The sequence below is a fragment of the Pedobacter rhizosphaerae genome (assembly GCF_900111155.1).
GTDB lineage: Bacteria > Bacteroidota > Bacteroidia > Sphingobacteriales > Sphingobacteriaceae > Pedobacter > Pedobacter rhizosphaerae.
Genome location: NZ_FOGG01000003.1, coordinates 133145 through 248487 on the forward strand (window position 1 = coordinate 133145; position 115343 = coordinate 248487).

The 115343-nt window shown below is 40.9% G+C and carries 58 protein-coding genes and 3 tRNA genes (1 of these 61 cut by a window edge); 17 read left to right on the forward strand and 44 right to left on the reverse strand.

Annotation, left to right across the window (positions count from 1 at the left end; genetic code table 11):
* Window positions 1–17030 (reverse strand): Calx-beta domain-containing protein (locus tag BMX11_RS03425; RefSeq protein WP_090881453.1); only part of this gene is annotated, 17030 nt, incomplete at its 3' end.
* A 431-nt stretch (window positions 17031–17461) separates the two neighbouring features.
* On the opposite strand from BMX11_RS03425, the gene BMX11_RS24505 reads away from it, so the two are divergent.
* The gene (locus tag BMX11_RS24505) at window positions 17462–17656 is read left to right on the forward strand and encodes a hypothetical protein (protein ID WP_217643798.1); all 195 of its coding nucleotides are present in this window, start codon (window positions 17462–17464) and stop codon (window positions 17654–17656) included.
* Window positions 17657–18118: 462 nt separating this feature from the next.
* Here the strand turns inward: BMX11_RS24505 and BMX11_RS03435 are convergent, their stop codons facing one another.
* The 6 genes from BMX11_RS03435 to BMX11_RS03460 all read right to left on the reverse strand — a co-directional run bounded on the left by BMX11_RS03435 (window position 18119) and on the right by BMX11_RS03460 (window position 30674).
* Window positions 18119–19294, reverse strand: a complete 1176-nt coding sequence (locus BMX11_RS03435; RefSeq protein WP_090881458.1) for an efflux RND transporter periplasmic adaptor subunit — start codon at window positions 19292–19294, stop codon at window positions 18119–18121.
* A 1-nt stretch (window position 19295) separates the two neighbouring features.
* A complete protein-coding gene (locus BMX11_RS03440) occupies window positions 19296–23672 on the reverse strand; it encodes a CusA/CzcA family heavy metal efflux RND transporter (RefSeq protein ID WP_090881462.1) in 4377 nt (1458 codons plus the stop codon).
* A gap of 189 nt (window positions 23673–23861) precedes the next feature.
* The gene (locus tag BMX11_RS03445) at window positions 23862–24179 is read right to left on the reverse strand and encodes a DUF6660 family protein (RefSeq protein WP_090881464.1); all 318 of its coding nucleotides are present in this window, start codon (window positions 24177–24179) and stop codon (window positions 23862–23864) included.
* Between the two features lie 167 nt (window positions 24180–24346).
* A complete protein-coding gene (locus BMX11_RS03450; RefSeq protein ID WP_090881466.1) occupies window positions 24347–25951 on the reverse strand; it encodes a beta-N-acetylhexosaminidase in 1605 nt (534 codons plus the stop codon).
* On the reverse strand, window positions 25951–27351 hold the full coding sequence (locus tag BMX11_RS03455; protein WP_090881468.1) for an alpha-L-fucosidase: 1401 nt from the start codon (window positions 27349–27351) through the stop codon (window positions 25951–25953). The genes BMX11_RS03450 and BMX11_RS03455 overlap by 1 nt, the downstream gene beginning before the upstream one ends.
* A 1163-nt stretch (window positions 27352–28514) precedes the next feature.
* Entirely contained in the window at window positions 28515–30674 is a 2160-nt protein-coding gene (locus tag BMX11_RS03460) for a GH92 family glycosyl hydrolase (RefSeq protein ID WP_245738567.1), read from the reverse strand.
* 213 nt (window positions 30675–30887) lie between these two features.
* Between BMX11_RS03460 and BMX11_RS03465 the strand changes: the two genes are divergently transcribed.
* Together BMX11_RS03465 and BMX11_RS03470 are read left to right on the forward strand one after the other, a co-directional pair.
* Window positions 30888–31109, forward strand: a complete 222-nt coding sequence (locus BMX11_RS03465) for a CDGSH iron-sulfur domain-containing protein (protein ID WP_090881471.1) — start codon at window positions 30888–30890, stop codon at window positions 31107–31109.
* A gap of 822 nt (window positions 31110–31931) precedes the next feature.
* Complete coding sequence (locus BMX11_RS03470) at window positions 31932–32288, forward strand: nuclear transport factor 2 family protein (RefSeq protein WP_090881473.1); 357 nt, start codon at window positions 31932–31934, stop codon at window positions 32286–32288.
* Here BMX11_RS03470 and BMX11_RS03475 read toward each other — a convergent pair.
* The 3 genes from BMX11_RS03475 to BMX11_RS03485 all read right to left on the reverse strand — a co-directional run bounded on the left by BMX11_RS03475 (window position 32285) and on the right by BMX11_RS03485 (window position 35440).
* Window positions 32285–32476, reverse strand: coding sequence for a hypothetical protein (locus tag BMX11_RS03475; protein WP_090881475.1), 192 nt, complete (start codon window positions 32474–32476; stop codon window positions 32285–32287). The genes BMX11_RS03470 and BMX11_RS03475 overlap by 4 nt on opposite strands.
* A 10-nt stretch (window positions 32477–32486) precedes the next feature.
* Entirely contained in the window at window positions 32487–33671 is a 1185-nt protein-coding gene (locus BMX11_RS03480) for a GAF domain-containing sensor histidine kinase (protein WP_245738568.1), read from the reverse strand.
* 344 nt (window positions 33672–34015) lie between these two features.
* Window positions 34016–35440, reverse strand: coding sequence for a glycoside hydrolase family 125 protein (locus tag BMX11_RS03485; RefSeq protein WP_090881479.1), 1425 nt, complete (start codon window positions 35438–35440; stop codon window positions 34016–34018).
* A gap of 350 nt (window positions 35441–35790) precedes the next feature.
* Between BMX11_RS03485 and BMX11_RS03490 the strand changes: the two genes are divergently transcribed.
* Complete coding sequence (locus BMX11_RS03490) at window positions 35791–36981, forward strand: acetyltransferase domain-containing protein (RefSeq protein ID WP_090881481.1); 1191 nt, start codon at window positions 35791–35793, stop codon at window positions 36979–36981.
* 15 nt (window positions 36982–36996) lie between these two features.
* Here BMX11_RS03490 and BMX11_RS03495 read toward each other — a convergent pair whose 3' ends face one another.
* The 3 genes from BMX11_RS03495 to BMX11_RS03505 all read right to left on the reverse strand — a co-directional run bounded on the left by BMX11_RS03495 (window position 36997) and on the right by BMX11_RS03505 (window position 41868).
* The gene (locus BMX11_RS03495; RefSeq protein WP_090881672.1) at window positions 36997–37392 is read right to left on the reverse strand and encodes a DUF805 domain-containing protein; all 396 of its coding nucleotides are present in this window, start codon (window positions 37390–37392) and stop codon (window positions 36997–36999) included.
* Window positions 37393–37533: 141 nt separating this feature from the next.
* The gene (locus BMX11_RS03500; protein ID WP_090881483.1) at window positions 37534–38406 is read right to left on the reverse strand and encodes an NAD(P)-dependent oxidoreductase; all 873 of its coding nucleotides are present in this window, start codon (window positions 38404–38406) and stop codon (window positions 37534–37536) included.
* Between the two features lie 1170 nt (window positions 38407–39576).
* Complete coding sequence (locus tag BMX11_RS03505) at window positions 39577–41868, reverse strand: GH92 family glycosyl hydrolase (RefSeq protein ID WP_090881484.1); 2292 nt, start codon at window positions 41866–41868, stop codon at window positions 39577–39579.
* Window positions 41869–42979: 1111 nt separating this feature from the next.
* Here BMX11_RS03505 and mnmA point away from each other — a divergent pair.
* On the forward strand, window positions 42980–44071 hold the full coding sequence (mnmA, locus tag BMX11_RS03510; RefSeq protein WP_090881486.1) for a tRNA 2-thiouridine(34) synthase MnmA: 1092 nt from the start codon (window positions 42980–42982) through the stop codon (window positions 44069–44071).
* A gap of 225 nt (window positions 44072–44296) precedes the next feature.
* Here the strand turns inward: mnmA and BMX11_RS03515 are convergent, their stop codons facing one another.
* On the reverse strand, window positions 44297–46864 hold the full coding sequence (locus BMX11_RS03515; RefSeq protein ID WP_090881488.1) for a M1 family metallopeptidase: 2568 nt from the start codon (window positions 46862–46864) through the stop codon (window positions 44297–44299).
* 127 nt (window positions 46865–46991) lie between these two features.
* Between BMX11_RS03515 and BMX11_RS03520 the strand changes: the two genes are divergently transcribed.
* Window positions 46992–47819: an alpha/beta fold hydrolase gene (locus BMX11_RS03520; RefSeq protein ID WP_090881491.1), complete on the forward strand. Its 828-nt coding sequence runs from the start codon at window positions 46992–46994 to the stop codon at window positions 47817–47819.
* Between the two features lie 81 nt (window positions 47820–47900).
* On the opposite strand, the gene BMX11_RS03525 is transcribed toward BMX11_RS03520, so the two are convergent.
* Window positions 47901–51764 carry a TIM-barrel domain-containing protein gene (locus BMX11_RS03525; protein WP_090881493.1) on the reverse strand — a complete coding sequence of 1288 codons (3864 nt, stop codon included), beginning with the start codon at window positions 51762–51764 and terminating at the stop codon, window positions 47901–47903.
* A 311-nt stretch (window positions 51765–52075) separates the two neighbouring features.
* Between BMX11_RS03525 and BMX11_RS03530 the strand changes: the two genes are divergently transcribed.
* Entirely contained in the window at window positions 52076–52534 is a 459-nt protein-coding gene (locus BMX11_RS03530) for an LEA type 2 family protein (RefSeq protein ID WP_090881495.1), read from the forward strand.
* Window positions 52535–52652: 118 nt separating this feature from the next.
* Here BMX11_RS03530 and BMX11_RS03535 read toward each other — a convergent pair whose 3' ends face one another.
* From BMX11_RS03535 to BMX11_RS03600, 14 genes are all read right to left on the reverse strand, one after another.
* On the reverse strand, window positions 52653–53804 hold the full coding sequence (locus BMX11_RS03535; protein WP_139180121.1) for an AhpC/TSA family protein: 1152 nt from the start codon (window positions 53802–53804) through the stop codon (window positions 52653–52655).
* A 119-nt stretch (window positions 53805–53923) separates the two neighbouring features.
* Window positions 53924–55822 carry a TlpA disulfide reductase family protein gene (locus BMX11_RS03540; RefSeq protein ID WP_090881499.1) on the reverse strand — a complete coding sequence of 633 codons (1899 nt, stop codon included), beginning with the start codon at window positions 55820–55822 and terminating at the stop codon, window positions 53924–53926.
* 8 nt (window positions 55823–55830) lie between these two features.
* The gene (locus BMX11_RS03545) at window positions 55831–56664 is read right to left on the reverse strand and encodes a hypothetical protein (RefSeq protein WP_090881501.1); all 834 of its coding nucleotides are present in this window, start codon (window positions 56662–56664) and stop codon (window positions 55831–55833) included.
* A 10-nt stretch (window positions 56665–56674) separates the two neighbouring features.
* Window positions 56675–58105 (reverse strand): RagB/SusD family nutrient uptake outer membrane protein, encoded by a 1431-nt coding sequence (locus BMX11_RS03550; protein WP_090881504.1) that lies wholly within the window; start codon window positions 58103–58105, stop codon window positions 56675–56677.
* Between the two features lie 10 nt (window positions 58106–58115).
* The gene (locus BMX11_RS03555; RefSeq protein WP_090881506.1) at window positions 58116–61667 is read right to left on the reverse strand and encodes a SusC/RagA family TonB-linked outer membrane protein; all 3552 of its coding nucleotides are present in this window, start codon (window positions 61665–61667) and stop codon (window positions 58116–58118) included.
* A gap of 34 nt (window positions 61668–61701) precedes the next feature.
* Entirely contained in the window at window positions 61702–62832 is a 1131-nt protein-coding gene (locus BMX11_RS03560) for a TlpA family protein disulfide reductase (RefSeq protein WP_090881508.1), read from the reverse strand.
* Window positions 62833–62935: 103 nt separating this feature from the next.
* Window positions 62936–64063, reverse strand: coding sequence for a FecR family protein (locus BMX11_RS03565; RefSeq protein ID WP_090881510.1), 1128 nt, complete (start codon window positions 64061–64063; stop codon window positions 62936–62938).
* A gap of 6 nt (window positions 64064–64069) precedes the next feature.
* Entirely contained in the window at window positions 64070–64618 is a 549-nt protein-coding gene (locus tag BMX11_RS03570) for a sigma-70 family RNA polymerase sigma factor (RefSeq protein ID WP_090881512.1), read from the reverse strand.
* 24 nt (window positions 64619–64642) lie between these two features.
* Complete coding sequence (locus BMX11_RS03575; RefSeq protein WP_090881514.1) at window positions 64643–66715, reverse strand: carboxy terminal-processing peptidase; 2073 nt, start codon at window positions 66713–66715, stop codon at window positions 64643–64645.
* Between the two features lie 75 nt (window positions 66716–66790).
* Window positions 66791–68488, reverse strand: a complete 1698-nt coding sequence (locus BMX11_RS03580) for a trypsin-like peptidase domain-containing protein (RefSeq protein WP_090881517.1) — start codon at window positions 68486–68488, stop codon at window positions 66791–66793.
* A 266-nt stretch (window positions 68489–68754) separates the two neighbouring features.
* Complete coding sequence (locus BMX11_RS03585) at window positions 68755–69120, reverse strand: helix-turn-helix domain-containing protein (protein WP_090881519.1); 366 nt, start codon at window positions 69118–69120, stop codon at window positions 68755–68757.
* A gap of 68 nt (window positions 69121–69188) precedes the next feature.
* Window positions 69189–69485, reverse strand: a complete 297-nt coding sequence (locus tag BMX11_RS03590; protein ID WP_090881521.1) for a type II toxin-antitoxin system HigB family toxin — start codon at window positions 69483–69485, stop codon at window positions 69189–69191.
* A gap of 169 nt (window positions 69486–69654) precedes the next feature.
* Window positions 69655–70785 carry a DEAD/DEAH box helicase gene (locus BMX11_RS03595; RefSeq protein WP_090881523.1) on the reverse strand — a complete coding sequence of 377 codons (1131 nt, stop codon included), beginning with the start codon at window positions 70783–70785 and terminating at the stop codon, window positions 69655–69657.
* A gap of 140 nt (window positions 70786–70925) precedes the next feature.
* A tRNA-Pro gene (locus BMX11_RS03600) sits at window positions 70926–70999 on the reverse strand.
* Between the two features lie 847 nt (window positions 71000–71846).
* Here BMX11_RS03600 and BMX11_RS03605 point away from each other — a divergent pair.
* Both BMX11_RS03605 and cysM read left to right on the forward strand, forming a co-directional pair.
* Window positions 71847–72665: a serine O-acetyltransferase gene (locus tag BMX11_RS03605; RefSeq protein WP_090881525.1), complete on the forward strand. Its 819-nt coding sequence runs from the start codon at window positions 71847–71849 to the stop codon at window positions 72663–72665.
* Window positions 72666–72667: 2 nt separating this feature from the next.
* Complete coding sequence (gene cysM, locus BMX11_RS03610; protein ID WP_090881527.1) at window positions 72668–73540, forward strand: cysteine synthase CysM; 873 nt, start codon at window positions 72668–72670, stop codon at window positions 73538–73540.
* A 720-nt stretch (window positions 73541–74260) separates the two neighbouring features.
* On the opposite strand, the gene BMX11_RS03615 is transcribed toward cysM, so the two are convergent.
* The 8 genes from BMX11_RS03615 to BMX11_RS03650 form a co-directional block, all read right to left on the reverse strand.
* Window positions 74261–76624, reverse strand: a complete 2364-nt coding sequence (locus BMX11_RS03615; protein WP_090881529.1) for a glycoside hydrolase family 3 N-terminal domain-containing protein — start codon at window positions 76622–76624, stop codon at window positions 74261–74263.
* A gap of 207 nt (window positions 76625–76831) precedes the next feature.
* Window positions 76832–77908, reverse strand: coding sequence for a dipeptidase (locus tag BMX11_RS03620; protein WP_090881531.1), 1077 nt, complete (start codon window positions 77906–77908; stop codon window positions 76832–76834).
* 4 nt (window positions 77909–77912) lie between these two features.
* Window positions 77913–79025 carry a D-TA family PLP-dependent enzyme gene (locus tag BMX11_RS03625; RefSeq protein WP_090881533.1) on the reverse strand — a complete coding sequence of 371 codons (1113 nt, stop codon included), beginning with the start codon at window positions 79023–79025 and terminating at the stop codon, window positions 77913–77915.
* Between the two features lie 12 nt (window positions 79026–79037).
* On the reverse strand, window positions 79038–79508 hold the full coding sequence (locus BMX11_RS03630) for a RidA family protein (RefSeq protein WP_090881535.1): 471 nt from the start codon (window positions 79506–79508) through the stop codon (window positions 79038–79040).
* 1 nt (window position 79509) lies between these two features.
* On the reverse strand, window positions 79510–80826 hold the full coding sequence (locus tag BMX11_RS03635; protein WP_090881537.1) for a gluconate:H+ symporter: 1317 nt from the start codon (window positions 80824–80826) through the stop codon (window positions 79510–79512).
* Window positions 80827–81017: 191 nt separating this feature from the next.
* Window positions 81018–81091, reverse strand: a tRNA-Pro gene (locus BMX11_RS03640).
* Between the two features lie 60 nt (window positions 81092–81151).
* Window positions 81152–81241: transfer RNA gene (locus BMX11_RS03645), tRNA-Ser, on the reverse strand.
* A gap of 78 nt (window positions 81242–81319) precedes the next feature.
* Window positions 81320–83398, reverse strand: coding sequence for an HD family phosphohydrolase (locus BMX11_RS03650; protein WP_394332668.1), 2079 nt, complete (start codon window positions 83396–83398; stop codon window positions 81320–81322).
* A 118-nt stretch (window positions 83399–83516) separates the two neighbouring features.
* Here BMX11_RS03650 and BMX11_RS03655 point away from each other — a divergent pair, with 118 nt between their 5' ends.
* From BMX11_RS03655 to BMX11_RS03690, 8 genes are all read left to right on the forward strand, one after another.
* Window positions 83517–84374, forward strand: a complete 858-nt coding sequence (locus BMX11_RS03655; protein ID WP_090881539.1) for an SPFH domain-containing protein — start codon at window positions 83517–83519, stop codon at window positions 84372–84374.
* A gap of 4 nt (window positions 84375–84378) precedes the next feature.
* Window positions 84379–84900: a hypothetical protein gene (locus BMX11_RS03660; RefSeq protein WP_090881541.1), complete on the forward strand. Its 522-nt coding sequence runs from the start codon at window positions 84379–84381 to the stop codon at window positions 84898–84900.
* 2 nt (window positions 84901–84902) lie between these two features.
* Entirely contained in the window at window positions 84903–85070 is a 168-nt protein-coding gene (locus tag BMX11_RS03665; protein WP_090881543.1) for a type II toxin-antitoxin system antitoxin, read from the forward strand.
* Between the two features lie 176 nt (window positions 85071–85246).
* Entirely contained in the window at window positions 85247–86422 is a 1176-nt protein-coding gene (locus BMX11_RS03670; RefSeq protein ID WP_090881544.1) for an acetyl-CoA C-acyltransferase, read from the forward strand.
* 38 nt (window positions 86423–86460) lie between these two features.
* Window positions 86461–87357, forward strand: coding sequence for a hypothetical protein (locus BMX11_RS03675; RefSeq protein WP_090881546.1), 897 nt, complete (start codon window positions 86461–86463; stop codon window positions 87355–87357).
* A gap of 146 nt (window positions 87358–87503) precedes the next feature.
* On the forward strand, window positions 87504–89270 hold the full coding sequence (locus BMX11_RS03680; RefSeq protein ID WP_090881548.1) for a peptide MFS transporter: 1767 nt from the start codon (window positions 87504–87506) through the stop codon (window positions 89268–89270).
* Window positions 89271–89283: 13 nt separating this feature from the next.
* The gene (locus tag BMX11_RS03685) at window positions 89284–90765 is read left to right on the forward strand and encodes a peptide MFS transporter (RefSeq protein ID WP_090881550.1); all 1482 of its coding nucleotides are present in this window, start codon (window positions 89284–89286) and stop codon (window positions 90763–90765) included.
* Window positions 90766–90896: 131 nt separating this feature from the next.
* Window positions 90897–91625 carry a polyprenol monophosphomannose synthase gene (locus tag BMX11_RS03690; RefSeq protein WP_090881552.1) on the forward strand — a complete coding sequence of 243 codons (729 nt, stop codon included), beginning with the start codon at window positions 90897–90899 and terminating at the stop codon, window positions 91623–91625.
* 1103 nt (window positions 91626–92728) lie between these two features.
* Here BMX11_RS03690 and BMX11_RS03695 read toward each other — a convergent pair.
* From BMX11_RS03695 to BMX11_RS03725, 7 genes are all read right to left on the reverse strand, one after another.
* On the reverse strand, window positions 92729–93238 hold the full coding sequence (locus BMX11_RS03695; RefSeq protein ID WP_090881554.1) for a YdeI/OmpD-associated family protein: 510 nt from the start codon (window positions 93236–93238) through the stop codon (window positions 92729–92731).
* Window positions 93235–94884 carry a DUF4172 domain-containing protein gene (locus BMX11_RS03700; protein ID WP_090881556.1) on the reverse strand — a complete coding sequence of 550 codons (1650 nt, stop codon included), beginning with the start codon at window positions 94882–94884 and terminating at the stop codon, window positions 93235–93237. The genes BMX11_RS03695 and BMX11_RS03700 overlap by 4 nt, the downstream gene beginning before the upstream one ends.
* 305 nt (window positions 94885–95189) lie before the next feature.
* A complete protein-coding gene (gene dnaE / locus BMX11_RS03705; RefSeq protein ID WP_090881558.1) occupies window positions 95190–98201 on the reverse strand; it encodes a DNA polymerase III subunit alpha in 3012 nt (1003 codons plus the stop codon).
* A gap of 50 nt (window positions 98202–98251) precedes the next feature.
* Window positions 98252–99574, reverse strand: a complete 1323-nt coding sequence (gene dinB / locus BMX11_RS03710) for a DNA polymerase IV (protein WP_090881560.1) — start codon at window positions 99572–99574, stop codon at window positions 98252–98254.
* 426 nt (window positions 99575–100000) lie between these two features.
* Window positions 100001–101956, reverse strand: coding sequence for an OmpA family protein (locus BMX11_RS03715; RefSeq protein ID WP_090881561.1), 1956 nt, complete (start codon window positions 101954–101956; stop codon window positions 100001–100003).
* Window positions 101957–101986: 30 nt separating this feature from the next.
* On the reverse strand, window positions 101987–102958 hold the full coding sequence (locus BMX11_RS03720) for a PorP/SprF family type IX secretion system membrane protein (protein ID WP_090881563.1): 972 nt from the start codon (window positions 102956–102958) through the stop codon (window positions 101987–101989).
* Between the two features lie 56 nt (window positions 102959–103014).
* Window positions 103015–115343, reverse strand: partial view of a DUF7507 domain-containing protein gene (locus tag BMX11_RS03725; RefSeq protein ID WP_139180122.1) — the 3' portion only. Its footprint extends 4918 nt past the window's final position; only the last 12329 of its 17247 coding nucleotides appear in the window; its start codon lies beyond the right edge, outside the window; its stop codon occupies window positions 103015–103017.

Here is a 115343-nt window from a genome sequence, read left to right on the forward strand (position 1 = left end):
CCTGGTGTTGGCGTATAGGTATAGGTTCCATTTGCATTTACTACTACCGTACCGTTAGTTGGCACTGTAGTTACGGTGAAAGTTAACGGATCGCCATCTACATCACTTGCAGTTATGCTTCCATTTGCAGGTGTATCCTGAGCGGTGGTAAGCGCAGCTGCTGTTGCTACAGGCAGATCATTTACCGGCGTAACCGTTACATTGATGGTTACCGTTACTATACCCCCATTTCCATCGCTCACACTCACCGTAAATACATCCGTTCCGTTGTAGTTGGTATCTGGTGTATAGGTGTAGGTTCCATTGGTATTTACCACTACTGAACCATGAGCAGGAGTTGCCGTTACCGTAAAGGTTAGTGGATCACCATCCGCATCTGTTGCAGTGATGGTTCCATTAACAGGGGTATCTTCTGGTGTTGTAATGGCCGGAGCACTCGCTATTGGTGCATCGTTCACATTGGTAATGGTTACCGAAACAGGCACCTGTACTGTTCCTCCTTTGCCATCGCTTACCGTTATGGTAAAGGTGTCGTTACCCACGTAGCCCGCCGCTGGTGTATAAGTATATGTTCCATCTGGATTTACCACTACCGTACCGTTTGCTGGTATCGTAGTTACGGTAAAGGTTAATGGATCACCATCTACATCCGTTGCTGTAATGGCTCCGCTTACTGGCGTATCTTGTGTTGTGGTTATCGGCGCTGCTGAGGCTACTGGCAAGTCGTTAACAGCATTTATGGTTATGTTGATGGTTACTGCAACTGTTCCGCCCTTGCCATCGCTTACTGCTATCGTAAATACATCAGTTCCGTTATAGTTGGCGGCAGGTGTATAAACATAAGTGCCGTCTGGGTTTACCACTACTGTTCCATGTCCCGGCGGAGTAGTTACCGCATAAGTTAATGGATCACCATCCGGATCGCTGGCATTTATAGTTCCGTTACCTGTATTATCCTCATTTATCGTAAGCGGTGCTGCTGTTGCTATAGGAGGACGGTTATCGATAATATCTACTACAGCCGGAATAGTACTCGCTGTAATTAAAGGGTTATCGGTTGCGGCATCCATTGTTAATACAACTGTTTCAGTGCCTTCAGCTAAGTTATCGTCTAACACTGGAACTGTTAAGGTAGCAGTAGTCTGACCTGCCAGAATAGTAATGGTATTTGGCAAAGCGGTATAATCTGCTCCAGCTGTAGCGGTACCCGAAACATTGAACGTTATTTTCGTATCTACATTAGATGCGGTGCTCAAGGTAAAGGTAAACTGACCTGGAGTAGCAGGTTCTGCTCCGTTGGTTGTTGCTGCAACTGTTACAGTAGCTTTGCTGTTATCAATAATATTAATGGTTGCAGGTGTATTGCTTGTGGTAACCAAAGGATTGTTTGAGGTTAGTAAGGTCGCAATCACTGTTTCATTACCCTCAATAAATGCATCGGCTAATACCGGTACACTTATGGTAGCCGTAGTTTGACCTGCCGGGATAACAATGGTTTTAGGTGTTATGGTAGTGTAATCTGTGCCTTCGGTTGCTGTACCGCTTAAACCGAATGTGATTTGGGTATCGGTTGCAGCAGGCTTGCTCAGGTTGATGGTGAATGTACCATTTACAGGGCCATTTTCTTTTCCATCTAATCCTGCCACAATGGTTGCCGTGGCCTGATCATTGTCTACAATGGTAGTGGTTACACTTGATGTGGCTATAGTTACCAAACCGCCAGTTATATTACTAATGGTTGCAGTATAGTCTTCATTTCCTTCTACAATACCATCATCAGTTATATCTATCGTAAAGGTTAAAATTGTACCTGCAGCAGCACCCGCCGGGAACTGTAAAGTTCCTGATTTAGCGGTATAGTCGCTTCCTGCCAATGCCGTACCATTTGCTGTAGCGTAATCTACCGTGAAGGCATTTTGTACGCCCGCACTTAAGGTTACCGAATAAGTTATTGTACCCGCAGCTTCATTTACTGTTGGTGCAGCAGAGATACTCACTGTAGCGGTATTATTATCGGTAATATTGATGGTTGCCGGTACATTACTCACCGCAATCAATGGGTTATTGCCCGAAACTAAAGTAGCTACTACATTTTCAACCCCTTCTACTATTGCATCTGCCAATACCGGAATGTTAAAGGTAATCGAGGTTGATCCTGCAGGAATAGTCACCGTTTTAGTTATAATGGTGCTGTAATCTGCTCCTTCTGTTGCGCTTCCGCTAAGGGCATAGGTAATCTGTGTATCTGTAGCCGAAGGTGCACTTAGGCTTACACGGAATACACCCGCAACCTGCCCAGCTTCTGCTCCATCATTTACTGCTGCAATGGTGGCAATGGAAGAACCATTATCAATAATATTGACTGTTGCAGGTGTTGTGCTTGCCGAAATAGCGGCATTATCAGTTGTTGGGTCTAAGGTGATAATAACTGTTTCGCTTCCCTCCACAATGTTATCATTCAATACCGGAACCGATAAGGTTACCGAAGTTTGTCCGGCAGGGATAACAATGGTTGATGGTAAAACGGTATAATCAATTCCACTTGTTGCAGTACCCGTAACCTTAAAGGTAACGCGTGTATCTGAAGTAGAGGCATTGTTTAAGCTGAAGGTAAACAAGCCTGGCGTAGCAGGTTCTGCCCCATCGTTAGTGGCATTAACTGTTACTAATCCGCTTGTATTATCTAAAATATTAAGGGTTGCAGGCGTGTTATTTACCGTAACCGTGGCATTGTTTGAAGCTGTTAAGCTGGCAATAACGGTTTCGGTTGGTTCAATCGTATTATCTGCAATTACCGGAATGTTAATGGTTGCCGTTGTTTGTCCGGCTGGAACCACAATTGTTTTGGTCGTAATGGTGGTGTAATCACTTCCTTCTGTTGCTGTTCCTGCTAAGGTATAGGTTAACTGGGTATCAGTTGAAGAAGGATTGCTTAAAGTAACGACAAAAGTTCCTGCTACAGGTCCATTTTCATTTCCAGTTGTTCCGGCGGCAATACTGGCCACCGAAGCATCATTATCGGTAATGGTTAAGGTAGCCGTACCGTTTCCAATTTTAACCAGGCCTCCGGTTACGTTGGCAATAATGGCATTGAAGGTTTCTGTTGGCTCTGCCACATTATCATCAATAATTGGAACAGTAAAGGTTAAGCTTGCTCCCGCAGCAGATCCCGCAGGGAAGTTTAAGGTACCACTGGTTTTGGTGTAATCTGATCCGGCTATGGCTGTTAGATCTGCGGTAGTGTAATCTACGCTGAAACCGTTCTGTACTGCGCCGCTTAAAGTCACTTTAAAGGTTGCTGTACCCGCTGCTTCATCTACACTTACGGTAGTTACCGAAATGGTTACGGATACCGAGTTGTCATCTAAAATATTGATGCTTGCAGGTGTGTTGTTAACAGTAACCTTGGCATTGTCTGTACTCACTAAAGTAGCTACAACTGTTTCTGCACCTTCTACTATATCATCGGCTAAAACCGGAATAGTTAAAGTAGCAGATGTTTGTCCGGCTGGTATGGTAATGGTTTTAGAAACCGTGGTGTAGTCATTGCCTTCATTAGCTGTTCCGGCCAGACTAAAGGTTACCTGCGTATCTGTTGCAGATGGATTACTGATTTTAACGGTGAATGTTCCATTTACAGGTCCATCTTCATTTCCATCTGTAGCAGCCAGAATACTTGCCACTGCATTATCGTTATCGGTGATGCTCACCGTTGCCGGTGATGTTCCGATGGTTACGATTCCGCCAGTGATACCACTTAAGGCTGCAGAGAAGTTTTCTGCAGTTTCTACTAAATTATCGTCGTTAATGGCTACGGTAAATGTTAAACTGGTTCCTGCTGCTGAATTAGCCGGGAAAGTTAAGGTGCCATTGGTTGCGGTGTAATCTGTGCCTGCTGTTGCAGTTCCATCTGCGGTAGCATAGTTTACAGTAAATCCATTTTGAACACCCTGGTTAAGCGTAACGGTAAAGGTCGCTGTACCGGCATCTTCATTAATAACCGGATTAGTTGCAATACTTACTGTTGCAACATCTTCATCGATAATGTTAATCGTTGCCGGAGAGGTTGACACCATAATGGCTGGATTGTCTGTTGCCGTTAAGGTTGCAATTACTGTTTCTGTTCCTTCTGCCAATACGTCTTCCAAAACTGGAATGGTAATGCTGGCAGTGGTTTCTCCAGCAGGGATCACAATCGTTTTGTTAACCGCGCTAAAGTCGGTACTTTCTGTAGCCGTACCAGCAAGCGTAAAGGTTAAAGTAGTTGGCGTTGCAGAAGGATTGCTTAAGGTAATGTTGAATTTACCGCTAACCAATCCATTTTCATTGGCATCGCCGCCTGGTGTAATGGTCACCAATGAGTTATCATTATCGGCAATAGTAACTGTTGCCGGACTGGTTCCAATGGCTACATCTGCGCCTTGAACATTACTCAATCCAACAGTAAACGATTCTGATTTCTCTACCAGTTGGTCATCAATAATCGGAATATTTACGGTAAGCGTTGTACCTGCCGGAGAATTTGCCGGGAAGGTTAACGTTCCGCTGGTTGAAGTATAGTCTAATCCGGCAAGTGCTGTTCCATTTGCTGTAGCATAATCGACAGTAAAGCTGTTTTGAACGGCAATATTTAATACTACCGATAAGCTTACTGTACCTACACCCTCGCCCACACTTGGCGCACTGATGGAGATACTAACGTTCGCAGTATTGGCATCAATGATATTGATGCTTGCTGGCGTATTATTAATATTAATTAACGGATTGCTCGAAGTGGTTAAAGTAGCAATAACGTTTTCAGTACTCTCGGCTACCGCATCTACCAATACTGGGATGTTAATGGTGGCTGTGGTTTGGCCGGCAGGAATAGTAACTGTTTTAGTGGTAATGGTGGTGTAATCAGTTCCCTCGGTTGCCGAGCCACCTAAGGTATAGCTAATCTGCGTATCTGTAGCCGATGGTTTGGTTAATTCTACTATGAAAGTACCATCTGCAGGGCCGGTTTCATTTCCGTTTGATCCTGCTTTTATAGCTGCTGTTGACGTATCATTATCGGTAATGGTTACCGTTGCAGTAGCAGTACCAATAGTTACTAAACCGCCCTGAATATTACTTAATGTTGCAGAGAAGGATTCACTTGGTTCTACCAGGTTATCATCAATAATGGGAACACTGAAAGTTAACACTGCTCCCGCCGGAGAATTTGCCGGGAAGGTAAGTGTCCCTGTAGAAGCGGTGAAATCCAATCCTGCCGTTGCGGTTCCATTCGAAGTATTGTAATCTACACTAAATGGTGTTTGCACAGCAGTATTTAAGGTTACGGTAAAGGTTGCAGTACCAGCGCCCTCGTTAATAGTTGGCAGTGTACTGATGCTTACCGAAGCCGTGTTATTGTCTAAAATATTGATGCTTGCTGGTGTATTATCAACGGTAATACCAATGTTGTTTGTACCTGATAAGATAGCCCTAACCGTTTCTACTCCTTCAACTACAGCATCTGCCAGAACCGGTATCACAATAGTTGCACTGGTTTGTCCGGCCGGAATGGTTACCGTTTTCGCGGCTATGGTGCTGTAATCGGCACCTTCCGTTGCGGTTCCATTTAAGGTGTAATTAATCTGGGTATCTGTAGATGACGGATGGCTGATGGTTACCGTGAACGTGCCATTAACCGGACCGCTTTCATTGCCATTTGTACCAGCGGTAATGGTGGCCACTGCGGTGTCGTTATCGGTAATGTTTACTGTTGCAGGAGTGGTTGATGCTGTAATAGCCGTGTTGTTGGTGGCAGCGGTCATGGTTAAAATTACCGTTTCTGTACCTTCAACAGTATCATCGTCTAACACAGGAACATCTAGGGCTACCGAGGTTTGACCAGCAGGAATAGTTACTGATGTACCAATAGTGGTATAATCAGCTCCTGCCACTGCGGTACCTGTAATGCTATAGGTTATTTGGGTATTGGTGGTTGCCGGGTTGCTTAAAGTAAAGATGAAGCGCCCTGGGGTACCTGGCTCTGCACCATCTGTTGCCGCCAATACAGTAACCGTTGCCTTGGTATTATCTGTTATTGCAATTGTGGCAGCAGCATTGTTAAGGGTAACTAATGGATTATTACTAGCAGTTAAGGTAGCAATAACGGTTTCATCACCTTCAATAATATCATCGGTTAATACCGGAATATTTAGGGTAGCTGTTGTTTGTCCTGCCGGGATGGTAACCGTTTTAGTTACTATGCTGGTATAATCTGTTCCTTCTACAGCGGTACCTGCTAAAGTAAAGGTAAGTTGCGTATCGGTTGCCGAAGGATTGCTTAAAGTAACCACAAATGTTCCGTTCGCCGGGCCGTTTTCAGTTCCATTTACCCCCGCAGCGATAGTGGCTACAGCCGTGTCATCATCTGTTAAATTCAACGTTACCGGAGTAGTATTGGCGGTAATGGCTGGGTTATTAGTGGCTGATGCCATAGTCAGAATGATCGTCTCAGTTCCTTCAACCAGGTTATCGTTTACTACAGGAACAGCTACCGTAGCCGAAGTTTGTCCAGCCAGAATAGTAACTGTTGCCGCAAGAGGTGTATAATCGCTTCCACTGGTAGCTGTACCACTAACGGCAAAGGTAATCTGAGTGTCTGTTGTTGATGTGTTGCTCAGTGTAAAGGTAAATTGTCCTGCTGTACCCGGTTCTGCAGCGGCAGTTGTTGCTGCTACATCTACTGTTGCGGTGGTGTTATCAGCAATATTAATCGTTGCCGGAGAGGTATTAACCGTAACCAATGGATTGGCAGAAGTAGTTAATGTGGCAATTACTGTTTCCGTTGGCTCCACTATCGCATCAGCTTTCACCGGAATAATAATGGTGCCTGTGGTTTGTCCGGCCGGAATAATAATGGTTTTGGTTACAATAGCCGTATAATCATTTCCTTCAGATGCGGTTCCGGTTAATGTATAATTAACAGGCGTATCTACAGATGATGCTGCACTTAGCGTTACGGTAAAGCTTCCATTAACCGGTCCATTCTCATCGCCCTGGTTACCCGCAGCAATAGTGGCTGTGGAAACATCATTATCGGTAATTTCTACTGTTGCCGGCGCAGTTGAAGCTGTAATCGCCAGATTATTGGTTGCCGCAGTCATGGTTAAGATCACCGACTCGGTACCTTCTGCAATCGCATCATCAATTACAGGAACAAATACTGTTGCTGTAGTTTGTCCGGCAGGAATAGTTACTGTAGTACCAACGCTGGTATAATCTGATCCACTAGTTGCCGTACCGCTAACACCAAAAGTAATTTGCGTATCTGTTGAAGAAGCATTGCTTAAAGTGAAGGTAAACTGCCCCGGAGTACTTGGTTCGGCACCATTCGTCGTTGCTGATACAGTTACCGTAGCGGTGGTATTGTCTGTAATGTTGAGTGTTGCCGGTGTATTATTTATCGTTACCAGTGGATTGCCCGAAGCCGTAAGTGTTGCCACCACCGTTTCATTGCCTTCCACCAAATTATCTGTTAATACCGGGATAGTAATGGTTGCGGTGGTTGCTCCTGCCGGAATAGTAATCGTTTTGGTTAGAATCGAGGTATAATCCGTTCCCTCAGTTGCAGTACCTGCTAAGCTGAAGGTAACCTGTGTATCTGCTGAGGAAGGCTTACTCAACGTAACGGTAAAGACACCATTTGTTGGCCCATTTTCACTTCCTTGCGTAGTAACGGCTATTGATGCTTCTGAGCTATCGTTATCAATAATAGATGCTGTAGCCGTTGCATTACTAATCACCACCACATTAGAACTGATGTTACTCAATGTTGCGGTAAAGGTTTCTGTAGGCTCGGCGATGTTATCGTCAACAATAACCACATCAAAAGTTCGCGTTGTGCCCGCAGGAGAATTTGCAGGGAAACTTACTGATCCGGGGATTGCCGTAAAATCCTGAGGTGCAACTGCTGTACCATTCGCAAAGGTATAATCTACAGTAAACGCATCCTGAGCGGCATTATTTAAAGTTACCGTAAAAGTTGCTGTTCCATTTTCATTTACCGTTGGGGTAGTAGAAATACTCACACTTGCCGAGTTAGCATCTAAAATGCTGATGGTAGCACCAGTATTATTTACGGTAATTTGAGGGTTATTGGTGGTTGATAGCGATAAGATTACCGTTTCTGTTGGCTCTGCAATGGCATCCTGAATAACAGGAATGGTAATGGTAGCTGTAGTTTGGCCAGCAGGAATGATTACCGTTTTAGGAGATAGTGTTTGAAAATCTACTCCTTCTGTTGCTGTAGAGGCAGAACTTCTGCTATAGATAATCTCTGTATCGGTTGAAGAAGGATTGCTTAACGTTACGATAAAAGTTCCGTTAACCGGACCTGTTTCATTGCCGTTAATTCCAGGTGCAAGTGAGGCAATCGAACTATCATTATCAATGATGGATACAGGAGCTGTTGCCGTACCAATGGTTACCAATCCTCCTGTTGGGTTAGCTATTGATGCGCTAAAAGTTTCTGAAGCTTCCACCAGGTTATCATCATTAACAGGCACTTCAAAAGTTAAGGTAGCGCCTGCAGCAGATCCTGCCGGGAAGGTTAAAGTACCACTTGTAGCGGTATAGTCTGCTCCTGAAAGCGCTGTTCCGTTTGTTGTGGCGTAATTTACACTAAATGCATTTTGAACGGCTGTACTTAAAGTAACCGTAAATACTGCCGTACCTGCGTCTTCATTAATGGTAGCAGCTGCAGAAATACTTACCGTAGCACTGTTATTGTCTAAAATATTTATGCTTGCAGATGTACTGTTAACGGTTACCAATGGATTGTTAGAAGTTCCCAATGTGGCAATAACGGTTTCAGTACCTTCTACAATGGCATCACTACTTACCGGAATGGTGATTGTTCCAGTAGTTTGACCAGCAGGAATGGTAATGGTCTTGGTAATGATGTTACCAAAATCACTTCCTTCGGTCGCCGTACCGGTTAAAGTATAGGTAATGGTGGTTGGATTGGCTGATGGATTGCTTAAGGTAACCACAAAAGTTCCGTTTACCGGTCCATTTTCATTTCCGGTTACTCCGGCGGCAATGCTGGCCACTGAGGTATCATTATCAGCTATATTAATGCTGGCTGGGTTCGTATTGGCCGTTATAGCTGCATTTCCGCTAACGCTTGTAATGGCTAAAATCACTGTTTCTGTTCCTTCGGCAATGTTATCATCTAAAACCGGAACAGCTAACGTTGCTGTAGTCTGGCCTGCCGGAATGGTGATTGAAGTTCCCAGCGCAGAATAGTCAGCGCCACTGGTCGCCGTCCCATTTACCGAGAAGTTAATCACAGTATTGGTAGTAGACACGTGGCTCAAGGTAAAGGTAAATTGTCCTGCTGTTGTAGGTTCCGCACCATCGGTTGTAGCCGCTACACTTACTGTTGCAGTGGTATTATCTAATATGTTTAGGGTTGCAGGTGTGGTATTTAAAGTAATTGCAGGGTTATCTGAAGTGCCCAGTGTGGCAATAACGGTTTCTGTACCTTCTAAAATGGCATCGGCCAGAACCGGAATGGTAATGGTAGCCGAAGTTTGACCTGCAGGTATGGTTACCGTTTTCACCGTAATATTACTGTAATCACTTCCTTCTGAAGCAGTACCTGCCAGGGTATAGGTAATCTTAGTATCTGTAGCTGAAGGATTGCTGATGGTTACAGTGAAAGTTCCATTAACTGGGCCGTTTTCATTGCCGGCAATACCTGGCGTAATGGAAGCTACAGCAGTATCATTATCATTGATGGTGCTTACCGCAGTGGAATTGGCAATCGTTACCAGTGTACCAGAAACGTTGCTGATGGTTCCAGAGAAAGTTTCTGCTGATTCGAGTAAGTTGTCATCTATAATCGGAACATTAAAGGTAAGCGCGGTACCTGAAGTAGATCCTGCCGGGAAGGTAATGGTTCCGGTAGTTGATGTAAAATCTGTACCCGATAAGGCTGTTCCGCTAAAGGTGCTGTAATCTACTGTAAATGCGCTTTGTACCGCACCCGTTAAGGTTACCGTAAAGGTGGCGTTTCCAGCTCCTTCTGTTACAGAGGAAGGTGTTGCCGAGATACTCACTGTGGCCACATCATTATCAGTGATGGTGCCAATGCCTTCAGCTTGTGATATGGTTATCGGACTCACAGCCCCACTTAAGGTCACTTTAAAGTCTTCTGTACTTTCTCTAACGTTATCGTCAAGAATCACCACAGAAATGGTTTGCGTTGCGCCGTTAACAGATCCCGCAGGGAAAGTAATGGTTCCGGTTTTTGCGGTATAGTCGCTTCCTGCTAATGCAGTATTGTCTGAAGTGGTATAGTTTAATACAATTGGTTCCTGGGTATTTCCAGTAAGGGTAACGGTAAATACCATGCTACCTACATTCTCTCCCGCAGTAACACTGTTAATGGCCACGCTCGCGGCATCATTATCGTTAATTGTTCCAGTTCCTGTTGAGCCCACTGCCGGGATAGTAACCGGAGCGCCTGCGCTAACACCAGTTAAACTAACAGTAAAGGTTTCGGTTGGCTCTGCAACATTATCGTTTAAAATTGGAACAGTAAAGGTTTGGGTAGCACCATTTACCGAACCCGCAGGGAAAATTACTGAACCTGTTGTGGCCGTATAGTCTGATCCAGCCAGGGCTGTACCATTGGCTGTTGTATAGTTTACTGAAAACGTATTTTGTACATTGCCTGTCAAGGTAACGGTGAAAGTGGCTGTGCCAGCGCTTTCATTTACAGAAACGCTGTTTACGGCTACTGTTGCTCCATCGTCGTCGGCAATATTAACCGTTGCTGGTGTATTGCTTACCGTAATAGCACTGTTGTTGGTAGATGCCAGCGTTAAAATTACCGTCTCATTACCTTCTGCAACATCGTCGTTAAGTACGGGTACGCTAAGCGTGATGCTCTTCTGCCCTGCCTGAATAACGATAGAAGTTCCAATAGCGGTATAATCCGTTCCGCTGGTTGCCGTTCCGCTTACCGTAAAGTTAACGGTTGTTGGAGTAGCCGCAGCATTGGTTAAGCTAAAGGTGTATAAACCCGAGGTAGCAGGCTCTGCCCCATTTGTGGTTGCCGCAACGCTTACAACGGATGTTGTACCGTCTAAAATATTAATGGTTGCTGGTGTATTGCTAATAGCTACAGTGCCATTGTTTGAGGCTGTTAAAGTAGCAATAACGGTTTCATTTCCTTCAACCAGTACATCGCTTAATACCGGAATGGTAATGGTAGCTGTAGTTTGTCCTGCCGGGATGGTAACCGTTTTAGTGGTTATCGTGCTGTAGTCTGTTCCTTCTGTAGCTGTTCCTGTCAGGGTATAAGTAAGCTGTGTATCGGTAGCCGAAGGATTACTTAAGGTAACGGTAAAGCTACCCGATACAGGACCATTTTCATTGCCTGTAGTGCCTGCAGTGATGCTTGCTGTTGAAGGATCATTGTCGACAATATTAACTGATGCAGTCGCATTTGCAATAATCACTACTCCTCCTGTAATGCCTGTCAGGGTTGCACTAAAATTTTCTGTAGTTTCTGCAATGTTATCATTGATAATTGGAACAGTAAAGGTTTTGGTTGTCCCTGCTGCCGAACCTGCGTCGAAAGCTAAGGTTCCGGTAGTAGTGGTGAAATCTGTTCCGGCAATTGCCGTTCCGTTATTGGTTGTGTAATTTACATTAAAGGCATTTTGAACGGCATTATTTAGGGTTACCGTGAAAGTAACCGTACCATCGCCTTCGTTAACACTCGTCGGGGCAGAGATACTCACACTTGCCGTATTCGCATCTAAAATATTAATGTTGGCCGCTGTGGTGTTAACCGAAACTAATGGGTTATTGGATGTACCCAGGGTGGCAATAACCGTTTCTGTACTTTCAGTAATCGCATCGGTTAATACCGGAATAGTTATGGTAGCCGAGGTTTGTCCGGCTGGTATGGTAATTGTTTTTGGAGTAACCGTAGTATAATCGCTTCCTTCTGTTGCCGATCCGCCTAATGTAAAACTGATTTGTGTGTCTACTGCAGCAGGATTGCTCAAAGTTACTACAAAGGTTCCGTTCACTGGTCCGCTTTCATTTCCGTTTTGTCCGGCGGTAATCGTTGCGGTTGCCGTGTCATTATCTATAATATTGATAGTTGCAGGACTAGTGCTTGCCGTAATGGCGGCATTGCTCGTAGCTGCCGTCATGGTGAGGATAACCGTTTCCACGCCCTCTACCAGATTATCATCTTTTACAGGGACAGATAAGGTTGCGCTAGTTGCGCCTGCCGGAATCACAATGCTGGTGCCAATCGAAGTATAGTCGGTTCCGCTGGTTGCCGATCCTCCTACTGTAAAGTTGATCGTAGTTGGTGTTGTGGCAGCGTTGCTTAACGTAAAAGTATATAAACCGTTGGTTGAAGGTTCGGCCGCATTGGTAGTTGCGGCTACTGTAACCGTTGAAGTGGTATTGTCTGTTATATTTAAGCTTGCCGCTGTATTGTTGATCGAAACCAATGGATTGTTAGAAGTACCTAAAGTAGCAACTACTGTTTCCGTCCCTTCAACCAAATTATCTGCACTTACCGGGATAGTAATGGTAGCAGTAGTTTGTCCGGCCAATATGGTTACCGTTTTTATGGTGATATTAGCATAATCACTGCCTTCTGTTGCCGATCCTGATAAAGTATAAGTAATTTGGGTATCTGTTGCAGCAGGGTTGCTTAGGCTTACAATAAATGTCCCGTTTGCCGGACCACTTTCACTTCCATTTGTCCCAACAGCAATGCTGGCAATGGAAGTATCATTATCATTGATGTTTACAGTGGCAGGTGTTGTACTTGCTGTAATTAATGTGTTGCTGGTTGAAGCAGCCATTGTTAAAATCACCGACTCAACTGGTTCAGCAATATTGTCATCTAATACAGGAACAGTTAAGGTAGCTGTGGTTGCTCCGGCTGGAATGATGATGCTTGAACCCAGGGCAGTAAAATCTGCTCCGCTGGTAGCCGATCCTGATATTGTAAAGTTAACGGTTGTTGGAGTTGCGCTGGCTTTGCTCAGGGTAAATGTAAACTGGCCATTGGTAGAGGGCTCTGCGCCATTGGTAGAGGCCGCTACAGTTACTGTCGATACATCATCATCCGCAATATTTAAGGTAACCCCTGTGGTGCTGGCAGTAATGGCTGCATTGTTAGTGGCCGCCGTCATGGTAAGAATCACCGTTTCGGTTCCTTCCACAATTTGATCATTAATTACGGGCACTGCAAGTGTTGCCGTAGTTGCTCCTGCCGGGATGGTAATAGAAGTACCGATTGCCGAAAAGTCTGTTCCACTGGTTGCACTTCCGGTTACGGTAAAGTTAACTGTAGTGGCTGTAGTGCTCGCCTTGCTCATGGTAAAGGTAAACAAACCATTTGTTCCCGGCTCAGCAGCATTAGTCGTGGCCACCAGGGTAATCGTAGCGCTGTCGTTATCCGTAATATTTACTGTAGCAGTAGCAGGCGTAACTGTAATTCCTGCATTATCTGTTGCAGCACTAAAAGTTAAAATAACATTCTCGGTTCCTTCAATTAACTGGTCATCGGTTATCGTTACCGGAATTGTTGCAGTGGTGCTTCCTGCCGGGATCACTACCGAAGTACCGATGCTTGCATAGTCTGTTCCGTTTGTTGCCGATCCACCCACAGTAAAGGTAACCGTGGTAGGTGTAGAACTAGCTTTACTCATGGTAAAGGTAAATGCACCATTGGTGGATGGTTCTGCACCATTCGTCACCGCCACATCAATGGTTGCCGTATCATCATCGGTAATGTTTAAGGTTACCGGGGTTGTACTTGCCGTAATTGCCGTGTTGCTCGTTGCGGCAGCCATGGTTAAAATAACCGTTTCTGTACCTTCAACAATCTGGTCGTTAATTACCGGAACAGATACCGTTGCGGTAGTTGCGCCAGCTGGGATAATTACAGCGGTTCCGATAGAAGTGTAATCGGTACCACTGATGGCTGAGCCACTAACGCTATAATTTATGGTTGTTGCTGTAGCGCTGGGTTTGCTCAGGGTAAAGGTAAACAAGCCATTTGTACCTGGTTCTGCAGCATTTGTGGTTGCTGCTACAGTTACTGTGGCTACGTCATCATCGGTAATGTTCATGCTTACAGGGGTAGTACTCGCTGTAATGCCTGTATTACTTGTTGCAGCAGTCATGGTTAAGGTCACCGTTTCTGTACCCTCCACCAAATTGTCATCTATTACAGGTAAACTAACTGTAGCCGTAGTAGCACCTGCAGGGATCACCACTGGGTTAGCAATCGCCGTAAAGTCGGTTCCACTGGTTGCCGATCCACCCAACGTATAACTGATGGTAGTAGGTGTTGCACTGGCCTTACTCATGGTAAAAGTAAATACTCCATTGGTAGAAGGCTCGGCAGCATTGGTAGTTACAGCCACACTTACCGTTGCCTGATCGTCGTCGGCAATATTTACCGTAGCTGTTGCATTGGCTGGTGTTGGCGTAACGCTAACACCATTGGTAGCCGAGGTTAAGGTTAAAACTACCGTTTCAGTTCCTTCAACAATCTGATCGTTAATTACGGTGACCGGAACAACTACAGAAGTGCTTCCGGCAGGGATCGTAGCCGTACCTGTTAAAGCGGTAAAGTCTGTACCTGACGTTGCAGAACCTGATACGCTATAACTCACTACCGTGGCATTGGTACTTGCATTCTGAATGCTGATTGTATATGCCCCATTAGTAGCTGGCTCTGATGCGTTTGGAGAACTCGCCACAATACTGGCATAGTTACTTACCGCAACTGCACTGTTATACGCAATGTTATTACAATTTTCGTTTGCTGTTCCGTTTTTACATTCCTGATGTGGATCTGTAGGTGAACTTGCGGTATTTGGATCAGTAGCATCCGGATCGGTTGTATCGGCCGGACGAATCATACTTGCCTCAACGGCGATAGTTTTTCCGCCCAATGCAGTACCCACCGTACCTACAATAGTGTAGGTAGCTGTTGAGCCACTGCTCATATCTAATTTAGAATTGAAAACAGTTCCTGAATTCGTAGCACCACTTTGCTGACTTACGGTTCCGGTTGATGAAGTGATGTTCGCTGAAGTAATGGTGAAGCCGGCTGGTGCAATAAACCTAAAGCCAGCACCTGTAACGGCACTCGTACTCCCTATTGCCGAATTATTAACGTTCTCTACAACTACAGTGTAAGTAACGGTACTGCCAATTGCAGCCGGAGCTGTAAATGATGGCGTAATACTGGTTGTTTTTAAATCGGCTACGGCGATATTTACGCTTACGGGTTGAACCACAGGGGTAGCTGAAATATATGCCCAGGTATCAAGCGTTTTCTCATTACCAAAATCATAAAGCCCGGTTCCGGCATTGGCAGAAGAGGTATTCTCAACGCCGCTTCCAGATGCCAGAGCGCCCCACTTATGTCCATTACTTATTGAAGAAATGCCGGTAGTTTGAGTTGAGGGACTAGAACTTCTGGAAAGTGATCCTGCACCCGAAATAGTCGAGTCATCCCAATAAACAACATTATTGTAAACGGTTGGATCTGTACTTGATGATTGTACATTGTAATTACCACTCGTTCCCTCTGTAAGCTCCACATTGATACCGTTAGGATTAATTTCCATATCAATAAAGGGAAAATGAACCTCAGCAGAGAACATTTTAACACTAATGCTACTGATTACAGTTCCAGCAGGTAGCTTATTTCCATTACCATCTCTTCCATCCCATGCTACACTGTTATTACCTGCATTGGCATCACCTCTGAGCACCCTGGGCGTTGGCGCAGGAATGGTAATTTCATACGTTCCATTTTCAGTAGAACTAAATGAGATAGTCCCACCCTTTTGACCTGCTTTCCCTGATGTCCCCTCTGCACCCGTTAAGGTCACATTAGAAATAACAGGATTAGTAGCGTTGCGTTTTAGCCAGGTAGTAGTAGAAGTTGAACCCAGGGTAACCGGCTGGTCTGTAGTTGGTAAATCGCCTGCTGGTTTCGTATAAAAGATTTTGTGCGTAACCTGAATAGACGGGCTGGTGATATCCTGAGTAGTGGGATCCTTGATCACGCCGGTTACGGAAGCCCGGTCTGATGCATTTAAACTCTTAAATGTTGGTGTCCCTGCTGCATTAACAACCCCTTTGTTGTTCGCAAAAAAAGTAAATCCAGCACCATTTATACCATTGGCCTTTACCTGATAGGCGCGCCCGTTTTTGGTGAGCACATATGTAATTCCGTAAAAACCAGTATTGAAATCAGAATTGTAAATAAAAAGGTTCAAAACATTCGCATATACACGACCCGGAATAAAAGCTGTTGCCCCTGAATTGGTAACCGAAATATCCCAGGCAGCAATAAAACTAACACTATTCCCCGTTGTCGGAGCCGTCCAGTCAGCATTGGCATCACGATCTGTAGTTCCAATTTCAGTGGTATTTACACCTGAGCTAGATTGATTTCCAACTGGTAGAAAATCAACTCTATAGATACCTGTTGATGGTGCAGTAACATATGCTGGCAGGTAACGAGCATTGTTACCATCAGCTGCACTTAATTTTGGCCCAGCTAATTCGAAGGCTCTTGTGCTAATTTTCCCAATAGTTCCAGAAGTAACTACAGGTATGTTCGTTCCCGTGGGAGAAGTTAATCTAATCCCAGCATTACCAACTCCCGCAGAACTAAATGCTAAAGCAATTCTTTCACCTGCCATAGCATAAACATAATGCGTACCCAATGTCTTAAAAGGCCATGAATTCAGTGTCGTACCATCTGTTGTATAGTCATTGCTATACAAATAAGCTCTGTTACCGGCTACTCCAGATGGATAAAGATCTTTACTACCATCAGCATAGCTGAGACTCATGTTTGCCAAAATCAGCAAAACTGCCAGTAAGGTAACTTTGCTATAATATAGCGAAAAATTCTTCGTTATAGTTGTAGGTTTAAAAATACTTTTCAAAGACGGGAATAGAAAGCGTAAACTTTTTTTCATAGACGGGACGATAAGATGCAAGGCTGATCCGGTATTAATTGTGTGTATCTATATTCCTACAAATACCCAAACAAAGTACGTCATTTCGTCTTAATCCTAACAAATACCCTAGCCTAAAAAAAGCATTCCCATAAGCTCTAAATAACTCATTGAAAGGCAAAAACATGCCTGAAAAAGGTTTTAATAAGCTTTTCCGTTCAGGATCAACACCACATTATTTATCAACAATCCATACTATTTCCACATCCTTAACGTTCGCGTAAACATCGAGACTCAAGTAAGTATTACTAAAACTACAAATAAAAACATAAAGATTGTACGCTTTAAAAATGTAAAATAGTATGATGGAAAATGGGTAGGCCACCCCGCTATCCAGTCCGTCTTGCATCAAAAAATGTAAAATGGTATGATGGAAAATGGTATAATGGAAAATGGAAAGGCGACCGCGCTATCCAATCCATCTTGCATCAAAAAATGTAAAATGGTATGATGGAAAATGGTATAATGGAAAATGGAAAGGCGACCGCGCTACCCAATCCCTCTTGCATCCAAAAAATGGAAAATGGTATAATGGGAAATGGAAAGGCGACCGCACTATCCAGTCCGTCTTGCATCAAAAAATGTAAAATGGTATAATGGAAAATGGAAAGGCGACCGCGCTACCCAGTCCATCTTGCATCAAAAAATGTAAAATGGTAAAATGGAAAATGGAAAGACCACCGCGCCATCAAATCCATCTTGCATCAAAAAATGTAAAATGGTATAATGGAAAGGCCACCACGCTATCCAGTCCATCTTACATCAATCCATCTTACATTAAAATCTTAAATTATGAAACACAAAATGGTATAATAGAAAGGCCACCCTGCTATTCAGTCCATCTTACATCAACCCATCTTACATTAAAATCTTAAATTATGAAACACAAAATGGTATAATAGAAAGGCCACCCCGCTATTCAGTCCATCTTACATCAACCCATCTTACATTAAAGTCTTAACTTATGAAACACAAAATGGCATAATGGAAAGGCCACCTCGCTAATCAGTCCATCTTACATCAATCCATCTTACATTAAAAATCTTACATCAATGCCCATGCTCCTCCTCTTCATTCTTCACCTTGCTTAAAAGATCATAAGTACCCTTAATCACCACCTGATGATCCTGTTCTGGCCTCAGAAAAGAGATTTGAGTATAGCCATTCTCTGCTATGCCGGTTTTTACCTCTGTCATTTTATACTGATGTTCAGCCACTTTTCGCTCAGGATTTTTTTCTGCCACAAACACGTATTTCTTGCCCTCAAATTCTACAATCGCCTCATCAGGAAGTGCATCAACCCTATTCATACCGCTCTCTACATAAGCCTTAAGGTACATACCAGGCAGCAGTTGCGTATCCTCCTGATCTAAATGACAGTGAATCTGAACCGTTCTTTCTTTGCTGATTTCCCGCCCAATCAGGTACACGGTAGCCAGGCGTTCTTTTTCTTCATTAGCTAAAGTAAAGCGTACCTTCTGACCAATTTTGAGCTTCGGCACATCTTTTTCAAACACCGTTAACTCTGCATGTAGGTGCTCGGTATCTGCTATCTTAAAAAGTAAATCTGTAGTGCTGGCAAAGGCTCCAATGTTGGTGTTTACCTGCGTAACATATCCGCCAATTGGCGCATAAAGATTAAAGGTTTTCAAAATCTGACCTGCCTCCAAAGCTTTGAAATTAATGTTTAGCAAAGAAAGCTTGGTTCGCTGCCCCAAAAGCCTGGCGCTTACACTCTGGTACTCGCTTCTGGCCTTTTGCAGAGCCTTTTTAGAGTTTACATTTTCTTTTGCCAGTTCTTCCTGCCGGTCTAGTTCCTGTTTTAAATACTGCAGCTGACTTTTATAATCCAGGTAATCCTGTTGCATTTGTATAAACTCCGGATTCTGCATTACAGCAACCAAAGCGCCCTTTTTTACCCGCATTCCCTGAAGCATATCCGTACTTTTCACAATACCTTCCAAAGGGGTAGATACAGATACCAGACTTTGAGGCGGAAGATCAAGCATACCATTTACCTTAGTAGTACCACTAAGTTCCTTTTGTGCTATGTAGCCTAAGGTAATACCGATTACTTGTTGCTGCTCGGGCGTAAGAGTTACGAGATCGCTTTCCGCATGAGCCTCCTCCTGCTCCGGTTCTTTTTCCTTTTTCGGCTCTGTACAGGCTGTTAAACTAACAGTAGAAATCAGGAGAAAATAAATAAGATGATAGATCGATTTCATATTATAATGATGAGATTTTACCGGTTAAAAATTCGATTTGATTGATACTTTGATTCAACTGGAGAAGTGCCAATAAACGCCCCTCAAAAATAGAATTGGCCTGTTTTAAGTTCAGCAGATATTCTGAATAACCGATCTCTCCATTTTGGTAAGCCAAACGGCTGTTTTTTAAAATTAAGGCGGCATTACTCCCGGCAGAATCTTTAAAATAAGCATAGCGCTCCTTATTCTTTAAGTATTCGTTTAGGCTTTGCTGATATTGGCTCTTAAACTGCTGCTGCCTGAGTGTCAACTCATTTCCAGCGATTTCTTTGTTTATATTTGCAGCTTTCGCTTTACTGGCATAAGCTTTATAAAACAATGGGATTGATAAGCCTAATTGAAAGCCCTGAAAACGCTTATCATTACCGAAATAAACTTCCGATCCGTTTACAGTCTGAAAACCGCTTAGGGATTGGTTAAAATAGCCTACAGTAATATCTGGCAATGCCTTAGCCTGTTCTACTTTTCTTTGTTTGGCCGCAACCACAACCTGTTGTTTAAGGTAAGCAAGTTCGGGGTTACCATGAATTAAAGAACTGTCGGCTTCCAGCGGGATTGATTTTTCCTTTAAATATTGATCTTCAAGTATTAATTCTTCCTTGCTGTTAACCAAGTACTGAAGCTGACTTTGATAAATTGCGATATCCAGGTGATTTTGTTCCAACAGGTTTTGCACCTCTTTCAACTGCGTCTCTGCGGTAACTTTTTCTAATAAGGTCCCTTCACCTGTTTTATACTTCATAGAAGCAGATTTAAGAAAGCCTTTATAAATAATATCTTGTTCATTTAGAAGCTTTTCTTTAGTATACAGGTACTGTAAATGCGTATAAACAGATTTCACTTGGTAAACCAGTTCATTTTTGGTAGAAGCCATTTTATACTCGCTTGCTTTCACCCTTTCGTTACCCAAGGCCGAGTTGGCGGAAAATAAGGTTGGAAAAGGAAGGGTCTGGCTAACCGTAAAATTGTTGTCGTTTTTCACCAAACTATTGTACTGGCCATACAGCAATCCAACATCTGTTTTGGGCAGTTCAAAAGAACCTTTACGAAGCTCTTCCTGCAAAGTAATATTTAATTGTGCACCGCTGATTGCCTTATTTTGCTGCAATGCTGAACTTATGGCTTGTTCCAGCGTTATGGATTTCGTTTGACCATATGCCGTAGAGAGCAAGAAGAATGGAATGATTACCAGCGGCCCCATCACAGGTTTAACCCTGATTTTTTTCCAAATCCCCTTCTCTACCCATATATACAATACGGGCAACACCAATAAGGTAAGTAGTGTGGCAGATAATAAGCCTCCAATTACTACTGTAGCCAATGGCCGCTGCACTTCAGCACCACTTCCAGAGGAAATAGCCATGGGTAGAAAGCCCAGTGAAGCCACAAGAGCAGTCATAATTACAGGTCGCAACCTCACCGCAGTGCCTGTTTTAATAATCACCAGAATATCTTTCATTCCTTCTTTTTTTAAGCGGTTAAACTCACTAATCAATACAATACCGTTGAGCACGGCTACGCCGAAAAGGGCTATAAAGCCTATCCCTGCCGAAATACTAAAAGGCATTCCTCTGGCCCAAAGGGCTAAAACTCCTCCAATGGCCGACAAAGGAATGGCCGTAAATATCAATAAGGCATGCTTTATGGATGAGAAAGTAAGGTAAAGCAGGAGCAGAATCAACAACAAAGCCAATGGTACGGCAATTCCAAGTCTTTTATTAGCCGCTTCCAGGTTTTCGAATGTTCCGCCATAGGTATTGTAATAGCCCGGGTCGTAATTGATTTCGGCATTCACCTTTTGCTGAATCTCTTTCACAATACTTTCTACATCTCTCCCCCTAACATTAAAGCCAACAGTAATTCTGCGTTTCGCATCATCTCTTTGAATCTGGTTAGGGCCTTCCTTATAATCAATATCGGCGAGCTGTTCTAAAGGAATCTGGTTTCCATTGGGGGCCGTTACAAAGAGATTTTTAACATCTTCTATCGACTGTCTGTTTTCTTTTTCCAATCGAATAACTAAATCAAAACGTTTTTCACCCTCAAAAACCAATCCCGCAACTTCACCAGCAAAACCAGCGCGGATAGCCGTATTAATATCTTCGATATTTAATCCAAATTGCGCAATCTTATCCCGATGGAACTTAATAATTACCTGTGGAAGCCCCGAAACCTGCTCTACATAAATGTCTTCTGCCCCTTCAGTTTTTCTGGCGATGCTACCGATCTTATTTGCGTAGTTGCTTAACTTGTTAAAATCCTCTCCATAAACCTTAACCACTACATCTTGTCTGGCCCCTGTCATCAGCTCATTAAAACGCATTTGAATGGGTTGTTGAAAGCCAAAAGTTACGCCCGGAATGTATTGTTCCAATTTCTGCTGCATCTTTTCTGCCAGCTCATCCCGATCTGAAGTACTCGTCCATTCAGCTTTATCTTTTAAAATAATCATCAGATCACAGGCTTCCACAGGCATGGGATCAGTGGGAATTTCCGATGAGCCAATCTTGCCAATAACCTCCTTCACTTCAGGAAAATGATCTTTAAGTACCTTTGCTGCACGTGTTGCAGCTTCAATGGTTTGAGATAAACTGCTGCCGGTTAATACTCTTGTTTCCACGGCAAAATCTCCTTCTTCTAAGGTCGGGATAAACTCTGAACCCAAATATTTGAAAATAACCAAACAACAAACGAATAATCCAAGCGCTACGGCTACGACTAAAACCCTCGCCTTCAGTGCAAAACTTAACATCGGCTGGTATAACCGCTGAAAAAAGGCCATAATCTTATCTGAAATATTTTTCCTGCTACTGATGGTTTTATTTAAAAACAAAGCACTCATCATCGGCACGTAGGTTAAAGAGAGAATAAAAGCCCCTAAAATGGCAAAACCTACCGTTTGCGCCATTGGTCTAAACATCTTTCCTTCAATGCCCACCAAGGCTAAAATGGGTAGATAAACAATGAGGATGATAATTTCTCCAAAGGCAGCGCTATTCCGGATTTTAGAAGCAGAAGCTAAAATTTCTGCATCCATTTCTTGCTGAGTCATCCGGATTTTGCTTTTCCGAAGCCCCAGGTGATGAAGCGAGGCCTCTACAATAATGACCGCTCCATCTACTATCAATCCGAAATCTATAGCTCCTAAGCTCATCAGGTTTCCACTCACACCAAATAAATTCATCAGGCAAACGGCAAACAACATGGCCAAAGGAATAACTGATGCCACGATAAGTCCCGCCCTAAAATTGCCCAATAACAGCACCAAAACGAAGATCACAATGAGCGCCCCTTCAGCCAGATTTTTGGTTACCGTACCTATGGCATTATTCACCAGTTTTGTCCGGTCAAGGAAAGGTTCAATCACAATACCCTCAGGCAAACTTTTAGCAATCTGCTCCATCCGCTCCTTTACATTGGCAATTACTTTTGATGAATTAGCCCCCTTCAACATCATCACTACCGCACCCACAACTTCTCCATCATCATTTCGGGTCATAGCTCCATATCTTGTAGCCGCACCAATTCTAACCGTTGCCACATTGCGGATCAAAACCGGAATGCTACTTTCATTTGTCCTCACTACAATGTTCTCTATATCTGGTATTCCCTTTATCAAGCCTTCGGTTCTGATAAAATAAGCATTGGGTTTCTTATCGATATAAGCTCCACCCGTATTTTGATTATTCTTTTCTAAAGCAGTAAAAATATCACGAATGGAAATATTCATGCTTCGCAGTTTATCTGGATTAATCGCGATCTCATATTGCTTCAGATAGCCTCCAAAACTACTTACATCTGCAATGCCCTCTACCCCTAAAAGCTGTCGCCTAACAATCCAATCCTGAATGGAGCGTAGAGCTGTTGCATCGTATTTTTTTTCGTACCCCTTTTTCGGATGGATTACATATTGGTAAATCTCACCCAAACCTGTTGTTAAGGGTGCTATTTCAGGTACGCCAATTCCCTTCGGAATACTCCGTCCCACTTCTGCAAGGCGTTCTGTTACCTGCTGCCGCGCCCAATAAATTTCTACCTCTTCCTTAAAAACAACCGTCACCACCGAGAGCCCAAATCTGCTGAAAGATCGAACTTCTTCAATCCCGGGGATGGTAGCCATGGTTTGTTCAACAGGGAAAGTCACGAAACGCTCAATATCCTCTGCGCCATTACTCGGCGAACTGGTAATAATCTGAACCTGATTATTTGTTATATCCGGAAGGGCATCTATTGGCAACTGATGGAGCGAATAAGCTCCCCAACCAATTAAAGCCAATATCATTATCCCCACAAGCAATTTCTGCTTAATAGAAAATTCAATTATGCTGTTTAACATATTCTAATAAAAATGAATCATTTAAAAAATAACCGCAATACTGCATAAGCTAGCGGCAACACGCTAATCAATGCTATTAAGTTATTAAAGGTCTTCGAAAAGCTCAACCTGAAAATGCTGATTGCTTAACTTAGTAGCATACCTTATGGCATGTACTGAAATACTTGGTGAAACCAAGACCAAAAATGATTAAACTAGTTTTGGCGGTTGCCAAATGTTGGTAGGCTGACGCTTCAAGTCAGATAAACGAAACCCTGGATATGGTTTTTGAACAACTGCCACTATTGATACAGTAGTGTTTTCTACGGGAAAGTACTGTCCCACAGAGCAACAGGCGCAACTACAAAATGGAGGACAAGATTCTTCATGGAAATGATTGGCATCAGCATGCTCAGTCTGGATACTGGCAGTGTATTGCTGAATAGAAACCATATCCTCCTTATCCTGACAAGGCACAATGCCCAGAAGAATCAGGTAAAATGAAAAAAGGAGGATAATGTGCTTCATTGCAAGCAAATATAATCATTATCTCTATACCAGCAAGGAATGAGTATCAAGTATCAATTCCTGCTCTTTTATTGTCCTCATCTTGATACTTGATACTTAAATCTCGATACTATATACTCGATACTAGATACTTGATACTAGATACTCGATACTTGATACTAAAAAAATCAGTCTATAATATTTTGCGATACTTTCCTTCTACTGGCAGGCTCAGGAGTTTTCATCGGTTCATCTGGATTATAAAAATTTAATCCTGCGTCCCTATACCATTTAAGATGTGTTCTCAAACGGCTTAAAAATTCCTGATCATTTCTTTTTACTGGTAGCGACCAGGCAGCTTCTGCAAGGGACGCAATACGCGGAAACACTAAATAGTCTAACCTCTGCTCGTTCTGAGCGGTTTCTGTCCACAGATTAGCCTGAATACCAAGGATATGCTTCTTATCCTCATTATTCTTCAAGGATTTACTAACGTCGAAATGGTAAACGGAAAGTAAATCATTGACTTTCCCTCCCCATTTCCTGCCATATTGGTGATTGGCATCCTGTATAAAGTCGAAATAAAGGGGTAACCTCGGACAAAGAACTGTTTGATAACCTTTGGCTAAGGCCTGATTTAACTGCTCGGGCTTGTCATGCCTCCACCAGAAAATAATGGTTTTATCAACTGGCAAACCTGCATCAACCATTTCATCCCAGGCCAGCACTTTGCTTTTCATCGCAAATACCGAATCTGCCATGCGTTTCATAAAATATTTTTCTACGGCTAAATCCGAAGCTAAACCAACTCTCCGCTTCAAAGCGGTAATTGCAGTATCTGTTTTCCATTTCTCATTGCCAAAACTCACTTCATCTCCACCTAAATGAATCATATTGGAAGGAAACAGCAATTGGGTCTCATTTAATATATCAGTTAAATATTGATAGGTTTTTTCATAACCCGGGTTAAAGGTAAATTCAGGGTGATCTTTGGATCCTCCTCCAGAATAAGCGGGATAAGCCATATTCGCGGCTGTAGCATGCCCCGGCATATCAATTTCGGGAATAACCGTTATGAAACGAGCTGCTGCGTAAGCGATAATTTCTTTTACATCTTCCTGGCTGTAGTATTGTGCGGGCTGGTTTGCGTCCGTGTAATTTCCAATCCCCCCTATTAAGATTAATTTCGGATATTTCCTAACCTCCAACCGCCATGCTGGTTCATCGGTTAAGTGCCAGTGAAACTGATTCAGTTTGTAAAGGGCCATCCAGTTTAAAAGGGATTTTACCTTTTCTTTACCAAAAAAATGTCGCGACTCGTCTAGCATAAAACCTCTCCAGGCATAAAGCGGTTCATCCTTAATTTCCAGCGCTTGCAAGGCCACTTTTGTTTTATTCCCCTTGCTTCCCTTTAGCAATTGAAGTAAGGTTTGAATCCCATTAAAAACCCCGTTAGCAGTAGCTCCTTCAATAACAACCTGTGTTGAACTAATTGTTAAATGATAGCCTTCATCTGATGTCGCCTTTTTGCCCTTTTTTAAGATCAATACTATGGACGCCTTATTGTCAGTTCCCGCCAAATAATTGATGCCGGATAGCTCAAATAACGATTGGCGCAAATAGTTAGCTTCTTGGGTAAGGTGATCATTAGTGTATACTGTAGCGTAACGGTTGAGTTCAAAATGTCCCTCATTAATCTTCAATTCCTGAGGATAAGGAACTATGGCTGGTAGTTCTTGTGCAGTTAAAATTTTACCCCACAGCAATAGGCAAATTAATAAGATGTTTCTCATTACTTCATTTTCACTTTTAAGGTATAAACTGGCACTTTATTTATCAAGGCATAATCATCTGGCAAGGATACGGTAAGTCCGGTTGCTGTTGTTTTCCAACCCACCTTTTTCTTTGTTCCTAATAATTGTACAGATGCAACATCAACCCCTTTTAAACTTTTGATGTCGAAATCCTTTCTGCTCCAGCTCCTTAACAATACGTATACATAATTATCTTTCGTTGTAAAAAAGAGATCTGCTTCGCGAGATTTAGGTGTGCCGTCATAAATTGCATCTTTCATTTTGCTGTTTTCATCTTTCTTACTGATTGAAGCAGACTCTAACTCATTTCCTTCAGAAGCAATCCGGTATGGACGTGTTCCTGTAATTGCCTCGCCGTTTACCTTCATCCAATCACCAATAGAATCCAATCTCGCTATTGCCCAATTCGGAAAGTTACCATTACCCATTGGACCAACATTGAGTAATAAATTTCCGTTATTGGCTACTACATTAATGAGGTTTCGAACCAATAGTTCCGGAGACTTCCAGGTACTGTCATGTCTGTTATATCCCCATTGCCTACCAATAGTAATACAAGCCTCCCAGCTATTTTTCGAGGCTGCACCAAGGCTCTGCTCTGAAATTCCAAAATCACCATAACCATTTCCAATCCTGCTGTTCACTAAACACTTGGGTTGCAGGCTGCTAATCAAACCTCTTAATTCAGCGCTTTCCTTTTTACTAATTAACTCTGGCGTATCAAACCACATCACTGCAATTGGTCCGTAGTTTTTTAGGAGCTCGGTAACTTGTGGCTTTACCTTCCGCTCGAAATACTTGTTAAATACCTTGGCATCCTCATTGGGGAAATCCCAGGTATTGCTCCTCCCCGCCTTTACAGGCCAATTAGTAGGCACATCCGGGTCTTCCCAATCTCTTCCTAAAGAATAATATAAGCAAAGTTTGATGTCATATTTTTTGCAAGCCTTAGCTAACTCTGCCAAAGGATCCCTTTTAAAAGGGGTAAGCTTATAAATATTATAATCACTTACCTTCGAATTGTACATCGCAAAACCATCATGATGCTTAGAGGTGTAAACAATATACTTCATCCCCGCCGTTTTCGCCTGTTTCACCCAGGTATCTGCATTGAATTGAGAAGGATTAAACTGATCGGCTATTTTAGCGTAAGTTTTCACCGGGATACGCTCATAAAGCATAAAACGCTCATTCCCCTTGTAGGGATGGCCGTTCCAGTCGCCTGCCGTTTGCGCATATAGCCCCCAGTGTAAAAACAATCCAAATTTAGCATCCTTGAACCAGGTCATATCCGGACTGGTAGCAATCTGGGCCCGTAGGCTAACCCCCGTAAACAGGGTTAAAATTAATAAAAGTAAAATAGGTCTTTTTAAAAACATGTGTGTTGATTATGTGGTTGGTTGATTGAAGAAAAAATCACTCCTTATCTCTTCAAAAGTAAGGAGATCGGATACTACCTAGGGGGTGATAATGAAAAAGAAATGGGGGAAAATCGTAAACTTTATGTCTTTCCCGTTTATATAAAATGATCTCCCTGCAAAAAGGAAAACTTATGTGTTCAGAAGTTTGATGCATAGCTTGGTTAGGTATTGAATAACCTAAGTTACATTACAATAACCCAATTCTATTTCGAAAAATATAGACAAACGTTTGTTTTATTATTTGGATGAATAAATAGCCAAAATCGCTGAATAACCTGACGGCCCAGGTGACTTAAAGCTCAAGAAACTAAATTGCTTAATTGTTGAACTGTTTAATTGCTTAACTGAACTCCATACCAAATCGCCGAACATGCTTAGGTGCCTTAGGTGGTTGGAAAAAAATGTTTAATTGTTAAACTATTTAAGTGCTTAACTGCCCCATATTAAACTACTAAGGATCTCTAACTATGGCCGCACATCTATTCCAAATACCAGTCTTAACTTCCCTTAACTTCTTAATGTTTGAAAAAAATCGAATTGCCCATCTCAATACTTGATACTTAAAAAAGTCAGGGGTCGGGTGTCCGGGGTCCGAAGCCAGGGTACATACCAAACCGCCGAACATGCCTAGGTGCCTTAGGTGGTTGGAAAAAAATGTTTAATTGTTGAACTGTTTAATTGCTTAACTGCCCATATTAAACTACTAAGGATCTCTAACTATGGCCGTACATTTATTTCAAATACCAATCTTAACTTCTTAATGTTTGAAAGAAATCGAATTACCCATCTCGATACTTGATACTTGATTCTTGATACTAATATAAAAAGTCAGGGGTCGGGTGTCCGGGGTCCGAAGTCAGGGTGCATACCAAATCGCCAAACATGCCTAGGTGCCTTAGGTAGTTGGAAAAAAATGTTTAATTGCTAAACTGTTTAATTGCTTAATTGCCGCCTGCAAACTGCCTAGTACAAATCAATCTTCGTAATACAAACCATCTTAACTTCCCTTAACTTCTTAATGTTTAAAAAAAATCGAATTCCCCATCTCAATACTCGATACTTGATACTCGATACTTGATACTAACATAAAAACTCCAACCTGAAGCACATTACTGTAAATCTTATCGGGTCAAAACTTCCACTTTCCCACCATCCTTAAATAGTGAATGCGGAACGAAATACCCCTCATTAACCTGGCCATCTACTTTGATCTTATTGATACCCCTACCTTTATTAGGTTTACTAATCGTGATCCATTTTCCGTTACTTGTTCTCCATTTCACCTCATCAAAGAGTGGTGCCGTAACAATATACTCCGGATCAGAAGCAGAAAAAGGATACAATCCCAAAGCACTGAATACATACCAGGCCGACATTTCTCCTGCGTCATCCATCCCAGAAAGGGCAATACCTTCATTTCCTATCCCATATAAGTTATTCAGAATATTATCTATTACCATTTGCGTTTTTTCTGGCTTACCGATAAAGGTGTAGGCAAATGGAGCTTCATGATCAGGTTGATTTCCCTGGCAATACTGTCCAATCATGGTTTCTACATTTCTGGCAATATATTTCGGATTCCAGGGTAGTGTAAAGAGCGAATCCAGCTTAGATTCAAAACCTGCCGACCCGCCATACAAATCGATTAAGCCTTTCATATCATGCGGAGCATAAAACGAAACCTGCCAGGCATTGGCTTCCCTATACATGTATTCATAATATGGATATTCCGGATTGAAGGGCTTAATCCATTCGCCATTCTCTAATCTTCCCCTCATGAACCTCGTGCCAGTGTCGAAAACATTTTTATAATTCTTGGATCTGGCCATTAAAATGCGATAATTTGCGCTATCACCTAATTTTTTGGCAATTTGAGCAAGCGAATAATCATCATAAGCATATTCTAAAGTTTTAGACACGCCTGCTTTGGCTTTCGTTTCCACATGTGGATTTTTTACATCAGGATCAGAAATATACCCCTTCTCAATGTATTCTTTTATGAAAGGACGTGCACCTCCATCTACATTCGCATTTCTCAACAGGATTTTATAAGTGCCCTGAATATCAAAATTATCTATTCCTCTTAAATAAGCCCCGGCAATAGAAGAAGCCCCATGATCACCATGAAAAAATGTTGGGATAAAACCAGTCTTATCGCCTACATCTTTCATAGATTTAATTACATCCAGCGTAACTTCAGGGGTGATGAGGCCTAAAAGTACATCTTTGTTACGATAGGTATCCCAAAGCGACGGCTCTGTGTAATAATTGAAGTTTGCCTTTGATACATTTCTTTTGGCATCAGTATATTCACCATTAACATCACTGCGCAGCGCGGGCCATAAAAAAGACCGGTAGAGGCAGGAATAAAGCATCCCTTTTTGTTTCGCCGTTCCACCCTTTACCTGTATGGCTGAAAGTAAGTTTTCCCACTGTTGTACAGCCTCATGATGAATTTGACCAAAAGTTTTATTTCCAATCTCTTTTTCTAGGTTTTCTTTTGCGTTTTTCATACTCACAAACGATAGCCCGATCTTGAGTTCAACAGGACCTTTGTGCCCATTTTGTAGATGTAGAATCGCAAAACCTTCTCTTTTCTCCCCCTCTTTTTGTTCCAGTTTGGCAATTGCTGTGTTGAGTTCCGCATAGAAATATATTTTCTCCCCTACATTTTGAACACCTTGCACAGCATGATCTCCTACCTGCTCAATACTCCATGAATTCACCCTGTTATTAGCCTTTGCTAAATCGAACAAAATTTGTCTATTGTTATTGTCTTTATAGGTATACTGATGATAGCCACTCCTTAAAGTAGAAGTCAACTTAACATTCACCTGGTAGTCTTCAAGATATACCTGATAAAAACCAGGTGAAGCACTTTCCTTTTGATGAGAAAATTTAGAACCAAACTTTCCTTTCGGGTTAGAAAGTGGAAGTATAGGAATATTGCACAAGTTCCAATGTCCTTTATTGGTATGGGTAAAGCCATAAATTGTATCGTCTTCATATTCGTACCCGGCCCCTGATCCATATTCGGTAATCGGGCTCAACTGTACCATGGCATTCGGCAAAGAACTTCCCGGAAAGGTTAGCCCAGCCCATGATCGCCAGCCTTGGGGCAACTCATATCCCAAAATTTTAGGATCAGTTAAGGGCGCGGTTCCTACAAAGGGATTAACATATTTGGTGTAAACAGCCTTGGTCTGGCTTTTGCCAACACTTCCACCAAAGAGTAAGACAAATAGAATGAAAATTACAGGTTTGATTTGGTTAGTCATCATTAAATCGATTTAGTGTGTAAATCAAATATATAAAATTTGAATCCATGCAGCTATACATTTTGAATTGTAGCCGAAATTTTAGATTGGGCAATCTCATAAATAGAGGTGCCGAATGTCCAAATGGTGATGCTAAAAAGGAATCTTTCTAAACTGGAAACAGATTCTTCTGCGCACTGTTATTCTCTTAGCTTTGCCCCAAACTAACAATATTATATGGCAACAAAACTTACCATTAACAACAATGGTTCTGTAAAAATTGAAGGCGATTTTGAAATCGTAGATAGAAGCGGAAATGAATATGGCTTGCAAGGTAGAACTGTTGTATCTATCTGCAGATGCGGGTTATCTAAAAATAAGCCTTTTTGTGACGGCGCACACAATGGACACTTCGAACATGAAGCAGTAGCTTTTGATCTTCCTCCAAAAAAAGTTTAAATAGGATTGATGTGAATTGCAGGTTGTATGAAAAATAGGGCCTGCAATTTAACAAACGCATAACCCTCAACGCATTTAACCACCTTAGGCACCTAAGAGATCCCAACTCCCCTACTTTTCAAGGAGGGGCTGCGAAAGCCCGTGTCGTGGCGGGGTGGTTTTGGCTCCCAGCCCCGTAATACATAACACGCAACACAATTAACCGCAAAGTACGCCAAGATAAGGCACAGAGCACGCAGAGATAGACTTATATTTTTCTTACATGGCTCATATGGTTCAAAAACTTAAAACTTAAAACGTACTACTTACAACTTCTCAACCACAGAGTACGCCAAGATAAGGCACAAAGCACACAGAGCTGGGCTTATATTTTTCTTACATGGCTTAAATGGTTCAAAATATGCTGCGCGATTTAAGATTCCTAATGTGGTGATACGTTAGTTCACACACCCAAACTTAAAACTTAAAACGTACTACTTACAACTTCTCAACCACAGAGCTCACCAAGAAAAGGCACAAAGCACGCAGAGCTGGGCTTATATTTTTCTTACATGGCTTATATGGTTCAAAATAAGTGCCGTAAGAAGTTGGTCACACACCCAAACTTATAACTTAAAACGTACTACTTACAACTTCTCAACCACAGAGCTCACAAAAGATAGACTACCTTATATTGATGTAGGTTTTTGCTCCCAGCCCCATAACCCACAACTCGCAACCCATAACACAATTTGTCCCCTATCTTGCTACTTGATACTAAAATCTTGATACTATTACACAAAACAATCCTATTTTTATAAGGTTAAACCATAAACAGTAGCTATGAAAACAGAAAACCAATTAGTTACCACACACAATTCAAAAGCTGTGGTGTTAAGTTTTATTCAGGCCTTAAATGCTGAAGATTTTGATTTAGCCAGAATGCAGTTACATGACGACATGAGCTTTAAAGGCGTTATGGGAGAGCGAAATGGTGCAGAGAAGTACATTTCTGATATGCAAAAGATGAAGCTAAAGTACGATATCCAAAAGATCTTTGTCGACAATAACGAGGTATGCCTTTGGTATAATATTATGATGGAAAACAATAATATACTTTCTTGCGGATGGTATAAACTTGAGGATGAAAAAATAAAATCCTTTCAGGTTGTTTTTGACCCGAGGCCGCTTTTAACCTAGCACACTTGCCGCATTTTTTTGATCTGGATTTCCTCCCCAGTGGTCAGCGTAAAAATGAAATCCAGATATTGGTCTGTTTCCTGGATCAATATATCTTCCAGTATACCCGAAATTCCATTGTCAAATTCAGCACTATCGCCAATTTTTAAGGATAAAAGTGTAGATGTTGGTGTATCTTGATTAAACATAATTTTAAATTTATTGAGCAGGTATATTAAGGGTGAAACATGTTTGCTCCTCGCAAGATGAAACACTTAATGTACCTCCATGTGCTTTGGCAATTTCAAAAGAGATATATAAACCTAAGCCAAGCCCTTTTTGGTCTGGCGAAACTTCTCCTCTGGAAAATGGCTGAAATAATCGTTCAATAACCTCTTCAGGTATAGGCTTTCCAGGATTGGAAACCCTCAATACGAAACCATTATGATCACTATCAGCCACAATTTCGATCAATGCCTCTGCCGGACTATATTTAACTGCGTTAGCAAGTAAATTGCCAAAAAGTTGCGCTATGCGTTTACCATCTGCGTAAATGGGATGCTTAAAATCATAATTGGCCATTAACCTCCGCTCTGGAGAGATGATTTGCATTTCCGAAATTACCTGATCTAGAATAGTATCCAGGTTGGAATAATGCGTTCTGGTTAGCGAAATGCCACCCCCCAAACGTCCACTGGCAAAATCAAGCATGTTTTCAATCAGTCCCGTCATTTTGAAGGCACTATCATGAATAATATTAACTAACCTTTGACCTCTGTAATCCAAATCCATTCTGTTCAATAATTGTGAACTATTGGATATCGCATTTACAGGATTTTTTAAATCGTGACCCAATATTGCGATAAATTGTTCCCGTAATTCGGAGGTCTCCTTTTCCAGTTGCAAACGCTCTTCGGATTCCGCAATCTCCTCCATAGCATCCAAATGAAAGGCAATAAGATCTGCAAACATCTTAAACATACCAGTAATGGTTGGATTATTTAGCTTAGCGGGTTTAGGGTCAATGGCACAAAGTGTTCCAAAGAAATCTCCGTTTTTTAAGATAATCGGAATCGAAATATAACTTTGAAAACCATAGGTTAATGGTGTATGGTGATTGGCAAAATGTTCGTCTTCTGCCACGTGGTCAATAACTACAGGCTGGCGATGTTCTCTAATCTCGTTACAGATAGTGGTTTCCAATGTTAATTCGCCACCGGGCACTAAGCCAAAATTAATCTCATCACGTACAGCGCAGGCTATCCACTTCTCAGTAGTTACCCGGGCCACAGCTGCAAAACCCATCCCTGTCGTTTTACAAACAATTTCCAGGATATGCGCAACAGCAGGTATTCTGCTTATGGTCTCTATATCAGATTTAATATCTACTCGTGTATTCAACAACTTTGTCTGGAATAATTTTGTTAGCAATTTACTAAATTTAAGAATCAAATAAAACAAACAGCATATAGCTTAAAGTTGTTTTACACTGTGTAATATTTTTTGCGCAAAGAAGATCAACTCATTTAACCACCTAAGACTACTAGGAAGACAAAGTTTTGCACCTGCTTATTCCCTATCAAAATAAGTCACATGATTTGAGCGGTAAAAAGTTAATCGCCTTGCCCCGTAACTCACAACACATAACCCACAACCCATTTAAATTCCGTATTTCCGTAGCAAATTACCACAAAACAAACGCTAACAAAAAAGCCGTGGCTTTCACCACGGCTCATCAAAATATCTGATTATGCTTTCAACAAAGCAGGCTTCTCCTGGTAAGTTTTCCAAAGCAACTCACCAAATAAGGTATTCGACCAGGCAAACCAGGCCCTGGTAAACTTGTCCGGATTGTCTTTATTGAAAGATTCGTGCATAAAACCTTTCCCCGCATGCGTTTTTCTAAGCATTTCAATACAGGTTTTAATTTCAGCATCATCCTTAGAAGTTAAAGCCCTCATGGTGATACTCATTGGCCAAATCATGTCTTGTCCGGCGTGTGGTCCACCAATACCTTCAGCTGCTGTTCCTTTAAAGAAATATGGGTTATCCAGAGAAAGGGCAAATTTACGCGTATTTTGATAGATAGGGTCATCAACACTCATGGCACCAAGATAAGGTAAGCTCAATAAGCTCGGCACGTTAGAGTCATCCATTAAATAAGAACTGCCAAAACCATCCACCTCAAAGGCATAGATTTTTCCATATTTCGGATGATTAACAACCGCATATTGCTGAAGCGCTTTTTGAACCTCATCGGCCAAATTCAATAAACTGCTTTCCAATGCACTATCACCTTGTAAAGCTTTGATCATTTCTGCAGCTTGTTTTAAACTGGATACTGCGAAAAAGTTAGAAGGAACCAGGAAAGGGAAAATGGTAGCATCATCACTCGGACGGAAAGCCGAGCAGATTAACCCAACCGGATTTACCGGAAAACCATAACCAGCCATGGGTAAACTATCTGTAGGGAATTGCGTTTCACGCTGGAAGTGGTAAGGGCCTTTATCTGCCTTGCGCTGCTGTGCCTTAAACGTAGCTAAGGTAGCCACAATTGCCTTTTTCCATTCTGCATCGAACGGTGATTTATCACCTGTCTTTTTCCAATAGTTGTAAGCTAAACGAATGGGATAACATAACGAATCAATTTCCCATTTGCGCTCGTGCACACCCGGCTGCATATCCGTTTTATCTGTTTTCCACTCTCCTACTTTATTCGGGTCGTTATAAAATGCATTGGCATAAGGATCTTTTAAAATACACTTCGTTTGGTGATTGATAACCCCTGCAATTAATTTTTTAAGCGGCTCATCCTCATTTACAAATTGAAGATATGGCCAAACCTGGGCAGAACTGTCGCGCAACCACATGGCATCAATATCGCCGGTAATAACATAGGTATCAGGACGGCCATTTTTATCTGAGTAGTAAACCGTTGTATCCAAAGTATTGGGGAAGCAGTTTTCAAACAACCAGTTCAATTCAGGATTTTTTACCTTTGCTTGAAAGGTTTTAATCGCCGAATCTACGGCCTTACTTTTAAAATGCCTTTTACCGGCCTCCACCCTTACCACTGGAAAGTCTGGAGCCAGGTTTGCCGCAAAAGAAAATTTTGATGCAACAAGACCAGCGCCAAGTAAACCAGTGTTCTGGATAAATGTTCTTCTTTTCATTATGTATGTATTTAGGTTTTCTCTCCTTATGTAACTAATTATAACTAAATTGCAATTTCTTCATTAATCTGTTCCCCTTTACACATCAGATTAATTATTAGCCAAACCTCGATAATGATAGCGTTCTTGTACACAATATCTGGTTAGCACTAAGCAAATATTATTAAAATATATTGAACATCAAAATTCAAAAAGGCAATATCCTCATTCCTAAATCGATTTTCCTTTAATAATATAGCCCAGTATTCCCATCAACTACCCTTTCCGAAACATCAAACACAAATCTCCTGCTTAAAAGCTTATATTTGTTACAGCAACAACGTTAATAACCAAACTTAAACCTAAGCGATATGGCTACTCTCGAAACCCTATCTGCTCCAAAGCGCATTAATTCTATTGATATGTTACGGGGTTTAGTCATGATCATTATGGCGCTCGATCATACTCGTGATTTTTTTCACATCCAGGCCATGACTGGCGATCCTTTAAATCCCGAGACTACTACTGGAATTTTATTCTTTACCAGGTGGATAACTCATTTCTGTGCCCCAATATTTGTTTTTCTTTCGGGATTATCTGCTTATTTAGCTGCGCAACGCAGAACACCAGCAGAAGCCAGTGCTTTTCTTATTAAAAGAGGCCTATGGCTGGTATTGATTGAATTAGCAGTTATCACCCTTGGATTAACCTTTAACCCTTTTTATAATTTCCTTATCTTACAGGTGATTTGGGCCATTGGCTGGAGTATGGTTCTTTTGGGATTGGCTATCCGCCTTTCTTACCAAACAATTTTAATTATTGGTTTAATTTTGGTTTTGGGGCACGATATTCTGAATTACTTCCCTGCACCACAATCCCAACCGCTGGGCATCCTAACTAAAATACTATTCACAGCCTTTGGTACTGTTGTTCCATTGTCCAACACCCATTTAGTCGGAATATTTTATGCCATCTTACCCTGGACAGGTATCATGTTTATAGGCTATGCCGTAGCGGCCTGGTATAGAAAAGCTTATGAGCCAGAAAGAAGAAAAAGAAACCTAATTTTAATTGGGTATCTAAGTATCGTGTTGTTTATCGCACTGCGGTTAATTAACATCTATGGTGATCCTGCCCCCAGAATAGAATACCATGATCAATTTAAAAACCTACTTTCCTTTTTTAATGTAAGTAAATATCCTCCTTCTTTACAATATACCTGCATGACTTTAGGTCCGGCATTTTTGTTCCTGGCCTATACAGAGAAAATCAGCCATTCATGGAGTAAAGTCATCTCTATATACGGTGCAGTCCCATTCTTTTATTATGTATTACACTTTTATCTGCTACATACGCTACTCATCTTGCTATTCTTTATAACAGGATATTCCAGCAAAGATATCGTGCAAATCCCGTTTTGGTTCCGCCCGGCTAGTTTTGGATTTAACTTACCTGTGGTATATCTGATCTGGTTGGCTGTAGTAGCCTCACTGTATTTTCCTTGCAAGTGGTTTAAAAAGTATAAAGAAAAACACCAACAATGGTGGCTGAGTTATGTTTAAACCTGTAGTAAGCAGTTATGCCTGTCCGGGTGGTGGATTAAAGTCTACAGGTTGCTTTACCACCTGACCATTGTTGAATTGATATCCAAAGGGGTCAACATTATCATTCCCCTCTCCCTTGGGGTTATCTCCGTATTCGTTTGGCCCATAATCTCCGGGAGCAAAAAGCATCACAAAACCATAAAAAGGGATAAGCATCCACCAACCTGAATTGCCCCGATCATGACAACGCTTTACACCCTGGGCAATGAATATAAACAGAGGAAGTAGTATCAAAACATTGATGGCTTCTGAGCCGGCAATTTCACTTGTTGCTGTGATCGCGAACAAAGAAATCAAATAAAAAATATAAGTTAAGGCATACTCGGTGCGACGGATTCTACCGTAAAACGAAAAAATGTCTTTAAACATGAGCGTTATGTTTGGTTTGGTGATTTGAAAGTACAGGCAATTTGGCTCATTAACAAATCCAAACACAAAGCTTTTCCAACAACAAATATTAATTTAGACTCCAGAAGCAATACGGTTTCAATCCGATGCAATTTTCGGTCTTTAGGCCTTATTATCATCAACCTGAATAGATTTCAAGATAGCCATAACATCATCTTCTGCGTAGCCATTCTTTACTCCATCGGCATATGCCTGATACATGGCCTGAGTTAAAGGAAAACTAGCCCCTTCCTCTATAGCCAAACGTACATCTTTCTCCATTAACTTAAGTGCAAAAGCGGGTTGATAATCATCGTTAATAATTAAAGGTGTTTTCGAACGGGTAAGTCCACCGCCTAAGGCTCCTTCATTAATAATATCCAGCATGTCTGTTCGCGAGATCCCGTTCTGCTCTGCAAAGAGTACCGTTTCCGCCAGCCCTAAGTACATGAGTGCCACCAAATAATTAATGGCCAGCTTAGCCTTACTTCCCATGCCTATATCACCTAAAAGTAGCGCTTTCTTCCCAAGCACTTCAAATAAAGGCTTGGCCATTTCGAAATCTGCTGCTGCACCACTGCATAAAATAATGAGTTGTCCATCTGCGGCGGGCTTTGTACTTCCAGATACCGGCGCACTTAAAAAGCTTGCTCCAGCTGTTTTCACCATATTCGAAAGTTCGATAGCAGTATCGGGTTTAATTGTACTCATGTCGATAAATAATTTCCCTGCTGCATTGGCCAGTAATCCTGCATCCTGATAAACGGATTTTACAGCCTGATCATCTGAAAGCATGGTAAAAATAATATCAGCATCTTTCACTAGTGATGAAACAGAAGATGCGACCTGAGCACCTGCTTCGGCCAATGCCTGACTTTTATCTACACTGCGATTATATACCTGTAAGGCAAAACCTGCATTTACGATTCTCTTAGCCATCGGGTTACCCATATTGCCTAAACCAATCCAGCCGATTTGTAATTGTTGCTTTTCCATAGTTAAACTTATTTCATTGATATTTTGATGCGCTAAAATTAGTAAAAGCGCTTGTATACTGTATGTATTTTTTAATAGGCGAAAATATTTTTAACCACCTAAGATGCCTAAGGAATCTAAGTTTTGCACAGAAGCCACCATACATTTTACCGCAAAGGGCGCGAAGTTTTTACGCAAAGTAATGTAGATTAACCACAGAGAGAAGGAGATTTACACAGAGAATGCTGAGCTAACCATTGGTTTGTTAGCCGGTGGTCCATTCAAATGTTCATTGCTTCAATTTATTCCCTATTTCCCATTCCCCATTCCCTATTCCCTTTTTTCCGTGCCTTCAGTGTTTCCGTGGCTAAGATTCTAACCGCACCGTGCCCCGTAACCCACAACACGTAACCCGCAACATTTTTACCACCAAGGGCGCAAAGTTCTTACGCAAAGCATCGAAAATCCAGCTCCCCTACTTTTCAAGGAGGGGGTGTGCGGGAAACGTGCGCAGACGGGGGTGGTTATTTTTCAATCGAAAACAATACCTGCGCCACGAACAACGGAATCTAGTAATCTAGATTAACCACGGAGAGAAAGAGATTTACACAGAGAACGCTGAGCTAACCATTGGTTCGTTAACCGTTGGTTCATTCAAACGTTCATTGGATTACTTCGATTTATTCCCTATTCCCTATTCCCTATTCCCTATTTCCCATTCCCCATTCCCTATTTTCAGTGTTTCCGTGGCTAAGATTCTAACCGCATCTTCCCCGTAACCCACAACACGTAACCCGCAACATTTTTACCGCAAAGCATCGAAAATCCAGCTCCCCTACTTTTCAAGGAGGGGGTGTGCGGGAAACTTGCGCAGACGGGGGTGGTTGTTTAAACAATACCTGCGCCACGAACCAAAGGACCTAAAGTAATCTAGATTAACCACAGAGAGAAGGAGATTTACACAGAGAACGCTGAGCTAACCATTGGTTTGTTAGCCGTTGGTTCATTCAAATGTTCATTGCTTCAATTTATTCCCTATTTCCCATTCCCTATTCCCCATTTTTCAGTGTTTCCGTGGCCAAGATTCTAAACGCACCATGCCCCGTAACCCACAACACCTAACCCGCAACACAAAAAAAAACCGCTAACCTTTACAGCTAGCGGCCAAATAAACAATTGGGATGATTGCTATTATTTCTTAGGTTTTGAGCTCATATAAAAGGTAATCTTTCCACCATTTGTAATATCAGAATGCTTGATCATGTGGTTTGTAATTTCCTTACCATTTAACAAGACTTTTTCTATATAAACGTTTTTATTACTTTGTTTTAGTGCCTCAACCGTAAAAGTTTTGCCATTCTCTAAATGAATTACAGCATTGTTTACCAAAGGACTTCCCAACGAATAAACATCAGAACCCGGAGCTACAGGATAAAATCCCATGGCAGAGAACATATACCAGGCACTCATCTGACCGCAGTCATCATTACCACCCAGTCCGTCTGCTGTAGGTTTGTATTGCATGTTTAAAATGTGACGAACTTGCGCCTGGGTTTTCCAGGGCTGATCTGCCCAGTTGTACAAATAAGCAATGTGATGTGCCGGCTCATTACCATGAACATATCCACCAATAATGCCCTCACGGGTAATATCCTCAGTATGGGCGAAAAACTCATCAGGCAAATGCATGGTAAATAAAGTATCTAAACGGGAAGCAAACTTTTTCTTCCCACCCATAATCTCAATTAAAGATGCCGGATCTTGAGGAACAAAGAAACTGTAATTCCAGCTGTTCCCCTCAATAAAGCCTTGTCCTTCGGTATCTTTTGAATCAAATTTCTCTTTAAACTTGCCATTAGCCAATTTCGGACGCATAAAACCTATCGAAGAATCATAATTGTTTTTCCAGTTGTTAGAACGTTTGATAAATTCATTGTAAATATCCGTACGGTTTAATTTCTTAGCCAGTTGTGCAATAGCCCAGTCATCATAAGAATATTCTAAATTATTGGATACAGAGATACCACTCTTTTCTGCCGGGATATATCCCAAAGCCATGTAAGGACCAATTCCCTCATAGTCGCGGTGCTTAGCCGTAGTTACACAAGCATCTAAAGCTTTATTTGGATCGCCCGTGTAAGTACCTTTTATAATGGCATCTGCAATAACCGAAACACTGTGATAGCCACTCATACACCAGTTATCGTTGGCATAATGCGACCAGATGGGCAGCATTTTTAAACTGCTTTGATCATAATGTGCCAGCATAGAGGCCACCATATCATTACTTCTGCCGGGCTGCATAATATTAAAGAATGGATGCAATGCACGATAAGTATCCCATAATGAGAAAGTTGTATAATTGGTAAAACCTTCTGCCTTATGCACATCCTGATCTAAACCTTTATACTCTCCGTTTACATCAGTGTAAGTAGTGGGGTTTATAAAAGCATGGTAAAGTGCGGTATAAAAATTAATTTTATTGTCGTTAGAAGTAGTAACCTGAATTTTATTCAGTTCTTTATTCCAGCTGGCCTGTGCCTGTGCCTTTACTTTCTCAAAATCCCATCCCGAAATTTCTGCACGCATGTTTTGCAGGGCATTTTCCTGACTAACCGGCGATAAGGCAAATTTAATTTTGATCTTCTCTCCTTCTTGCGTATCAAAATCAAAGTACATCTTTAACTTCTTGCCTGCAATTTCCGGGAAGTTCTGATCCTGATTAAACTTACCCCAAAAACCTCTGTAAGCCTGTTTCGCATCGTAACTCTTTCTGCCATAACTTTTAAATGGCTTAGAAAAACTCATGGCAAAATAAACCGTTCTGGTTCTGGCCCATCCATGGGTTTGGCGATAGCCGGTAATCAGCGTATCATTCACTACACGAACATAGGTCCAAACGTTTTTTTCATCATAATTGTAAATTCCCGCCATTAAATCCAAAATGATATGCGATTGGTCTGACTTGGGGAAAGTGTATTGATGCATACCTACTCTGGTGGTTGCTGTAAGCTCTGCTAAGATATTGTCATCATCCAGTTTTACCTTATAATAACCCGCTTCAGCCACTTCATTGGCATGAGAAAAAGCCGAGCGGTACCCACTCTTAGTATCGCTTGCCGTTCCCGGATTAAGTTGGAGCTTACCTTGTGTAGGCATAATGAGGAAATCTCCTAAATCAGAATGCCCTGTACCACTGAAATGTGTATGACTGAAACCTGTAATGGTTTTATCTTCGTATTTATAACCGGCACAATATTTATATACATCGCCATTGTATTTACCGTTTACCTCATAAGATAAGGTATCGGTTTCAGGGCTTAACTGTACAGCACCAAACGGAACGGTAGCACCGGGATAAGTGTGGCCCATCTTCTCCGTACCTATAATCGGTTTAACATACTGCACCAGTTGCTGCTGCGCACAAGCCATAAAAGCAGACAGCAAAAGACAAGGCAGGATCATTTTTTTAATCATATTCATTTAAAATTTAGCGTAATATTTGAAGTTTCTAAAGGTAGAAATTAAAATACAAATCTTCGAATAAAGCACGACTAAAACGTTTAATTAATAGAAAAAACACAGTTGACTTTAAGCTTTGGTCAACATAGCAGTATAATCTTGGGTATGTGTTGTATATGATGAGTGTAAGTTGTTGTTGTAAAAAGGAGTTTTAGTAAAAATTTAAAAGATAGAACCACTTTAAATGTGTGATAGGGAAAAGATGCTGAAATAAATTCAGCAGGACGATTAATGAGATGTGTCCTGGCTGAGGCGACAAACTTTAAATTGTTTTTACCATATAAGCCATCTAAGAAAAATATAAGCCCAGCTCTGTACTTTGCGGGGTTGTGGGTTACGTGTTCCGAGTTATGGGTCGAAACGCCTAATTAACTTAAACGTTGCAGCTTATTTTGAACCATATGAGACATGTAAGAAAAATATAAGCCCAGCTCTGCGTTCTCTGTGCCTCTCTTGGTGTTCTCCGGTTGAAACAGTTGTAAGTTGTACGTTTTAAGTTATAAGTTTGGGTGTGTGAACTAACGTATCACCATATTAGGAATCTTGAATTGCACAGCTTATTTTGAACCATATGAGCCATGTAAGAAAAAATAAGCCCAGCTCTGTACTTTGCGGGGTTGTGGGTTACGTGTTCCGAGTTATGGGTCGAAACGCCTAATTAACTTAAACTTTGCAACTAATTTTGAACCATATGAGAATGTAAGAAAAATATAAGCCCAGCTCTGCATTCTCTGTGCCTTATCTTGGTGTTCTCCGTGGTTAAATGTGTTGCGGGTTATGTGTTGTAGGTTAGGGGGCTAGATGCCTATCCACCTCACATACTATTTTGCAGCCTTACTTTGCGTTCTCTGTGCCTTATCTTGGTGTTCTCCGTGGTTAAATGTGTTGCGGGTTATGTGTTGTAAGTTACGGGACTAGATGCCTATCCACCTCACATACTATTTTGCAGCCTTACTTTGCGTTCTTTGTGTTAAAAAAAACCTACAATCGAAAATGCTTTTTACAAGTTACTGACCCTACCAGACTGAATTAAAACAAATAAACCTTATTTTTGCATTTCTATATTTTTAAAATGAGTAAACACGGTAGAATTCTGGTAGCCATGAGTGGCGGGGTTGATAGCTCTGTAGCAGCTGTAATGCTGCATGAGCAAGGTTATGAGGTTATTGGCTTAACCATGAAGACCTGGGATTATGCCAGTGCAGGCGGAAGTAGTAAGGAAACCGGATGTTGCTCATTAGATAGTATTAATGATGCCCGTACCCTGGCTGTTAATTATGGCTTTCCGCACTATATTTTAGATATTCGTGATGAATTTGGCGATTATGTAATCGATAATTTCGTTGATGAATACCTTGCGGGAAGAACACCTAACCCATGTGTTTTATGCAATACCCATATTAAATGGGAAGCTTTGTTAAAGCGTGCCAATAAACTGGATTGTGAATTTATCGCAACAGGACATTATGCCAATATCCGTCAACAAGATAGTGGCCGCTATGTGATTTCTAAAGGCAAGGACGAAAATAAAGATCAATCTTATGTGCTTTGGGGCGTTTCTCAGGAAAACCTTTCCAGAACCAAATTCCCTTTGGGTAGCTTTGCCAAATCTGAAATCAGACAAATGGCTTTAGATATGGGACAGGAAGAACTGGCCAAAAAATCTGAAAGCTATGAAATCTGTTTCGTACCTGACAATGACTACCGTGCCTTCCTAAAACATAAAGTAGAAGACCTGGAAGACAGAGTAGCAGGTGGAAACTTTATATTAAGCAATGGAATGGTTGTTGGCCAGCATAAAGGTTATCCTTTTTACACCATTGGGCAACGTAAGGGTTTGGGTATAGCGTTTGGCGAGCCCATGTTTGTTACGCAGATTTTACCAGAAAGCAATACCGTTGTTTTAGGGAGAGCAGACGAGTTAGAGCGTCGTGAAGCTATGGTTAGAAATATTAACCTGGTTAAATACGCCAGCATTGAAGAACCGATGAATGATGTAATTACCAAAATCCGTTATAAAGATGCAGGTATGTTAAGCACCATCGTTCAGGAAAAAGATAAAATGCGTGTTGTTTTTGATCATGCAGTATCTGCTATTGCACCAGGCCAATCGGCTGTTTTTTATGAAGGCAATGACTTATTGGGTGGTGGCTTTCTAGTTTAAGCATTATCCATATTTTCTATAAAATAAAAAGAGAGACTAACTAGGCCTCTCTTTTTTTGTTTTGAATCTAAATCGTCCCGTTGATTTAATTCTTAAGCAAATATCCATTACTTTCTTCAGCCAGTCAATACCGAGTGATTGGTAATTTTCAAATATACAGCGAAGTAATAATTTTAATATTTAAGCTAAGGTAAAATAACGGTATACGTCCCGTTATTTATGCAATTATTCTGCCTTAAGTAGCTTTTGAGCCCTAAACAGATTGTCTGCGGCTTGTAGTATTTTAAGTCTGAGTTTAGGGTTATAGTCAGGATTAGCCGCTAAAAAGGTTTGGACAATTTCTGCCGCTTCGGCACTTTGATAATTACCAAAAGTTGCTTGTAGCCAGTTTTGCGGAAAAAAGATATCCCCCGTACGTTGAATTTCTGCCAATAAATCTAAACTCTTAACCAGGTATTTCAGCGATGTACTTTGTCTTAAAGAATGATGAAGGTAAGTAAGGGCAGTTGTTACATTGGCTTCCTTCTCCCTATTGGATTTTAAAGCTAAGCTATTGAAAAACTCATCCCTAACAGCGGCCTTTTCCGAAACTGCCGGCATGATAAATTTGAACCTGCTCTTACGATCAGGATTGGTAATTCTATCCAGCTGTTTATTTAAAATATCCGGGTATTTATTCTCCCTTAGGGAAAGTGAAAAGGCTAAACTGGTATAATCATCCTCTGTAAGTTTAACGCCAGCAGGTGCCTGCTGTTTACACCAAACGGTATAAAGGGTATCCATGGCACCATGAGAAATGAAAATATCCTGATAGGTTTTGAATAGAATCTTTTTGTTATTGGCTAATTTTTGTTTTTTCATTGCAGCCCATACCGCTTGCTCTAAACGGCTACTCCATACCTTCCGTTCTTCGGCAGTTATAAATTCCCAATAAATGGAACTGATATAGCCATTAATCAATCGAAGGTTTAATTCCTCCTGTTCCCTTTCTAAACCATTCATTAAAAGGTTAAGTAAAAAAACAGGCTTTACTGCTCTACCATTTAACATATTCTCGTACAAAGTGATATAAGCAGATGCCCTACTCACTGGATTTTTGATGGTGTAAACCTGCTTAGGCATTTCAGGGTCTACCGGCCATAAGCCATATCCTTGTCCGGCTGAATTGAACAACACAAACAAGGGTTTATCAGCACCTTTCAATGCTTCAACTGTCACACTAGCGGCGTTCATATTAACTGTAATATTTTTCACCGTGTCTGGATAAAAGAGCGTAAGATCGAAAAATTGTGGCCAAATCCCCCTGGTATTATATTCTGCCTCCTGGCGGATGGAAAACTTCTTAATTTTATCCTGGTTATACTTGATTTCATAGTTTATAATAGGTCTGCCCGTTTCATCTACCCATACCTTATTCCATTTTTTTAAATTTGCATCGGTATAAAGATCCAGTACCTCAATCAATTCCGGCCAGGAAGCATTACCATTACTAAACTTTTTAAGGTATTCTCTAATGCCTTGCTGAAATTTCTCCTTACCCATTAACAATTCCAATTGACGCATCATGATTGGAGCTTTGTGATAAATGATATTTCCATACATGGAACCCGCATCTTGCAAATTGTCTAATTGTTGCCGTATAGGATTAGCGCCAGTGGTTCTATCCGTTGCATAAGCAGCAGGAAAATGATCAATGAGAAACTTAAGATCAAAATTACTATCGCTAGCCAGGCCTTCGTTACTTTTATCAGCCATAAAATTGGCAAACACTTCCTTCATCCACACATCGTTGAACCAGCTCATCGTTACCAGATCGCCGAACCACATATGGGCAGTTTCATGTGCAATAAGATTAGATCGGGCATTCAATTGATCCTTTGTAGCACTGGGATCTAAAAAAAGTGATGAAGCCTTGTATTGGATGGCACCTACATGCTCCATACCTCCAAATTGAAAATCCGGAATAGCCACAAATCCAAACTTTTGAAAAGGATAAGGGATCGCGGTCCAATTTTCAAAATACCGAAGCGAATGTTCATGGATTTTAAAGATTTCGGTCATGCTATTTTTAATCTTGGCCGTGTCTGTTTCCCGATATAAAAAATCACGCTGCATTCCCGCAATCTGACCGGTATGAAGATCAAACTTACCGGCAGCAAAAGAGAACAGATAGGTACTCAAAAGATCGGAAGTTTTAAAGGAGATCGTTTTCCTGTCCTGATTATTCAGGGTATTTTCTTCTTGAGCATTAGCTATCGCTTTCCAGCTATCTGGAATGGTAAGACTGAGTTTATAAGTGGCTTTCAGGTCTGGTTGGTCAAAGCAGGGAAATACCGTTCGGGCTCGGTCAGGTACAAATAAGGTGTACAGGTAATCGGCATTTCTATTCAGCGCCGCTTCTCCGGCCTCAAAAACCAACTGAATCTGATTGTCTCCTGCGATAAGCAGTGATTTATCAATAATAATATGCTCTTCCTTAAAAACAACCGCAGTACTTTTACCATTCACCTGGATCGTTTTAATTTTATCGCCGTTTTCCCTGAAATCGAGTTGCAGGTTATACTTATTGGAAAGTAATTTAAATGTAATCGATTCCGATGCCTGAATGGCTTTTTTTCGTTCCAGGGGAATATCCAGGCTTAACTGATAACTGATTTGACTGATTACCTTTTTTCGATACGTAGCTAATTCCCTGGAAACGCCTTTAACCACTTCTGGTTCTGCGGCCCTGAGCAATAAAAATGAAAATAAAAAAGCTGCCGTAAAGCAAAATCGGGTAATAAGTTTAGTCATGTTACAAACATATAAAATCACTGGGATTGAATGGCATGAATACCCCGAAATTAGTCATGAATGCCTCTTTTGTCACTTTAATTTTGCACGTATATTTAAACAATTATTGAATTAAAAGAATGGAAGGATGAAAGCATTAAACACGGTTCTAATTATAATCATATTCATATCAAACGCTATGTCGCAAACCAATGGTAAATATGCCACCGTAAATGGCTTAAAAATGTATTATGAAATTCATGGGAAAGGCTATCCTTTAGTCTTAATCCATGGAGGTGGATCAACTATCGAAACCACATTTGGAAGGGTTTTGCCAGATTTAGCCAAACAACACCAGGTTATTGCGGTAGAATTGCAGGCACATGGCCGTACTGCCGACATAGACCGAGCGTTGAGTTTTGACCACGATGCCAGTGATGTGGCTGCATTATTAAAGCAACTCGGCATTAGTAAAGCAGATATTTTTGGTTTTAGTAATGGTGCGAGTACAGCGCTTACTTTAGCCATAAAATATCCCGAGCTGGTTAATAAAATCATTGTTGCCTCTACTATGTACAAAAAATCTGGAGCTTACCCATGGCTTTGGGAAATGATGAAAACGCCCTCCTTTGATCAAATGCCTAAACAACTGAAAGAGGGCTTTCTGGCGGTAAATCCTGATGAAAATGCGCTTTTATCCAGCTATAAAAGAGATGTAACCAGGATGCAATCGTTTACGGATATGAATGAAGAAGATATTAAGGGGATAAAAGCCCCTACGCTGATTATTGCAGGAGATAAAGATGTTGTTACCCCGGAACACGCTGTAGAAATGTCGAGGCAAATACCTGATGCCAGGCTCTTGATCTGGCCAGGGGGGCACGGCGATTACATTGGGGAGATTACCACCGCAACAGCAAATGATGGTTATTACCCTGTACTTTCTGCTATTGAAGAGTTTCTGAAAGAAAAATAGTTCGAATTATACCAATAAAAAAGGAGTCAGGTAAGGGGCTCTACTCCCCTCCTAACTCCTTTCTCAATCTACACTTATAGTTTAAAACCTTAAGGTATTCAGCTTCTTATCTACGAGGATGCCTTCTTTTAATTTAAGTTCAAACTTCAGTTTACGTTTAGCTTTTAACTTTAACAGGAATAGGTCTTTCGTGCCTGTTAAGGCTTCCTTAGCGCCCAGATTAACAAAAGTTGGATATAAAACCTGCTCACCATTGGTATGTAAGCGATTATAAGTTAAGTTATCCATTTGTTTAGCACTCAAATTTACCACCCCTATAAACTCATAATCCTGCGCGTTATAAGGCAGTGCAAAGCTTAAGGCATTTACTGATTTTAGATCCAGCCCCTTCACTTTAACTTCGATAATTTCATCCTTGTTGTAAAGTGCTTTTGCCGTACTGATAGCTAGTTTCCCGGCTAACTGATCTATCTTAGCATTGTTTACACCACCATCTAGTTGCGTGGCGACTATAGAAATATCATAAGCATCAATTAAATTATTTTTATTGATATCGCCATTGCTGATATAACCTTCAAAATCTGCATCACCTTTTCTTAATCCGGTGTAATTGATGTAGGAGGTCAAATCATTTTTATCGATCAGATGATCGTTATTGATATCTCCCGGAAGATAGCTTTCTGTACCTGGAACTTTAAACACGTAAAGTTCACGTCCCGATCCAAAGCCACCTACCCCATCGGCTACAGCAATTTTAATGTAGCGTGCGGTTGGATGATTACTAAAGTTAAACACCTTAACTTCATCATTATTAGCCCATTCAAAGGCTCCGGCTTCCGTCCAGCTTTCTTTATTATTACTAAAAAATACCTTTCCTTTTAAGAGGATTCCATTTCCCCTTCCCGACCGAGGTAAATAAAGGAATTTATCCAACTGGTTAACCGACTTCAGATCCATAATCATATCAAAAGGAATAGATTTTACGCCCCATTTAGTATGCCACATATTTCCTTCATCATAATCGAAAAGCTTGTTAATTCCAGAACCTCCTTGATTTTCTGCTGTTGTTTCAGCTATAATTCCCTGAATCGCAAACTCCAGCGGATTAGATTTAGTTGTAGCCTTAATTTCCGTCCAATCTGAGTAACCATCCTTATTGGCTGCCCGTAATTTAAAGGAGTAAGCTGTTTCTGCCTGTAATCCATCAAATAATAAAGTGGTGTCTTTAATGGTGGTGTAATGCATTCCATTAAAATCAATTTCATAGAAATCTGCATTGGCTACTGGAGTCCAGCTTGGCTTTAAGGTATAAGCTTCTGTATTTTTATCTGTAATCCTGGCATTTGCTGGTGTAGTCAGGGCTCCTGAAGTGACGCGGTTCTTGTCGGCAGGCGCAAATTTAAAGCCATCAACAAGAAGTACTACTGCATTTTTTGTAATATCGGTAGCCGCTACTTTTACCAAAACCTGTGGGTTCTTGGTTATTACGACCTTTTCAAAAGCCTCTCCTTTGGTAGAAAAGCGATTTAAGTTCGGATTGGCATCGTAGAAATAAACATTTGTTCCATTTAAAAATGCTTCCACAGACGATACCTCTGTAAGTTTAATTTTGTCGTTCCCTGCTTTAACAGATAGCTTTTTCGGCTTCTCCGTTACATTCACCCTAAACTCAGTAGTCTTCTGCCTTACAAAACCCTCAAAATCTCCCTTTGCAGGTTGAATGGTAATTGTTACCTTATTCCCTGCTACTTCTGATTCAATGAGCGTAGAAACGCCTTTTCCCAATTTATAAGCTTCAGTTGTTCCATCATCATCATATTCCGTAAATGAAGTTTTTCCTGCAGGATAAAGTTCATAAATACGCTTTCCCTTATCAATCTCCGCGACGTTATTATTCGCTTTAGCCATCGGGATAATGGCACCATTTTTCACCAATACCGGCAACTTCCATACTGGTGCATCAAAACTATTCAAAATACTGTTTCCGGCATATTGCGCTCCGGTAAAGTAATCTATCCAATTTCCATCGGGAAGATAAATTCCATTGCGGATATCATTGCCTTTTTCATCCAGTCTAGTGGGCTGATAAATTGGAGCCACCAGGAAATAAGGGCCATACATAAATTGGTATTGCGTTGACGTACCCTGGGTATAGTTATTTGGGTACTCCAAAAACATCGCCCTGATTATGGGCAAGCCAGTTAAAGCCTCTTTAGCAATACTATAGGTATAAGGGAGCAACTCCGACTTAAGTTTTAAATAGTTTCGGTTAATGGAGGTAAAAGGCTCACCCAAGGCATGTGGATATTTCTCATTCGCTCCCCAGCCATCCATATTCAACTCCATCGGTGTAAAGGTTTTCCATTGAAAATCTCTGGTATTGATGGTGGTGTTTTTTCCTCCAAAAATGCCGTCCATATCCGAAGTAATGTTTGGCTGACCAGATAAACCAGCACCTAAATAAGTGGGGATGTGGAAACGGATATATTCCCAAACCCCGCCGGTTTGATCTCCTGACCAAATACCTGCATAACGTTGTGTGCCCGCCCAACCATCTAAGGAGATAATAAAAGGTCTGGCGTTATTGCCATAATAAGGCATAATTTGGCCTACATCGGCTACCCCATTAAGTCCGAATGAATATCCGGCACCTACCCAGGCCACGTCGGTTTTCAGTACACGTACACCTGCATCTCTAACTTCCTTAATGATGTCTCTTTGCAAAAGCGCAGTCACTTCGGATTTAGGATGAAGATCTGATTGTGTCCAAAGACCTATCTCTACTCCATTCTTTCTGGCGTAATCGCCAAGACTTTTAAGGTTTTGAATATTGCCATCTAATGTTTCTGTTTGGCCATAACCTGCTCCATAGCCGTCATTTGGAAGCAGCCATCCAAAAGGCATATCGTTCTTTTTGTATCGATCGATAACCGCCCGTGCAGAAAACTGATAGTTATTTTTTTCACCATTGAGTGATTCTTTTACCCCACCATTGTCTTTTTGTGCTTCTTTATAGCGCTTACCATCTTCAAATAATGTTCCCTTATCATCTTCCTTCCAAAAATCGCGGTTGTAAGCATTTAAATGACCTTGATAAAACCCGAATTTGGGTAACAGGACCGGGTTTCCTGTGAGCTGATAAAAATCGTTCAGTAATGCCACTGCACCATTGCCAACCATGATAAAGGCATCCAGATAACCCGTATCATGCGACAATTTTACGGCACCTTTTTCCTCAGCACCAAAGTCATAGTTTCCTTTTTTAAAAGTATTCCACAAGATGGCATAACCATTGGTCGACCAAAAATAAGGCGTTGGGGATGCCACACCTCCATCGGTCCAGCTGTTTTGGTTTTCTATCGCAATCACTTTGCCTTTATGCGAGAAACGACCATTCTGTACGCCACCGCCATAAAAGTATTCTGCTGCATTTTCCTTAAAGGTTAAGCTTACCTTATCCTTTTCAAATTGAACAGGTGCTATTTCTTCCAGTACAACTGCTTTCGTAGCCAGATTAGTTACTTTTAATAAAGTCGAATTTTTATCGAGCTGAACAATAATTTTATCACTGCTAATGGTGATGACATTGTTTTGATCTTCAATTTGAAGTTTGAGAACAGGCCTTCTCGGATTTTCAACCAAAATTTTAGCTGCTGGTGTCGCCTCAGGATCTCTGATAAAACCACCATGATTATCCTGAAATAGCCGGAAAATATTCCCAGCATAAAAATCGAATGCTAACCTTTGCTGGTTGGAGAACAATACTTCTATTGTTGTTTCATTGATCTTTTTTGCACTGATAATTTTCAATGCATGCTGCTGAACTGGAGTAACCCATTTCGTTTTGGAGGCCAACCCAATAGCTGATGGTTCGGCGTTTAAGGGTAATGCCGTGGCTAATAAAATCGCATTTTGGGACATAAAAAGCCCAAATCTCTTCTTCATAGTTTATATTTAATAGTCAAATACTGATAAATAGCGAGATCATTTGCAGTCGGATGAGTGCAAGGAGATTTAGTTAGTGGCAGCGAATATAGAAATTAGAACAGAGAAATGGTAAACAAGTATGTAAAGAAGATATGATAAATGGCTTCCTCTTGCATTAATAATTGAGATTTTACAGCGCTGTGCAACAAAAATGATTGAAATATCTGAATATAGGCATGGAAGAGAAAAAAAGGGGTGAAGAAAATAAAATACTTTCTTCACCCCTTTTAACATATTTATTGCCTTTCACATAATCAACTATAAAAGTTATGTTCAATAAATCTATTTTAACATTGTTTCTGGCAGTGGGATTATGTGCCTGCAGCCCCTTTAAAACACCTCAATTTAGAATGCCGCCAACGCTTGATGTTGAAGTATTAAAATGGGAAGGCAGTAATCCTACTATTCGAACCAAGGCTGTATGTTACAATCAAAGCAGCATGGGATTTACTTTTAAAGGAGGGGAAGCAACGATTTATCTGGACACGTTAAAACTTGGAACAGCGCAAATAGATACTACGTTTTTTGTACCGGCACATTCCGTGTTCAAAGTTCCGGCTTACCTGAAAATAGACATGCCTTATCTTTCTACTCATGGCTTAAAGCTTGATGGTACTGTTGTTTCCATTACCGGGAAATTTAAAGGAAGCGTTGGTGTTGTTAACAAAACACTCGATATCAGCTACAAGGGTAAGCACGACATCAATTTGATTATGAAACCTTTTTAGGTTTCATAATCGCCTATCCAAAAAGTTGAGCGGAAAACTTCAGGGGCTTCCCGCTCACATATATAGCTATCCTCTAACTTGATGTTGCCCGTATTACGTTAGGAAACACTGATTTCTTTTATTTTTCTGCTTTTATCTCTCCGAATAATTCTACAAGTTTGTTAGTCAGATGAGTGCCTCTAAGATTTTTGGCTATGATCTTTCCATCAGGCCCAATCAGGAAACTGCAAGGTATGGCCTGTACAAGATACTGTTGGGCTACATCATTTTGTCCTCCTTTAAGATCTGAAACGTTGGTCCAGGTCAATCCGTCATCTGCAATAGCTTTTAACCATGCTGCTTTTTGCCCTGGATGGTCTAGTGAAACACCCAATACAGTAAAGTTTTTGTCCTTATATCGTTCGTACATGTGCTTTACCCAAGGATTCTCCGCTCTGCATGGACCGCACCAGGAAGCCCAAAAATCCAGCAGAACATACTTTCCTTTAAAATCAGACAACTTTACCGGTTTACCGTCTACATCATTTTGAGTAAAATCTGGTGCCTGTTGACCTATAGCAAACACCTTTGCCACCTTTATTTGTTGCTGTAGCGGTTTGCCCATCTCACTTTCCCTTAGGCGAGCAGATAATCCATTGAAAATACGTTCAGAAGCTGATGGGTCAGCAGATTTAAATACAAATTGCTTAAACAAAATTAAACTGGCAAAGGAATTTGGGTTGTTTCGGATAAAATCCATTGGTACGTTATCCAGTTCGACCTGAAACTGCTCCATTCCTTTCTGGAAAGGTCGAACAAAAACCTCATCTTTCTTTTGCTCAAGGCTAGCTGCGTGATATGGCTCCATAAAAACCTTTACTTTAGCCAGTATTGCCTTTTGTGCCGAAGTATATTTAGACATACCATCCGCCACCTCAGTGCCGCTTACCACTGCAGACTGAAGTGAATCATTCTGAGATACGATGCTAATTACCCCAGGTTCAACTGCAAAGTTTAGCATATCGGTTTTAGTACGCATACCGGGCTTTGGTTTTGGCCCCTCTTTTTTAAACTTTAGGAATGCTGCAACAGGCTCAGCAATTTGACCTTTAAAGCTGAAAATTCCATCTTTCATCTCCGTCGAATCTATTGTGGTTTTGCCATTTACGGTATAGTAGAGCATTACCTTGGCGGGTGCATTTTGTATTTTTATCTTTCCATTTATGGTAAAATTTTGCTGCGCAAAGCTTGCAAATGGCGCTAATAATAACAGTAATAAAATTCTTTTCATGGTTGTTTGGGTTTTGATATAAACAATAGGCGAACTGCAAGTAAAAAAGGGTGAAGAAATAATATCCTTCACCCTTTTTTATAGCTAATAATTGTAGTCTGATCTGGTGGCAAGCATCTCTACTTATCAAGGATTGACTTGATTAGAATATCCATTTCATCATTCATTCCACCAATAACACGCATGAGTATTTTTCCATTTTGATCTAACAATAATTTGGTTGGATAGCTCGTAATGGCATAATCTTTTACGATATCCTGATTATCCTCTCCTTCTTTATTAAGCACCTGCACCCAATTGACATCGTCTTTTTTAATAGCACCCAGCCAGCCCACTCTGGCTTTTTCGGGATCTTTTGTTTTTTCGTTGGCTACCGCAACAATTTCCAGGCCTTTAGCTTTGTACCTACTATACAGCTCTTTCAAATGAGGATGTGTTAGCCTGCATGGAATACACCAGGTTCCCCAGAAATCGAGAATAACCAGTTTACCTTTATAATCACTTAGTTTGACTGTTTTGCCAAACTGATCTATCCGTTTAAAATCAACAGCCAGCGTTCCTACAGGTGTGGCATTACCTTTTTCTAAACGAGCTTTAATTTTTTCTGCGATACTTGTTGCTTTTAACTGATCAGAAAGTGCATTAAATGCCGCAGCATAGCTTTCAGTAGAATACATGATTTCCATCTCATTTAACAGGTAAAGACTCAGAAACGAGTTCGGATGGCTGGCAATAAATGCTTTTTTCATTTTCTGCTTCTGTTTATACATCGGTGTTCCTCTGGTATTAATCAGCCTATTAATCGCTAAACTGTCTTCAGGAAATTTAAGCATTCCCAATTCATTTGAAAGTGCTGATTCACCTATATCTGTATTCAACTGGTTATCAACATCATTGAAATCTTCTTTAAAGCCAACTTCGCTCAATTGTTCCTTTTTTAATGCCGTTAATATATTGGTTTCTACAAGATCAGACAGTTTCCCCATAACCCCAGCTTTTTCTTCTGCTGGCAAAACCTTGTCTTTTTTTATTTTAGCAAGCACATCAAGCGATAAAATTTTTCCGTCAGGGCCAATTAAATAATGTGTTGGCAGTATACTTACACTGTATAAGTCAGTAGCTTTAGTAGTGCCCTCATTAGGAAGATCTATCAATTGTGTCCATGAAAGCTGATCTTCTTCAATGGCTTTTAACCAGGGTGCCTTGCTCCGATCGGCAGAAATACCCACGATTTCAAATTTACCTGTCGATTTTAGGGCATCATACAATGCTTTTAATCCAGGATTTGCTGCCCTACATGGCTTGCAATAGCTGGCCCAGAAATCAAGCAAGACGTATTTTCCTTTAAAGTCTGATAGCTTTCTGATCTTTCCTTTTGAATCTGAGAGTGAAAAATCTGGCGCAACCTTTCCAGGAAATACAGATAAAAAGTGTTGTATTTCTAATCCAAATGCTTTAGCCGCTGTGCTTTGCTTAAGTGATGGCGACAATTTGGCGTAGCTATCAGCTACCCATTGGTTTTTGGGCGAAAAGCTCATGAGCCAGTCTAAACTTACCTTCGAGGTTGGATAACGCGCTACAAACGCAGTTACCAGTTTAGGTTCTTGCTGATACACAGATCCTTTTATATTTTTTATAAGCCTTAACTTTTCCTGGTTTTGTGCATTCAATGTACCACCAGTGATCTTGGCTTTGGCTACAGAATCGCTCCCTATCACTCGCACCGGTGTGGCCTCTAAGTAAACCGATTGCATATCCAACACACCAGTATCTGCATACTTACCTGTTCTACTGAGCACCAAAATAGCCGACTTAGGCCCTTTAAATAAACCTGAAAACTTGAAGGTACCAGCAGTTAAACGACAAGAGTCTTTAACAAAAGTATTTCCCTGGTCATAAACCAGATACATTTTAGCCTTTGACGGAACGCCAGATATCACACCTGTGATCTTATATTTTTGCTGGCAAATTCCCATAAAGGGAATCGCCAGCATCAATAAACTAACTAACTTTTTCATAGGAGCTGTTATTTATTTTGTGAAACAGATTGAAGATCTAATCCGTATTTTTCTTTATAGTAATTGATAATGGAATTGTACTTAAACCGGAACCTGCCTGTAGGGTCGTTGGTAGTTGTAAACACAGTTTGCTCCCATTCTTGCGGGGTTTGCAAAGCGATGTTGTAAAGGTAGTCTACCAAATCGCCATAAATATTCTGACTCCCGTTAGGTACCGTGAAAACCCCGTATGTTCTTCTATTTGCAGCAGTAACCACATTATAGCTGGTAGCAGCCACAAAAGCAGGTGGCATCGGGATCTTGCCGTATGCCGAAGCTTGTCGCCAAAATTCACGGTTCAGTTCTGCTTTCATTGTTTTCAACTGCGCTTCGGTAAGGGTACTTAATGTGCTACCTGCCCTACCAAATGCAAAATGACTCGAGGTACTCACCGCATTGATGTAATTATCTAAAACCGTCCCATTCGTACTCACAGACCTGATTCTTGAACTCAGGATAATTTTATAAGGCAAAGCTTTTTTCAAGAAATCCGTTGGATACAACTTGATCAGATACTTATCCAAAGCAGCGAGTGCAGGCTCAATATAGTTTTCATCACCCTGCTCGGCTACAAAAGAGATATTAGTATTGAAGTTCCACCTGAAATCTTTATCAGTAAATTTATACAGTATGTAAGTTCCGTAAGTATTGTAAAAATCTACAATGGTTTTATCATAGGGATGATTACCCTGTGGTAAGGTGTACAATGGAGGGATTTCCGCTGCTGGTGTCAGTTCTTCTTTTCCACAACCTCCAAAAAGCAGCAGGGATAAAAAAGAATAAATTAATATTTTCAGTTTCATAAATTGCTAATTATTGTCCCTGCCGCACGGCAGGTAAAGGGTTAGGTACTAATTTGGGGTTCAGATTTAAAATAGACATTGGAATCTGCAGCAAGTAAGCAGGGTCTCTTTCTTTAAGCGTGTAGGTAACCGACTGCGCATTATTCGGATAAAACACGTGCTTAATTTCTGGCATACCCGAGCGGCGAAGATCAAACCAACGGTGTGCTTCCTCATCAAAAAATTCCCTGCGTTTTTCAAGCGCACATTTTTGCAATAGGTCGTCTGCCCCTGTACTTGTCAAATCCTGATAGGATGCAGTAGTGAACCTTTTTTTACGAAGAGTGTTTAAATCGTTGAGTGCTAACTGTCCGTTGTTCGACTGTCCGAGTTTATTCAGTTGGGCATAAGCTTCAGCGCGGTTCAATAGTGCTTCAGATACACGAAATGCCTGCCCCACCTTTGCTAACCCTGATGCAATAGTGCGTTTAATAGATCTTTTATTGGCAATGTAAACAGTAGTTCTTAAATCGCCGGGTTCGAAGATAGATAGCAGTCCATCAGATAATCGATAATTCGTATCTTCTCCAGATCTTGGTATAACACTTACATCTCCATGTCCCCATATTGTTTCTATATTTTGGAGTTCGACAATTGGTTTTGTGTTTTGATTTACGGCACCCCAGCTACTGAGATCCATTAAAGTAGATTTTCTGTTGAGCACGTTGGTGGCCGCCTCAATAGCCTTCGGCCAATTCCCCATATTCAGGTATACCCTCGAAGCCAGCAAATAACCGCCTACATGACTGATCCTAAAGAGATTATTGTTTTTCCCACTTCTCTCTAGTAACAGAATACCCTTTTCCAGATCACTTAAGATCTGTGTGTAAACTTCTGCTACTGTATTACGGGGTTTTCCTTCTAAAGACAAGTTTCCATCCAACATAATAGGCACTGCCAAATCCTGTTCCGGATTAGACAACCGATCCGTATAGGGCTTACCAAAATAATTAACCAGCATAAAATAATGGTAGGCTCGCAACAAGTAAGCCTGTCCCTCTACATTTTCTATTTCAGCTGTTGTTCCAGACACTTTGCCCGAATATTGGAGAACCAAATTACAGGCCATAATTTGTGGATAGCGTGATGCCCATGCATTTGCACCTGGTATATCATCAGCAACTACTCTCCCCTCGGGCTGCCAGGTATAAGATCCAAATCTGGCTGAATTGGCATCAGAAAGTAAAAACCCGTCCTGAGTTATATCATCGTCTATCAATCTCAGAGAACGCTCTACTGCAATACCGGAAGCCACGTATGCGTTCCCAACAAGCAGTTGGTTCAAATCTTCGGCGTTTCTGGGAATAATATCGGTTTGCGATTGTTCCTCTAAAAACTTTTTGCAGGAAGCAAATGAAAGAATGGCGATTATAAGTGATAAAATTAGGATATGTCGTTTCATCTGTTATCTATTAAAAAGTTACATTTAAGCCTAAACCCAACATTTTGCTAATGGGCAGTGCGGTACTTCCTGCGCCATCAATTTCGGGGTCTTGGCCATTCAATCTCTTGTCAGCAATCACAAATAAATTGGAGGCAGATGCAGAAAGAGATACCTGTTTAACATGAAGCTTTTTGCTTAGTCTATCAGCTAAACGATAAGCGAAATCTATATTATTACAACGTAAAAAACTCCCTGATACCAAATTGACATCCGAGTTGGTGTACATCACATAGCGGCTTAAAGACCCTGATGTAGAACTAAAAGCATAGCCCTCCATTCCATCCTCTGTATTTCTTGGAAAAGATGGAATATTGGTAAATGCCTCATCACCAGGTTTACGCCAGCGCTGGGCTAAAACAGCAGGTAAATTTTGTTCAGGCATCGGAATATTCACCGAAGATGAATTATACGCGCCATTCTTAAATCTTACCGACCCTAATTTGTAACTAAAATTTGCGCCCAATGAAAAAGCCTTATAACGGAGATTGGTATTTAAACCTCCACTAATTTTAGCGTCTCTGGTGCCTAGGGGCTTAAGAAAGTTTAAAAGTGAAGTGGAAGCAAGTCTGTTGGCATCATCAACTCCTTCAAATACCGGCATACCATTTTTTGGATTTAAACCCTTAAATACAAATCCATAGATAGTTCCGATTGAAGCACCTTCAATAAATGCAGTTCCGTTGAAATAATCGTACACTGTTATCTGGATGTTTCTCACTGTTCCCTGTAATAATTTATTGAAGTTTTTGGCTCCATTCATGTTTACAGACCAACCTATATCTTTTTTATTAATGAGATTGAGTCCTAACTGAGCCTCGTAGCCTTCGTTTTTGATATTACCTCCGTTAATGAGCATGCGTTGTACCCCATACTCAGAAGGAATAGTTCGGGAAACAATAGCATCAGTAGTCATTTTCCGGTAGTAGGCCAAATTAAAGTTAACCATAGAGTGCAGTAAAACACCACCTAATTCTACGTTAACACTTCTGGTTTTCTCCCACCTTAAATCAGGATAGGGATAGGATTTGATTTTTAAAAAATATTCGTTGGCAGCGGCACTAAAAGCTGAACTTCCATCATTTACTGTGACCACCAATTCTGGTCCAACGCTGGTAATTACATTACCTTGAAAACCATAAGAGGTTTTTACATAAAGATCATTAACAATCTTGTTTTCTTTTAACCACTCTTCTGAACCGATATTCCATCTGCCCGCTAAACTCCAAACCGGTAAAAAACGTTGATTAGCATATTGCCCAAAACGATTAGAAGCGTCAACCCTTATATTTCCGTTTAAAATGTATTTCCCCGCATAGCTATAAGTAGCCATACCAAAGCCAGACAGGGCATTCGCTACCGAGTTTACTTTTTTCGGATTGAGCAATGGAATGGAGTTTGCCGTTACTGCGAATACTTCGCCCCTGTTTCTAAAGTAACCCGGAATCAGATTACTGAAAGACTGATTATGTACAGACCTTAATTCCTGTCCTGCAACTACGTTAAGCAAGTGGTTTTCACCGAAAATAGTGCGGTTAAAATCGAGCATATTGCGAAGCGTGTAGTTATACATTGTGGAGTTTGAAGGCAGTAAAATTCCTCCGTGTGGCAACAAACTTGTCAGCTCAGCCTCGCTTCCTGGAGCAACAGTACCGAAATCGTACCCTCTGTAGTTAGACACATAAGTAGTTAACTCTGTGGCATATTGCTCGCTAGCCTGCGTATTCACCGCACCACCAGCCATGGAAACAAACCTGAGTCCGCGCGTAATTAAATAGTTAAGATCAATTGTTGCGTTTACCTTGGTGTCTTTTGTTTGATTGCCAGTCTGTTGCAATTCATTAATCATATTGAAACCGATTGGCGAGCCGAGTATTCCGGGAAGAACCTCTTGTGTAGTGGGGTAAGTTAAAGATGCCGAAATGGCCCGGCTGGTTTTTAGCGCATAATCTAATGGATTCTGACCAAAATAACCCGTAGATGTTCTATAACTTCCATTCAAAAGCATCCCTAATTTTAACTTTCTGCCTAAGTCTGCGTTTAATCGCATAGAGGCCGCACCTTCACTGTAATTATCTAATTTGGCCGTTCCTTTGGCACCGTTATAAGAAAGTGAAGTGTAATAGCTTACTTTATCTGTACCGCCAGAAAAACTTAAGTGTTGGGAGTTGTTGAAGCTATTGCGGAACAATATATCAAACCAATCAGTGTTCATTTCCGATAATCTGCTTACTTCTTGCTGAAATTCGCTTTCAGTAATCTTTTTATTAACCAGATCCTGAAAGGCTCCTTCATATCCCATTTTTATGGGCATACTTCGGTACAAGTAACCATCTTCATACATTTCACGCGAGAATTGTACGCGTTGCTGAGAATTCATTAATTGCAACTGGCTATATTTTGGCCTTAATGATAAACCATAGTTACTGCTGTAGGCTACTTGCAGATTACCTTCTTTGCCTTTTTTAGTAGTAATTACAATAACTCCATTAGCCGCTCTCGTTCCATAAATTGCGGTAGCGGATGCATCTTTTAAAAAAGTAATACTCTCTACGTCGTTAACATTCAAGCCCGAAATGCTGTTTCCCGTCAGACTTCCTGTAGCATTAATCCCGTCTTTCATTAATATCAAATCCCTTGCTGAAGGTTCAATTCCAAGCAGGTTTTCCGGATTAAGCTCATTTGGGTTTTCCCTGATCACCCCATCAACTACAATGATTGGGTTGGCGTTACCAACTAAGGTAGAGGTACCACGCATACGCATGGTTGGAATTGCATTCGGACTTCCAGAAGTTTTAACTACTGAAAGTCCTGCAACCTTTCCCTGCAACATACTTACAATGTTAGTAGATCCAGGTTCATTCACCTGGTCGCCAGATAAAGTTACTGTAGAACTTGCAGAAATACGTCTGTTTACTTCCTGGTATCCCGTAACCACCACTTCCTGCATTTCAACCAGTTCGGGAATCAGGTTTATCCGCATAACCTCACCAGTAATTGCAGGAAGCGTTTTTTTCTTAAATCCTACATAAGAAAAAGTAAGGTTAGTAATATTGTCAAGAGCTATGCTAAATCGACCGTTTTCATCAGTAAGGGTATTGTTGGGGCGGCCTGTAACATTTACCGTTACTCCCACTAAGGGAAATCCTTTTTCATCTTGTACCAGGCCTTTTATAGCATCGAGTCTCACGTCTTGCTCATCTTCTTTTGGTGCAATAATAAGTACGCCATCATTAACAACGAAAGTAAGCGATGAACTTTTCAACAGCCTTCTCATTACCGCCTTAAGTGGCTCATCTTTAGCGTAGAAGGGCATCCTCACAGAGTTTCTTCGCAGTAATTCCTGATTGTAAACAATCTTTAAATCTGTCTGTTTTTTGAGTAATAAGATGATTTCCTCAAGGGAACCGTTCTTCACATTAATCGTTACCTTATCATCTTTTTGTTGGGCAATTGCCGGAGGATGAAAGGCGAAAAACATTACACCACAAATGATGATGATTTTCCGATAAAAATTAGTCATATGTTTGGGTTAGTAGTTGATGGTTGTTCAATAATTATTTTAAATGTTCATTTAAGAATTTTTCCAGCACCTTTCCTGTTTCACTTCCATCTTTAAATCCTACACCAATCACTTTACCACTAGGGTCTATCAAAAATTTAGCTGGAACAGCCCCCACATTAAAAGCTTTGGCAGCGGCATTCTGTTCGCCAACCAAATCAGATAATTGTTGCCAAGGCATTTTGTCTTCGAGCATAGCCTGGGTCCACTTGCTCTTATCCTTATCTAAAGAAATGCTCACAAAACTAATATTTTTGTCCTTGACTTTTTCATAAATAGCTTTAAGCTGAGGCGCTTCTCCTCTGCATGGCGTACACCAGCTGGCCCAAAAATCTACCAAAACATATTTACCTTTAAAATCTTTAAGGCTCACCATTTTACCATTTACATCTGGTTGCGAAAAATCTGGGGCTTGTTTTCCTATCCAAGGTGTTTCGCTACCGGTAAGCCCCATTAACATCTTTTTACTTACTCCATTTAAGGCATTTCCGCTAAGTTTACTCAGGTATTCGATCTTTTCCATAGCCGAAAAAGCATCAGGTAAAATGGCGTTTAGCACATAGGCAGAAGCTGAAGAGGTAGGGTGTTGATCCAGGAAATCCCTTCCGATCTTGGCCACCTCTTTTCTTAACTCTCCCATTTCTTTCGCGATAGCATCAGCGGCACTCTTATCTCCTAATTTTCTAGCCTCATTGAAATCCGCATTGAGATCCTGAATCTGATTCAACTTTTCATCTGCCGGGGCCATTGCCTTCTCCATTTCAAGCCAATCCGACACAAAGGCATCACCTGTTAACTTCGCCCCTTTAAATCCTGTACCATTGCCACCTTCAATATTTAACTTGCCTGTCTGCATCAGCATAAACATACCCAAGCCAGTTTTCTCCGGATTGACACCTGCCTGAAGGATAAACGTACTCGCTCCATTAGGAACATCTACAGAGAAAGAAAAACTGTTGTTTTTTACATAAGTCGAATCACTGGTTTTAGTAAATGCATTCCAAAGATATACCGGATCACCATCCGTTAGTTCGGGCATGTTGGCATTGATAGTTAACTTCTCTTGTGCAAGAGTTGAGAATGCAAATAGCATTAAGCCTAATAAAGGCAAAATTGGTTTTTTCATAATAAATTTTCAGGTTGGTTTAAAGTATAGGCAGTGGACCTAACAAAAAGGGTGAAAACAATTTTAAATTATTTTCACCCTTCAATTATATAGTAATTATTGCTTAGCGTCGTTTTACCTGTATCTGGTTGCCCTTGATTTCAAAATCTACCTCATCACTGCTTAGCTTAATATTTTGCAGTATTTTACTGAGCGCTGCATGTTTAGGCATATCTATGGTAAAGTGCAAGTTTTTGAGATTTTCTTGTTCAAAAACAAAGTCTACATCATACTCACGCGCTATACGCGAAGTAATTTCTTCCAGTGTACTTTCACTAAAGTATAGATCTAAATCTTTCCAGGCGGTATAGATACGCAAGTCGGCCTCAGATTTGGTTAAGCAATTATTTTCGGCATGGTAAAGGCCTAATTCACCCGGTACAAGTAATACCTGCTGGTTACCCGCCTGCATACTCACCTTCCCTTTTTCCAAGGCAGTAGATACTTGATTTTTAAAAGTACTCATACCAAATGCCGTACCCAATACTTTTACCGCTACTGATTTTGCATGCACCACAAAAGGCCTGTCAGCGTTATGACTTACGTCAAAATAGGCCTCACCTTCTAAAGTAACTTCACGCTTGTTGGCTGCAAAAGGTACCGGGTAACTAAGTTTAGATCCAGAATTTATCCATATTTTGGTTCCATCGCTTAATTCTAAACGCGTAAATTTCCCCTTGGGTACCGATAAAACATTGAGGCTGGACTGATGGTCCCCTTTCGGTAATGCCGTTTCAGGTTTATAAACCAAGCTGGTTCCGTTTAAAGCCGCCCCTTCAGTTTTCAAAATTTCCGACTGACTGGAATCCAGCTCTACTGTTTGGCCATTGGCCAAAGTAAGCTGAATCTGATTACCAGCTATTTGCTGTTCTGTATGGTTTTGCTGTAAAAACAGCCACCATGTTGTGCTAAGAGCAACTACTAAAACTGCAGCCAGGGCCAACACGCGATACAACTTAAACCGCCTGGCTTTTGCCATCTTTTGCTGGTAACGCTCTTGCAGTTCTATCCAGCCTTCATGTACCGGAAATCTTAACTGCACATCTTCTTCTTTTAACCTCATATTAATTTCTTCTGCAAATAGAAGCATTTCCAGCTCCTCAGGGTTCAATTCATCATCATCCGGCAACTCAGCGCTATGCTTAAGGTGATTCAATAATTTATCCCAGTTTATTTTCTCTTCCTGATCCATATCCTGTTAACGAAATCCAAACCATATAACGATTAAAATAATCATCCTGATAAGTTGCTGGCACTCTCGCCTTAAAAACTCGTAAGATAATTTGATGTGTGTTTTTACTGTATTTACAGAAATGTCAAGCTGCGCGGCAATTTCGGTGTACTTTAAGCCATCCTTATTGCTTAACAGAAATATATGTTTACGCCTTTCTGGCATCTGCTCAATAATTTCCCACAATGCACGGTCGCGTATTGCCTCACGCTCTTGCGTATCCCGCTCTTGGTAGCTGGCCATATTAGCCGATGCCCTCAGCATCAATTCGTTATTATAATCTACTTTCTGTGCCCTTTTTCTGTAGCTTAAGGAAGCATTTCTTACTGCTCTGAATGCATAACTCTTAAAGCTCGTATGCACTGCTATGGTAGAAATCTTATCCAGGCAATACATAAAAAAATTCTGGACAATATCTTTCGCAACTTCCTCATCTTCTACCACGTTATATGCAGCCGCACACAAAAAGGAATAATGTTCGTTAAAGTGCTCTTCTATCTTTGAAAGATCTGCCATTTACCTTCGGGTTTAACGTTTTCTTTATTTAACTGTCATCACACTGTTTATGATATCAATTGATTTATCAATATAAATATCGGTAGATAATTCCTTTGTCCACTTGGCGTACCAATCCTTAACTGCGGTGCCCCCATTTGGTGTAGCCAGCACTTTCAATCTCCTGTTTGCAGGCAATTGGCTGGCAGCGTCAATTTGTTTGGTATAATTTAACAACACTTGTTGCTGCTTCACAAACTCGGCAGGATTTAAGCTAACAGACTTCAACTGTTCTTCTGCCAACAATTTACTCTTTTCATCTATATTTTTAAAAATATTAATTTGACCAACTGCTGCACGGCCCAAATTCTTCATTTTATTCCAGCTAGCTACTGCCCGAACAGGCTGATAAGCAGCTGGCGAAATGCTATCCCAGGCCAATGCTGCATCTCTATATTTCTCCCTGCTTTCTAAATAAGCCAGTTTTCCTGGTAACACAATATCAGATAATACACCTTTCGATTGCGTAGAGGCTCCGGTAACCCTGTAAAATTGAAATTGACTTATTCTCAATGAGCCATAACTGATATTAGGAATTCCTTTTTTCCTATCTCCCATTTTCCCCATGGGTAGCGTAGGTTGTGCCGTTCCCTTTCCAAAGCTGGCCGGTGCCCCGATAATTAATCCACGCTTATGATCTTGAATTGCTGCAGCAAATATTTCTGAAGCAGATGCGCTGTGCTCGTTCATCATCACCACTAAGGGGCCGGTATATAAGGCTGGTTCAGTAGTGGTTGGCGTAAAAAGGGCATTTACTTCCTTCACCAAAACTTTAGGTCCCGCACCTAAGAAAAAACCGGCAATATCTACTACTTCATCTAAAGAGCCACCGGGATTATCACGTAAATCTACGACCACTCCTGCAACCTTTGCCTCCTTAAGCTTCAGCAGCTCTGCCCTAAAATCAATGGCTGCGTGGGCTCCTTTCGGGTTGTTCACATCTACATAAAACTCTCTTAAAAACAGATAACCTATTTTCTTACCATTTTTCTCTATAATTGCACTTTTAGCTTTGGTTTCTTCTTCATTGATTTCTGCCCGCATTAGGGAAACTGTTTTTAGGGTCCCATTGGCTGTCATCAGCCCTAATGATACACGGGTATCTTTATCTCCTCGGATCATTCCACCTACTTCTACTCCCGACATGCCCACCACATCTACCATCTCACCTGCTGTATTGCTAATGCTTACAATTCGATCGTTGGCCTCAATTTTTCCACTCCTCATCGCCATTCCTCCCGGCCTAACTGTTTTAACGAAAACATCACCTTCCTTTTCCTGTAACTCTAAGCCTATCCCATAAAATCGCTTAGCCATACTGGCATCAATCATTTTCAACTGAACAGGTGCTATATATTGGGTATGTGGCTCTACCTGAAGGGTTACTGTGCTTAAAAACTGACTAAACCTTTCGCTCTGAGCAGTTGGGCCTGTTAAATTTTTAAATGAATTACTTAGCCATCTCTCTATTTTAGTACGTGCTTGTTTTTCCAGCTCAGGGCTATTCATTTTGGTTTTGTCTAGCTCCATCATTTTCCTCAACACCAGGTATTTCGCACGTTGTCTCCATACGTTCTGCAATTCAGTTTCTGTACTGGCATAATCTCTTAGTTTTCCGTACAACTGTACAGATTCTTTCAGCGTAAAATCGAAAGGTGTAGACAATACTTTTTGATATCCTTCGGCAGCAGCATGTAATCGTTGCTGGTAGCGCTCAAATGCAGCATTAAAAAAAACGGCATTACCTTCATTAAGAGCTTCATCTACTGTAAGTTGATATTGTTTCAAATCTTCAAAATCACTTTTAAGGAATACATCTTTATTGGGATCCAAACCTTCAAGAAACTTTTTCCAAATTGTTTTAGAGAAGTTATCATCTATAGGTTTGGGATGTACATGATTTTCCTTCAGGTTTTTTACTACAGCAAGGATAGTTGCTTTTTGAATTTCTCCAGCGCTAGGTTCTTGCGCTTTTGCTAGCAGCGGTAGCAACACCGCACAGGCGATGGCGGCTCCGGTGAAATACCGGGTCCTGGTAAAGTAGTTAGTTTTGGTCATAAAATTAGGTTATTCAGTTAAAGGCGAAGTGGAAACAGAAAAGGGTGAAAAAATGAGAAGCTATTTTTGAAATAATTACAGTGCAACTTTTGAAAGTTCGCCCTTCACAAAGTTCCGGATCACCTCAGCAGGTATGGTTAAACTGCTCGTCCGGCTAAGACGCGCAATATTTATCCCGTAAAATTTCCCATTAGCGTCGAACAATGGTCCTCCGCATTCAGCCGGTTTTAACCTGCCATCATGAATGATTATATTATTGAACCCGGAATATCTTTCACTCCTTCCATCCAGAAAACGATAGGCAATATGCATTTCTAATCCTGATTGATTCATTTTAACCGCAACACGTTTCTCCTCCCGCACACCATTTCTCGAAAATGCCAGGTTAACGGTATCATTTGAGATATAACTTTCAATTTCCTCGCGAAGATCACTTTCACCATGCACAGGCTTACCATTAATACTCAGTAACTCATCTCCTAAAGATATTTTTGCCTTACTTGCCGGCCCACCCGGCATCAGGCTGGCAACGGTTACTTTTCCATCTGATAGTTTAGTGTTAAGCCCGATATAAGCAGTACTTGGTACTTTTTTAATATTGAGCTGTGTGTTTCCCAGAATACTGAAAACCATTTTATCATCCGCTACCGGAGAAACCAAAGACTTCCCCAAATCACTAAACTGCACAACATCATTTGAAATCGACGACAACTTAATTCCTTCGTTTAGTGGCTGATCTATTGTCAACAAAACCAGATCATTAGCTACATCGCGAGCAATTATCTGTGCAGGAACCTCTTTGTTGGCTGCAACCTCAACAGATACGACATTGCTAATCATTGAACTTTTAGTGACGATAAAGCTTTTGTTTTTCCAGTTTCCTGAAGCAGATAAACCATCCGGTTTTATTAGCGTACCTAATACATGGATAGGTATCCCCTTCCCTTTGTATGGGCTTTTAATTTTCACACAAGCAGTGCCAAGCTGGTTTATTAAAGCTTTACTTAAATTGTCGTTCAGTTGTGTTATGCCTGCCATAACCTTCAAATCGCTATTGCTGGTAGGACTGGCTAAAGTATTTTCAGTAGGTAAAGAGGTGTAACTTTGTGGATCCATAAGTGCGTTCCAGTACTTTCGATAGGTATCAACCGGAATTTCAAAGTTATCATCTAAGGATAGCTCTACCCTACTATGCAAACCGATTACCCTACCTTTCATATCAAACAAGGGTCCTCCAGAATCTCCTGGCTCCATCAAACATGTCGAACGCATAAAGCCGTTTTTTGATTCTGCCTCTGCAACATACCCAAACCTAATGGTTGGAGTTTTAGCTTCTACAGTTCCTGGATAAGCAATACTGATACAAGGCGTACCCTTTTGCAGTGTCGAGGACCATCCCATGGGCGCATATACCCAGGTTCCTTTGTCTACAATTTTCAGCATGGCTGCATCATTAGATACAATTCTTCCCAACCCTCTGGCAAATCTTTTTTTGCCATCAGCAAAATTCACCTGATATAACTGATCGGGTTTAACTGCATGTGCAGCAGATAGTATAATACCAGCTGTATCTATTACCACACCACTAAAGGCACCCGGCAAAGCTATATCCTTACTAGGATCATAAGGTGTTATCAATACAGAAGCCTGGTAAACTTTTCGGACCACCTGCTGAATATCTCGCCCCAGCTTTTTGATATCTACACGATTGACTTGTGCAAATCCCTGCAAATTAATGAACAGGATAGCAAATAAAAATAATAATTTCTTCATCTTTTTGGTTATGCCGTTTAGGCAATGTTTAGGTATCAATTAAGGCGATCCTTAATCCAAAAAGGGTGAATTTCAATTAAAAAATATTAGCTGGTATTAATATCGATTAAATAGCGATATTTTGATTAAAACAAAAGCCCCTTCTGCATTTGCAAAAGGGGCGCTATAAGCTGTTTAGATAATTGACAATTAATTAATCGTTATAATGTACTGTCGTCTTGTTTAATTCATTAAATAAACTGGATCCTGATGGGAATAGAATGCAATTATGCATGTTGAAGTATAAATTCAGCATCAACATTTAACTGTGTGTAAACTGACTTTAAAAATTCAACATCAGCTTTTTGCTTGCCATTCATAATAAGAGACAATTTCGCTGTACTTACATTTAGTTTCTCAGCAAGATCTTTCTGTTTCAACTTCATTTCGTACATCTTCATTTCAATCATCCCAACCAGAGTATCAGGTGGGGGGACTGTGTACTTTTCTTGTTCATAAGCTTGTGCTGTAAGCGCCAAAGTACGGATTTCTGCTAGCTCTTCTTTTGAGACGTTATGGCTTCCTTTAGACATCAGGCTATCAATTTTAGCCATTACAGCATTGTAATCTGATTCTTTCTTTATTATATTCATCGGTGTTATGGATAAATAGGGGTAAATTTAAGCTGCCTGATCTCCCACAGACAAAGCAAGGGGCTCATTTAAATAACAGAGCTGTTTTTTAACTTGTCATAATCCGCATGCGTTCCAACAAAACGAACAAAAACTGTCCTTACATCAAAGAAAATTAACGTAATAATTCTATAACCATTGCCTTTGATATTGAAAACAAAACGATCGTTGCCTATTGCATCAACGGAATTGAACATTTGCTTAATTTCGTGAAAGTTTGACCAATCTGCCTGGCTCGCCAGCCTATACCAATTATTTAAAGCATCTTTTGCATCAGCATGTATCTCATAAAATTCTCTGAGTGTTCCGTAGCTTATTACTAGCATAGCGAATAATTCATTAACACAAAATTATCAATTTTATTTTAGATAATTAAATTTAATTTAGGTTTTCTAAATTTAATTTAGATATAAAGCGCCAGTTCTGAATAAAAATAATTAAGAGTTAATTTTAGCTTGCATTTCACATACGATTAAAGCCTTATCTGAATATTGGCTATTTAACACTTTCACTATCAATCAGCTTCACCTGTTTCCCCATTTTCTTTTGGATAACCTCGAAATGATGTAATTCATCGGTGTTAACCAGCGATATTGCCTCTCCTGCATTCCCTGCGCGGCCAGTTCTGCCAATGCGATGAACATAATCCTTTGGCGATCTTGGTAATTCGTAATTAATTACAAAAGGAAGCTGGTCGATGTCAATTCCTCTACCCATCAAATCTGTAGCCACCAATATTCGAAGTTTACCTGATTTAAAAAGGTATAAGGCTTCCTTTCTTGCCCCCTGACTTTTTTTACTGTGAATAGCTTTAGCATCAAAATTATTTTTGCGAAGCTTATTTACAACAGCATCAGCGGTTTTAACAGAAGAGGCAAATATCAGCACTTGTTTCATTTCGTGATGATTGATCAAATAACGCAAGAAAGGTCCTTTCTTTTCGTCTGATACAATATAAGCTACCTGGTTGATCTGCTCAATCGAATCCTCCTGACTTTCTATTTTGATCACCATCGGATCATGCAACAATACCTGATGAATCTGTTGAAGATCTGCACTCAAAGTAGCAGACAATAATATATTCTGACGTTTTTCAGGTAGAAGCGCGATAATTTTATCTACCTCTTCTTTAAATCCGAGATTGAGCATCTTATCTGCTTCATCCAGCACCAAAGTTTCAATGCTTGATAGATGCACTGCATTAGAATCTACCAGTTCTAGCAATCTTCCAGGCGTGGCGACAAGCACATTTACGCCCTGAAGGGAGGTCATTTGTGGATTAATAGAAACCCCACCGTACACCGCCAGGGTTTTAACAGGTACAGAAAGCCCGCGACTAAAAGTATGAAAAACCTCTTTTACCTGCTCGGCCAATTCTCGTGTAGGTACTAATACCAATACATTAACATGGCGGTTTCTAAGCGCAGATGCCGCTTGCAAATTCATCAATAAGGGTAAAACATAGCTGGCTGTTTTCCCTGAACCTGTTTTAGCAATGCCTAGAATATCTTTTTTATTTAATATGGCTGGTATAGCACTTTCCTGGATGGGTGTTGGATCAGTAAAGCTTTGATTAGACAATACTTTTAATAAATCTGGCGACAAGCCAAGAGAACTGAATGGCATATATTCTTTTTTTTAAAAATTAATCCAAAATTGCCACAATTAGGTTCTTGCAGCGTTGCTGGTTTGGCTCCCGCCCCCAGAGTAGAAATTCTGTTAAAGCAAAAAGCCCTCTAAATCCTAAGATTTAAAGGGCTTTTAAGTCGGGGTGGCAGGATTCGAACCTACGACCTCCACATCCCAAATGTGGCGCGATACCGGGCTACGCTACACCCCGAAAAGGTATCACCTTTGTGGTATTAGAGCTTTTTCTGGCTCTCCCGAATCATCTTACGTTCCGATTGGGATTGCAAAGATAGGAATTAGAATACATCTTACAAGAGATGGCAACATTATTTTTTAAGTTTTATTCTAGATAACTAATAATCAGCAAATTATTTTTTCTTAATCAGAACCTGGTTTAAATATTTTCCCGGAGATTAGACAGACAACACGCAGAACTAAGCTTATACTTTCTAAAATATGTAATACGATTGATATTTTTACCACAAAGACCACTAAGTAAAGACACAAAGGGCACAAAGCTGGGTTTATATTTTCTCAAATGCCTTACATGGTTAAATATTTTTACCACAATTTCACTGTATGGAGCACAAAGGGTTCTATGCTGCGTTTATATTTCTTAAATGTCTTACATGGTTAATATTTTTACCACAAAGGCCACTATGTAAAGGCACAAAGGGCATAAAGCTGGGTCTATATTTTCTTAAATGCCTTACATGGTTAAATATTTTTAACCACAAAGGCCACTAAGTAAAGGCACAAAGGACACAAAGCTGGCTTATATTTTCTTAAATGTCCTACATGGTTAATATTTTTACCACAAAGGCCACTAAGTAAAGGCACAAAGGGCACAAAGCTGGGTTTATATTTTCTTAAATGCCGAACATGGTTAAAACCCTTGCTTGCGAAAACTTAGCGGACTTTGCGGTTTAAGGGCTAAAAACCCATTTAATGACAAAATCTATAGATTTAGTTGATATTTATCCTGAACTAATCTCCTAAAAGTGGTAACTTTGACTTAACAACAAAACGCAGATCGATTTTCTGCACCCAACAAAACAATGAATGATGATTTCTTAGGGGACTTACTGAAAAGACCGTCGGCAGGAATTACTTTACCCAGTAACGAATTTATAGCTACCTGGGCATTGGAATTGCTCCATCTCCTATTTCCTGAAAATGAAGAAAGTAAAGCGCAAAACCTTATCGAGCTGAAAGCCAGAAGCCAAGAACTTAAAGATACACTTAAAGGTATGCTACACCCTAGCCTGCTTCCTGAAGGTAATGCAGAAAGTATTACAGAGGCCTTTTTTGCGGTGTTGCCAGAGGTTTACCAAATTCTACGTACCGACTTAAGAGCCATCTTTGAGGGTGATCCGGCAGCACGTAGTCAAACAGAAGTGCTTAGAACCTATCCTGGCTTTTATGCCATTTATTTCTATCGCATTGCGCACCAACTGGCCATTTTGGGTGTATCCTTAATGCCACGTATCTTAACCGAACATGCCCATTCCAAAACAGGTATAGATATCCACCCGTTGGCACGTATTGGAGAATATTTCCATATTGACCACGGAACTGGAATTGTGATTGGGGAAACCAGTCTGCTGGGAAAAAACGTTAAAATTTATCAGGGTGTAACCTTAGGAGCCATGAGTGTAAGTAAATCACTGGCAGGCAATAAACGCCATCCTACGGTAGAAGATAATGTGGTCATCTATTCTGGTGCCACCATTTTGGGTGGAGAAACGGTTATCGGACACGATAGTGTAGTTGGCGGTAATGTGTGGTTAACGGAAAGTATACCTCCCTACTCTACGGCATATCACTCGCCAGTAATTCGATTGGGCAAATCAAAACAAACTCATACAAATTCATAATTATGTCGAGCATTATAGAACTGATTGGAAATACCCCTTTAGTCGAACTGAAAAAACTGAATCCAAATCCAAATGTCAAAATATTTGCCAAATTAGAAGGTAATAACCCGGGCGGTAGTGTTAAAGACAGGGCATCGCTAAATATGATTAGAAGTGCTATAGAGCGAGGAGAGATTGGTCCTGGTACTAAGTTGGTTGAGGCTACAAGTGGAAATACAGGTATTGCACTGGCCCTAATTGCGCGCTATTACGGACTTGAAATCGAATTGGTTATGCCTCAAAACTCTACTAAAGAGCGTAAACTTACCATGGAGGCTTTTGGTGCACAAGTAACTTTACTAGAGAGCATTGAAGTTTGCAGAGATTATGCTGAGGATAAAGGAAAAACCGAAGGACACTTTTTGTTGAACCAATTTGCTAATCCCGACAACTATTTAGCGCATTATCGAACTACCGGCCCGGAAATTTTACGCGATACGGATGGAAAAATTACTCATTTTGTAAGTGCCATGGGTACTACAGGCACCATCATGGGATGCTCCAGATACTTAAAAGAACATTTACCTCAGGTACAGATTATTGGCTGCCAGCCTACCGAAGAAGCCAGTATACCTGGGATACGGAGGTGGCCGGTGGAGTATTTACCCAAAATATTCGAACCAGAACGTGTAGACAGAACGATAGATATCTCGGCTATTGAGGCGACTGAATTAACCAGAAAACTAACTAAGGATGAAGGCATATTTGCCGGAATGAGCACCGGTGGAGCCTGCTCGGCAGCCATACGCGTAGCACAGGAATTAGAAAGCGGTGTTATTGTATTTATTGCTTGCGATCGTGGAGACCGCTATTTAAGCAGTGATCTTTTTGGGTAATAAAGTTATTCGCAGGACGGGATTTTAAACAAGGATCTCATAGTAAATCTCCTAACACGCGCGTCACCCTGAACCTGTTCAGGGTCTTTTATATCGGTTTCTTTTAAAGATGCTGAAACAAGTTCAGCAAGACGGGATTATTCGCGCGTCACCCTGAACTTGTTTCAGGGCCTTTTATATCGGTTTCTTTTAAAGATGCTGAAATAAATTCAGCAAGACGGGATTATTTGTACGTCACCCTGAACTTGTTTCAGGGCCTTTTATACCGGTTCCTTTTAAAGATGCTGAAACAAGTTCAGCAGGACGGGATGATTCGTACGTCACCCTGAACTTGTTTCAGGGTCTTTTATATCGGTTTCTTTTAAAGATGCTGAAACAAGTTCAGCAGGACGGGATTATTCGCGCGTCACCCTGAACTTGTTTCAGGGCCTTTTATACCGGTTACTTTTAAAGATGCTGAAACAAGTTCAGCAAGACGGGATTATTTGTACGTCACCCTGAACCTGTTCCGGGCCATTTTTACAGGTTTATATTAAAGATGCTGAAATAAATTCAGCAAGACGGGATTATTCGCGCGTCAGCCTGAACTTGTTTCAGGGTCTTTCCTACACGTTTACAGTAAAGATGCTGAAATAAATTTACTGAGTAGCTTTCTATTGCGTTACAGGTCAGCAAGACGTATTTTTAAATGAGATGGATAAAATCTGCTAATCATAAAAATTAATTTACAGCGGGAAGATTAAATACGCCTTTCAGCTTAATATCATCTGAGGATGATCCCACCATAACCGTAAAGTCGCCCGGCTCAACTACCCATTTCATATTGGCATTAAAGAGTTGTAAATCTTCTGTGGTTAAAGCAAAGGTAACAGTCTTTTGCGCTCCAGCGGATAAGTGTAGCCTGGCAAACTTTTTCAATTGTCTGTCTGCAGTAACTACTGAGCTGGTTTCATCTCGTAGATAGAGTTGAACTACCTCATCTCCTGCTAAGTTACTTGTATTTTTAAGCTTGAAACTTACAGTCACTATATCACTTCCCGCTGTTTTAGTGATAATCAGATCGCTATACTCAAATTTGGAATAGCTTAAACCGTAGCCAAATGAATATAAAGGCTTCGCCGATGTTTCTACATAATCATGAGAAAGTGGACGCTTGGCATTGTAATATACAGGTAACTGTCCTACAGATTTAGGCACAGAAATCGGTAATCTTCCTGCCGGGTTGTAGTCACCAAAAAGCACATCCGCTATGGCATTTCCTCCCTCCTGGCCAGGGTACCAGGCGTTTAAAATAGCAGGAATATGTTCAGCCGGCCAGTTTAAATTAAGTGGTCTGCCTTCAATAGTCACTAACACTACAGGCTTTCCGGTTTTGGCAACAGCCTGAAGCAATTCCAATTGTTTTCCCATCAAATCAAGTGTTGAACGATCATATCCTTCGCCACTTTCCATATCACTAACACTTACTTCAGACGCTTTAACATTTGCTGCGCCAGTAGATAGGTATTCTGTTTTAAAATCCCTTGCACTCGACCCTCCTAAAACTACCACTACAGCATCGGCTTGATTCGCGGCATTAACAGCTTGTGCGAATTGTACATTAGCTGTATCCCGAATGGAACACCCTTTAACGTAGGAAACTACGGTAGATTTAGAGACTTTATTTTTTATCCCTTCCAATACGGTTACAATAGCCTGCTCGTCTTGTGGGGCAGTATAATCTCCCAGCTGATTATAAATATTATCGGCATTGGGGCCAATAACAGCGATATTTTTGATCGTTTTACTCAGAGGAAGGGTATTTTTATCATTTTTTAAAAGAATGATAGATTCTTGAGCAACTTTTCTGGCCACATCAACGTGCGCCAAGCTTCTGGCCACTTTTTTAGCAGATGCTACATTAACATAGGGATTTTCAAAAAGACCCAGATTAAATTTCTGCCTTAGCACATTTGCCACAGCACTATCCAAAACAGCCTTGCTTACCTTTCCACCTTCAACGGCCTTTTTAAGTGCTTTCCCGTATCCGTAACCACTTAAATCGGCATCTAAGCCTGCATTAATGGCCATACTCGCTGCCTCTTCTGCACTATTAGCTACATGGTGATTGCTTCTAATCCCTGAAATACTGCCCAAATCCGAAACCACAAAACCTTTAAAACCCCAATCGCCGCGTAAAATATCTTTCAGTAATACTGGGTTTGAAGAACAAGGAATGCCATCGATAGAGTTATAAGCGGTCATAACTGATAAAGCGCCCGCCTTTACTGCCGCCTTGAATGGAGGGAGGTAAGATTGATGCAATTCTCTTGCCCCGATAGCTACACTGCCCCCATTGTGGCCACCTTCGGGTACGCCATATGCAGTAAAATGTTTAAGCGTAGAGATAATATGGTGATTTGATTTTAAATCATTGCCTTGAAAACCCTTTACCATAGCTACCCCCATGGCACTATTAAGGACCGGATCTTCACCATAAGTTTCTTCTACCCTAGACCAGCGAGGCTCTCTGGCCAAATCAAGCACCGGGCCGTAACCAATATGTGCACCTTGCGCCCTTGCCTCTGTAGCAATTACTGAAGCCATTTTTTCGATTAACTGCGGATTCCAGGTGCTGCTTTGACCTATGGAAGTAGGAAAAACAGTAGTACCAATGGCCATGTGCCCATGCGGACATTCTTCGGCAAATAACATCGGAATACCCAATCGCGTATTTTCTATTACATATTTCTGTAGTGCATTGGTTGCCTTAGCAGAAAGCTCCGGATTTAATCCTGTTTTAAGTGTTTTCTGTGTCCAGGGATCTGCTCTCAAAGTTGCCCAAAGCATCCCGGTATATTGTTCCTTCTGGGCTTGCTTAAATTTATCACTTGCCGAAACCTCAGTCCCTTGCTTATCGTACATCTCCCAACCCAGCAATACCGAAACCTGCCCTACCTTTTCCTCCAATGTCATCCGGGATATCAAATCCTGAATCCTTTGTTCAACAGGTAGCTTGGCATTTTTATAAACAGGTTTCTGTTGAGCATTAAGATGGAGGGCAAAGCCCGATAAAAGCAACAAAAAGGAAATGGATTTATTCATCGTGATTTAATTTATTCTTCCGCTGGTAACAGCATCTTTTTCATGACACTTACCGGCCACTGATGGGGTAATGGTAATCAAAAAATAGTGATTCTGTGTTTTGTATCGATTGCAAAGCTAAAAATATAAGAAGAGTCTGCAAGGGCTGAATTGTATTTTTAATACCGCATCAATATAAATGAGAAGAAAAAATTTGGCGTTTAGTGCTTATGACTTTGCCCAGGCCTTACGAAGAAACCTTAGCCAGTTTCCGTGCATCATGTTTTCAATATCCTGCTGCTTATAGCCCCGATTGGCGAATAAATCCGGAAGTTTACTCAGATCTGCAATACTCTCCAAATCGAATGGACATTGTTCCCTTCCAAACGCACCGTCAAGATCCGATCCAATGCCTACATGTTCTGCATTTCCAGCAAGCTGGCAGATGTGGTCGATGTGATCTACCATGACCTCAAGGCTACAGTTCATTGATTGAGGTTTTGAAATGCCCCTCTGCCATCCTGGAACCATCATCCAGGCATCCAGGGCTGCACCAATTACCGCTCCGCGTGATATCAGTTCCTTAATCTGCTCATCACTGAACTGTCTGTTGTGGTTCACCAATGCCCGGCAGTTATTATGCGAGGCCCATACATGACCATTAAAATGATCAAGAGCGTCCCAGAAGCTATCATCGCACAGGTGTGTGGCATCTAATATTATGTTGAGTCTTTCCATTTCAGCGAGCAAGGCATAGCCTCCTGGTGCTAGTTTCCCAGTTGCATCAGTACCTTGTGCATATCGCCCGGGTCCATAATGTGCAGGTCCGAGCGCCCTGAGTCCGCTATCATAAGCGGTTTGCAAATACTCTATAGAAACAATTGAATCTGCTCCCTCCAAGCTTAAAATATACCCGATTGGATGTTCAGCCTCCGAAGGCGCTTGAGCCCATAGCCGAATGTGAGCTTCTAAATCTGGCAGGGAACTGATCTGCGCCATTTCACCACATTTTTCCATAGCCCTATACCAGGCCAATTGTCCCTGCGTTTGTGCCCAGGCCTGTTCTGGTGAATGCCAGCCTGGTAAAGGATTTTCTGGTGCCACAAACCTTGCAATTTGTGTGGCTACCACTAAACCAATATTCCCTCGCCTCAATTCTGCGAAAGATACAGTCGCATTTCCCCGATCTGGTTTATCCTTCATTCCTGCTTCCCGCTTATTGATCTCGGCAAGTGGCTGCCGGAGGTCACGATTCCATTCCAGGGCATTCATACTTAAATCGAGATGCGCATCTATCGTAAACATAGGCTTATATGGTTATTTTTCTTTTTCTTGAACTGATTGGCCAGCTTTTTCCGGCCAGGCCGGTATTAATACAAGTGGCACTTTCATACAGCGCCACTGTTGGACAAATGTGATAGGGCAAACCATAAAGTAAATCACCAACCCGAAAAGCATGTTCATTACCCGCATCCAACACTAAATGCTCTTCACTCTGACTAACTACCTTAAGCGCCGGAGCATTAAGAAAAACGACTCTTCGATCCAGGCTCTTCTCTGCAGCTACGGCTTTGTGTCCTAAGTCACAACAAATCAGGTTTGGCTCGGGCAGGGAAACAATTCTTGAAATTACCAAAGCCGCGCATGCAAAATGCTGTTCTTCGTAAGCTTCCTGGTATCCCTTGTCCCAAAGTGCAAAGGTCCCCGGACTGCATTCAAAATCACTTTCAACGTTGTAAACTGTGTAGGTAGGACTCCCACCCGCTACAACCGAAACTTGATGTCCAGATCTAGCAGTAATCTCCGCTTGTAAGTTCCTTAGCAAGGATATAATTTCCAAAGCCTGCTCTCTACGGATATCGAACGCAGTTTCTTGAACATGACCATCATAAGCATGTAAGCCCTTAAAGATTAAATGATCTAGCTGCTGTAAATCAGAAAAAAGTTTGACCACCTGTGCAGGAAGAATGCCAGTCCTGTCCATCCCCACATTAACATCAATCCACACCGAACTCTTTAGTCCATTGGCGATAGAAAGGGTATTCAAAGTCGCTGCAATGTTCTTATCATCGACAAGGCAACTAAACTTACTATTCGGATACTTAAGCTGAAGGGCCATAAACCGGTCTATGTTTGGCCCAACAGGCTGATAAGCTAACAGTACATCTTTGGCTCCCGCCTGTGCCAGCATTTCTGCTTCAGCAATTGTTGCACATTTGAATTTCGAAATCCCGGCCGCAATCATCAGTCGGCTCAGGTCAATAGATTTATGCGTCTTCACATGCGGGCGAAGCCGTTCCAGATCATTAATCATCGAAATCACCCGCTTAATGTTGTCCTCAATGCGGTCAACATAAAACACAAGACCCGGTGATTCCACAACGTGAGGGTTGTTGATCAAATACCATTCATCTCTTATCATCGTGGTGATTTCCTAATATAATTCAAACAGGGCTTCTACCTCCACCGGGATATTATCAGGAAGCGAACCGAAACCAACAGCACTTCTAACGCCAATGCCATTTTCAGTGCCCCAAACCTCGGCAAAAAGCTCACTACAACCATTAATAACGAAAGGATGCTTTTCAAAATCAGGGGTACAGTTAACCATACCCAGTACTTTGATCACTCTTTTCACTTTATTCAAACTCCCTAAATTACTTTTAATGGTTGATAGCATGGTTAGGCCAACCTGTCTTGCGGCCAGTTTCCCTTCTTCCTGGTTCATATCTTCTCCAATTCTTCCGATAATCAACGACTTATCATCTCTCACCGGACCATGGCCACTGAGATATAAGTATTTTCCATCCACCAGGCATGGTTTATAAACCCCTAGAGGTGCTGGTGCAGGGGGTAAACTAAGTCCAAGTTGTTCAAAACGCGCATCTGCAGTTAAATTTTCCATATTATGATATTATTGTTTTCAATAAAAGTATGCCAATAAGGCCAACTGTTCCCACTATGGTCTCCATGAGTGCCCATGATCGAAAAGTATCCTTTAAACTGAGGTTAAAGTATTCCTTAAACAGCCAAAAGCCGGAGTCATTCACATGCGAGAACATTAAACTCCCTGCGCCAACCGCCAATACCATCAAATTCGGATCGGTATGAGTGGCGGTCATGAGGGGTAGAATAATCCCTGCCGTGGTAAGTCCTGCAACGGTAGCCGAACCCACGCAAAACCGGATCAATGCGGCAATCAGCCATCCCAAAAGCAAGGGCTCGACAGATAATACCTGCAAATAGCCGGCAATCTCCTTACTCACACCACTTTCGGTCAAAATCTGCTTCAGCGCCCCCGAACCTGCGATAATCAATAACACAAGCGCGATATCCTTCAGGGCATCGCCAAAAATTTGCGAGAGATAATCCATTGATTTCCCTCTTGCAATCCCTAAAAAATAACTGGCCAAAATCAATACCAGCAGCATTACAATAGAAGGTTGCCCCAAAAAGGTAATAACCGGAATAAGTGATGAGTCGGGATGCAGTACCAACGGGAGCAGCGCAGCCAATCCCAACAAAATAACGGGCAATAAAGCCGTAAACAAACTGATAAAAGTTCCAGGCAGCTCTTGATCGGGTAGTTCTTTGGCAGTGAATGAAGCCATTGGGTTAGAAGGAATCTTTTTAAGTGTTTTTGCGAAAAGAGGTCCGCCAATTAATATGGCCGGTATGGCTACTAACATTCCGTAGCCAAGCGTAAGCCCCATGTTGGCCTTAAATTGAACCACCAACGCAGCCGGCGAGGGATGCGGAGGCAAGAAACCATGGGTAACGGATAGTGCGGCAAGCATGGGTAATCCGATGTATATGGCAGGTAATTTATACCGGTAAACTATCGAAAAAATTAAGGGCACCATGAGTACGAACCCTATTCCGTAATACAATGGAATTCCTATCACAAAACCGGTAATTACCATGGCCCATTGAATGTAGCGGGTACCAAACACGCCTACCATCACCTGGGCAATTTTCTGTGCAGCACCACTCTCGGCAACCAGCTTGCCCAGCATAGCTCCTGTGGTGATGATGATTACCAGCGAACCTAAAACATCGCCGATGCCCTTTTCTACTGCAGCAGCAATTTGAGGCAAGGGTAAACCAAGGCCTATGCCTGCAAATAACGATACCACCAGAAAGGCCAGGAATGCATTAACTTTAAATACTGCAATCATTAAGATTAACAGTGCAATACAGCTTAAAACGATTATTAGGGTCATGTATTTACAATGATTTCATCGGTAAGATTGATCTATAGCTCATTGCAAAATAAGGATTATTTCTTTTTCAGCGGGATGTTGGCCTTATTAAATTGAAGAAGGTTAGGTATTTGGTGCCGCCTGCCCTAGCCCAGAAAAATTCAAATTAAGCAAAAAGCCCTCTAAATCTTAAGATCTAGAGGGCTTTTAAGTCGGGGTGGCAGGATTCGAACCTACGACCTCCACATCCCAAATGTGGCGCGATACCGGGCTACGCTACACCCCGATTAGGTATCACCTTTTACCTCTTTCAGAGGAATGACAAACGAGTTTATCATTTTTGTTTTGGCGGTGAGGGCGGGATTCGAACCCGCGGTACCGTTACCAGTACGACAGTTTAGCAAACTGTTCCTTTCGGCCTCTCAGGCACCTCACCTTCCTTTTCAATTTCGCCGAAGCGTTGTTGTTTTTCGGTGTGCAAATATAGTAAAACAACCTATTCTTCAAAAAAAAATTACAATATTTGTTGATAATCTATGCGCACATGATAGATGCTCATCAGCATCGTCTTGAATATCAATTTGATAGTTTCAATATCTTTTAACGTCAAATCGCAGTCGTCTAACTGATTTTGCTCCAATTTGTAGTTAATTATCCGTTCAACCAGGTCATTTATATTCTGAGCATCGGGATTTTTCAGACTTCTTGAGGCTGCTTCGACCGAATCTGCCAACATTAAAACACCAGTTTCCTTACTAAATGGAATCGGTCCCGGGTATCTGAAAATGTTTTCATCCACAAATTTCTCCGGCGAATTTTTCAAAAATGACTGATAAAAATAATCCACCCTCGTATTGCCATGGTGCGTACGAATAAAATCTATAATTGCTTCCGGTATCTGATTTTTTCTTAAAATCTCAATTCCTTTATGTACGTGCTGAATAATAATCTGTGCACTTTGCTCATAAGGTAATTTATCATGCGGACTTACGGCCGTATTCTGGTTTTCAATAAAGTATTGCGGATTATCTACCTTACCAATATCATGGTATAATGCCCCTGCCCTAACCAGAACAGAATTACCTCCAATTTTAAAGATAGCTGCCTCTGCAAGATTAGCTACCTGTAAAGAGTGCTGAAACGTTCCTGGCGCTTTAAAAGCCAATTCACGCAATAACTTATTGTTGGTATTGGTAAGCTCTATGAGCGCCACATCAGACGTAATGCCGAATATTCGCTCAAATAAATAAATCAATGGATAGGCCAATAATGACAAGAGTACACTGAAAATAAAAGGCACAAAGTTAATCCACTCAATATCCCGAAGGGAACCTTCCCGTAAAAGTGCAATACCCACAAAGGCTACAAAATAAGCCAGAAGTATAAAAAGTGCCGATACCAGGAACCTTTCGCGCTTTACAAAATTCTTTATACTAAAGATGGCTACCATCCCCGCAGTTACCTGATAGAAAACGAACTCAAAGCTATTCGCCACAAAGAAGCCCGCAATCAAGATCACCAGCATGTGAAGGTATAAGGCCAGTCGCGTATCAAATAAAATCCTGATGATAATAGGTACTACGCAAAATGGAATATAATACAAACTGGCAATATTCATTTTCAAGGCCCAGGTTAGCGCCAGAAGCATTCCTGTGGTAACAATAAGGATTAAAGAAAGCTGTCGGTTATCGGCGAAAATATCTTTCCTGAAAAGAAAAAGGAAAGACATTAATATGGTTAGAATAAATGCAACCAGCACCACCTGACCAACATAAACCAGCGTTCGGCTACCGATTGTCTTGGTTTGTGCATCATACGTTGCTTTGTAGGATTCTAACTTCTGGTAAATTTCATCAGTAATTACATCGTTCTTAGCCACAATCAATTCGCCCTTTTGAACCATCCCCTTTGTAGTAGAAACATTATTAACCGTATTATCCTGAATAACCTGTGTTAAACGTTCATCGTAAATAATGTTGGGTGTGATGTGATCTTCTGCCAGGTTGGCCACCAAATCTGCCATCACCTGATTTGGCGCTTTGAAATTGCTTCTAAAATACAATAAGGCGGTTTCTGCGGTAAAAACATCCTGCGTATTGCGATCCTTACCTACATTGTGAGACATCAGCGAGAAATCGTAATTCTTTGCTCCACCCAAATGCTTTACATTTAAGCCAATAATCCCCCTATCATATATATCTTTTAAGATTTTATAGCCCTGATTTTTGTAAAGCACTTTATCTTTTTCATCCAGCTGTGTCGATTTCCATTTTATATCGAACTCATTGGAAAATTCTTCCAGGGCATTTGCAGTCACCTCAGGGTCTAGCTGATAAACAGGAAGCACATCTTTTAGTGCATTTTTCTTATCTGTAGTAACCTGCGGATTGGTTTTTAAAATGGCAAAGCTGAAAGGGGAAATCAGATCCTTATTCATCCATACTTTATTGCGCTCAAACTCGTACCTAAAGCGTGGCTGCTTAGGTAAAAACAGGGTAATGATGAAAACCGTAATCACCATCATTACATATTTAAGGTTGGAGGAGTATTTACGGTAAAGGATCTTATGGGAATTTCTCTTGATTTTTGCCAAAACAATATATTTATAGTGGAGTCAAAAATAACATTTTTATCTAATATACATTTTACTGGTTTCGTTTGCAATTACCAAATATTATATTTTACTTTATGATATCAAATTAATATCAATCATGTATCAAGAAAAAATTATTAATCCACCATCTGGATATTTAACATTCGCCTTGTTTCTGGCTTTATTGGGCGCTGCCATCTTTTGTTTTGTAACACAAAGTTTTATTTGGGGAGGCTGTTTACTCGCTTTTAATTTCTTTCTGGTTTTACCGGGATTAATTATCAATAACCCAAACGAATCTAAAGTATTAACCCTCTTTGGAAAGTACGTGGGTACAGTAAAAACAGATGGTTTCTTTTGGGTAAATCCATTAACAACCAAACGCAAGGTATCTTTAAGGGCAAACAACCTTAACGGCCAGCAATTAAAAGTTAATGATAAACTCGGAAACCCTATCGAAATTGCAGCTGTAGTAGTTTGGAAGGTGAATGAAACAGCAAAAGCTATTTTCTCTGTAGAAAATTACATGCAGTATGTAAATATCCAAAGTGAGGCCGCTGTTAGACACTTAGCTAACATCTTCCCGTATGATCATGCCGAGGGCGAAGAAAACTCTATCACCTTAAAGGATGGCGCTGAAAAAGTAAGCGACTTGCTGGAAGTAGAGTTAAACGAAAGATTGTCCAGAGCCGGTATTGAGGTGCTGGAAGCCAGAATCTCCCATCTGGCCTATGCCCCTGAAATTGCAAGTGCTATGCTTCAGCGTCAGCAAGCTACTGCTGTTATTGCTGCACGTAAGCTTATTGTTGAAGGAGCCGTGGGAATGGTTGAAATGGCATTGGAAAAACTATCTGAAAAAGGAATTGTAGATTTAGATGAAGAACGTAAGGCAGCCATGGTAAGCAACTTATTAGTTGTGCTTTGTGGAGATAAACACGTTCAGCCTGTAGTAAACACCGGAACGCTTTATAACTAAAGCCATGGAATTTGAGGAAAAACAAAACCTGAAATTGTGGTGGCTCTACATTATTTTAGGTGTAGATGCCACTATAGTGCTGAGCATTGTTCTTTTTGATAAGGGAGGCATGAGCCTTCAACAGTTAAAGGATAATTATTTTGGACCGCTTTGGGCAGTTATACTCCCTTTTATAATCATTTTTCTTATCCAGAAAAACAAACTTACACTCCATATTAACCAGGAAGGCATCTCCTATCGGTACTTTCCCTTTCATACTAAAACCTGCTTATTCACATTGAAAAGCCTCGATAAGGCCTACATCAGAAAATACGATGCATTGTCGGAATATGGTGGTTATGGAACAAGAATAAGGTTGTGGTTTAAGTTTCGCGATAAGGCCTACATTCTGAATGATAAGAACAAGGGGCTTCAGCTCGAATTTAAAAACGGCAAGAAATTACTTTTCAGCACCAATAAACTAGAGGCACTCGAAATGTTCCTCATCAACTTAAAAATCAGGTACAATATACAAGCGATTGAATAAGCATGGCAGAGAAAGATAAAAAAGCTTTTGTATTAAGAATCAGCCCCAGCCTTTTAAAGGAAATAGAAACCTGGGCCGCTGATGAATTTCGCAGCACCAATGGACAGATCGAATTTCTCCTCACCCAGGCACTGAAATCAAGAAAAAAGGGCAAAAGTAAAGAGGAATAAAATTAAATGAGTGAAGGTCTCAAGGAGAGAATGAGTGAATGTTGAATTTAGAATGTTGAATTTTGAATGATTGAGTTTTAATGAACTATTGAACTATTGAACTATTGAACCAATAAACTAATTAAATCAAAATACCTAACTTAGCAGCCTAACCAAGATTCATAAAAAATATACTCATGAGAGAAGTTGTAATTGTTTCAGCTGTACGTACGCCTATAGGCAGTTTTGGAGGTTCATTAGCTCAGTTTTCGGCTACCCAATTGGGAGGTTTTGCAATTAAAGCAGCTATTGAACAAGCCGGACTTAAACCAGAAGATATTCAGGAAGTTTTTATGGGCAATGTATTGTCTGCTAATCTGGGGCAAGCACCCGCTACGCAGGCAGCAAAATTTGCCGGATTACCAGATCTTCCTGCCACCACTATTAATAAAGTCTGTGCATCAGGCACGAAAGCCATTATGCTTGCAGCGCAAAGTATTTCCAATGGCGATCAGGACATTGTAGTTGCAGGTGGTATGGAAAGTATGAGTAATGTGCCCTATTATTTAGATAAGGCCAGAAATGGTTATCGTTTAGGTCATGGTCAAATTACAGATGGTTTAGTTAAGGATGGCCTTTGGGATGTTTATAACGATTACCACATGGGCTCGGCTGCAGAGCTTTGTGCTACCGAATGTAACATCAGCAGAGAAGATCAGGATAAATTTGCCATCGAATCTTACAAAAGAGCCCAGGCAGCCCAGGTTGCCGGAAAGTTTGCTAAAGAAATTATTCCTATAGAAGTAAAAGATCGTAAAGGAGAAATCAGCATTATTGATACGGATGATGAACCTACAGCGGTAAAATTTGATAAAATACCAGGTTTAAAGCCTGTTTTCAAAAAAGATGGTACCGTTACTGCTGCAAATGCATCAACATTAAATGATGGTGCTGCTGCATTAATCATCATGAGTGCAGAGAAGGCCAAGGCTCTTGGAATTAAACCCTTAGCTAAAATCTTAAGCTTTGCAGATGTCCAGCAGGCACCCGAATGGTTTACTACTGCACCATCAAAAGCTATCCCCCTGGCCTTGCAAAAAGCTCAAATTGACATTCAAAATGTAGATTTTTTTGAAATTAATGAAGCATTTTCCGTTGTATCTATTGCCAATAACCAAAAGCTTAACCTCAACGAAAATCAAGTAAATGTAAACGGTGGGGCGGTATCTCTGGGTCACCCACTGGGTGCTTCCGGCGCAAGAATCGTAGTAACATTACTGTCAGTTTTAGCCCAAAAAGATGGCAAAATTGGTGTAGCAGGCATTTGTAATGGAGGTGGCGGCGCAAGCGCAATAGTGATCGAAAAACTTTAACTTATTATACCAAAAACTTAAATCGTTTAGTGCAAGGCATGAAGAACAGCTGCTTTTTTCTCTTTTTACTTTTCAGCTTAATTACTTCAAGGGGTATGGCGCAGCAATCGCCGAATAAGCTGGATAATTTTCAGGATTCCTTAATTAAACTATCCAACGAGGTAGTAAAGGCAGAAACTGACGATAAAAAGCTTGCGCTAAACGGTACATTTGTAAAAACGCTGGTAGAGTCTCTAAAAACTCCAAATTCTTTTGCCTACCAGTTTGATTCCTTAAAGAACGTTTCGGTAATCAAATCTCCCGACAGAAATTTAAGGATATTAAGCTGGTATGTTCAATTGGAAAATGGAACCTATCGATATTATGGTACAATACAGCTAAATACCAATAATGGCTCACTTAAACTTCTGCCATTAATTGATCAGACAGAAAACATTTCAGATCCAAACAGCATTCTGGATAATCAGAAATGGTTTGGTGCCAGGTATTACGAAGTTATCCCAGTTACCTCTGCAAGCAGGTTACCTTACTATATATTATTGGGTTGGAAAGGGAATACATCATTAACGACTAAAAAGGTAATTGAAATTTTATCTTTTAATCAGGATAAAGTTTCTTTTGGCGCACCGGTATTTGAAAGCAAAGAACTAAAAGGAAAGAACAGGGTCATATTTGAATATAACAAATCAAACGCCATGACCCTTAAAGCGGATAATAAAGCAGGCATGATCGTACTTGACCATATTGCGCCATTTGATCCGGAGATGGTTGGCAAATACCAATACTATGGCTCTGACGGTACCTTTGATGGCTTTAAAATTATTGGCGGAAAGCTGAAGCTCTTAGAAAATATCGAACTCAATAACGATCCGAATGCGCATGACGAGCTGTATGCCGATCCTAAAAAGAATGTTAAACCAGTCAGAAAATTCTAACATTATCCTTTGTTAACAGCTTCATTACCTTGTGCGGGGCTTAAAAATTTGTGAGTTTGCCATTCACTCCCTATATTGCGCCCTGCTAAACTAACTTATACAACACACAAATTCTGAATTCATAAACTAAAACCAACAAATGTTTTATGCAAACAACAATTGAAACTAAGGACGATTTCTTTAGCAGTAAAGTACTTGGTCATCCATCCGGGTTATTTGTACTTTTCTTTACCGAGATGTGGGAAAGATTTTCCTACTATGGAATGCGTGCTTTACTAGTACTTTTTTTAACCACTAAAATGTTTGGGGTTACCAATCCAGGTTGGGGTTGGGATAGCATCAATGCACTTTCAGTTTACGGTTCTTATACCTCATTGGCTTATTTAACACCCATTTTAGGTGGTTACATGGCCGATAAAGTTTTGGGATACCGATGGGCAGTTATCCTTGGTGCCTTAATTATGACATTGGGTCACTTGAGTATGGCCATAGAGTTCCATCCTTTTTTCATGTATTTGGGCTTATGCTTACTGGTACTGGGAAATGGTTTCTTCAAACCTAACATGACTTCTGTTTTATCTGAGATGTACAAAAAACATCCTGAAAAGAAAGATGGAGCCTATACTATTTTCTACATGGGTGTAAACTCGGGCGCTTTCTTAGGCATGATTCTTTGTGGTTACATTGGCGAAAACATGGGCTGGAGCTACGGTTTCGGTTTAGCGGGTATATTTATGTTTGTAGGTATGCTTCAATTCTATTTCACCAGAAATATCTTTGGTAGTATCGGCTTAAAACCTAAAAAAGACGCTGTTGTGGTTGACGAAAATGAAGATCCTGCGGAAGCCAAAAGAAATCCATTCTCGGCGGTTGACCTGGTTATGGTTGCCCTTATTTCTATTGTAGGCCTGGTTTGGGTAATCAATGATCCGATTTCCAAAATTACAGGTTCAAACCTCTTTAATTTCACCGTTGGACCTTTAAATGGTGATAAATTTGTAATTCTGCTGGCATTGGTGCTCTTTATTATTTTATTGGTTAAGCGGATATTCCAATATGGTCCGATAGTAAGAGATAAAATGATTGCTATTGTGATAATGGCTTTTATAACCATTTTCTTCTGGGCTTCTTTTGAGCAAGCCGGAGGTTCAATGACGCTTTTCGCAAGGGATTATACCGATCGTGTATTAGATGGTAATTCGAAAATTGTGTTTAATGTCATCAACACGTTGATTACCATTATTCCTTTATCGATCATCACCTATGTACTGCTTAGATTATTCAGACAAACTTTTGGGAAATATGCTTTAGGAAATATTATTCTTTCTGTAGGATTTTTATTGATCTGGATCTTAATCATTTATATGTTAAAGAACCAATATTATGATGTTAAAACGGAAGTTCCGGCATCATGGTTTGGGAGTTTAAATTCATTGTTTATCATTTCCTGCGCCCCTATTGTATCTAAACTCTGGGAAAGTAAATACAACCCTTTTGCCACATTCAAAAATGGCTTCGGTATGATTCTTTTAGGAATCGGATTTGGTGCATTAGCTTATGGCGCAAGCAGTATCCCTGCAGGTGCTAAAGTTGCTCAAATTAGTATGATTTGGCTGGTATTGGCTTATTTATTCCACACCCTGGGCGAATTATTCATCTCTCCTGTAGGCCTTTCTTACGTTTCGAAATTAGTACCGGGAAGGATGATCGGAATCATGTTCGGTATCTGGTATCTCGCTATCGCCATTGGAAACAAAATTGCTGGAACCATGGGCGGCATGATTGACGAAATTACAGCACAGTATTCGATGAAAACGTTCTTCTTAATTTTTACATTAATTCCTGTTGGTTTGGGCTTGTTTATCATGCTCTTAACGCCAATCATGAAAAAATTGATGCACGGCGTAAAATAATCGCATACTTATAATGGAAAAAACATTATCTCTGGAAGATATTCAAAATTTCGAAGGTAAATACCCTAAGCAATTATGGTATTTATCTTTGGTTGAAATGTGGGAACGCTTCTGTTTTTATGGAATGCGTGGAGTTTTGGCTTTCTTCATGGTCGACCAACTGCATTTATCTGATCAAAAATCAAATCTGCAGTATGGAGCTATTCAAGCTTTTGTTTATGCCTTTACTTTCATTGGTGGAATTTTTGCCGATAAGATTCTAGGTTTTAGAAAATCTCTTTTCTGGGGTGGTTCCCTAATGATAATTGGAAACCTGATTCTGGCTTTTTCACCGCACGATCTATTCTACACTGGCATTACGCTTTCTATTATAGGAACAGGTTTTTTCAAGCCAAATATCTCCTCCATGGTTGGTGAATTATACCATGAAAAGGATAATCGCAGGGATGCTGGTTACGGCTTATTTTATGCAGGCATTAATGTGGGAGGTCTTTTAGGCGGGGCCATGTGTATCTATTTGGGCAAGTATTATTCCTGGAACCTGTGCTTTTTGTCGGCCGCATTGGTGATGACTTTCGGTTTAAGTACCTTTATTTTTACTAAAAAATATTTAGGACCTATTGGCAACTCGCCACTTTTGCATTTAGAAAAAACAAAACAAAAAGCATATGAAATAGCTGTGTACTTTGGTTCATTGCTGTGTATTCCACTAATCTTTATTATGGTTAGAAATACCGCATATACTGATTACTTCATGTACACCATAGGAACTGTTGCCATCATTTACTTCCTTTATGAAACCTTCAAATTGGGAGAGAAACAATTAAAGTTCAAGTTGCTGGCAGCTTTTCTTTTTATTTTTTGCTATTTCCTTTTCAATGCCATTTACGAACAAAGCGGTGGTTCTCTGTCTCTATTTGCAAAAGATAACTTCTCACATCAACTGCTATTCTTCTCAGCTGATCCGAATGTGGTTAACAACAGCGTAAACTCTTTATTCGTTATTATTTTTAGCCCTATTGTGGGTATTCTCTGGTTGTTAATGGCTAAACGAAAAATTGAGCCTAATACCGTTATCAAATTTGGAATTGGATTTTTATTGCTAGCTGGCGGATTTTATATATTTTACGCTACGAGGTTTTTTGCTGATGTTAATGGCATTACTTCATTGAATGTGTTCACCTTAGCATACCTGGTAGTAACACTTGCCGAGTTGTGCTTAGGACCTATTGGCATGTCGATCATTACCAAACTTGCTCCAAAGCGGCTATTTGGAATGATGATGGGACTTTGGTTTCTGGCCAGTGCTTTCGGTCAGTTTGCAGCAGGCAAAATTGGAGCAGAAATGTCTACTTCAGAGGGTAGTTCATTGATAACAAAGCTACAAGATTACACCGAAGGTTATAAACAACTGGCAATCTATGCGCTGGTTGCCGGACTGGCCTTGATTATTATTTCGCCATTGATCAGAAAATTAATGCAACAAGTGAAATAAACATTCATTTGAACAGAATTTAACCCTGTTTCAGCTATGTTGAAACGGGTTTTTTCATATTAAATACGTACTTTCGCCCCTTTAAAAGCGAAAACCTCAAGGCAAGAGTTTAAAATTTAAAAAAGCAAAACGTGTCAGATAGTCTAGTTATCATCCCCACCTACAACGAAAAGGAAAATATTGAAAGAATTATCCGTAAGGTATTTTCACTTACTCAACCTTTTCATGTGCTCATTATTGATGATGGCTCGCCAGATGGTACTGCTGAAATCGTAAAATCATTACAAGATGAATATGCAGGTCATTTGTTTATAGAAGAACGTTCTGGAAAGCAAGGTTTAGGCACAGCCTATATCTATGGTTTTAGATGGGCACTGGAAAGAAAATATGCGTATATTTTTGAGATGGATGCCGACTTTTCGCATAACCCGGATGACCTGTCCCGTCTGCGGGAGGCTTGTGTTAACGGTGCAGATGTTGCTATCGGCTCCCGTTATGTTAAAGGGGTTAACGTGGTAAACTGGCCAATGGGACGTGTTTTAATGTCGTATTTTGCCTCTATGTATGTGCGCTTCATTACCCGCATCAACATTCAGGATGCTACTGCAGGCTTTAAGTGTTACAGAAGAATTGTATTGGAAACGATTCCCTTAAATAAAATCAAGTTTGTTGGCTATGCCTTTCAGATTGAGATGAAATTTACAGCTATTAAGTTTGGTTTCAAAGTAGTTGAAGTCCCAATTATTTTTACAGATAGAACCGAAGGTACCTCTAAAATGAGTACCCGAATTTTCAGAGAAGCTTTCTTAGGGGTGATTCAGATGAAAGTGAACAGCTGGTTTAGGAGTTATAAGAGGTGAGGAGCTTAGAGGTTTAATTGCTTTACTGTTTAATTGCTTAATTGTTGCATAGCAATCTAGCTCCCCTACTTTTTAAGGAATTGAATTGCTTAACTGTTTAATTGTTCAATTGCTTAATTGTTGCCTTTCTAGCGGCTGATCTAATCGCACAACTGTTACACCGAGGCATCATCGGGAACCCAGCTCCCCTACTTTTTAAGGAGGGGGTGAATGAGGATGAGCGTAGGCGGGGGTGGTTATTAGCTTTGAACTTTTGGGTTGTTTAATTACTTAATTGTTCAATTGCTTAATTGTTGCCTTTCTGGCGGCTTATCTAATTGCTTTAACCATTACACTGATGCATCCATCGGGGATCCGGCTCCCCTACTTTTTAAGGAGGGGGTGAATAAGGATGAGCGTAGGCGGGGTGGTTATTAGCTTGGAACTTTTGGGTTGTTTAATTGCTTACCTGTTCAATCGTTTAATTGTTGCCTTTCTGGCGGCTTATCTAATTGCTTTAACCATTACACTGATGCATCCATCCGCGATCCAGCTCCCCTACTTTTTAAGGAGGGGGTGAATGAGGATGAGCGTAGGCGGGGGTGGTTATTAGCTATGAACTTTTGGGTTGTTTAATTGCTTAACTGTTCAATTGCGCAATTGTTGCCTTTCTAGCGGCTTATCTAATTGCTTTAACCATTACACTGATGCATCCATCGGGGATCCGGCTCCCCTACTTTTTAAGGAGGGGGTGAATAAGGATGAGCGTAGGCGGGGTGGTTATTAGCTTTGAACTTTTGGGTTGTTTAATTACTTAATTGTTCAATTGCTTAATTGTTGCCTTTCTGGCGACTTGCCTTTTCTGTTGTTATTAGCAATACCGATTCTCAGTTAAACAGTTACACGATTAGACAGTTAAACAACTATTGGATTACTTAATTATCTCGCAAATGTTTGCATCAGGAACCCACCTCCCCTACTTTTTAAGGAGGGGGTGAATGAGGCTGAGCGTAGGCGGGGTGGTTATTACCTTTAAATTTTGCGGTGGTTGAAATGCTTAATTGCTTAACTGTTTAATTGCGTAATTATACTCAGGACTAAAGACTTTGGACTTCAGACTAACTTCAAGACTCCTTCCTACTTTCCCGTATCATCTGGCCGTAATCCATTTTCTTATCCATCGCATTAATAGTTAATACAATTCTTTTGGTCCTGGTAGCTTCGGTTTTCGCCTGATTGATCCAGTTGATAAAATAGTTTTGATGTGATTTGGGCTGTTTCAAAAAGTTCTGCATCAGGTGTTCTTCCTGAGACAAGCAGATTTCCAGATCTTCGGGCATTTCAACCTTAAAGTCTTTGTCCTCTTCAAGATATAGCTCAAGCTTGGCACCGGCTTCTTTTCTCAGTTGTTTTCTAAGATCAGCTTTCAAAGCAATAATAAAATCTCCTTCTCCCATCGGTATCGTGGCCATACCGGCTATGTCTATCTGATCGATTTTACCTTTCACCCGGAAACTTTTCTTGTTGTTGGGTTTAATTTGATTGGCGATCGCTTCTGGAATGAAAACATAGCTCCAGCCAGTTTTTTCGCCCATGGTTTCAAATTTTTCTATTTCTGCTTTGAGCTGAATCATAAGTTAAAAAGCTGAGTCTCTTGTTCATGAATGGGTTGATCTAAAAAAACGAAATCTTCAATTCTTTCAAAGAATTTCCCCTTTAATTTCCTCAAGGAAATGCAATCACACCGAAAAGTAAAATCCACATTCGGGAGCATGTTAAAAGCTGTTTGAATATGCTCAGCAGAAAGTTTTCTACCTATCGACATGTGAGGCACCTTAGTATGATAAAATTCCCTAATTGTAATATTTTTATGTACGGATTTCATGCAAGCAGATAAAACAGCAGTTGAATGTTCGTCTGGCGCAATAAATAAAGTACCGTTATCATATTTCTTGATCTCATTAAACCTGACCTCAAAAGGCTTTTGATTCGCGCTCCAGTTGCGTAAACAATTTTTTACTGCATCCAGTTCCCTGTCGCTGGCAAACAGTTGTGAGATTGTAATGTGTGCTTCTGCATCGCAACTTCCATAATTACCTATTTTATTTTTTAGCGTTTTTTTCAGTTCGCCAACTTCTTTGATAACCTCAGTTGAGGGATAAAATGCGATGGCATAAACTGCCCGAATATCGTATTTCATGGCTCTGCTTTCTCCTATATAACTAAAAACGTCCAAATCCAGGAGTTCCTGGAGATCTCGTGTTGCGGTTGCTTTTGAAGTTTTGGCAATCCCCATATATTTTTTGGCCGTCATCCCCCCTTCAAAACCTGTTGGCCCTGCTTCGAACATTCGCTTAACTACTTTAAGTTGACGGTCATTAAGCCTGTATCTGAAATCATCAAAGAAAATAGTTTTTCTGAGGGTAAAATCTATGAGTTCTTGTGCTTCCCTTTGGGCATTTAAAGTTAGCGTTGTAAAATAACTGAGCCAGTTGGAAATTTCATTCTTCTGTTGGGCTTCCTTCAAAGCGTTATAATAGGCTGTTTTATTGGCCTCTATAGATTTGGAAAGGCTAAGCAAAACAGGTCTTCCCAAGGTTTGTGACAATGCTTTTTCTGCAAGCGCCCTTCCTATCCGGCCATTCCCATCCTCAAAGGGATGAATACTTTCAAAATATAAATGGGCAATAGCAGCTCTTACAATGGGATCGATAATTACTTTCCGCTTATTTGGTGCAGTATCATTGAACCAGGCGACAAACTGCTTCATTTCGGCAGGAACTTTTTTTGAATCTGGTGCCTCAAAGTGTACCTCTTCTTTACCAATCGCACCAGACACCACTTGCATTGGAGATGTTCCTTCCCTCCAAACCCCGATACGGAGTCCTTTAGCGTCTCTAAATAAAATTTCATGCCAATTCCAAAGCTCAGCAACGGATAGCTCATCCTGGAAATTATGTTTTACATGAATCAATAAATCTGTAATTGCTGAAGCCCGCTTATCCCGGACAAACCACATTTTTTCTCCAAGCCCCAGATTGTTCTTCACAGAAGACATCACATCCTCTCGACTGAAGAATTCGCCTTCGATTTCAGAGGTTTTTATCGCTTCGGATATTAACATTTCATACTTGGTCTCTTCGCGTACACTGTCTGGTAAACTTTTAAGAACGCCTGTTACTTCACCGATCATCTCAGTAAACTGATATAATTGTTGTTCAATACCAGCGATAGAATAACTAAAATTTGGCCAATCTTTTTTCTCCCAATTATACCCCATGAGCCGAATATACTAAAAATACGGCTCAAAAAAAAGCATATTTTGAGCCGCATTTAATTAAAATGCGGCTCAAAACTTTGGTAATCATGGAATAATCCCTTTTGTTTTTGAGTGAAATTATCCAAAAAACCTAATTAAAACCCATTTCAGGGGATGATATTGTCATTTACTTTTATCAAATTTGCGAAGAAATAAGGTGTCATAGCTGAAGGGAAGGTAATCTATTTGCATGATTACCTTTTTACCGGGTTGGATAACCAGCGAGAATTTGTTTTTAAGTACGGCCATACTTTTATTTCTAATGATTAATCAATGGCCAAAGGGCTTAACTGCACATCCAGCTTGGCAAACTTTAGAACTTCCACACTTGGAAAACCAAAATCTTCTACTACCTTACCTAAAATAAGGTAACAGCCTTTACCTTTAAAGGGATAAATGGGTGTGGTATTGGGGAAGTGCGTAGTATCAAAAAAATCGCCATGGACATCTAAAAAAGTACCAAACCACATTTTAGTGTTCTTAATGGTGTGCACTGTTTTCTCACAAACATAGTTACCCAGCATCCTAACGGTTTTACCCACATGCAGGTGCAGATCTGCTGCCATCACCTCCCCGCGATAGCTGGTTTTAAGGAGATCGAACATTTTATAGTTTAAGGGGTAGCCTAAAAGTTCTAACTCTGTATAGGCATTTTCTAAAGCCGAATCGGCCAATGGAGGAAGTTCGTAATTTTTATAGCTTAGCTTAAACAGCTCTGCATGATTCACTTTCTTTTGCTTAAAACCGAGGTAATTGTGCACATCCCATAAAAGGGTTTTTCTATCTTTTCCGGTAAACCTCAGGGCACCCAAACGAATGAGAATAATGACCTGTTCTAAAGAGATACAGGTACGCTTAACGAAATCTTCCAGGTCGAGGTACAGGCCGTTTGCATGGCGCTCCTGTGGGATTATTCGGATGTTTTTTTCTTCGAGCCCCTGCACACCTATAAAGCCTAACCATGCCTCTTCGCCGTGAATATTAACTACCTCGTCACTATGATTTACGCAAGGCAGATGTACGCGGGCACCTGTTTTTTGAAGCTCGTGCACGTAAACCCATCTGCTATAAAATCCACCATAGTTATTGAGCACGGCAACCATAAACTCCATCGGAAAATAGGTTTTCAGGTAAAGGCTTTGGTAGCTTTCTACAGCGAAAGAAGCAGAATGTGCTTTAGAGAAGCTATATCCGGCAAAAGAAGAAATCTGTCGCCATACTTCTGTGATCAATTCCTCTGCATGCCCCTGTTTTCTGGCCGAAATGAAAAATTTATTCACGAGCTCATCGAAGGCCAGTTTTGAACGATATTTTCCACTCATCGCTTTTCGCAGAATATCGGCATCTGATAAATCCAAACCCGCAAAATAGTGACATACCTTGATTACATCTTCCTGATAAACCATTACGCCATAGGTTTCATGAAGTTGTTCCTTCATCACCTCGCAAAGGTATTGAACTTTATCTGGTGCGTGATAGCGCTCGATATAAGCCTTCATCATTCCTGAACTTGCCACACCTGGCCTGATGATTGAACTCGCCGCCACAAGCGTTAAGTAGTTATCACATTTAAGCTTTTTGAGCAATTGGCGCATGGCCGGAGATTCGATATAAAAACAGCCGATGGGTTGCCCTTCCTTTAAGACTCCATTCAGCCTGGTGTCTGATTTAAAAGTTTTAAAATCATGAATATCGATCTCCAGGTTTCTATTTTTTTTAATTAGTTCTACCGCTTCCCGGATATGTCCAATTCCACGCTGGCTTAAAATATCAAACTTTTCATAACCAATCTGTTCGGCCTCGTACATATCCCACTGCACGGTAGCAAACCCTTTGGGAGGCATATCCAAAGCCGTGTAGTAAGTAATTGGTTCTTCTGAAATTAAAATGCCCCCCGCATGTATTGAGCGTTGGTTAGGCATATTTTGCATATGCTGATATACGGCTAAGAGTTTTTTAAAAGTAGCATTTTGAAGGTTCTCACACTCTTTATGGGGATCAGTGAAACTATCAATTTCTCCCTTGGATAAACCTAAAACCTTTCCAATTTCCCGAATAATTGCCCGGTTTTTAAAAGTACTCATGGTACCCAGAAAGGCCACATGCCATTTGGGATATCTTTTAAAAATGTACTGTTGAATAGTTTCGCGTTCATCCCACGAAAAATCGATATCAAAATCGGGTGGACTGGTTCTTTTTTCATGTAAAAAACGCTCAAAATAGAGATCGAGGTCTATTGGGTCTACGTCGGTAATCCGTAAACAATAAGCCACCAGACTATTGGCCCCCGATCCTCTGCCTACGTGATAAAAACCACACTTATTAATGGCATAACGGATGATATCGAAGGTGATTAAAAAATAAGCACAGTAATTTTTAAACTCAATGATCCGGAGTTCTTTTTCTAAGCGATTGAGTACCTCCTGGGTATAGGCTCCATACCGATACTTCAATCCCACAAACGCGAGATTTCGCAGCATTTTCTTATCGCCTTCAATACCTGATTTGGTATAGTGAATCTTATTTTTCGATTTGATCTCCCGTTCAAAATAAACACTGAGATCACAGGTATCTATTAATCGCTGTGTGTTTTCTACAATAAAGGGATAGCGTTCAAATTGCTTCGTCAGTTCATTTTCAGTGATTAAAAACTCTTCCTTTCCACACTTCTGATTTTCTGGAACCTTACTCAGAAGCGTATTTAAATCAATAGCCCTCAGGTATTCGTGGAGGCGGTACCCCAGTTTATTATTTACGGTAACGGGATGCCAAACCAAAAGTTTTTCTTTTTGTGCTAAAAGCGGATGACTGTATAAAATCCCCAATTGCTTACTTCTGATGCCCACAAATTCATTTTCCCGTAACTGCCGCCTAAAAAACTTTTGAAAGGGATAAACGACGTATGCATTTTCGAAGTGTGGTGGAAATTCGGGGAAAGGAATATGATAAATGTTATGGTAACTCAAAAACTCATTCAGCTCACGCATTCCCTCTTTATTTCTGGCGATGCCCACATAAAGCAACTGATGCTGAAACCTGAACTCTATCCCCACTACCGGTTTTATGCGATAAGGAATATTGCCTTTATGGGTTTCATCGGCTTCCCGGGCTATCCCCTGACGGTAGCATTCGCGCACAAATTCTACGGCACCAGTAGAGTTATTGATATCCGTTAACACCAACTGATGGATCCCCAAAGTCCTGGCAGTTTCGATAATTTGCTCAATGCTTTGCGTGCCGTATTTCAGGCTATATGAAGAATGCACATTAAGAAACATGGCTATTTCAGTTTCTGGTTATCGATATTATTGAAGGTTAAAACGGGGTATTAATCGTATGACTTGGAACCCGTTATTCCTTTTTCACTCATAAAGCTTCTGATCTTTGAACGTTTTCGCTCTTCAGTCTCTTCTTTATTCGTTTGTTCAGGCACTTGATCAAGCGCTATTTTCTTCTTCCGTGGGTTATACTTAATCACTTTATTATTCTGATCTCTGGGGGGTTGTGTAACGATACAAGCCTTTACCACCGCTTCATCGCCAAAGTTATTTCTTACCTTATCCATGGCCTGATAAAGGCTGTATTCTTCTTCGGCTATATTATATAAACCAATTTGCTCGTAGCCACTCACCAGGTGTGAGAGTTTTACACCAATGAGCCTGAGCAACATTCGCTTGCTATATACCTTATCGAAAAGGCTGTGTGCTTTTTGGATCAATAAAGAATCGAGGGAAGTATAAGGAATTCGCTCCTGCTGGGTAACAGTTTCAAAATCGGTGTACCTTATCGTTACGGTAATGCAGGCTGTAAGCTTTTTTTGATTCCGCAATTGAAAGGTAAGTCCGGTTACCATACCTGTAATAATAGATTTCAGCTTGGCAATATCCATGGTATCACTTTCAAAAGTAGCCTGGGTACCAATCGATTTACGTTCACGGTAAGGCAATACCGGGGCCAGATCAATGCCATTGGCCTTTTGCCATAAACTTAAGCCATGTTGCCCCAAAATCTTAAACATCAGCTGTTGCGGAATTTGAGTGAGCGTTTCAATGTAACGAACGCCCATTTCACTCAGTTTTTTATAGGTTGCATGACCAATACCCGGGATTTTATGAACGGGCAAAGGATTGAGAAAGGGTTGCACTTCGAGAAAAGGAACATGCTTATGCCCGTCGGGTTTAGATTCATTGGTGGCAATTTTGGCGACCGTTTTATTAACTGATAGTCCGAAAGAAATGGGAAGGCCGGTCTCCTTCATGATTTTCTGCCGCAGCTCGGTAGCAAACGTCATGCAGCCGAAAAAACGATCCATCCCACTCATATCAATATAATGCTCATCAATACTGGCCTTTTCAAAAAGGGGTACATTTTCAGCTATAATCTCTGTAATTTCATGTGAAGCTTTGGAGTATTCTTCCATATTTCCCCGGAGAAAAATAGCTTGCGGGCAGAGGAGTTTAGCTGTTCTTCCGGGCATAGCCGAATGAATGCCATATTTCCGGGCCTCATAACTACAGGATGCCACTACACCCCTATCGCTACCGCCACCGATTATTACAGGTTTACCAAGTAAACTCGGATTCTTCTTCGTTTCTACAGAAACAAAAAAAGCATCCTGATCCATATGAATAATTTGCCTATCCTTTTCCATCTTTTTTCTATTTCAACTATCAGCCCCAACACACTAAGAACACAAAGAGGCTAAGTGCGTGACCATCTACCGTCGTGCCAGCTTACGTTATTCAAATTCAACCACCTAAGACACCTGAGGCATCTAAGTCTAATGGCTACTTTGTACCTTTATAGTTAACATCTCTTATGCTCTTTTGCGCCACATAAGCACAAAATGCATGGAAAAAAACCGTCATTGCGAAACCGGGTTGTGCGAGTTGAAGCAATCCAAATCGTTATCCCGCCATATTCTTATCATCAAAAATACTAATATATTTAGTTTTTATATACATAATGAGATTCTTTTTTATCCACATATTACTAACAATATTAGTAATCTATAAATAAAAAAAGCCTGAACGATTGTCCAGGCTTTAACTAAAAAAATAATCAGGTGTTGAAAGCGCTATTGCTTAACAATCTTGAATTCGGTTCTTCTGTTTAACTGATGTTCTGCATCATTACATTCAACACCATTGGCACAACGGTTTAACAATTGAGTTTCACCATAGCCTTTAGCGGTAATGCGATTTTTATCAATGCCTTTTGAGATGATGTATTGCACAGCCGATTCTGCCCTTTTCTGAGAAAGTTTGAGGTTATAAGCATCTTTACCGCGACTATCAGTATGTGAGCCCAACTCAATCCAAATGGTTGGATTTTCGTTCATGATCTTCACCAGCTTATCTAATTCTGTGGCGGCATCTGGCCTGATATTCCAGTGATCAAAATCATAATAGATATTTTCCAGTCTGATGGCTTTATTGATTTCAATCTGATCCAGGTAAAGATCCTGAACCAAGACTTCAGAACTGGTTAATCCAATGGTTGCCAGGTTTTCTACATCCGAACGATAGCCGGTTTTACCTGCTGAAACATTATATTCTGACTCTTTTGACAGGTTAAACTGATATGCACCGTTATCATCTGTTTCAGTTTTCATTGTTGAGCCATTAACTTTGGCCAGTGCAACCAATGCCGCAGCAATGGGCTCATTTGTTTTTTTATTAAATACCCGACCGGTTAAATTGAAGGCCAGAATCTGTTTTTGATGAATAGTATAAATGTCATCATTACCCAATCCATTATTTCGGTTGGAAGATAAATAAACAATCCCTCCGGCATCATTCAGGCTAAAGCCGAAATCGTCTTGTGGTGAGTTGAAGGGATAGCCCAGATTCTCAATTTTACCGATGCTGCTTCCTGCTCTCCAGGCTCTGAAAACATCCAATCCTCCCATTCCTACCCGACCGTCGCTAGAGAAATAAAAGTTATTCTTAGCATCAAAAACCGGGCTTCTATCGTTTCCTTCAGTGTTAATTTCCTTTAAATTAATTGGTTTTCCCCAATCGCCGGCAGCTGTTTTCTCACATACATATATATCTGTTCCTCCCTTTCCTCCAGGCATATTGGAGGCGAAATACAGGCTTTCCCCATCAGTTGTAATAAAGGGATCACCTACGGAATATTCATTTACATTGTTATATGCAAAAGCTACGGGTTCAGTCCAGTTTCCATCCGCATCTTGCGTACTGCTATAAATTTCTACATTTACTGTGCTGGGCTTGTTTTTAACCTTCTCCAAATCATCTGGAATACGGGTTAGTGTAAAATACATCGTTTTATAGTCGGCGGTAAAACTTGCCGATCCAACGTGATACCTGGTTCCGGTTTTGATAGGAAATAACTGAATATCTGCTGTTGCGTTGGATTTTAAATACAATTTAAGGTAGCCATTGCCCGTCCAGCCATAAATCTTCTTATTGGGGGTTTTAGCGCCATCAAATTTTAGAAAAGGGTTAGTTTCTTTAGATTCAAGGCCCGTGTTGGTACGGTCGGAGGTGAATACAACGCCTTCCTTAAACTTCACAGCTCCCCAATCTGATTGTGCACTGTTTAAAGCTTTCTGGTTAATCAGTTCAACTGATTTAGGATATTTCATCCATTTCAATGCCGAATCGCAGGAAGCTACCCAAGCCTCCTGAAGTTGTACGGAAACATCCTTCTTTTTATCGATATAATTCAGGTATTGTGCTTTGGCTTCGCTGTACTTAGAATTGTTCTGCAAAGCCTTAGCATAGCCCAATATATTATCAGATTTGCTACCTGGCATTTTGGATGCAATGGCATACCAGCTTTCTGCCTGTACATAATTGTTCATGAGGCTATAGGCATTGGCCAAACGTTCTGCAGCATGAAGTGTATTCTCTTTTTTATAAGCCTGTTCATACAAATCTATGGCTTTACTGTAATTGTAAAGTTCATATTGTTTATCGGCTTCTTTCAATACATACTGCGCATGACCCTGAAAAGTGATATGGAGCAAGAAAAAAGTACAAAGGCCTAGTAAAAATCTCTTCATAATATGATTTAGATATGGGATGAAAGCTTGTTAAAATACGCGTGGTGTAGCCAACCTTACATTGATTGGAATGAAAGAATAGGCAATTGAAATCTCATGTGTACCGCCACTATAGCCTTGCAACGGGCCAACGGAGAAATCATAGGCATAACCGATTCTGATTTTCTCGGAAGGGAAAAGTTGTATGGCAGCAACGGCAGAATTTCTGGGGGTTAAATCTTTTTGAAGATAGCTCTTATCATATAATTTAACTCCTGTACGGTACGAGCCACCAATCCAAACCGCATCTCTAATCATTAAAAACGCATTTAGATCTAAACTGGTTGGGCCACCACGATCATCTTTAAGCAGGAAAGAAGGTTTAACCTGAAAATCTTCATTGATAGGGAAAAGTGCTCCGGCAGTAAGATAGTAATGTGGTTTAGGCTGTGCGATGAAAGCATAACGATCAATATCTACATATTGTGCAATCAGGTTGTCAGCAGAGAACCCGGCAAAAAAACGGTCGTTCGCAAAATAAACTCCAGCCCTTGCATCTGGCACAATAGTGCTTTGCATACCTACTGGCTGATTAGGCTCAGGATTATTCGGATTTAACATTGATCCATCAACACCCAGCTGAACTACACCAACACCTAAGCCCAGCGCCAATCGGGAAGTACCATCGTCATTCATAGGGATACGATAGGCATAGTTACCATAAATGCTCTGATTGTTTTGTGCCCCCAGTTTATCGCTGGCCACCTGCAAAGCCAGTCCTACGTTTCCATTATTTGCAATCGCATCAACCGCTAAAGACATTGTTTTTGGCGCACCGGTAACACCTGTCCACTGGGTACGATAAAAACCGTGCACATTGAGCACTTCTTTATAACCTGCATAGGCAGGATTAATGTAAATGCCATTGAACATGTACTGGCTAAACTGAGCATCCTGTTGCGCGAACGAGCGATTAGCTGCAAACGAGAACAAAGCCATTGTTAACATTAATATTTTCTTCATCTTTCAATATCTAAAAGGGAAACCAGTTTTTACATTGGCTTCCCCAAGCCCTTTATTTAGTTTTTAAATGCTCTAATTAATGTGATGTATCCTTTTAACACGTCGAAATCTGCACTACCAGCCCTTCTTACTCTTAATAAATAGTAATAAGTCCCTTCGTTCAATCCCTCACCCGTCCAGTTGTTCTGGTATCCTTTAGCATGGAATACCTCATTACCCCAACGGTTGATGATTCGGATTTCATTTTCCTGATATTGGTTCAAGCCCAAAATCTCAAATGCATCGTTAATACCATCGCCATTTGGCGTAAATAAGTTAGGCACAGTAATACCGATAAAGTTTGCCGTTAAGGTTACTGAAGCCACATTGGTTTCATATCCGTAAGCGTCTTTTACTTTATAGGTGAAAGAATCCTCACCGGTATAACCCGGTTGAGGGATATAGGTGATTGTACCATCGGCATTTACTTTTACTGTACCGTGTGCTGGTTGTTTAACCACTTCTACCGTTAACTTATCTAGCGTTGAGTTTCCTGGATCATCGTTTGATAATACATTGATTACAATTGGTGCATTCGCAGCTGTTCCTGCAACATCATCTACTGCCTTTGGCGATTTAGGGAAACTAATTACCGTTGGTGTATTGTTATTATCTGCTGTTCCGGATACATCACTAACATTGGCACCAGTAGTTGTTTTGGCGTTAACTGTTGCCGTATTGCTGGTTGTACCCAGGTCTTTATCGGCTTGTGTTAAAGTGTAAACCTCTACATGATTTACTGTAGCACCCGGTGCCAACCCTCCATTTACGGCAATTGCTTTATTGGTAATGCCCAATTTCGCATCGGTAAGGGTTATTGTACTTAAAGTGATGCTTCCCGTATTTTTAATATTGAAGGTATAAGTAATCTGGTTTCCACTGAAGGTAGCCGTTTTAACTAAGGCTACTGATGAGTTGGAATTCACCAGCGTAACAGTTGGTGTATTGTTATTTTCAGCTGTTCCCGAAACATCAGTAATGGTGATGTTAGCAGGTGTTTGGCCGGATATAGTTGCTGTGTTGGTCACTGCCCCTGCATCTCTGTCTGCCTGAGTAATGGTGTAAACATAGCTATCGGTCACACTTGCGCCCGGTGCCAAAGTACCTGGGATCAGCCTGTCTAAACCTAATTTAGGATCCGTTAAAGTAATGATGTGTAAAGTAACATTACCTGTATTTTTAACAATGAAGCTGTAGGTAATGCTATTGCCATCTGCACTTAAAGTACCTGTTTTTACCAGGGTAAGGGTTGATGCAGTTACAATTGGTGTTATTGTTGCATCATCAGGCGCAGCCGTTGTAGGGTCGTCTGATTTGGGTTTAGTCAAGGTGCCACCATTAGGCGTTTGCGCGCTTGCAGCTGCCTGATTGCTGAATGAACCCTGGTTTACCTCTGTCAAGGTAACCGTATGTTTAGCAGTTACCGTTATGCTTGCTCCTGGTAATAAAGTAGCGACACTTGCCGGAAGAATAGAACCTGCATCGGCACCAGCATCGGTAACGGCAATGTTGGTTAAACTAACATTACCCGTATTGGTTACCACAATGTTGTAATTGATTACATCGCCAGTTTTACTCACTGTGTTGGTAGCCACTTTGGTTAGGCGCATTGATGGATTTGCAGTTAATGAAGTTACCGTTGCATCGTTTGCTGCCGGTGTAGATGGATCATCTGATACCTTAACTACATCTCTTCCCTGAGGATCTTTAGCCGCAGCACTCGCCTGGTTGGTTACTTTTCCGGCATTCACATCTGCCTGCGTTAACACATGGCTTGCAGTAAGGGTAACCGAAGCCCCTGGAGCCAGTGTAGCAATTGGTAAGCCGGAAACGGTAGCATTTACGTCTGTTACCACAATATTACTAAGGGTTACATTGCCCGTGTTGGTTACCTTCAGGTTATAATTTAATACTGCCCCGGCAACTGTAGGTACCGTACCGCTGATTGATTTTTCGAACGTAAATGATGCTGTTGTAGTTAAATTCGTAACGGTTGCATCGTTTGCTGCTGGTGTAGACGGATCATCGGATACCTTAACAATATCTCTTCCCTGAGGATCTTTAGCTATTGCATTGGCCTGATTCGTTACTTTTCCACTATTGATATCTGTCTGAGTTAATACATGACTGGCCGTAAGGGTAACTGAAGCACCCGGAGCCAGTGTAGCAATTGGCGACCCGCTTACTGTTGCATTTACATCCGTTACCACGATATTGCGTAAAGTCACATTACCAGTATTGGTTACTTTTAGGTTGTAATTTAATACCCCTCCTGCAACTGTTGGTACAGTACCATTCGTTACTTTCTCAAAAGTGAATGCTGGCGATGAAACTAAAGTGGTTACTGTTGGAACATCATTTGTTTTATCGGTTCCTGAAACATCTTTAATTGCATTTCCTGTTGGTGTTTTAGCAGTTGCCGATGCGGAGTTGCTAAATACACCTGCATCTTTATCTGCCTGCGATAATGTGTATGCAGCAGTTGTAGATACACTCTGACCGATAGCTAACGTACCGCCGATAGTTTTGTTTAGCCCCAGCTTGCTATCGATCACCACTACATCAGTTAAATCGGTATTTCCTGTATTGGTAATGGTGAAGGTATAGTTAATCGTATTGCCATCTGCGCTTAATACACCGGTTTTTACCAAAGCCATACCACCTTTAAGCACAGGTGTATTTACACTTGTTGTATTATCTGCCAAATCGGGATCTGTTGTTCCTGATGCAGGCGTAATAGAAACCCGGTTGGTTAACAATCCTGTAAAGTTTGCATTTACTTTCGCATTAACGATTAAGGTAACCGATTGACCTGCGATTAGATTAGTGGCTATGGTATAAGTTTTTGCGCTTGCGTCATAAATACCGCCGGCTGCCTGATAGGTTACATTTTCTAAACCTGCCGGCAAGTTTTCCGTTAGTCCGATTACCTTACCTGCTAAAATGGTGGCAGGTCCGTTGTTTTTAATGGTAATGGTGTAACTGATGCTTTCATTGTTCTCTACCCCTACTTTATTGGCAATTTTAGTTACTGACAAATCAGTAATCCAATCAGGTACAACTACCGTTACACTCGCTGTTTCTGATTTTGCAGCGTCTAACTTATCTGTAATTTTATATTGAAGCGTATAAGTTCCCGGAATGGTTCCAGCGGCAACGTTTACTGATCCGGTGGCAGGATTAATGCTTACACCTGCATGGGTAGTAGAAATTTGCGTGATGTTAACCGCAGCTACAGTGGCAGTAGACGAACCATTGTACGTATCGTTCAATAATACATTGGCTACTGCTACACCACCTGCAAAACCATTGACTGTCCCGTTGTCATCATTGGCCACAATTGCGCCCGAAGTTACGGTTACAGTTGCATTGGCAGTTTTGGTTTGCCCCGGATTTAACTTATCCTCTATCTGGTAAACTACTGTATATGTTCCAACAGGTGTGCTTGGTGCTACAATTACTTTTCCTGTGCTTAGCTCTAAAGTAACATTTGGATGAGTAGTAGAAACCTGAGTTAAGTTCACATTGCTCAATGTAGCCGGATTACCATTGTAAGTATCGTTAACTAATACGTTGGCAATTGCAGTACCACCGGTATGCGCGTTCGTAATACCCGAATCACCGTTAGCTGCCAGTACAGGTGCCTCAACTGTAATGGTAACAGTAGCTGTTGTGGTTTGACCAGGGTTAAGTTTATCTTCAATTTGGTAAACTAAAGTATAAGTTCCTGCAGGTGTATTTGGAGCCACATTTATGGCACCAGTACTTACATCAAGTGATAAACCCGGATTCGTTGTAGAAACCAAACTTAAATTAACGTTATTAAGAGAGGCCGGGCTTGAGCCGTTGTAAGTATCGTTCGCTAAGACATTAGCTACAGCTGTTCCACCATTTACCCCATTAACGGTTCCGTGATCTGCATTGGCAACCATCGCCGGAGCAGCTACCGTAACTTCAACACTTGCCGTTTTGGTTTGACCAGGATTTAATTTATCCTCTATTTGATAAACGACTGTATAGGTTCCTGCAGGCGTGTTTGGCGCAACATTTATCTTCCCTGAGGTCACATCCAAGGTTACATTTGGATTATCGGTAGAAACCTGAGATAAATTAACGTTCGTTAATAGCGCAGGACTCACGCCGTTATAGGTATCATTTGCCAATACATTTGGTACGGCTGTTCCGCCTAATAATCCATTTACTGAACCGTTATCTGTGTTTGCTACTAATTGTGGCGCAGAAACCGTTACGGTTACCGAAGCTGTTTTAGTCGATCCAGGATTTAAAATATCCTCAATTTGATAAACTAATTGATAAGTTCCGGCTGGTGTATTCGGAGCAACATTAACTTTTCCTGTTGTTGTTTCTAAAGTAACCTTTGGTTCATCAGTTGATACCTGGGTTAACTTAACCTGACTTAATGTAGCCTGTACGCCATTGTAAGAATCGTTTGCCAATACATTATTCACAGCCGTTCCACCAGTATAGCCGTTGGCTAAGCCAGTATCGTTTGCAGCTACCAATAATGGCGCAGCTACCACAACGGTTACACTCGCAGTTTTGGTTTGACCAGGATTTAGCTGATCTTCAATTTGATAAACCAAGGTATAGGTACCAGCTGGTGTATTGGGTGCCACAACGATTGCTCCTGTTGTGGTATTTAAGGAAACATTTGGATGGTCAGTTGAAACCTGACTTAAAATGACATTTACCAATAATGCCGGACTAACACCATTATAAGTATCATTTGCCAATACATTTGGTACGGCAATGCCACCATCAAAGCCATTTGCAGCACCATTATCTGCATTTGCAGTCATCACTGGCGCATCTACCGTTACTGTTGCATCAGCCTGTTTGGTTAATCCCGGATTTAATTGATCAATGATTTCGTATTTAACTACATAAGTTCCAGCCTTCGTATTCGGCAATACATTTACTTTTCCTGTAGTTACATCTAATGTTATGTTGGTATTGGTTGTAGAAACCTGTTTTAAAGTAACGGTACTTAAAGTTGCGGTTGCCCCATTATAAGTATCATTAACTAAAACATTGCTGATGGCTGTTCCTCCAGTAACACCATTCATTGTTCCATTATCGGCATTTGCGGCCATTGCTGGTGCGGTTACCGTAACGATTACACTGGCTTGTTTAACTTCAGTAGTATTTACTCTATCTGTCATCGTGTATACCAAAGTATAGGTTCCTGCAGGAGTATTAGCTTCTACGCTAACTACACCTGTAGATTCGTCTAACTTAACTTTAGGATTATCCGTTGAGATTTGTTTTAAAAATACGCCTGCTAATGTTGCCGGACTATTGTTAAACAAATCATTCGTTAATACATTGGCAACCGCAGTCCCCCCAACGAAACCATTTACTGTTCCATTGTCGTTTACGGCTACCATTGGTGCAGCAGTTACGGTAATGGTAACTGTAGCCTGCTTGGTTTGTCCAGGATTTAGTTTATCCTCCATTTGGTAAACCAGCGTGTAGGTATTTTCTGGTGTACCCGCAGCCACATTTACTTTTCCAGTAGTTACATCTAAAGTAACATTTGGATTGCTGGTAGAGATCTGCGTTAATGAAACATTACTTAAAGTAGCAGCTACTCCATTATAGGTATCATTCCACAATACATTGCTAATGGCTACTCCTCCCGAAATTCCATTGATTGCTGCAGCATCATCAATTGCAACTAAAGCTGGTGCTGTAACCGTTATGGTAACACTAGCAGTTTTAATTTGACCCGGATTTAATTTATCTTCTATTTGATAAACTAAAGTATAGGTTCCAGCCGGTGTATTTGGCGCTACATGAATTGCACCAGTACTTACATCAAGGTTTAAACCAGCATGTGTCGATGAAATCAATGTTAAAGTAACCTGGTTAAGGGTAGCAGGACTTGAACCATTGTATGTATCATTGGTTAATACATTTGCAACGGCAATCCCTCCGCTAAAGCCATTAGCGGTTCCGGTGTCGCCATTGGCTGCCATAACAGGTGCCAAAACATTTACTGTAACGCTGGCCTGTTTGGTTTGGCCCGGATTCAATTTATCTTCAATCTGATATACAAGCGTATAAGTTCCAGCCGGTGTATTTGCTACAACGCTTACTTTTCCATTGGTAATATCTAAAGTTACATTTGGATGGGTACTAGAGATTTGAGTTAAATTAACATTAGTCAAAGTCGCCTGTACGCCATTGTAAAGGTCGTTCGCTAAAACATTAATAACCGCTGTTCCGCCGGCAAAGCCATTAGCAGAACCATTATCTAAAGTAGCTAATAATGCCGGAGCCGATACACTAACCACAACTTCAGCTGTTTTAGTTTGGCCCGGGTTTAATTTATCCTCGATCTGATAAACTACAGTATATGTTCCTGCTGGTGTATTTGGAGCCACATTTACTTTTCCGGTAGCTACATCAAGGCTCACTTTTGGACTGGTAGTTGAAATTTGGCTTAACACAACAGTTGCTAAAGAAGCTTGTGCTCCATTATAGCTGTCGTTAGCTAAAGCATCCGCTACTGCGGTTCCACCTACTAGTCCGTTTGCTGACCCCGAGTCATCAGCAGCGTTCATTACCGGAGCGGCTACGCTTACGGTTACGGTTGCTTGCTTGGTTTGACCGGGGTTTAATTTATCTTCAATTTGATAAACTACCGTATAATTTCCTGCTGGTGTATTTGGAGCAACATTTATTGCACCAGTAGTCACGTTTAGCGTTACACCATTATGGGTAGTTGAAACTTGAGTTAAAGTTACAGTACTTAAAGTAGCTGTTGATCCATTGTATGTATCATTTGATAATACATCCGAAATCGCTACACCGCCAATAAAACCATTTGCAGTACCATTGTCTGCATTGGCATCCATCAAAGGTGCATTTACAGTGACATTTACACTCGCTGTAGTTTTCTGTCCAGGGTTTAATTTGTCTTCAATCTGGTAAACTAAGGTGTAAATGCCTGCTGGTGTATTTGGAGCAACATTAACCGCTCCCGTTGTAGGATCTATAGAGACACCATTATGAGTAGTCGATACCTGAGATAAAGTTACCCGACTTAAAGTTGCAGCTACCCCATTGTATGTATCGTTTGTTAAAACATTAGTTACGGCTATCCCACCCGCAAAACCATTGGCAGAACCGTTATCGGTATTTGCTACTATAGCTGGTGCAGTAACATTTACGGTAACTGTAGCATTAGACGTTTGCGCTGGGTTAATTTTATCCTGAATCTGATAAACCAATGTATAGCTTCCTGCAGCGGTGTTGGCTGCAACATTTACCTTTCCTGTGGTTACATCCAAAGTTACTTTAGGATCAGAAGAAGAAACCAATGATAAGTTTACCTCCGCTAATGTTGCAGTAGCATTATTATAAACATCGTTAACTAATACATTCGCAAGAACTGTTCCTCCTGCAAAGCCATTAACTGAACCGGCATCGTTAGTTGCTAATATACCTGGTTCAGTTACGGTTACACTTACCGTTGCCTGTTTAACTTGTCCGGTATTTAATTTATCCTCAATTTGATAAACCACTTCATAAGTACCTGCGGCTGTTCCAGCGGCAACGTTTACTTTTCCGGAAGTTACATCTAAGGTTACCTTCGGATTGCTTGTTGAAACCTGAGTTAAATTCACCGTTGACAAGCTTGCCGCTACTCCGTTATAAGTATCATTGTTTAATACATTGGATACGGCCACGCCACCCTCAAATCCATTTACAGTTCCGTTGTCTGCAGTAGCAACAATTGCCGGCGCAGTTACCGTAATGGTTACCGTTGCTGTGGTTTTCTGTCCTGGGTTTAACTTATCTTCTATTTGGTAAACCAAAGTATAGGTTCCTGCCGGAGTATTTGGCGCTACATTTATAGCTCCGCTAGTTGGATCAAGACTTACATTACTATGGGTAGAAGAAACCTGAGCTAAGGAAACCTGAGCCGTTGTAGCTGGATTACCATTGTAAGTATCGTTTACCAAAACATTTGGTACCGCCACGCCGCCCTCAAAGCCATTTGCAGTACCCAAATCCGAGGTAGCAATCATTGCAGGTGCGGTTACCGTAACTTCTACACGAGCCGTTTTAACTTGACCCGGATTTAATTTATCTTCTATTTGATAAACTACAGTATATATTCCTGCTGGTGTCCCAGGAGCAACGTTTACTTTGCCCGTAGCTGGATCTAAAGTTACTTTGGTATTTGATGTAGATAACTGACTTAAGTTAACTGCTGCTAACGAAGCCGGGTTTCCATTGTAAGTATCATTATTTAATACATTAGCTACTGCTTCACCTCCCGAATAACCATTTGCATTACCAGTATCGTCATTTGCAGCCATTACTGGTGTAGTTACCGTTACCGTTACCACTGCTGTTTGTGTTAGTGTAGGGTTTAATTGATCAGCAATCTGATAAGTAAGTGTATATGATCCACCTTGAGTTCCAGCTGCTACGTTTACTTTTCCTGTTGAAGGATCCAAAGTTACTTTCGGATCAGAGGTAGAAACCTGCGTTAAAGTAACCGTAGTTAAGCTAGCTTGCAAACCATTATAAGTATCGTTAACCAGTACGTTATTTAATAGTGAACCACCCGTTACGCCATTTACTGAACCGGTATCATTATTGGCATCCATGGCCGGAGCAGCTACATTAACCGTTACGCTTGCCGTTTTAACCTGCGTAGGATTTAACTGATCTGCAATTTGATAAACCACAGTATAAGTTCCCGCTGGTGTTCCAGGAGCAACGTTTACTTTACCTGAAACAGGATCTAATACCACTTTAGGATTTGTAGTCGATAGCTGAGTTAAAGTAACCGTACTTAAGGTTGCCATCATGCCATTGTAAGTATCATTACTTAAAACATTTGCAACAGCCGTTCCGCCATCATAACCATTAATACTACCTGCATCAGCATCGGCTGTCATTACAGGGGCTGCTACGGTTACGGTTACGGTAGCTGTTTTGGTTTGCGAGGCAATTGGGTTTACTTTATCTTCAATTTGATAAACTAAGGTATAATCTCCTGCAGGTGTTCCTGCAGCAACATTTACCTTTCCGGAAGTTACATCTAAAGTTACTTTTGTACTTGAAGCAGATAGCTGTGTTAAGTTTACTTGCGTCAACAAGGCTGTGTTACCATTATAACTATCGTTCCCCAATACATTAGTTACGGCAGTGCCACCAGTAAAACCATTTATAGTTCCATTATCATCGCTGGCTGCAATAGATGGAGCGGTTACCGTAACTGTAATGCTGGCTTGTTTCGTTTGTCCCGGGTTTAATTTATCCTCAATCTGGTACACAACTGTATAAGTTCCGGCTGGTGTTCCTGCGGCTACATTTACACTTCCATTGCTTGGATCAAGGGTTACTTTTGGCTGTGTAGTAGAAACCTGAGTTAAAGTAATATTTGATAAAGTAGCCGGATTTCCATTGTAAGTATCATTGGTTAATACATTGGGAACAGCTACGCCACCGGTAAAACCGTTCGCAGTGCCATTATCCGCAGTGGCAACCATAGGTGCTGCATTAACAATAACCGTAGCGGTTGCCGTTTTAACTACCCCGGGATTAACTTTATCCTCAATTCTGTAAACTACATTGTAGCTTCCTGCCGGAGTATTGGCAGCAATATTCACCTTACCCGTAGTAACATCAAGTGTTATTTTTGCATCGGAAGCTGAAACGAACGTAAGGTTAACCTCGGCAAGCGTTGCAGTATTTCCGTTATACTTATCGTTAGCTAAAACGTTTGCTATGGCGGTGCCACCAGTTAAGCCATTAATGCTTTCGTTATCGTCATTGGCAATTAGCGGGGCAGCATCAACCCAAACGGTAACCGTTGCCTGCGTGCTTAGCGTTGGATTTAATTGATCCGTAATTTTATAAATAAGCGTATAGTTAGCCGAAGGCGTGCCCACCGCTACATTCACTTTACCTGTAGCAGGATCTAAGGTTACTCTGCTGTCTGATGTAGAAACCTGCGACAAGCTTACATCAGATAAAGTAGCAGGATTACCATTATATTTATCGTTAGTCAGTACATTTATCACCGCTGTGCCTCCCGTAAAGCCATTAGCCGACCCATTATCAGCATTGGCGATCATTTCAGGTGCATCAACAGTTACCGTAACGCTAGCTGTTTTCTTATCTGTTGGATTTAATCTATCCGTAATCTGATAATTTAAAATGTAACTTCCTGCCTGAGTATTGGCCGCAACATTCACTTTACCTGTATTTACATCCAGGCTTACCTTCGGATTTGAAGTAGACAATTGGGCCAGACTTACCTCTGATAACGTAGCCGCAGTACCATTGTACGTATCATTCCATAATACATTAGATACTGCCTCTCCACCTGTTAATCCATTAACAGAACCTGCATCATTAGAGGCTATCATACCCGGTAAATTAACAGTTACGGTTACTGTGGCTGTTTTGGTTAAAAGTGGATTTAATTTATCTGCAATCTGATAAGTTAAAGTATAGTTGCCCGCTGGTGTGTTTGCAGCTACCTTCACATCTCCCGTATTTAAATCAAGGGTTACATTTGCATCTGAAGCGGAAACAAATGTTAAGTTTACATTACTTAATGTAGCTGCTGCACCATCATAAGTATCGTTAGATAAAACATTGGTTACAGCTGTTCCACCCTCAAAGCCATTAATGGCTCCGTTATCTGCATTGGCAGCCATAACTGGTGCAGTTACCGTAACCGTTGCTTCTGCCTGCGAAACCTTCGATGCATCTAGTAAATCAGTGATGGTATAAACTACTTTATAGGTACCTGCAGGCGTATTAGCTGCCACATTTACTTTACCTGTTGTAATATCCAGGTTAACCTTGGCATGCTCAGAAGAAACCTGGACAAGCTTAACATTGGTTAAAGTAGCTTGTTGTCCATTATTAACTTCATCATTGATGAGTACATTGTTTATTGCTGTACCTCCGTTTAACCCGCCAATTGAGCCTGAATCATTTTTGGCCAGGATTGCGCCACCACTTACCGTTACTGTAATTCTACCATTCGATGATTGTGTAACATCCAGCTTATCTACAATTTTATAATCAATGGTGTAAACTTTTGCGGGTGTATTTGCAGCTACATTAACAGCGCCTTTTGAAAGATCAATCGTGATTTTACCATTGCTATCATTGGCCACTTCCGAAAAAGTCACATCAGCTAAAGTTGCGCTATTAGCTATTCCATTGTATGTATCATTGCTTAATATATTAACAACAGCTTCTCCACCTGAGGTGTTAGTCGAGCCCGAATCGTTTTTAGCGACAATGGCACCATTGCTTACTGTTATTACAGCATCGGCTGATGAGGTTTTAGTTCCATCTAACTTATCGGTAATCGTATAATTAATGGTATAACTGCCTGCAGGTGTTCCGGTAGCTACAGTAACTTCTCCTGTTGTAGTGTTTAAAGTTACTTTTCCTGAGCTGTTATTACTGTTTTGGGTAATCGTTACGTTAGAAGACGTAGCCGAATTCGCCACACCGTTATATGTATCGTTGTTCAATACTGAAGCAATTGCCTGCCCACCTGAAGTGGCGTTTGCAGAACCGGCATCTGCAACAGCGGTAATGGCACCATTGGTTACCGTCACTTTAGCATCTGCTGATGAGGTTTTAGTTCCATCCAACTTATCGGTAATCGTATAATTAATGGTATAAGTGCCTACTGGTGTTCCGGCAGCTACAGTAACTTCTCCTGTTGTAGTGTTTAAAGTTACTTTCCCTAAACTGTTATTACTGTTTTGGGTAATCGTTACGTTAGAAGACGTAGCCGAATTCGCCACACCGTTATATGTATCGTTGTTCAATACTGAAGCAATTGCCTGCCCACCTGAAGTGGCGTTTGCAGAACCGGCATCTGCAACAGCGGTAATGGCACCGTTCGTTACTGTAACCGTAGCATCGGCCGATGAGCTTTTAGTCATCTCCAACTTATCGGTAATCGTATAATTAATGGTATAAATACCTACTGGTGTTCCAGCAGCTACAGTAACTTCTCCTGTAGTAGTGTTTAAAGTTACTTTCCCTAAACTGTTATTACTGTTTTGGGTAATCGTTACATTAGAAGACGTAGCCGAATTCGCCACACCGTTATAGGTATCGTTGTTCAATACTGAAGCAATTGCCTGCCCACCTGAAGTGGCGTTTGCAGAACCGGCATCTGCAACAGCGGTGATGGCACCATTGGTTACCGTCACTTTAGCATCGGCTGATGAGGTTTTAGTTCCATCTAACTTATCGGTAATCGTATAATTAATGGTATAAATGCCTACTGGTGTTCCGGCAGCTACAGTAACTTCTCCTGTTG

Coding starts and splice junctions, on each gene's coding strand:
- BMX11_RS24505 (WP_217643798.1), top strand. CDS start 17,462: ATGGAAAGGCGACCGCGCTATCCAATCCATCTTGCATCAAAAAATGTA.
- BMX11_RS03435 (WP_090881458.1), bottom strand. CDS start 19,294: ATGAAATCGATCTATCATCTTATTTATTTTCTCCTGATTTCTACTGTT.
- BMX11_RS03440 (WP_090881462.1), bottom strand. CDS start 23,672: ATGTTAAACAGCATAATTGAATTTTCTATTAAGCAGAAATTGCTTGTG.
- BMX11_RS03445 (WP_090881464.1), bottom strand. CDS start 24,179: ATGAAGCACATTATCCTCCTTTTTTCATTTTACCTGATTCTTCTGGGC.
- BMX11_RS03450 (WP_090881466.1), bottom strand. CDS start 25,951: ATGAGAAACATCTTATTAATTTGCCTATTGCTGTGGGGTAAAATTTTA.
- BMX11_RS03455 (WP_090881468.1), bottom strand. CDS start 27,351: ATGTTTTTAAAAAGACCTATTTTACTTTTATTAATTTTAACCCTGTTT.
- BMX11_RS03460 (WP_245738567.1), bottom strand. CDS start 30,674: ATGATGACTAACCAAATCAAACCTGTAATTTTCATTCTATTTGTCTTA.
- BMX11_RS03465 (WP_090881471.1), top strand. CDS start 30,888: ATGGCAACAAAACTTACCATTAACAACAATGGTTCTGTAAAAATTGAA.
- BMX11_RS03470 (WP_090881473.1), top strand. CDS start 31,932: ATGAAAACAGAAAACCAATTAGTTACCACACACAATTCAAAAGCTGTG.
- BMX11_RS03475 (WP_090881475.1), bottom strand. CDS start 32,476: ATGTTTAATCAAGATACACCAACATCTACACTTTTATCCTTAAAAATT.
- BMX11_RS03485 (WP_090881479.1), bottom strand. CDS start 35,440: ATGAAAAGAAGAACATTTATCCAGAACACTGGTTTACTTGGCGCTGGT.
- BMX11_RS03490 (WP_090881481.1), top strand. CDS start 35,791: ATGGCTACTCTCGAAACCCTATCTGCTCCAAAGCGCATTAATTCTATT.
- BMX11_RS03495 (WP_090881672.1), bottom strand. CDS start 37,392: ATGTTTAAAGACATTTTTTCGTTTTACGGTAGAATCCGTCGCACCGAG.
- BMX11_RS03500 (WP_090881483.1), bottom strand. CDS start 38,406: ATGGAAAAGCAACAATTACAAATCGGCTGGATTGGTTTAGGCAATATG.
- BMX11_RS03505 (WP_090881484.1), bottom strand. CDS start 41,868: ATGAATATGATTAAAAAAATGATCCTGCCTTGTCTTTTGCTGTCTGCT.
- mnmA (WP_090881486.1), top strand. CDS start 42,980: ATGAGTAAACACGGTAGAATTCTGGTAGCCATGAGTGGCGGGGTTGAT.
- BMX11_RS03515 (WP_090881488.1), bottom strand. CDS start 46,864: ATGACTAAACTTATTACCCGATTTTGCTTTACGGCAGCTTTTTTATTT.
- BMX11_RS03520 (WP_090881491.1), top strand. CDS start 46,992: ATGAAAGCATTAAACACGGTTCTAATTATAATCATATTCATATCAAAC.
- BMX11_RS03525 (WP_090881493.1), bottom strand. CDS start 51,764: ATGAAGAAGAGATTTGGGCTTTTTATGTCCCAAAATGCGATTTTATTA.
- BMX11_RS03530 (WP_090881495.1), top strand. CDS start 52,076: ATGTTCAATAAATCTATTTTAACATTGTTTCTGGCAGTGGGATTATGT.
- BMX11_RS03535 (WP_139180121.1), bottom strand. CDS start 53,804: ATGAAAAGAATTTTATTACTGTTATTATTAGCGCCATTTGCAAGCTTT.
- BMX11_RS03540 (WP_090881499.1), bottom strand. CDS start 55,822: ATGAAAAAGTTAGTTAGTTTATTGATGCTGGCGATTCCCTTTATGGGA.
- BMX11_RS03545 (WP_090881501.1), bottom strand. CDS start 56,664: ATGAAACTGAAAATATTAATTTATTCTTTTTTATCCCTGCTGCTTTTT.
- BMX11_RS03550 (WP_090881504.1), bottom strand. CDS start 58,105: ATGAAACGACATATCCTAATTTTATCACTTATAATCGCCATTCTTTCA.
- BMX11_RS03555 (WP_090881506.1), bottom strand. CDS start 61,667: ATGACTAATTTTTATCGGAAAATCATCATCATTTGTGGTGTAATGTTT.
- BMX11_RS03560 (WP_090881508.1), bottom strand. CDS start 62,832: ATGAAAAAACCAATTTTGCCTTTATTAGGCTTAATGCTATTTGCATTC.
- BMX11_RS03565 (WP_090881510.1), bottom strand. CDS start 64,063: ATGGATCAGGAAGAGAAAATAAACTGGGATAAATTATTGAATCACCTT.
- BMX11_RS03570 (WP_090881512.1), bottom strand. CDS start 64,618: ATGGCAGATCTTTCAAAGATAGAAGAGCACTTTAACGAACATTATTCC.
- BMX11_RS03575 (WP_090881514.1), bottom strand. CDS start 66,715: ATGACCAAAACTAACTACTTTACCAGGACCCGGTATTTCACCGGAGCC.
- BMX11_RS03580 (WP_090881517.1), bottom strand. CDS start 68,488: ATGAAGAAATTATTATTTTTATTTGCTATCCTGTTCATTAATTTGCAG.
- BMX11_RS03585 (WP_090881519.1), bottom strand. CDS start 69,120: ATGAATATAATAAAGAAAGAATCAGATTACAATGCTGTAATGGCTAAA.
- BMX11_RS03590 (WP_090881521.1), bottom strand. CDS start 69,485: ATGCTAGTAATAAGCTACGGAACACTCAGAGAATTTTATGAGATACAT.
- BMX11_RS03595 (WP_090881523.1), bottom strand. CDS start 70,785: ATGCCATTCAGTTCTCTTGGCTTGTCGCCAGATTTATTAAAAGTATTG.
- BMX11_RS03605 (WP_090881525.1), top strand. CDS start 71,847: ATGAATGATGATTTCTTAGGGGACTTACTGAAAAGACCGTCGGCAGGA.
- cysM (WP_090881527.1), top strand. CDS start 72,668: ATGTCGAGCATTATAGAACTGATTGGAAATACCCCTTTAGTCGAACTG.
- BMX11_RS03615 (WP_090881529.1), bottom strand. CDS start 76,624: ATGAATAAATCCATTTCCTTTTTGTTGCTTTTATCGGGCTTTGCCCTC.
- BMX11_RS03620 (WP_090881531.1), bottom strand. CDS start 77,908: ATGTTTACGATAGATGCGCATCTCGATTTAAGTATGAATGCCCTGGAA.
- BMX11_RS03625 (WP_090881533.1), bottom strand. CDS start 79,025: ATGATAAGAGATGAATGGTATTTGATCAACAACCCTCACGTTGTGGAA.
- BMX11_RS03630 (WP_090881535.1), bottom strand. CDS start 79,508: ATGGAAAATTTAACTGCAGATGCGCGTTTTGAACAACTTGGACTTAGT.
- BMX11_RS03635 (WP_090881537.1), bottom strand. CDS start 80,826: ATGACCCTAATAATCGTTTTAAGCTGTATTGCACTGTTAATCTTAATG.
- BMX11_RS03655 (WP_090881539.1), top strand. CDS start 83,517: ATGTATCAAGAAAAAATTATTAATCCACCATCTGGATATTTAACATTC.
- BMX11_RS03660 (WP_090881541.1), top strand. CDS start 84,379: ATGGAATTTGAGGAAAAACAAAACCTGAAATTGTGGTGGCTCTACATT.
- BMX11_RS03665 (WP_090881543.1), top strand. CDS start 84,903: ATGGCAGAGAAAGATAAAAAAGCTTTTGTATTAAGAATCAGCCCCAGC.
- BMX11_RS03670 (WP_090881544.1), top strand. CDS start 85,247: ATGAGAGAAGTTGTAATTGTTTCAGCTGTACGTACGCCTATAGGCAGT.
- BMX11_RS03675 (WP_090881546.1), top strand. CDS start 86,461: ATGAAGAACAGCTGCTTTTTTCTCTTTTTACTTTTCAGCTTAATTACT.
- BMX11_RS03680 (WP_090881548.1), top strand. CDS start 87,504: ATGCAAACAACAATTGAAACTAAGGACGATTTCTTTAGCAGTAAAGTA.
- BMX11_RS03685 (WP_090881550.1), top strand. CDS start 89,284: ATGGAAAAAACATTATCTCTGGAAGATATTCAAAATTTCGAAGGTAAA.
- BMX11_RS03695 (WP_090881554.1), bottom strand. CDS start 93,238: ATGATTCAGCTCAAAGCAGAAATAGAAAAATTTGAAACCATGGGCGAA.
- BMX11_RS03700 (WP_090881556.1), bottom strand. CDS start 94,884: ATGGGGTATAATTGGGAGAAAAAAGATTGGCCAAATTTTAGTTATTCT.
- dnaE (WP_090881558.1), bottom strand. CDS start 98,201: ATGTTTCTTAATGTGCATTCTTCATATAGCCTGAAATACGGCACGCAA.
- dinB (WP_090881560.1), bottom strand. CDS start 99,574: ATGGAAAAGGATAGGCAAATTATTCATATGGATCAGGATGCTTTTTTT.
- BMX11_RS03715 (WP_090881561.1), bottom strand. CDS start 101,956: ATGAAGAGATTTTTACTAGGCCTTTGTACTTTTTTCTTGCTCCATATC.
- BMX11_RS03720 (WP_090881563.1), bottom strand. CDS start 102,958: ATGAAGAAAATATTAATGTTAACAATGGCTTTGTTCTCGTTTGCAGCT.